The organism is Acinetobacter sp. YH12137 (assembly GCF_013418535.1).
Taxonomy (GTDB): Bacteria; Pseudomonadota; Gammaproteobacteria; order Pseudomonadales; family Moraxellaceae; genus Acinetobacter.
Map to the genome: position 1 here is coordinate 1 of NZ_VPBW01000004.1, position 115343 is coordinate 115343.

98 protein-coding genes and 2 pseudogenes (1 of these 100 running past the window's edge) are annotated in these 115343 nt (G+C 41.9%); 56 read left to right on the forward strand and 44 right to left on the reverse strand.

Annotation, left to right across the window (positions count from 1 at the left end; translation table 11 throughout):
- A pseudogene (locus tag FTU72_RS03245) lies at positions 1-929 on the forward strand (IS3 family transposase); the annotation flags it as partial.
- Here FTU72_RS03245 and FTU72_RS03250 read toward each other — a convergent pair.
- A complete protein-coding gene (locus FTU72_RS03250; protein WP_257220239.1) occupies positions 880-1443 on the reverse strand; it encodes a hypothetical protein in 564 nt (187 codons plus the stop codon). The pseudogene FTU72_RS03245 and the gene FTU72_RS03250 overlap by 50 nt on opposite strands.
- Positions 1444-1537: 94 nt before the next feature.
- Here FTU72_RS03250 and FTU72_RS03255 point away from each other — a divergent pair, with 94 nt between their 5' ends.
- Positions 1538-1744, forward strand: a complete 207-nt coding sequence (locus tag FTU72_RS03255; protein ID WP_005103069.1) for a helix-turn-helix domain-containing protein — start codon at positions 1538-1540, stop codon at positions 1742-1744.
- A gap of 43 nt (positions 1745-1787) precedes the next feature.
- On the opposite strand, the gene FTU72_RS03260 is transcribed toward FTU72_RS03255, so the two are convergent.
- Complete coding sequence (locus FTU72_RS03260) at positions 1788-2123, reverse strand: helix-turn-helix domain-containing protein (RefSeq protein WP_125279532.1); 336 nt, start codon at positions 2121-2123, stop codon at positions 1788-1790.
- A 316-nt stretch (positions 2124-2439) separates the two neighbouring features.
- Here FTU72_RS03260 and FTU72_RS03265 point away from each other — a divergent pair, with 316 nt between their 5' ends.
- From FTU72_RS03265 to FTU72_RS03320, 12 genes are all read left to right on the forward strand, one after another.
- Positions 2440-3054 carry a DUF6088 family protein gene (locus FTU72_RS03265; RefSeq protein WP_180052436.1) on the forward strand — a complete coding sequence of 205 codons (615 nt, stop codon included), beginning with the start codon at positions 2440-2442 and terminating at the stop codon, positions 3052-3054.
- Between the two features lie 85 nt (positions 3055-3139).
- Positions 3140-4621, forward strand: coding sequence for a class I SAM-dependent DNA methyltransferase (locus tag FTU72_RS03270; protein ID WP_180052437.1), 1482 nt, complete (start codon positions 3140-3142; stop codon positions 4619-4621).
- The gene (locus FTU72_RS03275) at positions 4618-5769 is read left to right on the forward strand and encodes a restriction endonuclease subunit S (protein WP_373685607.1); all 1152 of its coding nucleotides are present in this window, start codon (positions 4618-4620) and stop codon (positions 5767-5769) included. Before FTU72_RS03270 ends, FTU72_RS03275 begins: the two co-directional genes overlap by 4 nt.
- A 163-nt stretch (positions 5770-5932) precedes the next feature.
- Positions 5933-7102, forward strand: coding sequence for a PD-(D/E)XK nuclease family protein (locus FTU72_RS03280; protein ID WP_180052438.1), 1170 nt, complete (start codon positions 5933-5935; stop codon positions 7100-7102).
- A 218-nt stretch (positions 7103-7320) separates the two neighbouring features.
- Positions 7321-10776, forward strand: a complete 3456-nt coding sequence (locus tag FTU72_RS03285) for a DEAD/DEAH box helicase family protein (protein ID WP_180052439.1) — start codon at positions 7321-7323, stop codon at positions 10774-10776.
- A gap of 88 nt (positions 10777-10864) precedes the next feature.
- Positions 10865-11386: a toll/interleukin-1 receptor domain-containing protein gene (locus FTU72_RS03290; RefSeq protein ID WP_180052440.1), complete on the forward strand. Its 522-nt coding sequence runs from the start codon at positions 10865-10867 to the stop codon at positions 11384-11386.
- Positions 11387-11400: 14 nt separating this feature from the next.
- Positions 11401-11772: a TIR domain-containing protein gene (locus tag FTU72_RS03295; RefSeq protein ID WP_005103109.1), complete on the forward strand. Its 372-nt coding sequence runs from the start codon at positions 11401-11403 to the stop codon at positions 11770-11772.
- A gap of 11 nt (positions 11773-11783) precedes the next feature.
- On the forward strand, positions 11784-12776 hold the full coding sequence (locus FTU72_RS03300; protein WP_005103117.1) for a caspase family protein: 993 nt from the start codon (positions 11784-11786) through the stop codon (positions 12774-12776).
- Positions 12777-12785: 9 nt separating this feature from the next.
- Positions 12786-13067 (forward strand): hypothetical protein, encoded by a 282-nt coding sequence (locus FTU72_RS03305; RefSeq protein ID WP_005103118.1) that lies wholly within the window; start codon positions 12786-12788, stop codon positions 13065-13067.
- A 38-nt stretch (positions 13068-13105) separates the two neighbouring features.
- The gene (locus FTU72_RS03310) at positions 13106-13708 is read left to right on the forward strand and encodes a DUF6338 family protein (RefSeq protein ID WP_180052441.1); all 603 of its coding nucleotides are present in this window, start codon (positions 13106-13108) and stop codon (positions 13706-13708) included.
- A 29-nt stretch (positions 13709-13737) separates the two neighbouring features.
- Entirely contained in the window at positions 13738-13887 is a 150-nt protein-coding gene (locus tag FTU72_RS03315; RefSeq protein WP_005103122.1) for a hypothetical protein, read from the forward strand.
- Positions 13888-14128: 241 nt separating this feature from the next.
- Positions 14129-14980, forward strand: coding sequence for a thymidylate synthase (locus tag FTU72_RS03320; RefSeq protein ID WP_180052442.1), 852 nt, complete (start codon positions 14129-14131; stop codon positions 14978-14980).
- Positions 14981-15061: 81 nt separating this feature from the next.
- Here FTU72_RS03320 and FTU72_RS03325 read toward each other — a convergent pair whose 3' ends face one another.
- From FTU72_RS03325 to FTU72_RS03350, 6 genes and pseudogenes are all read right to left on the reverse strand, one after another.
- A complete protein-coding gene (locus FTU72_RS03325) occupies positions 15062-15574 on the reverse strand; it encodes a hypothetical protein (protein WP_180052443.1) in 513 nt (170 codons plus the stop codon).
- Positions 15571-17682 (reverse strand): site-specific integrase, encoded by a 2112-nt coding sequence (locus tag FTU72_RS03330; protein WP_180052444.1) that lies wholly within the window; start codon positions 17680-17682, stop codon positions 15571-15573. Before FTU72_RS03330 ends, FTU72_RS03325 begins: the two co-directional genes overlap by 4 nt.
- Positions 17682-20060, reverse strand: a complete 2379-nt coding sequence (locus tag FTU72_RS03335; protein ID WP_228305463.1) for a site-specific integrase — start codon at positions 20058-20060, stop codon at positions 17682-17684. The genes FTU72_RS03330 and FTU72_RS03335 overlap by 1 nt, the downstream gene beginning before the upstream one ends.
- Complete coding sequence (locus tag FTU72_RS03340) at positions 20057-21292, reverse strand: tyrosine-type recombinase/integrase (protein WP_179992414.1); 1236 nt, start codon at positions 21290-21292, stop codon at positions 20057-20059. Before FTU72_RS03340 ends, FTU72_RS03335 begins: the two co-directional genes overlap by 4 nt.
- Before the next feature lie 372 nt (positions 21293-21664).
- A pseudogene (gene thyA, locus FTU72_RS03345) lies at positions 21665-22267 on the reverse strand (thymidylate synthase); the annotation flags it as partial.
- Between the two features lie 170 nt (positions 22268-22437).
- Positions 22438-22929, reverse strand: coding sequence for a lipocalin family protein (locus FTU72_RS03350; protein WP_166136273.1), 492 nt, complete (start codon positions 22927-22929; stop codon positions 22438-22440).
- Positions 22930-23317: 388 nt separating this feature from the next.
- Between FTU72_RS03350 and FTU72_RS03355 the strand changes: the two genes are divergently transcribed.
- Positions 23318-23863: a CHAP domain-containing protein gene (locus tag FTU72_RS03355; RefSeq protein ID WP_166136276.1), complete on the forward strand. Its 546-nt coding sequence runs from the start codon at positions 23318-23320 to the stop codon at positions 23861-23863.
- A 49-nt stretch (positions 23864-23912) separates the two neighbouring features.
- Here the strand turns inward: FTU72_RS03355 and FTU72_RS03360 are convergent, their stop codons facing one another.
- From FTU72_RS03360 to lgt, 3 genes are all read right to left on the reverse strand, one after another.
- Complete coding sequence (locus FTU72_RS03360; protein WP_180052445.1) at positions 23913-24299, reverse strand: hypothetical protein; 387 nt, start codon at positions 24297-24299, stop codon at positions 23913-23915.
- Positions 24292-24684: a hypothetical protein gene (locus tag FTU72_RS03365; protein WP_159123610.1), complete on the reverse strand. Its 393-nt coding sequence runs from the start codon at positions 24682-24684 to the stop codon at positions 24292-24294. Before FTU72_RS03365 ends, FTU72_RS03360 begins: the two co-directional genes overlap by 8 nt.
- Before the next feature lie 89 nt (positions 24685-24773).
- Complete coding sequence (gene lgt / locus FTU72_RS03370) at positions 24774-25586, reverse strand: prolipoprotein diacylglyceryl transferase (protein ID WP_180052446.1); 813 nt, start codon at positions 25584-25586, stop codon at positions 24774-24776.
- A 93-nt stretch (positions 25587-25679) separates the two neighbouring features.
- Here lgt and FTU72_RS03375 point away from each other — a divergent pair, with 93 nt between their 5' ends.
- Positions 25680-26471 carry an NRDE family protein gene (locus FTU72_RS03375; protein WP_180052447.1) on the forward strand — a complete coding sequence of 264 codons (792 nt, stop codon included), beginning with the start codon at positions 25680-25682 and terminating at the stop codon, positions 26469-26471.
- Between the two features lie 34 nt (positions 26472-26505).
- Here the strand turns inward: FTU72_RS03375 and FTU72_RS03380 are convergent, their stop codons facing one another.
- From FTU72_RS03380 to FTU72_RS03395, 4 genes are all read right to left on the reverse strand, one after another.
- Positions 26506-28734: a PhoX family phosphatase gene (locus FTU72_RS03380; protein ID WP_159123607.1), complete on the reverse strand. Its 2229-nt coding sequence runs from the start codon at positions 28732-28734 to the stop codon at positions 26506-26508.
- 187 nt (positions 28735-28921) lie between these two features.
- Positions 28922-29701, reverse strand: coding sequence for a twin-arginine translocase subunit TatC (gene tatC, locus FTU72_RS03385; protein WP_179992407.1), 780 nt, complete (start codon positions 29699-29701; stop codon positions 28922-28924).
- Complete coding sequence (gene tatB / locus FTU72_RS03390) at positions 29698-30120, reverse strand: Sec-independent protein translocase protein TatB (protein WP_179992406.1); 423 nt, start codon at positions 30118-30120, stop codon at positions 29698-29700. The genes tatC and tatB overlap by 4 nt, the downstream gene beginning before the upstream one ends.
- Positions 30121-30129: 9 nt before the next feature.
- Complete coding sequence (locus FTU72_RS03395) at positions 30130-30348, reverse strand: Sec-independent protein translocase subunit TatA (protein WP_159123604.1); 219 nt, start codon at positions 30346-30348, stop codon at positions 30130-30132.
- A gap of 186 nt (positions 30349-30534) precedes the next feature.
- Here FTU72_RS03395 and FTU72_RS03400 point away from each other — a divergent pair, with 186 nt between their 5' ends.
- The gene (locus tag FTU72_RS03400) at positions 30535-31416 is read left to right on the forward strand and encodes a permease (protein WP_159123603.1); all 882 of its coding nucleotides are present in this window, start codon (positions 30535-30537) and stop codon (positions 31414-31416) included.
- Positions 31417-31582: 166 nt separating this feature from the next.
- Here the strand turns inward: FTU72_RS03400 and rdgB are convergent, their stop codons facing one another.
- The 10 genes from rdgB to FTU72_RS03450 all read right to left on the reverse strand — a co-directional run bounded on the left by rdgB (position 31583) and on the right by FTU72_RS03450 (position 46340).
- A complete protein-coding gene (gene rdgB, locus FTU72_RS03405; protein ID WP_179992405.1) occupies positions 31583-32209 on the reverse strand; it encodes an RdgB/HAM1 family non-canonical purine NTP pyrophosphatase in 627 nt (208 codons plus the stop codon).
- 103 nt (positions 32210-32312) lie between these two features.
- Complete coding sequence (locus FTU72_RS03410; protein ID WP_166136288.1) at positions 32313-32903, reverse strand: tetratricopeptide repeat protein; 591 nt, start codon at positions 32901-32903, stop codon at positions 32313-32315.
- Entirely contained in the window at positions 32900-33493 is a 594-nt protein-coding gene (gene metW, locus FTU72_RS03415) for a methionine biosynthesis protein MetW (protein WP_004781976.1), read from the reverse strand. The genes FTU72_RS03410 and metW overlap by 4 nt, the downstream gene beginning before the upstream one ends.
- Complete coding sequence (locus FTU72_RS03420) at positions 33493-34653, reverse strand: homoserine O-acetyltransferase (protein WP_034704397.1); 1161 nt, start codon at positions 34651-34653, stop codon at positions 33493-33495. Before FTU72_RS03420 ends, metW begins: the two co-directional genes overlap by 1 nt.
- A gap of 112 nt (positions 34654-34765) precedes the next feature.
- Complete coding sequence (gene leuA, locus FTU72_RS03425) at positions 34766-36463, reverse strand: 2-isopropylmalate synthase (protein ID WP_034704399.1); 1698 nt, start codon at positions 36461-36463, stop codon at positions 34766-34768.
- Between the two features lie 464 nt (positions 36464-36927).
- Positions 36928-39246, reverse strand: coding sequence for a TonB-dependent siderophore receptor (locus FTU72_RS03430; RefSeq protein ID WP_179992404.1), 2319 nt, complete (start codon positions 39244-39246; stop codon positions 36928-36930).
- Between the two features lie 316 nt (positions 39247-39562).
- Complete coding sequence (locus FTU72_RS03435) at positions 39563-40669, reverse strand: alpha-hydroxy acid oxidase (RefSeq protein WP_179992403.1); 1107 nt, start codon at positions 40667-40669, stop codon at positions 39563-39565.
- A complete protein-coding gene (locus tag FTU72_RS03440; protein WP_179992402.1) occupies positions 40669-41352 on the reverse strand; it encodes a Fe2+-dependent dioxygenase in 684 nt (227 codons plus the stop codon). Before FTU72_RS03440 ends, FTU72_RS03435 begins: the two co-directional genes overlap by 1 nt.
- A gap of 79 nt (positions 41353-41431) precedes the next feature.
- On the reverse strand, positions 41432-43687 hold the full coding sequence (locus FTU72_RS03445) for a catecholate siderophore receptor Fiu (protein WP_179992401.1): 2256 nt from the start codon (positions 43685-43687) through the stop codon (positions 41432-41434).
- A 412-nt stretch (positions 43688-44099) separates the two neighbouring features.
- Positions 44100-46340: a TonB-dependent siderophore receptor gene (locus FTU72_RS03450; protein ID WP_180052448.1), complete on the reverse strand. Its 2241-nt coding sequence runs from the start codon at positions 46338-46340 to the stop codon at positions 44100-44102.
- 502 nt (positions 46341-46842) lie between these two features.
- Between FTU72_RS03450 and tig the strand changes: the two genes are divergently transcribed.
- The 4 genes from tig to FTU72_RS03470 all read left to right on the forward strand — a co-directional run bounded on the left by tig (position 46843) and on the right by FTU72_RS03470 (position 51194).
- The gene (gene tig / locus FTU72_RS03455) at positions 46843-48174 is read left to right on the forward strand and encodes a trigger factor (protein WP_004781984.1); all 1332 of its coding nucleotides are present in this window, start codon (positions 46843-46845) and stop codon (positions 48172-48174) included.
- A gap of 190 nt (positions 48175-48364) precedes the next feature.
- Positions 48365-48970, forward strand: a complete 606-nt coding sequence (gene clpP, locus FTU72_RS03460) for an ATP-dependent Clp endopeptidase proteolytic subunit ClpP (protein ID WP_004781985.1) — start codon at positions 48365-48367, stop codon at positions 48968-48970.
- A 29-nt stretch (positions 48971-48999) separates the two neighbouring features.
- On the forward strand, positions 49000-50310 hold the full coding sequence (gene clpX, locus FTU72_RS03465; protein ID WP_004781987.1) for an ATP-dependent protease ATP-binding subunit ClpX: 1311 nt from the start codon (positions 49000-49002) through the stop codon (positions 50308-50310).
- 167 nt (positions 50311-50477) lie between these two features.
- On the forward strand, positions 50478-51194 hold the full coding sequence (locus FTU72_RS03470) for a DUF2846 domain-containing protein (RefSeq protein ID WP_179992399.1): 717 nt from the start codon (positions 50478-50480) through the stop codon (positions 51192-51194).
- 60 nt (positions 51195-51254) lie between these two features.
- On the opposite strand, the gene FTU72_RS03475 is transcribed toward FTU72_RS03470, so the two are convergent.
- On the reverse strand, positions 51255-52781 hold the full coding sequence (locus FTU72_RS03475; protein ID WP_005232211.1) for a fumarate hydratase: 1527 nt from the start codon (positions 52779-52781) through the stop codon (positions 51255-51257).
- A 777-nt stretch (positions 52782-53558) separates the two neighbouring features.
- Between FTU72_RS03475 and FTU72_RS03480 the strand changes: the two genes are divergently transcribed.
- Complete coding sequence (locus FTU72_RS03480; RefSeq protein WP_004781996.1) at positions 53559-53798, forward strand: DUF2171 domain-containing protein; 240 nt, start codon at positions 53559-53561, stop codon at positions 53796-53798.
- A gap of 309 nt (positions 53799-54107) precedes the next feature.
- On the opposite strand, the gene pta is transcribed toward FTU72_RS03480, so the two are convergent.
- From pta to FTU72_RS03495, 3 genes are all read right to left on the reverse strand, one after another.
- The gene (pta, locus tag FTU72_RS03485) at positions 54108-56246 is read right to left on the reverse strand and encodes a phosphate acetyltransferase (protein WP_179992396.1); all 2139 of its coding nucleotides are present in this window, start codon (positions 56244-56246) and stop codon (positions 54108-54110) included.
- Positions 56247-56300: 54 nt separating this feature from the next.
- Positions 56301-57524: an acetate kinase gene (locus tag FTU72_RS03490; protein ID WP_179992395.1), complete on the reverse strand. Its 1224-nt coding sequence runs from the start codon at positions 57522-57524 to the stop codon at positions 56301-56303.
- Positions 57525-57930: 406 nt separating this feature from the next.
- Positions 57931-59196, reverse strand: coding sequence for a glutamate-5-semialdehyde dehydrogenase (locus FTU72_RS03495; protein ID WP_034703231.1), 1266 nt, complete (start codon positions 59194-59196; stop codon positions 57931-57933).
- Between the two features lie 324 nt (positions 59197-59520).
- Between FTU72_RS03495 and FTU72_RS03500 the strand changes: the two genes are divergently transcribed.
- On the forward strand, positions 59521-60858 hold the full coding sequence (locus FTU72_RS03500; protein ID WP_179992394.1) for an alpha/beta fold hydrolase: 1338 nt from the start codon (positions 59521-59523) through the stop codon (positions 60856-60858).
- A 29-nt stretch (positions 60859-60887) separates the two neighbouring features.
- Here FTU72_RS03500 and FTU72_RS03505 read toward each other — a convergent pair whose 3' ends face one another.
- Together FTU72_RS03505 and nagZ are read right to left on the reverse strand one after the other, a co-directional pair.
- Positions 60888-61751, reverse strand: coding sequence for a class I SAM-dependent methyltransferase (locus FTU72_RS03505; RefSeq protein ID WP_179992393.1), 864 nt, complete (start codon positions 61749-61751; stop codon positions 60888-60890).
- Positions 61752-61874: 123 nt separating this feature from the next.
- Positions 61875-62897, reverse strand: coding sequence for a beta-N-acetylhexosaminidase (gene nagZ / locus FTU72_RS03510; RefSeq protein WP_179992392.1), 1023 nt, complete (start codon positions 62895-62897; stop codon positions 61875-61877).
- A 199-nt stretch (positions 62898-63096) separates the two neighbouring features.
- Here nagZ and FTU72_RS03515 point away from each other — a divergent pair, with 199 nt between their 5' ends.
- The 8 genes from FTU72_RS03515 (at position 63097) to FTU72_RS03550 (ending at position 73927) form a co-directional block, all read left to right on the forward strand.
- Complete coding sequence (locus FTU72_RS03515; protein ID WP_179992391.1) at positions 63097-65286, forward strand: carboxy terminal-processing peptidase; 2190 nt, start codon at positions 63097-63099, stop codon at positions 65284-65286.
- 426 nt (positions 65287-65712) lie between these two features.
- Entirely contained in the window at positions 65713-67770 is a 2058-nt protein-coding gene (locus tag FTU72_RS03520) for an EAL domain-containing protein (RefSeq protein ID WP_179992390.1), read from the forward strand.
- 287 nt (positions 67771-68057) lie between these two features.
- Positions 68058-69650, forward strand: a complete 1593-nt coding sequence (locus FTU72_RS03525; RefSeq protein ID WP_180010879.1) for a peptide chain release factor 3 — start codon at positions 68058-68060, stop codon at positions 69648-69650.
- Between the two features lie 95 nt (positions 69651-69745).
- Positions 69746-70573 (forward strand): hypothetical protein, encoded by an 828-nt coding sequence (locus FTU72_RS03530; RefSeq protein WP_180010877.1) that lies wholly within the window; start codon positions 69746-69748, stop codon positions 70571-70573.
- Between the two features lie 49 nt (positions 70574-70622).
- A complete protein-coding gene (locus tag FTU72_RS03535) occupies positions 70623-71585 on the forward strand; it encodes an RsiV family protein (protein WP_180052449.1) in 963 nt (320 codons plus the stop codon).
- A complete protein-coding gene (locus FTU72_RS03540; RefSeq protein WP_180017238.1) occupies positions 71582-72403 on the forward strand; it encodes a TatD family hydrolase in 822 nt (273 codons plus the stop codon). The genes FTU72_RS03535 and FTU72_RS03540 overlap by 4 nt, the downstream gene beginning before the upstream one ends.
- 128 nt (positions 72404-72531) lie before the next feature.
- The gene (locus FTU72_RS03545; protein WP_004782067.1) at positions 72532-73338 is read left to right on the forward strand and encodes an enoyl-ACP reductase; all 807 of its coding nucleotides are present in this window, start codon (positions 72532-72534) and stop codon (positions 73336-73338) included.
- Positions 73339-73528: 190 nt separating this feature from the next.
- Positions 73529-73927: a cytochrome b562 gene (locus FTU72_RS03550; protein ID WP_180010873.1), complete on the forward strand. Its 399-nt coding sequence runs from the start codon at positions 73529-73531 to the stop codon at positions 73925-73927.
- Between the two features lie 51 nt (positions 73928-73978).
- On the opposite strand, the gene secB is transcribed toward FTU72_RS03550, so the two are convergent.
- From secB to rsgA, 4 genes are all read right to left on the reverse strand, one after another.
- Positions 73979-74437 (reverse strand): protein-export chaperone SecB, encoded by a 459-nt coding sequence (gene secB, locus FTU72_RS03555; RefSeq protein ID WP_004782070.1) that lies wholly within the window; start codon positions 74435-74437, stop codon positions 73979-73981.
- 35 nt (positions 74438-74472) lie between these two features.
- Positions 74473-74727, reverse strand: a complete 255-nt coding sequence (gene grxC, locus FTU72_RS03560; protein WP_004782071.1) for a glutaredoxin 3 — start codon at positions 74725-74727, stop codon at positions 74473-74475.
- Between the two features lie 21 nt (positions 74728-74748).
- Complete coding sequence (locus FTU72_RS03565) at positions 74749-75156, reverse strand: rhodanese-like domain-containing protein (RefSeq protein ID WP_005232169.1); 408 nt, start codon at positions 75154-75156, stop codon at positions 74749-74751.
- 93 nt (positions 75157-75249) lie between these two features.
- The gene (gene rsgA / locus FTU72_RS03570) at positions 75250-76308 is read right to left on the reverse strand and encodes a ribosome small subunit-dependent GTPase A (protein WP_179992385.1); all 1059 of its coding nucleotides are present in this window, start codon (positions 76306-76308) and stop codon (positions 75250-75252) included.
- 124 nt (positions 76309-76432) lie between these two features.
- Here rsgA and orn point away from each other — a divergent pair, with 124 nt between their 5' ends.
- Complete coding sequence (orn, locus tag FTU72_RS03575) at positions 76433-76987, forward strand: oligoribonuclease (protein ID WP_004782074.1); 555 nt, start codon at positions 76433-76435, stop codon at positions 76985-76987.
- A gap of 35 nt (positions 76988-77022) precedes the next feature.
- On the opposite strand, the gene FTU72_RS03580 is transcribed toward orn, so the two are convergent.
- Positions 77023-77271, reverse strand: coding sequence for a hypothetical protein (locus FTU72_RS03580; protein ID WP_159124233.1), 249 nt, complete (start codon positions 77269-77271; stop codon positions 77023-77025).
- A gap of 198 nt (positions 77272-77469) precedes the next feature.
- Between FTU72_RS03580 and FTU72_RS03585 the strand changes: the two genes are divergently transcribed.
- Together FTU72_RS03585 and FTU72_RS03590 are read left to right on the forward strand one after the other, a co-directional pair.
- Positions 77470-78240 (forward strand): ThiF family adenylyltransferase, encoded by a 771-nt coding sequence (locus tag FTU72_RS03585; RefSeq protein ID WP_180052450.1) that lies wholly within the window; start codon positions 77470-77472, stop codon positions 78238-78240.
- 102 nt (positions 78241-78342) lie between these two features.
- Positions 78343-80157 carry a tetratricopeptide repeat protein gene (locus FTU72_RS03590; RefSeq protein ID WP_180052451.1) on the forward strand — a complete coding sequence of 605 codons (1815 nt, stop codon included), beginning with the start codon at positions 78343-78345 and terminating at the stop codon, positions 80155-80157.
- A 56-nt stretch (positions 80158-80213) separates the two neighbouring features.
- Here FTU72_RS03590 and FTU72_RS03595 read toward each other — a convergent pair whose 3' ends face one another.
- From FTU72_RS03595 to FTU72_RS03605, 3 genes are read right to left on the reverse strand one after another with little or no spacing between them, the layout of a single operon-like run.
- Entirely contained in the window at positions 80214-81626 is a 1413-nt protein-coding gene (locus FTU72_RS03595) for an efflux transporter outer membrane subunit (RefSeq protein ID WP_180052452.1), read from the reverse strand.
- A 10-nt stretch (positions 81627-81636) separates the two neighbouring features.
- Positions 81637-83613 carry a MacB family efflux pump subunit gene (locus FTU72_RS03600; RefSeq protein WP_180052453.1) on the reverse strand — a complete coding sequence of 659 codons (1977 nt, stop codon included), beginning with the start codon at positions 83611-83613 and terminating at the stop codon, positions 81637-81639.
- Positions 83614-83615: 2 nt separating this feature from the next.
- Positions 83616-84989: a MacA family efflux pump subunit gene (locus FTU72_RS03605; protein WP_180052454.1), complete on the reverse strand. Its 1374-nt coding sequence runs from the start codon at positions 84987-84989 to the stop codon at positions 83616-83618.
- Positions 84990-85587: 598 nt separating this feature from the next.
- Here FTU72_RS03605 and FTU72_RS03610 point away from each other — a divergent pair.
- A complete protein-coding gene (locus FTU72_RS03610; protein ID WP_180052455.1) occupies positions 85588-86037 on the forward strand; it encodes a bacteriohemerythrin in 450 nt (149 codons plus the stop codon).
- Here the strand turns inward: FTU72_RS03610 and holA are convergent.
- The 4 genes from holA to FTU72_RS03630 all read right to left on the reverse strand — a co-directional run bounded on the left by holA (position 86034) and on the right by FTU72_RS03630 (position 90948).
- Positions 86034-87032: a DNA polymerase III subunit delta gene (gene holA, locus FTU72_RS03615; RefSeq protein ID WP_004782082.1), complete on the reverse strand. Its 999-nt coding sequence runs from the start codon at positions 87030-87032 to the stop codon at positions 86034-86036. The genes FTU72_RS03610 and holA overlap by 4 nt on opposite strands.
- A gap of 9 nt (positions 87033-87041) precedes the next feature.
- The gene (locus tag FTU72_RS03620; protein ID WP_180052456.1) at positions 87042-87575 is read right to left on the reverse strand and encodes a hypothetical protein; all 534 of its coding nucleotides are present in this window, start codon (positions 87573-87575) and stop codon (positions 87042-87044) included.
- Positions 87576-87853: 278 nt separating this feature from the next.
- A complete protein-coding gene (gene leuS / locus FTU72_RS03625) occupies positions 87854-90475 on the reverse strand; it encodes a leucine--tRNA ligase (protein WP_180052457.1) in 2622 nt (873 codons plus the stop codon).
- Positions 90476-90597: 122 nt separating this feature from the next.
- Positions 90598-90948 carry a DUF4124 domain-containing protein gene (locus tag FTU72_RS03630; protein ID WP_034703208.1) on the reverse strand — a complete coding sequence of 117 codons (351 nt, stop codon included), beginning with the start codon at positions 90946-90948 and terminating at the stop codon, positions 90598-90600.
- 680 nt (positions 90949-91628) lie between these two features.
- Here FTU72_RS03630 and FTU72_RS03635 point away from each other — a divergent pair.
- The 18 genes from FTU72_RS03635 (at position 91629) to FTU72_RS03720 (ending at position 111648) form a co-directional block, all read left to right on the forward strand.
- The gene (locus tag FTU72_RS03635; RefSeq protein ID WP_004782089.1) at positions 91629-93356 is read left to right on the forward strand and encodes an acetolactate synthase 3 large subunit; all 1728 of its coding nucleotides are present in this window, start codon (positions 91629-91631) and stop codon (positions 93354-93356) included.
- Positions 93353-93844: an acetolactate synthase small subunit gene (gene ilvN, locus FTU72_RS03640; RefSeq protein WP_004782091.1), complete on the forward strand. Its 492-nt coding sequence runs from the start codon at positions 93353-93355 to the stop codon at positions 93842-93844. Before FTU72_RS03635 ends, ilvN begins: the two co-directional genes overlap by 4 nt.
- 107 nt (positions 93845-93951) lie before the next feature.
- Positions 93952-94968 (forward strand): ketol-acid reductoisomerase, encoded by a 1017-nt coding sequence (ilvC, locus tag FTU72_RS03645; RefSeq protein ID WP_004782092.1) that lies wholly within the window; start codon positions 93952-93954, stop codon positions 94966-94968.
- A gap of 1163 nt (positions 94969-96131) precedes the next feature.
- Positions 96132-96683, forward strand: coding sequence for a phosphatase PAP2 family protein (locus tag FTU72_RS03650; RefSeq protein WP_004782094.1), 552 nt, complete (start codon positions 96132-96134; stop codon positions 96681-96683).
- 88 nt (positions 96684-96771) lie between these two features.
- A complete protein-coding gene (iscX, locus tag FTU72_RS03655; RefSeq protein ID WP_005232138.1) occupies positions 96772-96972 on the forward strand; it encodes a Fe-S cluster assembly protein IscX in 201 nt (66 codons plus the stop codon).
- 110 nt (positions 96973-97082) lie between these two features.
- Positions 97083-97514 carry a nucleoside-diphosphate kinase gene (gene ndk / locus FTU72_RS03660; protein ID WP_004782097.1) on the forward strand — a complete coding sequence of 144 codons (432 nt, stop codon included), beginning with the start codon at positions 97083-97085 and terminating at the stop codon, positions 97512-97514.
- Positions 97515-97635: 121 nt separating this feature from the next.
- Positions 97636-98871, forward strand: coding sequence for a 23S rRNA (adenine(2503)-C(2))-methyltransferase RlmN (gene rlmN / locus FTU72_RS03665; protein WP_180052458.1), 1236 nt, complete (start codon positions 97636-97638; stop codon positions 98869-98871).
- A gap of 41 nt (positions 98872-98912) precedes the next feature.
- Complete coding sequence (gene pilW, locus FTU72_RS03670) at positions 98913-99686, forward strand: type IV pilus biogenesis/stability protein PilW (RefSeq protein ID WP_373685615.1); 774 nt, start codon at positions 98913-98915, stop codon at positions 99684-99686.
- Complete coding sequence (locus FTU72_RS03675) at positions 99677-100462, forward strand: helix-turn-helix domain-containing protein (protein WP_179992375.1); 786 nt, start codon at positions 99677-99679, stop codon at positions 100460-100462. Before pilW ends, FTU72_RS03675 begins: the two co-directional genes overlap by 10 nt.
- A 23-nt stretch (positions 100463-100485) precedes the next feature.
- Positions 100486-101607 carry a flavodoxin-dependent (E)-4-hydroxy-3-methylbut-2-enyl-diphosphate synthase gene (gene ispG / locus FTU72_RS03680; protein WP_004782104.1) on the forward strand — a complete coding sequence of 374 codons (1122 nt, stop codon included), beginning with the start codon at positions 100486-100488 and terminating at the stop codon, positions 101605-101607.
- A 3-nt stretch (positions 101608-101610) separates the two neighbouring features.
- Positions 101611-102906 (forward strand): histidine--tRNA ligase, encoded by a 1296-nt coding sequence (gene hisS, locus FTU72_RS03685; RefSeq protein WP_180052460.1) that lies wholly within the window; start codon positions 101611-101613, stop codon positions 102904-102906.
- A gap of 30 nt (positions 102907-102936) precedes the next feature.
- Entirely contained in the window at positions 102937-103635 is a 699-nt protein-coding gene (locus FTU72_RS03690; protein ID WP_005232125.1) for a tetratricopeptide repeat protein, read from the forward strand.
- On the forward strand, positions 103632-104780 hold the full coding sequence (gene bamB / locus FTU72_RS03695; protein ID WP_034703513.1) for an outer membrane protein assembly factor BamB: 1149 nt from the start codon (positions 103632-103634) through the stop codon (positions 104778-104780). Before FTU72_RS03690 ends, bamB begins: the two co-directional genes overlap by 4 nt.
- Positions 104781-104956: 176 nt before the next feature.
- On the forward strand, positions 104957-106369 hold the full coding sequence (gene der / locus FTU72_RS03700) for a ribosome biogenesis GTPase Der (protein WP_004782108.1): 1413 nt from the start codon (positions 104957-104959) through the stop codon (positions 106367-106369).
- A 262-nt stretch (positions 106370-106631) separates the two neighbouring features.
- Positions 106632-108140, forward strand: a complete 1509-nt coding sequence (locus FTU72_RS03705; protein WP_180052461.1) for a hypothetical protein — start codon at positions 106632-106634, stop codon at positions 108138-108140.
- Positions 108131-110191 carry a hypothetical protein gene (locus FTU72_RS03710; protein WP_180052462.1) on the forward strand — a complete coding sequence of 687 codons (2061 nt, stop codon included), beginning with the start codon at positions 108131-108133 and terminating at the stop codon, positions 110189-110191. Before FTU72_RS03705 ends, FTU72_RS03710 begins: the two co-directional genes overlap by 10 nt.
- A 21-nt stretch (positions 110192-110212) precedes the next feature.
- Positions 110213-110908 (forward strand): hypothetical protein, encoded by a 696-nt coding sequence (locus tag FTU72_RS03715; protein ID WP_180031520.1) that lies wholly within the window; start codon positions 110213-110215, stop codon positions 110906-110908.
- Between the two features lie 92 nt (positions 110909-111000).
- On the forward strand, positions 111001-111648 hold the full coding sequence (locus FTU72_RS03720) for a 4'-phosphopantetheinyl transferase superfamily protein (RefSeq protein ID WP_180052463.1): 648 nt from the start codon (positions 111001-111003) through the stop codon (positions 111646-111648).
- Between the two features lie 25 nt (positions 111649-111673).
- Here the strand turns inward: FTU72_RS03720 and FTU72_RS03725 are convergent, their stop codons facing one another.
- Entirely contained in the window at positions 111674-112444 is a 771-nt protein-coding gene (locus tag FTU72_RS03725) for an SDR family oxidoreductase (RefSeq protein ID WP_180052464.1), read from the reverse strand.
- A gap of 90 nt (positions 112445-112534) precedes the next feature.
- Between FTU72_RS03725 and mazG the strand changes: the two genes are divergently transcribed.
- The 3 genes from mazG to pcnB form a co-directional block, all read left to right on the forward strand.
- Positions 112535-113347 carry a nucleoside triphosphate pyrophosphohydrolase gene (mazG, locus tag FTU72_RS03730; protein WP_179992369.1) on the forward strand — a complete coding sequence of 271 codons (813 nt, stop codon included), beginning with the start codon at positions 112535-112537 and terminating at the stop codon, positions 113345-113347.
- Complete coding sequence (locus FTU72_RS03735; protein ID WP_180052465.1) at positions 113307-113735, forward strand: ComEA family DNA-binding protein; 429 nt, start codon at positions 113307-113309, stop codon at positions 113733-113735. The genes mazG and FTU72_RS03735 overlap by 41 nt, the downstream gene beginning before the upstream one ends.
- A gap of 136 nt (positions 113736-113871) precedes the next feature.
- Positions 113872-115343: the 5' portion of a polynucleotide adenylyltransferase PcnB gene (pcnB, locus tag FTU72_RS03740; protein WP_180033785.1), read on the forward strand. The gene runs 4 nt beyond the window's last position; the window shows 1472 of its 1476 coding nt (coding positions 1-1472); its start codon is at positions 113872-113874; the stop codon falls past the right edge of the window.

The following is a 115343-nucleotide window of genomic DNA, read 5'->3' on the forward strand; positions in this document are numbered from 1 at the left end:
GCTGAAATGGAACGTGAATTTTTAAAAAAGGCAGCAGCGTACTTTGCCAAAGAAAGTCAGTGAGGTACGCCTATATGAAATCGCAAAGCCACTTATTTCCGATTATTTTAATGGCTCGATTACTTCGTGTATCCGTTTCTCGCTTTTATGATTGGCTAAAGCGAGGCATGAGTAAAAGATCAATTCAGCGAAATCAGCAGACAATTTTGGTCAAAATAGCCCATGAAGAAACCAAACAAAGCTATGGCTATGTTCGATTAACCAAGCATTTACAAGCGCAAGGTATCAAAATAAGTACGTATGCTGTGCGCCAAATAAAAAAATCAAATCAGTTGTATTGTAAGCGCCATAAGCGTTTCAAAAGAACCACGAACAGTGATCACAACCGTTCTATTTATGACAATTTACTCAAGCAACAGTTTTCAATGACGAAGCCTAATCTTGCGTGGTCGAGTGACATTACCTACATTTGGACGGCTGAGGGCTGGTTGTACTTGGCAGCTGTCAAAGATCTTTACACGAAACAGGTTGTTGGCTATAGCTTAAATGAGCGCATGACAGCCAAGCTTGTTTGTGATGCATTGAATATGGCTATTCGCAATCAGAAACCTGCTAAAGATCTCATTGTACATTCAGATAGAGGCAGCCAATATTGCAGTAATGAATATCGAAACTTACTTGAGAAATTTGATTTTCAGGGTTCAATGAGCAAAAAAGGCGACTGCTTTGATAATGCACCGATAGAGAGTTTCTGGGGCATACTCAAAAATGAACTAGTCCATCATCGCAACTACAAAACAAGGGAAGAAGCCAAAGCGGATATTACAAAATATATAGAGTTATTTTATAATCAGCGAAGAATTCAAAAAGGCTTGGATTTTAAGACACCAAATCAAATGGCAGAAGACTTTTATCGGTTAGCTGCCTAGAATCTCCCAAGTGAAAGTCTCCTGCTAATTCAGCACACATCATTTCTATTGTTTTAATTTTCACTTTGCAAAAATCAATTTGAGAAACAATCTCTTCTTTATATTTTTTAATTGAACTGCATAATTCTGGGTAAGATAAACTTAATTCATCAATGAATTCAGCCTGTTTTATTAGAAATTTTAACTCTTTGTTTAGTTGATTTTTTTGAATATTTAATGGATTTTTTTCTTCATTGTTGATCAACTGTTTTCTCAATTCTTTTATTTTTTGAGTTTCACTATATAAGTAAGATTTTTTCTTAAATAGCGATCTTTGAGCAACCAAGTAGTCATTTTTCGATAATAATTTTATAGCTGCATACATATCTTCTCGTAAGCTTTTAACATTGGATGAATCCAACTGATCTGATTGTCTAATAATCTCCCAAAAACATTTGGCTTCCCAATCCTCAATTTCATAATTTTTTATTATTTCAAGAAATTGGTCAGCCAATGGAATATTAAACTTCATCATTTTGGAAACCTTTAGAAAGTAAAAGAGGATTATAGTCCGTGGATGTTTAGTCCTCAATTAGTGATATTTCTTTTTTTTGAGCAGTTTGTTCCAAATGTCAGAATTATCAAAAGTAATTGGTTGTTCAATCCGCAACAAAAGAAAAGAGAAAAATATCACTCAAGAATCACTCGCATTGCAATGTGGAATTGATCGTAGTTATATGGGACGTATTGAACGTGGTGAGGTCAATATCACAGTAGAAAAACTATATGAAATAGCATCAGCTATGCAAATTCCAGCCAAAGATTTGATTCCCTAGTTTCATTCAAATATAAACTAGAAATCCAATCTAATTTTAAAAACTACCAACCTAAATTAGGTGTATCTATTTTATTTTTATTATTGCCTGAAGCTCTTTTCCTTATTTTTCCTCTTAGTTTTAAGAGCTCTATAGGAGATAAAGGAGACTCGGGTAGAAATGAATCAATCTCATCTAACATTTCCAAAGCTTGAAGAATAGCTATCAGATCAGCCAGTCGAACATTTCCTTTCTCTGCTTTTAGCACTGTCCTTTTTGAAACCCACGCCCTGTCTGCGACTTCTACTTGTGTCATGTCTCGGTTTAATCGTGCTCGCTTTAACCGTAGCCCAATTACTTCGGCAATGTAGGAGGGATTATCACTTTTATAAAATTTCATTTTTAAAATTTGAACTATTAATAAATTAACTTAAAGATATTCTTTCTACACGGAATCGCCAAATATCATTGAAGTTGACGTTAAGTGCCAAAATCTGTACTTAACAAAGATTTTTATAGGATTAAGTGCAAGATATTGCACTTAATAGCACACCCCACATCCAAATTATTTTAGTAAAAATCTTAATTTACTTAAATTTTGTTTAATCTAATAATGTAGAAGAAATACATAAAATCGAACATGGTAGTTGAAGGCATACGTTGTGTAGTTACCTGATGGTTTCAACCACCTTTTATATAGTCTGTTTGGGGCTTCTATGTCAGATATTGCAAAAGCAGTTCAGGAACGGGTAAAAGGATTTCGCCTTGGGTATGTCTTTTCTGTGGACGAGTTTGAACAGTATGGAAAGACTGAAGTGGTTTATCTGGAGCTCCATCGTTTAAATGCGCAAGGCGTGATTAATCGTATTCAGCATGGTGTTTATTACAAACCTGAGCCCAACATTATGTTAAAGGGGCGATACCTGAGCCCTAATATTTATGATGTAGTTAAAGTGATTGCTGAAAAAAATGGTGAATTCATCCAGGTTCATGGGGGGATGGCTGCAAATCGTCTTGAATTAAGCACTCAGGTTCCAGTAATGGATGTGTTTTATACTTCAGGTTACTCTCGTGAATTTAAGATTGGCGGCACTCAGGTAAGATTGCTGCATACTAAAAACAATAGATTTTTCCAACATCCCTTCGATAGCCGCGTAGGAATGGCCATATCAGCATTACTCTTTTTGGGAAAAAAGATTGTTGATTTAAATATGGTTAGAAAGCTTGAAAAGACACTTACATCTGAAGAGTGGATATTACTTTCTCAGTCTTCTTTGCCGGCATGGTTGCATAATTTATTAGATGAGCAGAAGACAAAGTCCTATTTTTAAGCCTAGATTTTTTGCATTCCTTATCCATAGCTTTTCATATTGAAATCTACCACAATACCCTCAAAGAAATTTGAGAGTCATCAGTGTGATTACAGGCGAAATTAAAAGCAAAATTGACCAGATTTGGAACTCTTTTTGGAGTGGTGGTATTTCCAATCCTCTAGAAGTCATGGAACAAATGACTTATCTGCTGTTTATTCGCCGACTCGATGAAATTCAGATTGCAAAAGAAAAGAAAGCCAACCGCCTAAAAACTACTGTAGAAAAACCAATTTTCCGGCCAGAACAAGACCATTTGCGCTGGTCTAAATTTATTACTTTGGGCAATCCTGCACAGTTGTATGACACTATTAGTGGACCAGTTTTTACATTCATTAAGAACTTGGGTAATGAAGATGACACTACCTATAGTCATCATATGAGGGATGCTCGTTTTACCATTCCTACGCCTGCACTTTTAACCAAAGTGGTTGATCTATTGGCTGAAGTGCCAATGGATGATAAAGATACTAAAGGTGATATTTACGAGTACATGCTCGGTAAGATTGCATCAGCAGGTCAGAACGGTCAGTTCCGTACACCTCGCCATATCATCAAGATGATTGTTGAGCTGATGCAGCCAAAGCCTACTGATACTATCTGTGACCCTGCATGTGGTACAGCAGGTTTTCTCGTTGCAGCCAGTGAATACTTAAACCAACATCACAGCACTGAGATTTTTGCCAATCCTGAAGCAGCTAAACGCTTTAGTGAAGAAACTTTCTTTGGTTATGACTTCGACAGCACCATGCTTCGTATTGGTTCGATGAATATGATGCTGCATGGTGTAGAAAATCCAAGCATTGAAAACCGTGATTCTTTGAGCCAAAATCACTCACATATTGAAAGTCAGTTTAGTCTAATTCTTGCCAATCCACCATTTGCAGGTAGCTTGGATTATGAAAGCTGTGCTAAAAATATTCAGGATATTGTTAAAACCAAAAAGACTGAATTGCTATTCTTAGCTTTGTTCCTACGTTTGCTTAAAACTGGTGGTCGTGCTGCGGTGATTGTGCCTGATGGTGTTTTATTTGGTTCATCCAAAGCACATAAAGATTTGCGTAAAAAGATTGTAGAAGAGCAAAAGCTTGAAGCAATTATTTCAATGCCTTCAGGTGTGTTTAAGCCATACGCAGGTGTTTCGACTGCTATTCTAATTTTCACCAAAACTGAATCTGGCGGTACAGATAAGGTCTGGTTCTATGATATGCAGGCAGATGGCTACTCGCTTGATGATAAGCGTAATGAGTTAGATGATTCAAAGCATGAAAATAACAATATTCCTGACATCATTGCCCGTTTTAAAAATTTGGAAGCTGAGTCTGATCGCAAAGCGACTGAACAAAGTTTCTTGGTCGATAAGGCTGATATTGCTGCCAATGGCTATGACTTGTCGATTAACCGCTATAAGGAAGTGGTATATGAGCAAGTTGAATATGAAGCACCAAACAAGATTTTAGCTGATTTAGAGCAGCTTGAGCAGGATATCCTGGAAAGAATGAATGAGCTTAAGGAGTTACTTAAGTGATTAGTAGAAACTCTTTAAGAAATATCTATCCAATTAAGAAACTGGGTGATATAGCTGATTTTTTAGATTCTAGACGTAAACCAGTCAAAGAAAGTGATCGACTAATTGGGCCATATCCATATTATGGGGCTAATGGTTTACAAGGGTGGATTAACGATTATTTATTTGATGAAGATTTAATTCTTCTTGCTGAAGATGGAGGTCATTTTGATAATCCTAATAGAGGTGTTGCTTACAAAATTACAGGTAAAACGTGGGTAAATAATCATGCTCATGTGATTAAACCCAAAGAAGGTGTGGATTTAAATTATTTATGTAGAGTACTTGAAAACTATGATTTAACTCCTTGGATTACAGGTACGACTAGAGGAAAATTAACGAAAGGTGGAGCTTCAGAAATACTGATTCCTCTTCCATCAATTTCAGAACAGCGCCGAATTGCTTCTATTCTAGATAAAGCGGATAAATTACGTCAAAAACGTCAGCAAGCGATTGAAAAATTAGATCAACTTTTACAAGCTACATTTATTGATATGTTTGGTGATCCTGTTAGTAATCCTAAGGGGTGGGATTTAAAATCTGTGGGTGAAGTAAGTGAATCAAAACTTGGGAAAATGCTTGACAAGAAAAAGCAATCTTCTGAAAAAGATCAATATAAATATTTAAGAAATGCCAATGTTAAATGGTTTAAATTCGATTTATCAGATTTGCTTGAGATGGAGTTTAACGAAAAAGATAGAAAAAATTGTGAATTAAAATTTGGTGATATTTTAGTTTGTGAAGGCGGTGAACCTGGTCGTGCTGCTATATGGAAAAATGACTTAGAAAATTGTTTTTTTCAAAAAGCTTTACATCGAGTACGTTTAAATACAGCACAAATACTCCCCGAATATTTTGTGTGGTTATTTTGGTTCTATGCAAAAAATGGTGGGTTTGATGACCATATAACTGTTGCTACTATTGCACATTTGACTGGTATTAAAATGAAAGCAATGCAAATACCAATACCGCCAATCTCATTGCAAGAAGAATTTCAGAAAAAAATCAATGAAATTGAAGTATTAAAGACAAAACATGAAAGCTCTAGTAAGTTGGTTGAAAACTTATTTATATCATTGCAAAATCAAGCATTTAGCGGTAATTTATAAAATTATTTTGGGGTGTATACATGAGCAGCTTTCAGTTTTTAGAGCCTGAGTTTAGCAAGTGAGGACCAATTCCAAAGGAAGCTGAAAAGCTCGTGTATATAGCCCTAAAAGCGCTTTAATAAACATAAATAGCCATGACTTAATCTCTAATAGGAATGAGTAGATGAATGAAAAGATACTGATTCCAATAGACACGGAAAAAGAATTATTGAATCCTTTTAATATTTACCAAGCTGAAAAAGCTATGGAAGCTTTTAAAAAGCTTCCATTTAATAAAGGACAACGTAAGTCCTTTATCGACATTATGGGGGTAAGTCATTTAGAAAGTGTAAGCTCTAAGACACTGGCTTTCTTTTTAAATACTCAAGAAGAGCATAAGTTAAACGATCTTGTTATTAGTGCGCTGTTTGATGTTATAGGTGAGAGCTTTCCATACCAGATACATACACAAAATGTCATTCTTGAAAAAAGAATTGAACAAGGGGGACGTCTTGATTTTTGGGTTGAAACGAACGACCACATCATCGTTATTGAAAATAAAATCAAACACCATGCAAATAATAATCCCTTTTCTGATTATGTCTCACATGCACAAGTAAATAATCCTAAAAATAAAAAATTACTTTTTATTCTATTGGTGATTCAAGAGCCTGAAACTAAACCTGAGAATTTTATTGTCATTAAACACTTTGATTTGTCCAAACAGATATTAAAAGGACTTGGGCAAAAAACATTGCAGGCAGATCAATATTATCTAACCTATTTAATTGACTATATTTCTGCTATAGAAAAATTTAATCCATATTCTGAGTATTCGAAAATGCAAATGGAAGTCGTTAATTTTTATCGTAAAAATAGTAAAATTTTAGAAAGCATTGAAGATGAAGCGAATAAGGAATCTGTTTATCAGTATTACGAACAAAAAGTACGTGAAATAATTGTAATGTTAAGGGATTATAAACTAGATATTTTCCCCGATGATGCCGAATTTAATAAATATGAGGGCGATTTATCTTCAATTGGAGGTTCATTAAATAGTAAAACATTAGAATCCCAAAAATATGACTACAAAATTGAATTTGAAGTTTATGCAAGTACTTCATTTACAAATTTGTGGTGTCGTCGTTTTAAAGGCAAGAATATGAATAAGCAAGATTCAATTGACTTACAAACATTACTAAAAAGTAAAAAGATTTCTTTTCAGGAACAAGATGATCACAATGACATATTACTACTTGAAGAAGGTGAATCTATCTCCGTTGAGGACTTTGTGAACAAAGCTACACCTATCATCAAACAAATTTTGTCTCAATGTGGTATGGAAAGTTATTAAAATTTCGATTTTTTTATGCCATAAAAGTTAAACAGATTTTATAAGTCCTTTATTGCCAATAAATTGTGTCTAGAAAAGATAGATAGTTCTTTAGTATTTTTTATATTAATTGAAATTTAATCTAATACTTTAGATAATCAATTATTAAATCAGTAAGTTAATATAAGTTATAGTATTGAAATAACGAATATTTAAAATAATTTTTTTTTGAGGGATACATGAGCAACTTTCAGTTTTTAGAGCCTGACTTTAGCAAGCTGGCGCTCACAGCGAAGGAAGCTGAAAAGCTTGTGTATATTTCCCCTCAAGCTTCTCTAATGTTTGCCCGAAACTCATTAGAAAACCTTGTCTTCTGGCTGTATCAATATGATAAGAAGCTCACTCAACCCTATGATCCCTCCCTATATAGCCTGATCACCGATGTAAAGTTTAAGGAAATTATCCCACCCTACATTTGGGACAAGATGGATAACATCCGCATGGTGGGCAACAGTGCGGTACATGGGAAAAAATTCAAACAACTAACGACTGAAGAAACCGTTAAACACATTAGTCATCTGTTCCTGATCTATGTTTGGTTTGAACGGACCTATGGTTCTCCAAGCAAAGATCGTTCTCAGCCTAATCTATTTAACCCTAAGCTGATTCCTAATGCAGATAACGCTCAGCCTCGAACTGCAAATCAGGAGCAATTACAGAAGCAGGCAGAAGCTAAAGAAAAAGAATTTGCGGTGTTGCATAAAGCTCTACGTGAGCGTGAGCAAAAACTACTGGAGCTGTCAGCAAGTCTAGAGGAACGTGAAAAGTATCTTGCAGATATTGATGCTGAAATTGCGAAGAAACGCCAGCAAGTTGAACAGGCGAAATTAGCCAATAGTAAGATTCCTGATCATACAGATTACAAAGAAAGCGAAACACGAAAGCTTAAGATTGACCTGTTACTTGAAGAAGCAGGTTGGGAAATTGGTGTTACTGTACGAGAAGAAGTACCTGTTACAGGTATGCCAAGTACATCAGGTAAAGGGTCTGTTGATTATGTCTTATATGATGCGAACGGCTTACCTTTGGCATTAGTAGAAGCTAAACGTACATCGGTTGATCCTGAAGTAGGACAACAACAAGCAAAACTCTATGCAGACTGTTTAGAGAAGCAAACAGGACAACGCCCTGTTATTTTTTATAGCAATGGCTATCGCACCCGTATCTGGAATGATGTACAAGGTGGTCCACCTCGTTTGGTACATGGCTTCTATACCCAAGCTGAACTGAAACGCCTGATTGAAAGGCGTAAAAACAATCCTGATCTCAGTAGTTTCCCAATCAACACCAGTATTGTAGAGCGTTACTACCAAACTCGTGCCATTAAAGCCACACTTGCAGCGTTTCAACGTAAGGAACGTGCTGCCTTACTTATCATGGCAACAGGAACAGGTAAAACCCGTACTTCAATTGCTCTGGTCGATGTGCTAATGAAAGCTAATGTCGTGCAGAAAGTCTTATTCCTTGCTGACCGTACTTCATTAGTGGTACAGGCTACGAATGCTTTTAAAGCTAACTTACCTGATTCTGCACCTGTGAACTTGGTGGAGAGTAAAACTCAGAATGGACGAGTTTATCTTTCTACCTATCAGACCATGATGGGCTTGATTGATGAAGTGAATGCCGATGGCACACGTAAATACGGTACAGGCATGTTTGACTTAATCATTGTCGATGAAGCCCACCGTAGTGTGTATCAAAAGTTTGGCGAGATTTTTAAATACTTTGACAGTCTACTTGTAGGTTTGACTGCTACGCCACGAGATGAAGTTGATCGTGATACATATACTTTATTTGGCTTGGAAAGTGGCGTTCCTACCGATTATTACGATCTAGACCAAGCAATTGTTGATGGCTATCTTGTACCACCTAAAGCGTATTCTGTACCGCTTAAATTTATGCGTGAAGGTGTGAAATATAGTGAGCTTTCAGAAGAAGAAAAACTGCATTGGGATGAACTAGATTGGGACGGTGGTGATGCACCTGATGAGGTGACGGCATCCAAGATCAATAAGGAACTATTTAATACAGGTACGGTAGACAAGATGCTACAACACTTGATGGAAAACGGCATCAAGGTTGAAGGTGGTGATATGTTGGGTAAAACCATCATCTTTGCAGTCAATCAGAATCATGCCAACTTCATTGCAGAACGCTTCGATAAAAACTATCCGCACTATGATGGTAAGTTTGCCCGTGTGATCACACACTCGACCAAGTATGCACAGAGTTTAATTGATAGTTTTAGTAAGAAAGAACTAGCTGATCCACAAATCGCCATTTCCGTAGACATGCTGGATACAGGGATTGATGTTCCAGAAGTAGTTAACCTCGTGTTCTTTAAAGCTGTACGCTCAAAAGTAAAATTTATGCAGATGATCGGGCGTGGTACTCGCTTGTGTAAGGACTTATTTGCTCCAGAGCATGACAAAACAGAATTCTATATTTTCGATTATTGTTCTAACTTTGAATACTTCAATGAGAACCCAGATGGTGCCCCTGTATCTACTACAGAACCATTGGGTCAACGCTTGTTTAAGGCTCGATTAAATATCCTAAGTTTGCTGAACACATCTGATTCTAAAGTAGAACAACAAGCAGATGAGTTGAACGTAGTGCGGAAAGAAATCCTTCAAGGATTGCAAACTGAAGTGAAGTCCATGAATAAGGACAACTTCATTGTGAAATCTGAATTGGAGTATGTAGAGCATTTTCAGAAAGACGAAGCGTGGGACAGTTTAGATGACCTAGCTATTGGTACATTAACAGAGCATGTTTCTAAACTTCCAAATGAGCTAGAGTCTGAAGCACTAGAAGCTAAACTGTTTGACATGCTCTGCTATAACATTGAACTTGCCATGTTAAATAAGAACAACAAGGCTGCAGCTAATTACGCAAACAAAGTCATCGAAATTGCGTCTAAGCTGGAAACTAAAGTAAACATTCCTGTGGTGGCAGCACAGATTAATCTAATTCAAGAGATACAAACTGAAACCTATTGGGAAGGCATCACAGTTCCAATGCTAGAGTCGATGCGTAAACGTATCCGAGGCTTGGTGAAGCTGATTGAGAAATCTACATCAACGATTGTCTACTCAATGTTGGATGATGAGATTGGTGAAGCGACTGAAGTTGATATCCCCGTGGTTTCAAGTGGTGTAAACATTGCTCAATACCGAAAACGAGTTGAGAGCTTTATCAAAGCTCATGAAGATCACATTACTATTGCCAAGTTGAAACGCGGCCTAGCTCTAACACCAATGGATTTAAATGAGCTTGAACGATTCGTTTTTGAAGCTCAGGAAGTTGAGAGTAAAGAAAAGTTTGAGGAATGCTTTGGTACGGATAAGCCATTACCACTTTTCATTCGTTCTCTCGTTGGTTTAGATCGTCAAGCGGTTCAACAGGCGTTCTCTAAGTATTTGCAAGGTTCAACTTATAACGAAAAGCAAATTCGATTCATAGAAATGGTGATTGATCATTTGACCATTCGGGGAACTTTAGAGGCATCACAACTTTATGAACCGCCATTTAATCAAATCCACTATGAAGGGATTGATGGTTTGTTCGGTGATGCAGATGCTGACAACATATTTGGAGTTGTTGAAGCGTTTAATGAGAGTGCAGTAGCATAAAATTCATAAAAAATATTTACTTATGAAATATTATTTGAAATATTTACAATCATTTTAGCTCTTAAATTTTATTGTATAAGGAGGGGGTGTGCCAGTATTTATTAGTTATCGAGCTAATGACAGGGAAGTTGCTTTAAAAATTGCAAAAAAACTTCAACTAAATAATATTGATTTTTATCTAGATGTTATTGATGAAGAATCTATTAATAATACATCTAATATCACAGAAGTGATCACGAAAAATATTAAGCGATGCACACATTTGATAGCAATTATTTCACCAAATACTAAAGGGTCATGGTGGGTTCCTTTTGAAATTGGGGAAGCAAGTATTATTAATCGAAGAATTTGTTCATTTGCCTATAACACTAATGAGTACTCTTTAACTAGAGTTAATATGCATATATTTAAGAGCTTTTTGCCAGAATATCTTCATAAGTGGCCTGTATTACTGAATGAAAAAGATGTTGAAAATTTTATCTTTCAATATAAGCAAGATAATCGAAATAATGTCCTTTTGGATAGTATCAATAGAGATTCTAATCTATTTGGTACTCTCACTAAGAAAGGGGCAGATGAGTTTCATAACAACCTTAAAGCCATGCTTTAAAAAAGAGTATTAATATGACTGATAAAAAAGTAGTTTTTGTAGCTTTTGCAATTGAAGATGAACGTCAACGAGATTTTTTGAAAGGGCAGTCTCTTCATCCAAGAGCTCCATTTGAATTTATAGATATGTCTGTAAAAACTCCATATGATACTGAATGGAAACAGAGAGTTCGTACAAGAATTAAAAGATCAAATGGCATAATTGTTCTTGTAAGTAAAAACTCTCTAAGCTCAAGTGGGCAAAAATGGGAAATTCAATGTGCTAAAGAAGAAGGTAAGCCTATTCTTGGAATATGGGCCTACTCTACTGACAGAACTGTTATTACGGGGATTACTGTTAAGCCTTGGAGTGATATTAACATTAGTTCATTTATTGATTCACTGTAAGCGAGATAATCATGCGTAAAGCGCTCATAGTAGGAATTGATTATTACAGCAAGCTATCCCATTTAAGTGGTTGTGTTAACGATGCTCATGCAGTAAAGAATACACTCGAAAGGCATGCAGATGGCACAATTAACTTTGCAAATCCTCGTTTAATGACTAGCACTAGCAGTTCGGATGTAATAAATAAGTACTCTTTAAAAGAAGCTATTAGAGAGCTATTTAAGGATGATTCAGACATAGCTCTTTTGTACTTCGCTGGTCATGGTTACATTGAAGATACAGGAGGATATCTTTGTGCAGGAGATTGTCAGACTGGAGATGATGGCCTAGCTCTACATGAAATCATGGTTTTAGCGAATCAATCAAAAGCTAAGAATAGAGTAATCATTTTAGATAGTTGTCATAGTGGAGTAACTGGAAGTAGCTCAGGAAATTCATGCTTCGCAGATTTAAAGGAAGGAACAACAATTCTGACAGCTTCAACTGCGGAACAATATGCTATGGAAGTTGAAGGTGGTGGTGCAGGAGTATTTACAACATTATTTGTTGATGCGTTAAATGGAGCAGCAGCAAATCTAGTTGGTGATGTTACGCCAGGGAGTATTTATGCGCATATTGATCAATCACTTGGTCCTTGGGCACAGAGACCCGTATTTAAAACGAACGTCAAAACTTTCGTATCATTAAGAAAGGCAGTACCACCCATTGAATTAGCTGACTTACAAGCTCTAACTCAACTTTTTACTAGTGCAGATTATCAATTTCCTTTAGACCCATCTTTTGAGCCTGAACGCTCTCAAGAACAAATACAGGATCCAAACATACCTCCACCTAACTCAGAAAATACAGAAAAATTTGCTAAGCTACAAAGATTTGTTAAGGTGAATTTAGTTCGACCAGTTGGAGCTCCACATATGTGGCATGCAGCGATGAATTTTCAAAGTTGTGAACTTACTGTATTAGGGCAACATTACTGGAAACTAGTAAAAAATGGACTCCTTTAAGGTCATACTATGAGCCAAGATGATTCATCGGAACAATATAAAGAGTTAATAGAAAAACTTGCTGCTATCGAGCATGAACGTTGGGCTCATTGGCAAAGTTATTTACATTCTAAATGTCTTAAGAATGAGAATGGTTCATTAACAATTCCCGCAGAATTGGTAGAAAGATGGAATAAGCAAATTAATACCGGATATGAGGAATTGACAGAGGATGAAAAAGAAAGTGATAGAGAGCAAGTGCAGAAGTATTTTTATTTATTAATTCCATTCTTATCTGATCAAAATAAATAGTTTTATGAATCCAGAATTTATGTTTTAGAGTGTATTAAATGGAATTAATTGATGAAAATAAGCTAGCATTTTTTATTGCATTTATTTTGCCTGGATTTATCTGTATGAGAGTTTATAATCTCATATGTCCTAGCCAGATATCTGAATTTAATCAGAAAATTTTGGATTCTTTAACTTATAGTTGTTTGATTTACGGATTTAATTTTGGTTTTATTTTTTGGATTGAAAAATCAAATTTGTCCTCAAGTAATTCATTTTTATACGGTTTATTTTATTTTTATCTGCTTTTTTTAAGTCCTATTATATTAGCGTTAATCTGGTATAAATTAAGAACATCACAATGGCTTCAAAAAACAATGCCCCATCCTGTATCTTTACCTTGGGACTATGTTTTTAGCAAAAGAACGGCCTGCTGGGCCATTGTAGTTTTAACGGATGGTACAAAAATATATGGAAGATATGGTCCTAACTCTTTTGTATCTAGTTATCCATCAGAACCTCAAATTTATTTAGATGAATGTTGGGAACCAAATAGTGAGGGAGGATTTGATCGTAAACATCATGCATCTTCGGGAATAATCATACTATCTAAAGATATAAAAACAATAGAATTTTTTGAAGATGATTATCAAGCATCTTAGTCCAATTTTATATAATAGGAGTACTTGAAATGAGCAATACCAAAAATCCTGATAATTTAAATCGACGGGGATATACTCCTCAGCCTTCGAAACCAACCACGGCCAATAATACAGATAGAACGGCTGGTTATACTCCACCACCTATACAAGATATTTCTAAACCACCCAAAAAAATATAATTTTTTAGGTTTATGTATTGTCGGTATTAGTTATTTAGCACAACAGCTCAATCTACTCATTTGTGCAATTGAGTCTCGAAACTCTATAATACAGTGTAAATATTTTGGATGACTTGGATTTGAAAGTTAGTTTAGGTCGGCAAGTAATCTCAGAGTAGAAATTGAGCTATGTCTATCTGAGAAGGGTAGTTAACCTAATAGTTATCAGATCGATTTTTGTCTATAGAGCTAAGGTAGTTAAATGAAGCAATATCTAGATTTGTGTCAACGCATAGTTGATGAAGGCGTATGGGTTGAAAATGAGCGAACTGGAAAGCGTTGTTTAACCGTTATTAATGCTGATTTAGAGTACCACGTAGGGGCGAATGAATTCCCCTTAGTTACGACTCGAAAAAGTTACTGGAAGGCAGCTATTGCTGAGCTATTAGGCTACTTGCGTGGATATGACAATGCTGCTCAGTTCCGAGCCATTGGCTGTAATACTTGGAATGCAAATGCTAACGAAAATGGAGCGTGGTTAGCTAACCCTTATCGTAAAGGTGAAGACGATATGGGGCGAGTATACGGAGTCCAAGGACGCCATTGGCGTAACTCTGAAGGTAAAGAGTTTGACCAGCTTCGTAAGATCTATGATGACTTACGAAAAGGTATTGATGATCGTGGTGAAATTCTGACTTTCTATAACCCAGGGGAGTTTGATATGGGTTGCCTACGACCTTGTATGCATACTCATACTTTCTCTTTGGTAGGGGATACACTTTACTTAACGTCAGCACAACGGTCATGTGATGTACCATTGGGCCAAAATTTTAACCAAATTCAGGTTTTTACTCTGTTAGCTCTGATGGCTCAAATTACAGGACATAAGGCTGGAAAGGCTTATCACAAGATTGTGAATGCGCATATTTATGAGGATCAGTTAGAACTCATGCGTGATGTTCAGCTTAAACGTGAACCTTATCCTGCGCCAAAACTCCATATCAACCCTGAAATTAAAACGCTTGAAGATATTGAAACATGGGTGACATTAGATGACTTTGAAGTTGAAGGTTATCAATATCATGAACCTATTGCTTATCCGTTTTCAGTCTAAATAAGTTTATTTGAAGATAAAAATATTTCTGTTGGGCAAAAGTTTAAAAACTTTATCTCAACAGAAAATCTTATTTTCATATTAATGTTTTAGAGGACTGATATAAATACCCTCAAATTTTAATAATTCTTTTAATTTCTTAATTTCTTTTTCAGCCTCTAAGAGTAAATTTTGATCGGTTTTGTATAATTTTTTATAATAATCTTTGGATTGTTTCATTTCTTTATACTGAAGCTCGAAATGATCACATTGATTTTTCATATTCTGATATTCATTAAACCAGTAGATAAGTTCAGCTCTTGCTTGTATTAACAACTTCTCTGGTGACATTTCATTCTCAGCACTATTTAAAGCCAGTTTTTCTTTTTTCTGTTTTGCTTTCTTTATTCGTGCCTCTTTAATTTCTTTAAGTTTCTCGATAGGTTCGAATCGGTTTCTAATAGTATTCCGATGAATTCCTGTAAGTTTACATAATTGTGCAATAGTTGCTTTTAGTTTTGGATTGTGCTCAATTTGAAGTAGTGCATTGTTAATTTTCAAGGTATTTGCTTCATAATTCTCTGTGTTTTTAAGGTCGTAAGCTTGATTCTTCATAGTTCAACCTTTTCGCCAAGATTTTCTAAAACCATTACTGCTTCATTCATAGTAGCTAACATTTGTTCACGAAGATGCTCATATCCTGGTTTATTGAGATTTGCTTTATTCACAATATAGATTTCACGCCATTTAGGAGCATGTTTTAGAGTAACAATAGCGTGTTTGCATCGAATAGGGTTACAGCGTAGGGAGCCAATACATGGTAAAGCTGGATCGGTATCGTCCTGTTTATTTCCATAACATAAACCATTTCCAATATTAGTAACGGCAGCACCTTGGTCAGCTAGTGCTTCATATACTTCTTCTTCGGTATAACCATTTACCATATATCCTTGAAACAGAGTGATCAAATTTTTTTTATGTTCATTTGCTTTACCTCCATAAAATGTTCCATTGTGATTGAAAACATTTTTTATAGCTTCTAATTCAGCTGCATGTCTCAATGAATTTTTGCTGTTTCTATTACCATCCTTTGAAAGTATTTCACCAATTTCACCATAGCCTAACGTAACTGACGTAGTAGCACCTTTGGAGACAAATTTACCAATTTCTGCCACGAAGTGTTTTAGCTGAAATGAAATTAAAGGTAGGCCAACTTCGGCTCTAAATAGTTGGTAGGTTAGAGTATGTCGTAGCATATAGGAGTTAAAACTAATCTGATTAGCAATGTATTCCCCCAAAAGTTGGCTAATCAACGCGTTGATTTGATAACTAATCCCATTACTACTCATAGATTTTTCTGAGCCAGTAGGATGAACAGTATTCATATTAGAAACGAGATATGGGGATGATTTGATTTTTGCGATATAAGATGCTGCTAATATAGTGTCTCTAACGATTGGAATAGCTACCCAACGATCATCAAATAAACCAGTATTAATCTCTTGTTGATGTTTTTTAATAGTACTTTCAATTAACCAAACACCATCATCTTGTACTAAGCATGAACAATCTTTTACTTTTATTTCTGCTAATTCAGATGGTCTCATACCTGTATATTGACCAACCAAGTATAGACATGAATATGCCACTAGATTGAAATATTCACGAAGTTTATTTAATTCGTATTTGCGACTCTTTAAGGCTTTTCGTAGAGTAAGTCCACCTGCCAAACCATTTTTATTTATCATCCAGTCAGAGGGTTTAATTAATCCTAATACACAACTTGAAGAGTACCCTTTGGTCCTTAATCGCATTGCAATATAGGCGTTAAGAATTTCATGATTAACTCTCTCATTATTTGCCCAAGATGAATATTTACTGGCTTCAAAACGTTCTAAAGAGTTGATATCTGATATTTTTGACTTATCCCCGATAGCATTTAAAAAGTCGACTACGATGAAAGATGCCATCTTAGATAAATATTCAAATATATTATCTGGGAGCACCTGTTTTTTTTGAATTTTATGAGTATTAGGAGGGTTTTTCCAACATAAATTATTTAAGTCGACATAGGCAATGGGTTTATTAAATACATATTTGATAGAGCTAGGGTTTCGTAAATATTCAAAAAATCTATCTAATTCAGTGTTTTTTATGCGTTCATAGTTTTTAGCCGCTTTATGGTAATATGCTGGAGAGAGGGCTGTTAGGGTTTTAAACTTTGTTTGAACATATTCAAAACCAAACTCTAAATTTAATTGTTTAAATATTTCATTAATAAATGTTAAACCATTTTCAAAAATGGGAATTAATGTGTTGGCTTTTAGGACACCTTTTGCATATTTTGTTTTCCCTGATGTTTTCTTATTATATTGGGGCCAAAATATAGTGTTGTTGAGTAAAGCGAGCTCAAATATGACTTTTATTTCGGTTAAAATAAATCTAGGAATATCATTATATTTTGAAAAGTTTATGCGTAATTTTGCCCCTTGGACATTTCGTGCGGCATTTGGGTAATCAGAATTAAAATCCCAAGTAGAATCGGAAAATTTAGATATTTTCGAAATGGATCTTTCCATAAACTGATTTATGTATATATTAGATTCGATATATTTTTTTTGTAGGCATTGTTCTAGATTGTTTCCTACACTTGGACTATTTATCAGGTTGTGATGATGTTCTGCAAAATTTTTCAGTATATTTAGCTGAGTTTCTATATTCATTAAATTACTCCATCTATCAATACAGTGTTCTCAATGTATTCAGATGCAATTCTTGCGTTTTCAAGCTCCAATGGGGAAAAATTAGATAAGTTGGGGGCTGTAATCTGATTCATGAGTTCTAGATTTTCTCGAAGAATATGCCCGTAGGGAGTGTCAATAATTTGGGTGTTTTCTAAACGAGCTTTGTAATCACGCTGCATTGCAAAAATTTGAGGAAGGTGATGAACTGCAAGCACAACATTGTCACAACGTAAGCATTTATTATATTGTGAACACGGAGTTCCTTGGACATAAGAGGCCAATTTTTTTACAAATTCAGGTGGATCAAAAATATTTCTGCACGCCGCTAAAGGTGTTATAAAAGTTACTGCTGGTTCATCCTTATTTTTAACTTCTATCTTTTTGGGATTCTCTTGGGGTTTAGCTTCCAAAGTTGAGCAATGTATTTCTGTCAGTTTTTTATCTAGCTGTGCTCGACTTATATTATTAAAGTCTAAAGAGTCAATATAACTCAGAGTGGTTTGTATAGATGAGTGTCCTAATACTACTTGAATTTCTCTCATACTTACATCAGCTTTAATCAATTCGCTGACTAAAGTTGGTCTAAATCTACTTATTGTTAGAATTAGTGGGCGGTCTTGATCACCTTTTAACTGATATTTATTAACAAATCGAGTAATGCTGATTCCTAAAGCTTTGTAATTTCTTCCATTAAGTCCTAAGAAAGGAGCTACTCTTTGGTGTGATTTTTTGCTATTTGATTGATAGATAAATAACCTATTTTTGACTGTGTCACTTGTAATATTTTCCCGAATGTTACTTGTCAGTCTAATCACCTCATCAAAAATATTTTTTACAGACTCTTTTTGACTTGGAGTTAGCCAAGTGATTTTGGCTTTAATTAAATCAAGATGATAGTCTTTTTTTCCGTCTGATCTTTCTTTCCAATATCTAAGACAAGGTCTACCTGTAGCTGGATGCTTAAGTGTAAAGTCATCTATATCAAGAGCGAGTAAAGACTCAGTATTTATACCTGTGACTTGGGCTAATTTTAATAAGTAGGGTAATAGGACATCTATTCCAATCATAGATATGACTCCCCACTCTCTATATATATCGTCTAGTTTTTTTCCTGAATCCTGAATAATTTTAAGAAAAGATTTTTGAATTCGTGTTTTGGCTGTGTTGTAAAAAATAGGTTCACAATTAAGTAGGTTTTCAAATATCCAACGAGCATTATTAAGAGTTGATAATCCTTTAATTCGATATCCATATTGATCGAGAGGATTCTTACCAATACCAGTAATTCTATAGGGTTTTAGGATCGATCTAGACTCAGTAATACCTTTGTCGATTGCTTCTAATATTTGCAGGCGTTCATTTTGATTAAATGGTTTCTTTACATCTGTTTGTCTATATACATCGAAGCCAACTGCATTGAAAAAATTATATTCTATATCTTGTATTTGAGTGAGCCTTTTTAATGATTTCCGTACAGCACTTAAAAGAGTCTGTGCATGAGAGCTGGAAATATCTGCGTTTATTATTTTATCTTCTAGGTATTTTCTAAATTTAGATAGAAGATGTTCATCGAAAGTCTCTACAATTATTAAAGGTGTATTTCCATAAAGATTTGAAAGAAATTTGATAAATTCCTTGCATGCACCTTGATAGTTTTCTTTTGCTGATTCAGAAGACACTGTTTTAGATTGTGAGGCAAATAGTTGCTCTATTTGAATATATGGTTCTGCTTCAGAAGGTTTGTGAAAGTCAATAATATTAGTAAGTTTAAGAGTAGCTAATCTATTGAAATGACCTTTAAAGGTTTCCTTAGATGTACCCTGAAAAATTTGCCTTTCATGATTTCGTTCGGCAACAGTCTTATAATTAGCATCTACTATCCCTTTTTCTTTAAGGTCTTGATGAATGTAATTCCAAGCAGCCTTAACAGTGCTAAACTTTAAATGATATTTAGTTATAGGACATTGCTCTTTAGGCATTTTCCCAAGTGAAATCTTATTACCAAAAATAGGCAGTTGCTTTTTATTTTCTAGAGATAGTCCTCGATACCAATTAAGGAGTTTTCTCCTGGCATTTATTTCAGCTAATGCATAACTACCATCGGGTATTAGCAAAATTTCTTCTTCAATCATTTTATTAATAATGGAATGTGTAAGCTTGCTGTATTTAGATGCAGAGTTTTTTGAAATGCCTAAAGTACATGCAAGATAGTTAACATCGACATTTATTTTTGGAGGCGTGTTAGCCTGACTAATTGGTATTTGCCACAAAGCATCTACATTTTGGATAACACTTGATACCCATTCTGCGATAGTAGATTCAACATCTCCGATTTTTTTTTGTTCATTAGTTTTCATTTTTTGTCTGTAATATTGATTTTTAACTGTGTGGTTTCATATATACGTTTCATTTTTTCAGCTTTTGTGACTAACTCACCTTCTTCGTTACACATTGTGCTGTAAATTTCATGGGGGATTTTTGTGTACATTTCAGTAGTATTTAGTTGGCTATGTCCCAAATTTTTTTGCAAAATTACAAGTCGGTCAAGATAATCCATTCCTAAATCTTCTGATTGTAATAGGGCATAAGCACTACCATGTCTTAGTTTATGCGGAGAGATTTGTTTTTTAAGCCGACCTTTCTTAATAGCGCGCTTACTTAAACGTTCTAACAATTTACTGATGCTCGATGCTGTATAAGCAGTACCCTGAGCAGTGAGGAAAGCTGGAGTTACAGCTTGAGTAGCATACTTCCTTGCATATTTTTTATAGAGTGGGGAAGCGTGATATTTCAGGATACGCTGGATTGTTGCAGAGCTTATTAAAGTCCAACGAGGGTTAATTTCATTTCTGCGTCCTTTGCTACCTAAAACTTCCAATGGAACATAACTTGGACAAATTGGTTTGTCTGAGGTGTATGAAATAAATTGTGTACTATTAAAATAAATAGCATTTTTAATATGTTCAACAGTAACTCGTGGAAGTTCGGAACGACGTAGACCTGAATCATATAAAAATTGGAGTACAACTCTTTCACGTTCAGAACCTGTTGATTCAAGTAATACAATAAGATCATCTGGATTACAGGGTGGCATAGGATTATTTTTTGGTGTTTTTGATAAATATCCGTCGCTATAAGGGTTATTTTTACGTATTTGTGTTTGATCCTCTCCTGGAGTGGTTAGATATTTCATGAAAAAAAATAAACATGCATCACGATTCCTGACGGTAGTTGATTTTAAATTTTGATTCCCCTCTAAAAATGTTATGTATTCTTCTATTACGTATGTTGGTACTGTAAGAAATGCCTCATCACTTACATCATCATCAAATTCAGGACGGGTTCGCATATAGTTCAAAAAGTAAGTTAGATTTTTGCCGTAAGTGGGTATGGACTCGGTCGCAAGTTTTTCATGCTTTGATTGGTAAGATAGATATTGAGAAATAATAGGTAAAAATCGACCATTATCATCAAAGACACCCACCCCATTCACGTGTACCTCTTTCGCTAAAAAATCTAATTTATCCTTCTTATTGAGAGGTGATTTAGACAGGTCTAGTTTGGTTTCTATGCAAATTTGGACGGTCATAAATAGTCATTCCTCCATTTGAAAATAAGAAGTTAAATTCAAATTTTTATTGAACTTTTATGGATAATAAATCTAACTTAATGCTGTTTTTTTTTCTTATCAAGGTATTTTTATTTAAATGATTTTAAAATAATTATATTTATAATTAATAACTTATTGAAATTAATTTGAATTTTAAAAGACATTTTTTTAATTTTTTAATAAATTTTTTGATGTAAATAATTAATAAATATTTATGGAACTATAGCAATAATCTCTGACTATTTAGGGATATAAAATTGAAAGGTTAAAAGTTATTGAAGGGATACTGGCATTTTATTTTAGTTTTATTTGGGATTTGGTAATTCTTGTATGAATCTTATTTTAAGCAACTAGTTCAGCATACTGTGCATTATTAATATGGGGGTATAAAAGGAAAACGTCAGCACTGCGTTGATAAAGCTGGCAAGACAATTTGCCATTATGTACAAAGAACTGGAACAGGGTATGGCAAGGCGGTAAAGCCACCTGACTCGCTTCATTTGGATTCCAGCCAGACACAATCAGACGGCGTGAATTCGGATTGGTCTTGATTTCATTGATCAGCCATTTGATCTGGTCAAAACCATCCTGATTGTAGCTGCCATCTGCATTTTGAGTGGCACCAAAATTACGCCATTGATGGCCGTAGACTGGACCAAGCTCACCTTCCGGACGGCCAAAACGTGCAGTCTGTTCTGCAGTTGCCCATTCATCCCAGATGGTGACTTTATTGTCCTGAAGATACTTTACATGGGTATCACCTTTCAGGAACCACAGCAGTTCAATCACGATCGAACGGAAATGAACTTTTTTAGTGGTGAGTAAAGGGAAGCCCTTGGAAAGATCAAAGCGCATCTGATGACCAAATACCGAGCGTGTACCTGTGCCGGTACGGTCGCCTTTATCGCCGCCGTTGTCGAGGATATGTTGTAAAAGGTCAAGATATTGGCGCATAGGTCTCTCTTAAAATCTGTTGCAAATTGCTTTTCTTTGAATTGGGCAATTTAAAATTGCGCTCATCATAACATTTTTTTGAGCACTTCCGCATAGCAGTGAAAATGATTAAACATAAGAGAAAAGGGCATAAAAAAGCATCCATGATGGATGCTTTTTTATCATCTTTTTTAAGCTGTTGGCTTACCGGTATGTACCGTATGGATCAGATCAGACAGGTCATAACCCAGAGATTTAGCATAGGCCAGATATTCCTGTTTGGTTGCTTCATCCAGTGTCGGCTTACGATGCAGGAGCCATAGATATTTCATGTTTGGCTCACCAACCAATGCAGTTTCATAATTGTCATCCAGTTTGAGAATCCAGTAATCCCCTTTGGTAAAAGGTACCCAGCGCAAACCTTCAGGCAAGAAACTGACTTCCAGTTTGCCGTGTTCTGCATCCACAATGGTGGCTTCTCCAATGGATTCATCCAGTTTGCCCGCACCATCCAGACAACGGTTCTGGACGCGAACTGTGCCATTTTCATTCAGGCTGTAGACTGCGGAAATATCAGTACTGTCTTCAGGCTGGTGTTTCATGGGCAGACGAGCAATTTCGTACCAGATCCCTAAATATTGTTCTAAATTGAAATTTGAAATAGTCTTTACATCATGACTCATATTTTTCTTCCTCATCATCTCAATTTAAATTTACTAAATCAGTCTAATACGAGAGTTGTTAACCGGAATGATGTAATCCTGTAGTGAAATGTTGACTTTATTATCGTGAGTAAAATTACAGATTTAGTCAGAAAGGCGCTCAAATATTGATTTAGAAATAGTCTGAGCAGAACTGCTAATTAATTTGAAAAGTAGTGAATTTATAACTTTTTTGTGAAAATTGTAAATTTTATAAATCTAAAAGAAATAACAAGTTAAGTAAAATTAAACAAATGCGGAAAAATATATTTACATTTTTAACGTGAAAAGTAACATTTAACCGTCTAGTATTCACCGCGTGTTGAAGATTTGAAAGCCAAACTTACAGGCGAGGAGTACTTGGTCCAATATGATTTATGATCATCAAGTGAATATGAGCGAAGTGCATGCTCCTGTTCAAGCGAACGTCATAATTCGTTCCCAATCGGGACAAAATTCCAAACGTCAGCCTCAGCGCTATACCTCTGTGTCAGCTCGTAACAAAAGCTCTGAATCTCGCAAGACTTTTAGTGCAATGAACGGCCAGCGTTTCGATATTGAAAAATTCACCAGCTACCTGCAAGGCATTACCCGCAGTACTAGTACACAGAAATGTGCACGCAGTATTCGCGTCGGTTTGCAGTCTTCAGGCGCAAAAATTGTGAATCATCCTGTTGCCGCAGCTGACTGGGGCAATACCCTCCAGCAATTAGGCTATCGAAAAATCAACCTGTCTTTTGACCGTCCGAAAAAAGGTGATATCTACATTATCGACCGGACTTCACAGCATCAGTATGGTCATATTGCAGCATATTCTGGTTCGGCCTGGGTTTCTGATTTTAAACAGAATGGCTATGCGGTCTATCGTAATTCCGATGTGAAATATACGTATTACCGTCTAGATTCATATCTTTAAATCAGACGCTGAAAATTTCAGAACTTAAAAATGAAAGTCGCGAAATGGTTCAATCTTCGAAGCGTTTCGCACGTTTATTATAAATCGACAAGATAAACAGTCCAATCGCCACAAAACCCAAGCATTGTAGACCTAGCGCTATAGTTTCCCAGATCTCACCCGTTTTAGGTAAATAACCGATCAGGCTAATTACTGCCACAATCGGAATCGCCATCGTTAAAGCACGAAAACCTTCGGCATAAGGATTTTCAGGAGCAAGCTTTAATCTGAATTCACGCAAGACGTGTATCAGCATTCCAATCGCCAGACTGATTCCAACAAATATCGGACCCAGTTTCGCTACAGTCGATGCTATGTAAATTACGATACATACCGCAATAATAATGATGAGCTTGAGCTGACGGTTGCAGCGTTCGGAGTACCAGAACTCAAGCATGTGGGGAACCTGAATCCGACTTGTTCTGATTAAGCAAAGACAGAGGCGAAAACAGGCAGATCGCCAAAGCCATAAAGGCAATTCCCTGAGCGCCCGGTAGCAGAATTTCACCCTGTTTCATGTTCATAAAAATCAGGCTGATTAATAAGGCAATCGGAATCCAGGTCAGGACACGATAGAACAGGCCAGTCGGATTTTTTGCTGCGAAATGAATTTTGCAGTAACGACAAATCAGGAAAATAATTCCAGTACCAGCAAACATCAGGATGGCATCTAAAGGCAAAGGTTCCATCCAGTACAGACCTACGGCAATTGCAGCAATCACAACAAAGAACAGCAGTTTTTTCAGGAGCGACACCTGCGGATTGAACCAGAACTCAAGCATGATGATGTATGAACAGAAAAGATAAAAAGCACTTTAGCATATTTTAAATATAAAAAAGCGAGGCAGAGGCCTCGCAATATTTAGGAAAATTATCCGTTATTTTTCTGTGGACCCCAGTCATAAATTTTCTTCTGATAAGCGTACCACAACATCCACAGACCAATCAGGATCATTGGCAGGCTCAGGAATTGTCCTTTACTCATCCAACCAATAAATAGCTGACCATTATCCGGTTCACGGAAGAACTCGACGATAAAACGGGCTAGACCATAGCCGGTCAGGAATACCGCAGAAACTGCCATACGTGGACGTGGCTTGCTACTAAACCACCACAGTACGATAAACAGAATCAAGCCTTCACAGAGCGCCTGATACAGTTGTGAGGGATGACGTACCAGCTGCAGCGGATCGGTTGGGAAAATCATGCCCAAGGCAAAATTTGGATCAGTGACTTGACGACCATAGAGTTCACCACCAATAAAGTTACCAATTCGGCCAAACATCAGGCCTGTCGGAACGCAGGGCGCAATAAAGTCCAGTGTCTGGAACCAGGCCATCTTATATTTCTTGCACCACCACAACATGGCCAGGATTACGCCGAGGAAGCCGCCGTGGAAACTCATCCCACCGGTCCAGATATGGAACAGCCAGAGTGGATTTTCCAAAAACTGAGAAAAACCGTAGAATAAAACGTAACCGACCCGGCCACCGATAATCACACCCAAAGCCCCAAAGAAAATCAGATCCGAGACCATATCTGGTGTCCAGCCGCGTTGTTTAGCGCGATAAGTCGCCAGTCCCCAGGCAAATAAAAAAGCCAAGAGATACATCAGTCCATACCAGTGGACTTGCAAAGGCCCGAGCGAAATTGCAACGGGATCTATGTTTGGATAGGTGAGCATTCCTGTTCCTTGTGATTCTGTTTTGCACAGATTTTAGCTGAAAGCGAAGAAAATTGTTGTACATTCAATGTGTAAAGATCGAGAGCATCAATTATGTGTATTGTGGCACTGGCTTGGCGAGTTCTGGATGAAACGCCTTTATGTCTGATTTCAAATCGTGATGAGTTCTATCAACGTCCAACACAGGCATTATATGAATGGGAGAACAGTCCGATTATTGCCGGGCAGGATCTGCAGTCTGGTGGTACCTGGATGGGTATAACTGCTTCAGGACGATGGGCAGTGATTACCAATTTCAGGGATGGTAATGACAAGAATAACTACCCAACTTCACGTGGACATATCATTCAGCATTTTCTGGAATCTGAATTGAAACCTATCCGGTTTGCCCAAGAACTGGAAAAAAAGCAATGTAACTATGCAGGCTTTAACCTGTTTGTTGGTGATCGAGAGCAGGCGGTCTATATGAGCAACCGTGGTGAAGCACCGCAAGTGTTGGCGCAAGGGGTATATGTGGTTTCCAATGGCCTGATGAGTGAAGACTGGTACAAGACCCGACATTTACGCAAACGCTTTACCCAGGAATTTTTACCGATGCTGCAACAACAGGTAGTTTCGGAAGCTGATCTGTCTTATGCCGTGTGGGATATTCTGGAAGATGAACGTAAAGTGATTCCTGAACTGTTACCTGAAACAGGGATTTCGGTGGAAATGGAACATCTGCTGTCTTCGACATTTATTCAAAGCCCAGCCTATGGCACCCGCTGTTCTAATTTTTTGAGAATGACCAATGATAAATGGTGCTGGCTAGAAAAATCACAGCAGGGTGAAAATGTAGGACAGGTGATTGAAAAAATTATTCCATTGGACAAAAAACAAGGCTGACATAGGTCAGCCTTGTTTTGAAGTTGCTTGAGAATTAAGCTTGAGTCGTTTCTAAGGCTTCACCTGCAATGATTCCCCCATCTTTACGGGTAATAACCACTGTAGCCGAACGAGGGCGAGAGCCTTTGCCTGTACTGATTAAATTTGCAGGCTGGTTTGATGGCCAAGTACCACCCGGATGCTGAACATTCACAAAAATTGCTTTGTAGTCTGGTGTCATGGTCACACCCGTAATTTCACAATCTGCTGGACCGACCAAGAAACGACGTAACTTGGAGTCATCTAGTTGAGTGCCAAGTGGTGTTTTCTGAGTACCGGCACCTGCAGTAGCTGTAGCTACACTACCATCACCAATTTGACCTGGTAAAGCAGCCAGCATCATACAGTTCGTGGTATCTGTATAAGCACCATCATCGGTTTGAATCCACAGTACGCCACGTGGATCGAACCACATGCCATCTGGACTAGAGAAGTCATTGTCATCGGTCAAGCCTGACAGGTTAACCCCAGGAATCGAATCTGCTTCTGCACCAAACAGGAAAATATCCCAAGTGAAGCCAGTCGAGCTGACATCATCCTGATCTTCACGGAAGCGGATGATATGGCCGTTGATGTTACCGCGCAAGCGATTAGTCGTATCATCATCGTCCGAGTACTGACGTGGGTTGGCTGCATCAATGGCATGGCCGGTACCGCGTTGCGAGTTATTGGTTAAAGTTACATAAACTTCACCATTTTCAGGATTTACGGCAACCCATTCTGGACGGTCCATTTTGGTCGCGCCCGCTGCATCGGCAGCTAGACGTGCATGTACCAAGATATCGGCCTGATCTTTAAACTGATACTTTTCATAACTAGTAATTTTCGGGTTATTCATGGACAGTTCAAGCCATTCACCACGCGCTTCACCCGTAGCTTCATTAAAATCAAACTTGGCGACATAGAACTTACCGTGGTCCATGTATTTATCACCAGCTGCATAGCCACCATTGATATCACTTGGATTCCAATTGGTTGCTGATACAAACTTATAGATGTATTCGCCCTGAGAGTCATCACCCATATAGAATGCAAGTGGCTTACCTTCAATCGCACGGCTAACACGGCAATCTTCATGCGCAAAACGACCCAATGCGGTACGTTTTACTGGGCGACTGCGGTTATCGAATGGATCAATTTCCACGATCCAGCCAAAGGTATTGATTGTATTTCGATAATCTTCTTGAGCTGTGTTCGCTAAAGCAGCAGTGTTCCAACGGCTGAACATATCTACAGATGAAAGTGTTGGAGTTGTAATACTCTGCCAGTTATAACCACTTGCCTTATTGCTCACTTTATAGCGAGAGATGGCATGTTCAGTCATGGCGTCACGTACATCCCCAGCATCATCTTCTGTTTGACGCGCGATGTACTGATTAAAATTTTCTTCAGTGGTGAGGTAAGTACCCCACGGAGTATAACCATTACCACAATTATTAATCGTACCGCGTGTGATCAAGCCAGTTGGGCTAAATGCTGTCTGTACCAAGGCATGGTTTTTTACAGGGCCTCTAAATTCGATTTCACTTGCTGCAGTAATACGACGGTTAAATGGTGAGTCCAGATTCACACTAACAGCTTGAGTGACTGGGTCTTTTTTCAAATGAACAATTGAAACACCATGCGCGTATATTTCACGAAGCGCTTCATCTTCAGTAATATCTTTTGGATCAAAAGCATTGCCGCGAGGGTGTAGATCACCACGTTGCAAATATTCATGGTTCATGACCAACAGACCTTGATCAGATACTGTTGCATCATAATTTTGCTTAGCGGCATTCATACCGAAAAAGGTCATGCCGTCATGGTTATCACCAACACGACGCTCATATGAAATACCACTTGGAATATTGTTTTCATCCCAAACTGGCAGGCTTGAATTCAGAGGATCGCCTACAGCGTGCAAGATTTTGAAATCGTAGCCTTCAGGCACCGAAAATTGTTCTAAAGTATTTTTCTCGACTGCCTTAAATTTTAGCGAGCTTGGTTTCGCTGTTAAATCTGGTTCAGTTGATGGTGGAGTAGGATTGTCTGAGTTATTTGGTTCATCATCGTCATCACTACAACCGGTTAAAGAAGCTGCTAAAGTTAAGGCAACTGCACCACCAGCTGTTTTTTTGATCAATTCACGGCGGTTAATATTTTTTTGCAAAAGTTGAGTGAACTCTGCATTCCCCGAATTGTTGCTGTCATAATCATCATTAAAATCTAAATAATCTGTCATTTTTTCTGATCCTGGTGAAAGGCTTGCTTTTCATTAAGTCAGAAATAAATTAGACCTAAAGTATGACAAAATGGTTAAGTCTATATTTCAATAAAATTAAATAAATCAATATATTGGTGTAAATGTAAACAAAAAGACAGCCAAGGCTGCCTGAGTGAAATACATTCTTTTTGTTTTTGGGTTCTTGTTATTGTTGATCGGTTAAACGGCGTTTTTCGATCAGTTTTCCTGCCAGTAAACCCAGTTCAAACAGTAACCACATGGGGATGGCCAACATGATCATCGACAAGGCATCGGGTGGAGTCACGAACATAGCTACAAAGAAACAGCCAACGATAATAAAGCGGCGTTTTTCGACCAGCGTCTGGGTTGAAACCACTCCAATCAAGATCAGAACCAAGGTAATAATCGGGATTTCAAAGGTAAAACCAAAGACCAGAAACAGCTTTAAACAGAAGCTGAGATAACTGTTGATGTCGGTCATTGGGGCTACGGTTTCAGGCGAAACACTGATAAAAAAATGCAGAATCGAGGGCAATGTTACAAAGTATGCAAAGCTGATGCCAGTATAAAACAGCACGATACTGCCGATCAGAAGTGGTAAAGCCAGACTCTTTTCTTTGGCATACAGCGCCGGCTTAATAAAGGTCCAGAGCTGGTACAAGATGAACGGCATCGCGATCATCAGTGCCACAAAAAAGTTCAGCTTAAACGGTGCCATGAAGGTTGCCGTCACATCAGTGGCAATCATGGTCGAGCTTGCGGGTAGCTGTGCACGCAGCGGTTCAGACAGCCACTGGTAAGTCTGATTGGCAAAGGGTAATAAACAGAAAAACAGGCCAATCAGGACAGCAACTACTTTAAACAGATGCTTTCTTAATACCACCAAATGCTGGGTAATTGGCATCTCTTCAAGATTTACCACTGCAGCATCATTTGAGGCTGGTGTGGTCGGTAAGGATGTCATACAGCCACCTTCATTTCTGTATAGCGTTGTTCGGAAATCGCAGCTTGTGTTATTGCCGGTTTAGGTAGATACACAGGGGATACAGGCTCTACGATCGGCTGATAGCTGACCGATACCTGAACAGGCTGAGGCTTTGCTTTTGATTTCTCAGTTGCGATCGGCTGCTGTAAATCTGCCATTTGTGCCTGCATCTTGGCTTCGAGTTGCTGAATCCGCTGCATTTCAGCCTGCATTTGTTCGCGTAGCTCAGACAGACGTAATTCACGATCAAGATCATTCTGAACATTGCTCACCATACGCTTGATCTTGCCGTACCATGTTCCGACAAAACGTACTGCCTCAGGAAGTTTCTCTGGCCCAAGGACTAAAAGCGCAATAATCCCGAAAATCAGCAGCTCGGTCATTCCGATATTGAGCATAGCGAACTCTTAACTCTTGATCGAGGTTTCAGGGGTTTTGACTTGTGCCTCGATGATGCGTGGCTCTGCTAACTTGGCCTGTTCAGCTTCTTCATCTTTGACCGATTTTTTAAAGTCTTTAATTGCGCCGCCAACATCTTTACCCAGATTTTTCAGTTTCGATGTGCCAAACAATAAAATCACCACAATTGCAAAAATCAGCACATGCCAAATTGATAATCCTGCCATTATTTTATCCTCCATATTTCATGCACCTATCTCAGCAGGCTTGTATGACAATGCAGTGACGCTTTAATGACAGTTTGCCGACACAGCATCAGTGCGATGAATAGCTCATATCAAAAAATCTACGATTCGATTAAAACCATGCTGTGCTAGCATATGGCCTGATATAGAAATCCCAGCAGTACTGTCATGGCCTTGATTCTTCCGCTCCTGTCTTTTCTGACCGGTTATTGGGGCGTGCAATATTTAAAACCGATTCGGCCTTTCTTGGCGGCTTTACTGGCCCGGGTCCTGATTCCGGTGCTGATTATTTACAACATGGTGTTCTACCAGGAAGGCAGTTTGTGGCTGATCAGCTTTAGCTTCTTTTGTTCCTGCCTGTTTTTTGCCGTATTTTATTGCATCCTTAAAAATAAACTGCGTGCCTTATGTCTGAGCTATTTAAATGGTGCATGGCTGGGGATTCCTTTTGCCTTGGCCGTTTTTGGTCCACAAGCGACCAGTACCGTGGTGGCGCTGTACATTGGTGGTTCTTTGTTTGGCAATGTCTGTGCAGTCATGGCAGTCAGTGAAGCCAGACAAGACGCGCGTTATATTTTAAAAAATGTGTTGCTCTCACCGCCAGTGGTGGCTTTGTCGATGGCAGCTTTATTGTCATTTTGGGATTTGAGTCACTGGCAACAAGTGGCTTGGGTAGAGATGCTGTATCAAGCCAATAAAGTGCTGGTGACTTTTAGTGGCATGTGTGTGCTAGGAATGTGGCTAAGCAATGTACGGATCAGCCGCTTCGATTTAATGCGCAGTCTACAACTAATTTTTAGTCGGGGATTGTTTGCGGTGTTACTGTGTGGTGCAGCTTATTTTTATTTGCCGATTCCACAGTTTACTCTAACGTATGCCGTCATGCTGATGTTCTTTTTATTACCGCCAGCAGCCAATATTGTGGCACTGGAAACCCATTATCAGGGCACAGGTTATTCAGCGAAATATATTGCCTCAGGAACGATTGCGAGTGCAATTTTGATTGGGGTGTATGGGATGGTGGTACATGCGGTGGTGCCAACGTTATGAAAGTTCCCTCTCCTTGTAGGAGAGGGTTAGGGAGAGGTAATTTACTATTTAAATCCCTCCCAACCTCCCTTTGAAAAAGGGAGGGGCTCCTTCTCCCCAAGGGTGAGGAAATGGCCTCCCTCTAACTCCCTCCTAAAAGGAGGGAGGACTCCTTTAGGAATTAGATTTATTTTTCCAAACTCGCCTTAAACAGTTTCATCGCCTGACCACGATGGCTGATTTTATTTTTTTCTTCCTTGCTCATTTCCGCACTCGCAATACCCAGTTCAGGTAACCAGAACAGCGGATCATAGCCAAAGCCATTTTCACCACGGGCTGCTTCCAAGATCTCACCTTTCCAGATGCCCTGGAAGATTTGTGGTAATGGGTCTTCGGCATGTTGAACTAAGGCCAGTACACACACAAACATGCCTTCAATCGGTTCACCGTCTTTACGCAGTGGTTTCAGGTCAGCCAGTAATTTTTCGTTGTTCGCTGCATCATCACCATGTTCACCCGCATAACGTGCCGAGTAGATCCCAGGTGCACCGCCCAGAACTGGTACACAAATCCCTGAATCATCAGCAATCGCAGGTTTGCCAGAAATACGTGAGGCATGACGTGCCTTGATAATGGCATTTTCAACAAAGCTCAAACCATCTTCAATTGCGTCTTCAATATTCAGCTTACCTTGAGGAATAACTTCAACTGGAAGTTTGAGTTCTGCAAACATCTTTTCAAATTCTGCAATCTTGCCTTTATTATTACTTGCCAGTACCAGTGTGCCTTGGGATAACCAGTCAGTTGAAGCCATATCAATTACTCATCTTTCAAATTACATATATGTAGTGTAGCAACTTGCTGCAGTTTTTAGGCCATAAAAAAAGCACCCGAAGGCGCTCTTTTGCAGATCCAGCTTATTGTGCCTGAATCCAACGGTCTGCACGATCACGTGCTTGACGGATCTGTTCCTGGGTCAAGTTGGCTGCCAATGCAGTTTTTTTGCCTTCAGATAAAGTAATCACTTTATTGTCCAGCATGCCGTCACGGGTAGAGAGTTCATACCACTGATAAGCACCCATATAGTTTTTCTTTTTCTCTTCCATCATCGCCAGGTTAAAGCTGGCACGATTATCACCGCGGCTGGCTGCTTTTTCAAAGTACTGGCGAGCCAGTGTTTCATCTTTCTTGGTGCCAATACCATCTGCCAGCATACGGCCTACATTCAATTGAGCCACTGCCAGACCTTGATCTGCTGCTGCTTTATACCAGGCAAAAGCCTGACGTTCATCTTTCTGAATGTCTTTACCATACTGGTATTTTGTTGCTAAATAAAATTGTGCACCAGGCTGACCTGCTTTAGCCGCTTTAGTCAGACTATGAATGTCCATTACTGAATATTGCGCTGCTTGGCTGGCCACAGAAGGCGTTGGTGCAACGTAATCGGCATGGGCCTGCATGCCAAAAAGTCCAGCCAGTAGCGTCGTACTTAATAATAATTTTTTCATAGAGCGCTCACTCGATAAATTGCGACTTCACCAAATAGATTTGGGAGATGTTTGCTCAGCAAACTATCTTCTTGATTCCCATTCACAGCGAGTCGATTAATAATTTTTATGTTGTTTTCCGCGCATAATGCTTCAAAGTCACGGAAGGTACATAGGTGAATGTTCGGGGTGTTATACCACATATAGGGTAAGGCTTCCGAAACCGGCATTTTCCCTTTTAATGCCAAGAAAGAACGAGTCTTCCAGTGCGCAAAGTTTGGAAAGGTAATAATGGCCTGTTTCCCTACACGCACCATGTCACGCAATAATACGTCTGGTGCATCTACAGCTTGCAAAGCTTGTGCCATCACCACATAGTCAAAAGACTGGTCAGCAAAACGGCTTAAACCGAGGTTTAAGTCCTGCTGGATGATATTTAACCCGCGACTGATCGCAATTGCAATCTTTTCTTGATCAATTTCTAATCCATATGCACGAATATTGTGCTTTTTGCTCATATGGGCCAGCAGTTCGCCATCACCACAACCGAGGTCGAGGATACGTGAACCGGGCTTGATCCATTTCTCAGCAAGTTGTTGGTCAATACGCATTACACAGCCTCCTTCGGTGTTGATCGCAGATGTTCTTCACCGCCTAGAAAGGCGCGCAAGGATTTTACATACAGGGGAATCGGGAACAGGAAGGAGTCATGGCCTTGTTCAGCATCAATATCGACATAGCTGACCGGCTTATGATTGGTAATGAGGGCATCCACGATTTCAACAGAACGTGAAGGCGAGAAACGCCAATCGGTCGTGAAAGAAACTACTAGGAACTTACATTTGGTTTGTGCCATCGCTTTGACCAGTGACTGCTGATATTCACGTGAAGGATCAAAGTAGTCCAGTGCCTTGGTCATGATCAGGTAAGTGTTGGCATCAAAGTTACGGCTAAACTGTTCACCCTGGTAACGCAGATAGCTTTCGACCTGGAATTCTACATCGAAGCCATACATGAATTTGCCAGATTTTAAATCACGGCCAAATTTCTGCTTCATGGCTTCTTCAGACAGATAGGTAATATGACCGACCATACGTGCCAGAATCAGGCCACGTTTTGGATAGCTGTCATTTTCTAGATAACGGCCATGATGGAAGTCCGGATCTGACAGAATCGACTGACGCGCGACTTCGTTAAAGGCAATATTTTGTGCAGACAGTTTTGGTGCGCTGGCAATAATCACACATTTTTGCAGACGGTCCGGATAATCTACCGACCATTGCAAGGCCTGCATGCCCCCGAGTGAGCCGCCAATGATGGAATACCACACATCAATCCCCAGACGGTCAGACAGCATCGCCTGTGTTTTTACCCAGTCACGCACAGTGACTAGCGGAAAGTCTGGACCATATGGACGGTTATCATTTTCGGGATTAGGAGAGGTAGGACCAGTAGAACCATTACAACCGCCGATATTATTCAGCGCCACCACAAAGAATTTATTGGTATCGATTGCCTTGCCCGGGCCAATACAGGCATCCCACCAGCCTGGTTTTTTGTCATCTTCATGATGATAACCGGCAGCATGGTGATGGCCAGACAGGGCATGGCAGATCAAAATGGCATTGGACTTATCGGCATTCAGTTCGCCATAAGTTTCTACCATCAGTTCAAAACGTGGGAGGATGCGACCGCATTCAAGCTCTAACGGCTGTTCGAATTGGAACTTTTGTGGGACAACAAGGCCCACTGAGTCAGCTGGAAAAGACACGGGAATGATTCGCCTTAAATCTTTAGTATGAATAAATAAAAGGATACCATTTGCAGGTATCCTTCTAAAGTCTTTTTAATGCTATGAATTATTGCTAATTCAAATACCGGATTTAGACGGCAGCAGCAATCACCTGTTCAGTGCTTAACACATCCTGATCGATCAGACGGTTGGTACATGCAATAATTGCTTCAATCGAAGAGGTCACGATGTTGTCATGCACGCCCGCACCAAAGGCAGATTTACCTGTGCCTTTTACTTGAAGTTCAACCAATGCCAAGGCTTTGGCATGTGCACCTGAACTGATGCTACGTTCTTCATAGTTCAAGACATCAATCGGCAATTGTAATGCATCCAAGATCGCAGAGATCGGACCGTTACCTTCACCACGCAAGTGCTGAGTTTCACCATTGACTTCAATATCCAACTCAATCACCTGATTGCCATTTTCATCTGACAATTTATAGTTTTTGGCAGAGTAATGAGCATCTTTCGCGGCAACATACGTCTCTTTGAACAAGCTCCAGATCGCTTGTGCGGAAATCTCAGTACCATCTTCATCGGTTTTTTGCTGTACGATTTGCGAGAATTCGATCTGTAAACGACGTGGCAAGGTCACGTTGTAGTTCGATTCTAACAAGTAAGCGATACCACCTTTACCAGACTGTGAGTTCACGCGAATGACAGCGTCATAGTCACGGCCCAAGTCTTTCGGATCGATCGGCAAGTACGGCATATCCCAGATTTCTTCGTTTTTCTGGAATTCGAAACCTTTTTTGATGGCATCCTGGTGTGAACCAGAGAATGCTGTGAACACCAAGTCACCCGCATATGGATGACGTGGGTGGACTGGCAAGCCCGTACATTCTTCAACAGTCGCAATGATTTCGTTGATATTCGAGAAATCCAAGTTTGGTGCAACACCCTGGGTATACATGTTCAAGGCAATTGCCGCTACGTCCACGTTACCGGTACGCTCACCATTACCGAATACACAACCTTCAACACGGTCAGCACCGGCCATAATTGCTAATTCAGACGCTGCGATCCCACAGCCACGGTCATTATGGCAGTGAACTGAAATGATCACGCCGTCACGACGCTCGATGTTACGGTGCATCCATTCCACCTGATCGGCATATACGTTTGGTGTAGAGACTTCGACAGTGGCTGGCAAGTTCAAGATCACTTTGTTTTCTGGAGATGCTTCCCAGATTTCAGTCACAGCGTCGCAGACATCTTTGGCAACTTCTAATTCAGTTGCAGAGAAACATTCAGGACTGTACTGGAAGACAAATTCAGTTTCAGGCTGTTTTGCTGCGTATTCTTTCACTTTTTGCGCTGCATTTATCGCTAACTGTTTTGCACCTTCAACGTCTACGTTCAACACTTTTTGACGGAAGGTTGGAGAGTTAGAGTTGTAGATATGCACGATTGCGCGTTTCGCACCTTGTAAAGATTCAAAAGTACGTGCAATTAAATGGTCACGTGCCTGAACCAATACTTCGATGTAGACGTCATCCGGAATATGACCTTCTTCAATCAATTTACGAGTGAAGTCGAAATCAATTTGAGAGGCAGACGGGAAGCCGATTTCAATATGTTTGAAACCGATTTTTACCAACATCTGGAACATTTTGAACTTCTGCTCGATGTTCATTGGCTCGAAGATCGCCTGGTTACCATCACGCAGGTCAGTACTCATCCAGATTGGCGCTTTAGTAATTTCATTATTTGGCCATTGACGGTCTGGTAAGTCCACACGTTGATACATGCGACGGTATTTTTTACTTGGATCAGCCAACATCATGAGAGAGCTCCTTAGGTAGCCTGGCATACTCGCTTGGTGTAGCAGTTGCTCGGTCTACAGCATAGATTTTGTCTATATATTCGTTTACAGGCAGGTGAGGATAAATTAGATCAATCCTGTATTTTTTAAGTTTTGATCATCAGGATCAACCAGACACCTGCATGGTGAACCTATAATTAAATTTTAGTCCAGAAAACGTGAAAAGTTTTTGCTTTTTCTATGGATTTTAGTCGTATCTTAAAAAAGATTTTCTTATAAAGTTATTAATTGGAGAAATATTTCTATAATCTATTTTAATCTTGTTGGATTTTCCTGTAATTAAGCGATAAGGCTAAAATATTTCTTTATATAATAGCTTTGTTGGAAGTTCTTAAGCAATGCATACATGAAATCTTTCATATCAAAAAATAAAGGCTAGTTTGATGAATCCAGACTAGCCCTTAATATCATGAAGATTGCTCAGATCAGTATTTAAAATGCAGGCCTAAAACGGCACTGATGCCTTCTGCTTCTGTAGCATAGTGGGAAGAATAGGCTTTGCTAAAATAACGTGTATCGGACAGGTTATTGATATTTAGCTGTAGATCCACATTGGGGTTCACCTGATAACGTGCCATGGCATCGTAACGCACATAACCGGGAATAAATTTGGTATTGGCGGCATTGCCATAAACTTTATCCATTGCCACAGCACCGGTACCCAATGTTAGTTGAGGTATGACCTGATAGGTCATCCATAGAGTTGCACTGTTTTCTGCTACGTTCTGAACCCGATTGCCATTGTTTGTGCTTGGAACATAAACCGGTTCGGCCGTGGTTCCAATATTTTCAAAGCCACCATCAATCAGTTCACTATCCAAATAGGTATAGCCTGCGGAAATTGCCCATTTCTCAGTAATATTTCCATTGATACCCAGCTCAATCCCATCGACACGGGTCTCACCAATATTACGGGTGGTGCCATCAGCATCGGTGGCGCGGGTATTGGTCTTTTCAGTACGGAAAATGGCTGCCGTCAGATTCAGTTTATCTTCCAGAAGATCCCATTTAGTTCCCAGTTCCATGGTGCGGACTTTTTCAGCTTTTAGATTTTCAATAGCTGCGCTAATACTTTCAGAGCCATCACCACCATCGATACCGACCGGATTCGAGGAAGTGGCATAGCTGATATAAATACTGCCATTTTCTCTTGGCTTAAAGACCAGACCCGCCTGATAATTAAAAAAGTCTTCTTCATTTTCGAGGGTCAGCTGATCACCTGGAACGGCGGTAATCGGCGTATTGTTTGCACCTGTCACCGCATTATTGAATCGTCCATAGGTTAAGGTTTGCTGGGTTTTATAATCATCCCAACGTATGCCCAGATCCAGAATCCATTGCGGATGCAATTCGATACTGTCCAGTAAGTAGATCGATTTTGATTTGGTCTCGATATCATAACGGTCCGCACCATCTGTATTAAGTGTCTCCGTCCACGCACCCCGGTCTGGATTGTCTACAGAAGTACACCAGCCTAAGGCCACATTGGCAGGAGTACCACAGGCCGCAAAAGAGCTTCCAGTAGCATTCAGACCATTAATAATATATTGGGTACGTTCAGTATCCTGATCTGAATATTCTGCACCCAGGTTAAAGCTGTGTTGAATAGCACCAGTATCAAATTTGCCTGTTAAAGCCAGTAGGTCAGTAAAGGTATCGGTATTTGCGATACGTGAATTGGCCCGTGCCCAGACATTGCCATTCAAAATGAAGTTTCCGCGTGAATCATCGGGGTTGGTCCAGAGATAGTCATTTTTGGAACGGTTAAATACCGCTGTATTACTCAGGGTCAGATTGTCATTCAGGTCATGTTCCAATTTAAAGGTACCAATCTGGTTTTCCTGTTTCTGGAAATCACGATCTTTCCAGCCATAGTATTGACCAGCTTTGGCATCAATTGGTTTCCCATTGCCATTTAAAGCGGCATTGGCATTGGTCGCTGCAAATGGATTGTTATAGGGAATGCCGGAATCTGGAATATCATCAGTTTTCAGATAGTAATAACTTAAAGTTCCACGCGTTGCGCTGTCCAGGCCGAAACTGAAGCTGGGTGCAATACCAGCACGTTTATATTCAGCACCGTCATGTTGACCGGCTTTTTCATTCTGGTGACCCATGACCGCGACACGAGCCGCCATGCCATTGCCGAAGTCCTTGTTAGCATCCAAAGTGATACGGGCATACATATCTGTACCACCCGCAACAGAGCCTTCCAGTGCATCTCCCTTTTTCGCTACTTTGGAGATCATATTAATACTGCCACCCGTAGTGCCCGCACCGCCCATGGCAGAAGCAGAACCTTTGGTAACTTCGACCTGCTCAATGGCAAACATTTCCCGGTTTTGTGAAGTCGAATTTCGCACGCCATCGACGTACATCGAACTTTCCGAGTTATAGCCTCGAATAAAAGGCCGGTCCCCATTCGGATTGCCGCCTTCACCTGCCCCTAAAGTAATACCTGGTACGGTACGCAAAGCATCAGCCAGCGTAGTGACCTGCGTATCTTCAATCAGTTGTTGGGGAATCACGACCACAGACTTTGGCGTGTCCAGGAGTGGCGCAACAAACTTGCTATTGGCTGACTGATCGACTTTTAGACCCGGCACGGGTTTAGCTTGTACTTCCTGATGAATGGTCTCAAGCTGCACCACATTTTCCTGTGCAATCGTGTGTGCAGATGCAAAAGAAAGGGAAGAAACGATGGCTGAAGAAACTATTTTTTTACGAGATTTTATATAGCTCATAATCATTCTTTTTTATTTTTAAGTTTGGATTCGCAAATAATAATTATTATTGTTATCGTTGCTATCCTTCTTGCATTGATATTGGCAATGAACAAAATTTAATCAATTTAAAAAATAGATAGACTAGAGTGCGAACTGAGAATTAAAACCATGTTTTTAATATAGATTGATTAAATATGGATCTTATTTGGTTTTTATTGATAATAGCTATTGATATATAAAGCTATGTTGAATTGCCTTTAAAGACGCTTCAAGGAGTTAAGGGTAAGATATTTAACTAATTTATTTTTCATTTTTATTTTCAATTAAATCCTAATTAATCAATTCCCCTAAATAGACAGCTCGGTTGAATATCTGCCACGGTCGCTGTTCCCATTAAGGCCATGGTAATCTCAAATTCTTCTTTCAGGATTTTGATCACATGCGCTACGCCCAAAGCTCCGGCAGTCGCCAGACCATAAATATAAGGACGGCCAATCAGGACAGCAGAAGCACCTAAGGCAATAGCCTTGAATACATCCGATCCACGACGGATGCCACCATCATAGAGCAGAGGAAAATCTGCTGGCACCACCTTTTTAATCAGTTGCAAGGCAATGAGAGGAGAAATGCAGGTATCCAGCACACGACCGCCATGATTGGAAATAATCAGACCTTTTACCCCATGCTGAATCGCCTGCTGGGCATCCTGAGGATGTACGATTCCTTTTAGAATCACGGGTAAATGGGTTTGCTGTACGATCCAGACTATGTCTTCCCAAGTTGGGGCAATTTTCATTAGTCCGTTAAAGACAGGATGATCACCTTCCTTTAATTCTGGTAAGGGAATATGGGTAGGCGTATGCGGATGTTGCATGCCTTCCGGTAAATGAAAAAACGCACGACGTTCACGATCGCGGATGCCAGTATGTGGTGAATCTACCGTAATCACTAGCGCCGTATAATGGTGTGCCTCAGCCATTTTGACCAAAGCTAGAGATTTTTCCCGATTCCCTTGCCAGTAAAGCTGAAACCATTTGCGTGGATTGTCCTGTTTCAATGCGCGCATGTCAGTATTCGTAAAAGTACTGAGAATCATATTACTACCCATCACTTCTGCGGCGAGGGCAGAAGCGGCTTCGGCTTCAGGATGAAACTGCTGCTGATGTCCAATTGGTGCCAAAAAAATTGGATGCGGAAATTTTTGTCCGAACATTTCAAGTTCAGTACTGCCTTGGGTCAGATCTTTCAGCATACGCGGCAGAAGCTGAATATCCTGAAATTGCTGTAAGTTATCCCGGACACTGACTTCATCCATGGAGCCACCTTGCAGATAGTTCCAGACCATACTGGAGAGATGTTTTTCTGCTTCGACCTCATAATCGGCGATGGTTTGTAGGTAGGCCGGGATCTGGGTTAATGGCGCCATTGGTTCACGTGACATTATAAATCACCCCATTGACGAATCAGGTTGTGATAATGATGGGTAAGCTGCAGGACTTCTTCAGTATCGCCAATCTGCTGGCGTAGTTTGATAATGGTCATGTCCAGATCAAACAACATACTGCGTTTAGCATCTTCACGGATCATACTTTGAATCCAGGTTACGGCAGCAATACGTTTGCCTTGAGTTACTGGTTCAACCCGATGCAGGCTGGTCGATGGATAAACAATCACATCACCAGCGTCCAGTTTCACTTCATGGCAGCCATACTGGTCTTCAACGACCAGCTCGCCACCTTCATATTCATCGATTTCAGATAAAAATAAAGTCAGTGACACATCAGTACGAATGGGCTGTCCAAGTAGGGGAGAATAATGAATGGCATTATCGACATGATTGCCATAGGTGCCAGAATCCTGATAGCAGTTAAACAGGGGCGGCAGGATATGTTTCGGTAGGGCAGCAGAGGTAATTAAATGATGACTTTTAAGCGCTTGTAAAATGATAGGGCTAATCTGCTGATACAGGACAGAAGAAGAATCCAGCTGCAGGTTCTTTTTGATTTTCTGTGCCTGACTCCCGGCGCTGAGTTGCCCATTCATCCAGTGTTCTGAACGATCTAGTTGTTGTCTCAGTTCGGCAACTTGTGCTTTGCTTAATACTGCCGGGATATGTAACATCATTTTAAAAGCATTCCTGCAATTGAAAATATCGTGCATTCAAGAGAATACACGATATTGATAGATAGAGATAAAAGCTGAATTAAAATTTATAGTTCAGGGTTAAAGCTGCTGAACGTGGTTGGCCTAAGATCACACGGCCACCTCCATTATTCAGCGTGCTGATGTACTCTTTATCTGCCAGATTATAAACATTCAGGTTTAAGGAAGTTTGGTCATTAAAGGTATAACCGGCCATAGCATCAAATACCACATAGCTTGGAATACTTGGCATATTCGCTGCTGCAGTACTATCGGTAATCACACGTTTTTGCTCATCCACATAACGTGCGCCCAAGCCCAGTTTTAAACCAGCAATGTTATAGGTCGTCCATAAAGAAGCGGTCCATTCAGGTGACCAACGTACACTATTGGTCTGGGTCACTACACCCGTGTTGGAGTTGACACTGAACTGGTCTTTTTGCTCGGTTTTCATATGGGCAACACCTGCTGAAATATTCCAGGCATCAGTAATTTTACCGACAGCACCCAATTCGATTCCTTTAACTGTAGTTTTACCTTCCTGAACAGACTCGCGGGTAATTGGATCTTGGGTAAACTGGTTTTCATTTTCGGTGTAGTATGCCGCAGCATTTAAAGCCAGATCACCCTCTAGCAGATCCCATTTGGTGCCAATTTCATAATGATGAGTTTCTTGAGGGTCTGCGGCTGAGCTGTTTATTCCTGTGGATGAAAGGCTAAAGTTACTGCTACCCGGCGGTGTCAGGGATTTGGCATAAGATGCATAGACACTGCTGTAGGCGGTTGGCTTATATAAACCACCGAGCTTCCAGCTGAATAAAGTGTCATGGGCTTTTAAATCTGTTTTGGTTTCAGTCACTGCTAGTGTCGTACTGTCGGTTGAGTAACCCAGCGCATCGTAATTAGTATCGTAATAATCGACACGGACGCCACCATTAAGTTGAAAACGTTCGCCAAACTTGAGCGTATCGAAAAGATAAGCAGCCGCCGTTTGGGTTTCACCATCCGAATAAGCGCCCGTATACACAGGATCAGGCAGATTCTGGTGACGGTCAGGATGATATAGATTCGCGGGTGGTGTGGTGTTGCTTGGCTGTCCCGGCATTTGTGTGGCCAGTGTTCTGGAATGTTGCTGCTCTTTTAATAGTTCTACACCAGCGACCAGATCATGCTCCACTGAACCGGTTTTGACATTCCAGTTCACCGTGCTCTGATTAGCCAGAATTTTATTTTCCTGATCGACACCCTGGCGTGAACGGCTTACTGTCCAGTCTTGAGGATTGGTAGAGTCATTTCTTGAAAGGCTATTAATCCCCGTCAAAGTACGCTGCATATGGGTATTACCCAGACGGGTAATATTGGTAAATTTCAGATTTTCAGCCCAGTCACTTTCGATTTTTGCTGTATACATGTCAGCATCAACATCTTCATGGTCATCGGTATGGCCATAATAATTTTCACGGTCTACTTTAGGTGCACTGGCAATCAGTGGGTCAGCATTCCAGAAACCTTTCATGCCAATCGTTGGAATACCGCCATCCGGAATGTTACGTTGGCGGATATGCTGGGAATAAAGATACAGGCGAGTATCACTATCCAGACCAAAGGCGATAGAAGGGGCAACAGCCCAGCCTTGATTCTGGATAAAGTCGCGGCCTTCTACACCGCCATCTTGACCCATTGCATTTAAACGGACAGCAACGCTGTCATTGATCGCCTGATTAATGTCAGTGGCAAGACGCGTATGTTCAGCCGTATTGTAGGTGGCAGAGACTTCACGACTGTTTTCCAAATGAGGCAATTTGCTGACCAGATTCACATAACCAGACGCCGTACCACGCCCACCTTCGGCACCCGCAGGGCCTTTTACGACTTCCACCTGTTCCAGGTTAAACACATCACGACTTACAGCGCCGAGGTCACGAATGCCATCCAGATAGGTGGAGCTTTGAGTTGAAAAGCCGCGCATCTGGAAGGCATCGCCAGCACTGGTATTCCCATTCTCACCGAGTTGTAGGGTAATTCCTGGCGTATTACGTAAGGCTTCAACCAGGGTGGTTGCACCTTGTTCTTTTAATAAGTTTTTGTTGATAATCGAAACAGTCTGAGGCGTATCTACTAAAGCTTGGCTAGATTTAGCAGAACTCAATTGATCTACTTTATATTCATTTGCAGTTTTATTCTTAACTGTAATTTCTGGAAGCTGAATAACGCCTTCATTGGTGATGTTATCTGCATGAGTGATCAGTGGCAAAGTTGCAGCAAGTGCGACCAATGAAGTCTTGTAATGATGTTTTCGGCTTTTGATATGCGCCATGTGACAGAATTCCTGAATTGAATAATATTTCCCTTACCACCTTGATATGCTCGAGTTCATCAAATAGCAGCAATTATGGAGTTATTGTTATGGCCTTTAACAATTTTGCGAATTGTAGTGATAATAATTATCATTAACAATATTTAATTAAATCATTCTTATGAATTTATGGATGAAATTACTGTTTAATATTCAAACTTTAATCTGGGATTTCTATTAAGAAAAATTTCAAAATAAACTTATTTTTCAGTTTTTTACCTAAGATTAAAAAATGTAATTATTTTCTATTTAAAGCTTTTTATCAAAAGGTTTATAAATACAACTAAATCTAGATTTAAAGTTTTATATCTTTCAGAAAATAAAAATAGCCTCACGAATGAGGCTATTTTTTGATGAGGGAAGAAGCTAAAACTTAGTATTTAAAGTTCAGAGAAAGAACTGCGTTACGGCCTTCTGCTTCAGTTGCATAGTGAGATGCATAAGCTTTAGTGAAATAACGTTCATCAGATAAGTTATTTACATTTAACTGCAGGTCAACGTTTTGATTTACGTTATAACGTGCCATTGCATCGTAGCGTACATAACCTGGAACATATTTAGTATTCGCTAGGTCACCATACACTTTATCCATTGCAACTGCACCCGCACCGATTGTTAATGCAGGGGTTAGATCATAAGTCGTCCAAAGTGTGGCTGAGTTTTTCGCAACGTTAGGCATCGCATTACCGTTACTTGCATTTCCTGGTGTACAGACAACATTTGGTGCACGGCCAGTACAAGAGTTTCCGTTATCGGTCGCTTCGCTATCTAAATAAGTATAGCCCGCAGAGACTGCCCATTTATCAGTAAGATTACCGTTTAAACCAAGCTCAAAGCCATCTACCTTACTTTCACCAATGTTGGCATACGTAGTCGGTGTTAACTGAACTCGAGCATTCTGTTTTTCAGTACGGAAAATTGCAGCAGTCAAATTCAATTTGTCATTAAATAGATCCCATTTCGTACCAATTTCAAATGTGCGGCTTTCTTCAGGATCGAGATTGCTATAATTTTCTGCAATACCTTCTGAACCATCACCTGAGTCAACACCTACAGGGTTGGCTGAAGTAGCGAAGCTTGTGTAAATAGATCCATTTTCACGCGGTTTAAAAGTAAGACCTGCCTGGTAAGTGAAGAAATCAGCGTCACTTGAAATGGTTTCACCTGAAGCATTGGTTTTTTGCTTGGTATCAAAGTCATCCCAACGCAATCCTAAGTCCAATAACCATTGCGGATTGAGTTCAATGTTATCCAGTAAATAAATAGAAGCTGTTTCTGTGGTAGTGGTCGTGGTAGCTCTGTTGGCTGTACGAGCACCTAACCATTGATCACGTGAGTTTGGATTGGTTAAAGAAGTACACCATGCATCATTATTTGCACAATCACTGTTAAATCCACCTGTCGTGCTATCAGGGTAGCCAGGGTAGGTGGTTGAATAGTTACCTTTATCAGATTCTTGTTTAGAGTATTCAACACCTGTATTAAAGCTATGCTTTAGAGCACCGGTATTAAACTTACCTGCTAAAGAAAGTTGATCGCTAAAGGTTTCTGTATCTGTAATCCGTGAGTTAATACGACGCCATACTTTATCATTGAGTACGTTACCTTTTGAGTCATCAGGCTGCGTCCATAGATAATCATTTTTTGACTTGCTATAAATAGCAGTATTACTCAAAGTCAAATCATCAGTCAGATCATGTTCTAATTTAAGTGTACCAATCTGATTTTCTTGTTTCTGGAAATCACGATTTAATAAACCATAGTAGATGCCTTGTTTAACATCGATAGGTTTACCGACAGTCGCTTTTTTATCTTTGTCATAATTATATGGAACACCAGCATCAGGTGTATCATCAGATTTTAAGTAGTAATAGCTTAAAGTCCCACGGGTAGGGGTATCCAGACCAAAACTGATACTTGGTGCAATACCTACACGTTTATATTCAGCACCGTCTTTCTGACCAGCTTTTTCATTTTGATGACCCATCACAGCAACACGCGCTGCAATGCCATTACCGAAATCTTTGTTGCCATCTAAAGTGATGCGCTGGTAATTATCGGTACCTTGTGCAATGGAACCTTCTAAAGAATCACCAGCTTTAGCAACCTTAGAGATCATGTTGATGCTACCGCCAGTCGTACCGGCACCGCCCATTGCAGAAGAAGAGCCTTTGGTCACTTCAACCTGTTCGACTGCGAACATTTCACGGTTTTGTGAAGTCGCACTACGAACACCATCCACATACATTGAGCTTTCAGAGCTATAGCCACGGATAAATGGACGGTCGCCATTCGGGTTGCCGCCTTCACCCGCACCCAAGGTAATACCCGGTACAGTACGTAAAGCATCAGAAAGTGTAGTGACTTGAGTGTCTTCAATCAGTTGTTTAGAAATGACTGATACAGATTTAGGTGTATCCAGTAAGGGTGCAACAAATTTCTTATTTGCGGAATTATCTACTTTTAAACTTGGTGTCTGTTCAGCTTTAACTTCTTGATGAATAGTTTCGAGCTTGACCACATTTTCATCAGCCACAGCATTTACAGTTACAATCGAGAGGGAAGAGGCAATCGCCGATGAAACGAGTTTTTTACGTGATTTGATAAACGACATGTGGGAACCCGAAAAAAGCATAAAATTTATGTATGCGAATAATAATAATTCTTATTTAAATTAAGAATTACTTTTCGATAGGAAATGACGATTTTAAAAATTATATTAATCGCCTTTAGCGATGTTATAGTGTATCAAAATGTTTCTAAGTTAATGTATTTAAACTAAATCTGATTAATAGATTATTATCTTTACTTTTATTGAGATTATTAGAGTTTAAAAAAATTGAAGAAAAGATAAAGAAAAGTTTACTAAAAGCACTATAAAAATCCATAAATGCAGATTAAAGAGATGATCTGTCCAGTTTCAGTAATCAATATATCTATTCTTATTTGAGGGAAGGGATATTTAATCAAAGAAAAATGAATTTGACTGAATAAATTTGATTATTACAGCATTAATAAAGACGATTCAAGTATTGTGTTTTGTATATCTGCAAATGTTGTCATATAATGTGGCACATTTTTATAAACCTGTTATTACCAAATATATAGAGGAAGCCATGCAAGTAACTTCTGAAGCGGTTTCGGGCGTTGCCCGTCGTTTAAATGTTTCTGTACCGACGAGCCGTATTAATGAGCAATTTGAAGCTCGTTTAAAACGCACTGCTAAAACTGCGAAGATCAACGGCTTCCGTCCAGGTAAAGTACCTGTAAACGTAGTTCGTCGTGAATACGGCGCTGGTATCTACCAAGAAGTTGTCAACGACATCATTCGTGACACAGTTTTCGAAGCAATCCAACAAGAAAAAATCAACGCTGTTGGTATGCCAAACATCGAAAAAACTGAAATGAAAGATGATGCTTTAGTTTATGAAGCGACTGTTGAAGTTTATCCAGAAGTTGAAGTGAAATTCGAAGGTCTGGAAGTTGAACGTAAAGCGTCTGAAGTAAATGATAAAGACGTTGAGAAGATGATTGAAAATCTTCAAAAACAACGCGCTTCTTGGGCTGAAACTAAAGGCATGGCTAAAAAAGACATGCAAGTAACTTTCGACTTCGAAGGTACTGTTGATGGCGAAAAATTTGAAGGCGGCGCTGCGCAAGACTTTAAACTTGTTTTAGGTTCTGGTCGTATGATCCCTGGCTTCGAAGATGGCATCATCGGTATGAAGAAAGGCGAAGAGAAAGTGATCGATGTTACTTTCCCTGAAGATTACCAAGCTGAAAACCTTGCTGGTAAACAAGCTCAATTCAAAATCAATGTGAAACTTGTTGAAAAACAAAAACTTCCAGAAATTGATGCTGAATTCCTGAAAATCTTCGGTATTTCTGAAGAAGATGGCGTTGAAAAACTGAAAGCTGACGTTCGTAAAAACATGGAACGTGAAGTGAAAAACGGCCTTCGTAACCAGGTTAAAGGCGCAACTTTCGATGCACTTGTAGCTGCAAACGAAGTTGAACTTCCATCTGCAATGGTTGCTCAAGAAATTGACCGTCAACGTCAACAAATGATCCAGCAGTTCACTCAACAGTTCGGTGCTCAAGGCGCGAAAGCATTTGATTCAAGCATGCTTCCAGATGACCTGTTTAAAGAACAAGCTGAGAAATCAGTTAAACTTGGCGTATTGGTAAGCCGTATTCTTGCTGATGCGAAAATCGAAGTAGATCAAGCGCGCGTTGAAGCTTATATCGAAGACATGGCTTCTTCTTACGAAGATCCAAACGAAGTGATTGAATACTTCAAAAATGACAAGCAACAACGTGCTCAAATCGAAGCAGTTGTACTTGAAGATCAAGTTGTTGATCACATTCTGTCATCTGCTAAAGTGACTGATGCGACTGTAAGCTATGAAGACTTATTGAAAGAGCAACAAGCTCGTCAACAAGGCTAATTCAAGCTTTCCATAAAAAGGCGCTTCGTGCGCCTTTTTTCATATTAGTAATTTCTTGACATATCTGATTTTCACAAAACTAATGCAAAAAATATGATGGAATTATTCGCGATTATTTTGCAATTTCATTGATTATCCCTCATATTGTGATTATGGATTAAGTCACAAAAATTTAGGAATAAATAAACCTATGTATGTTCCAACGATTGAAAACGCTTTAGTGCCAATGGTGGTAGAACAATCCTCTCGTGGTGAGCGTTCTTTTGATATTTATTCACGCCTTTTACGTGAGCGGGTAATTTTTCTGACAGGTGAAGTTGAAGACAATATGGCCAACCTGATCGTTGCGCAAATGTTGTTTTTAGAAGCTGAGAACCCAGATAAAGATATTCATTTGTATATCAACTCACCGGGTGGTTCAGTGACTGCTGGCATGGCGATCTACGATACCATGCAGTTTATTAAACCGGATGTTGTGACTTACTGTATGGGTCAGGCAGCATCAATGGGTGCATTCCTGCTTAATGCAGGGACTAAAGGCAAACGTTACTGCCTTGAAAATGCACGTGTCATGATTCACCAGCCTTTGGGTGGTTTCAAAGGCCAGGCATCAGATATTGAAATTCACGCACGTGAAATTCTGTTCATTAAAGAACGTTTAAACCGTTTAATGGCTGAACATAGCGGTCAGGACTATGAAAAAGTGGCACGCGATACAGACCGTGACAACTTCATGACTGCTCAGCAAGCGAAAGAATACGGTCTTGTGGATGAAGTTCTAACGAAACGTCCATAAGTTTTAGAGATTGAGATATTGGAGTAAATATGTCCGAACATCCTCAAGGACAAAAGCATTGTTCATTTTGCGGTAAAACGCAGTCTGAAGTCGGAAAGCTGATTGCAGGCGAGGACGCATACATTTGTAATGAATGTGTGGACGTATGCTTAGATTTGGTTCAAACCAGTCAACAGGTCGAAACCAATGACTGGGCGAACCGTCCTTTACCGAAACCGCATGAAATCCGTGCGGCGCTCGATCAATATGTGATTGGTCAGGACGTAGCGAAAAAGACATTATCTGTGGCCGTATACAACCATTACAAACGTCTGAAAGTACAGACCAATGGTAAGAAAGCAGATGATTCCGTTGAAATCGCCAAAAGTAATATCCTGCTGGTCGGCCCGACCGGTTCAGGTAAAACTTTACTGGCACAAACCCTTGCCCGTCTTCTGGACGTTCCATTTGCCATGGCAGATGCAACAACCCTGACTGAAGCGGGTTATGTGGGTGAAGATGTTGAAAACATTGTACAAAAGCTTTTGCAAAAAGCTGATTACGATGTCGAAAAAGCGCAAAAGGGCATTATCTATATCGATGAAATCGACAAGATTACCCGTAAATCTGAGAATCCATCGATTACCCGTGATGTATCAGGTGAAGGCGTACAGCAAGCCTTGCTGAAAATGATCGAAGGTACGGTTGCTTCAATCCCACCACAAGGTGGCCGTAAGCATCCGCAGCAGGAATTTATCCAGATTGATACCTCGAATATCCTGTTTATCTGTGGCGGTGCATTCTCAGGTCTTGAGAAGATCGTACAGCAGCGTCAGGAGAAAGGTGGTATTGGCTTTACTGCAGAAGTCCGTAATAAAGACGAAAGCAAAAAGCTGTCTGAATTGTTCCGTCAGGTCGAAGCGACTGACTTGGTGAAATTTGGTCTGATTCCAGAATTCATTGGTCGGTTACCCGTGATTGCGACTCTGGATGAGCTGGATGAAGAAGCTTTAATGCAGATTCTGACTGAGCCGAAGAATGCATTAACCCGTCAATATAAACATTTGTTTGAGATGGAAAATGTGGACTTGGTCTTTGAAGATTCAGCACTACGTGCGGTTGCGAAAAAAGCACTGGAACGTAATACTGGTGCGCGTGGCCTGCGTTCGATTCTGGAAAATTCATTGCTAGAAACCATGTATGACCTGCCGAGTCGTAGCGATGTAGGCACCGTGGTGGTGAATGAAGCGGTCATTAATGGCGAAGCTGCACCAGAATTTCGTGCTGAACGTCAACCACATGACGAGCCAGAAACAGCGGCAAAAGTTGATTTAAAGGTGGTGAATAGCAAATCTGCTTGATTGCTATTCGTCAGAAACGTGCGAAAACCCCGTGTTTTCGCACGTTTTTTATTTCCAAAAGATAAAAGCAGATGCTAATCTCAACATCTAGGCGTGGACGCCGAAAGCTATAAAAATATATCGCAAAGCACTTGCATACAAGAATAAAGACGCAGTGAGGGATAAGCATGCGTGGAGTCGCAATGATGCTCATCGGCAGTTTGGCGCTGATGGGTTGTCACGGTAAAAAAGCCGTAGTTGAGCCTACACAGCCACTCAGCACTTTAAAAAATATTGATCTTGAAAAAAAACCGGGCTTCGTCGAACAGCATCGGGTGGGGATGTTTACGATTGGTGGCTGGGTCAACCAGAAACAGGGCAATCATTTTCAGGCAGTTAAACCTCAGCATGAGGATGCAGCAATTGTTTATTTATACCGCCCGGATTCCAAATGGAACCGTCAGGAAATTGTCGCTGCCAGCCTATTTATCAATCAGCATCGTATTCCGAGTTTATTGCATAATCATCATTACTGGATTGAGTTACCTGCAGGCACTTATCGCTTGAGTACCAGCCGTCCTTTAGGTGCTTTGCACTTCCAGAAACCTAAATATCTGGACTTTACCGTAGAAGCGGGTCAATCCTATTTTATTAAGTATGATGAAGAAAATCTAAGCACCCGTCGTAGTGTTCCGGGACCTCTGATGCTGATGCCGAGCAGTGTGGGCCTCAATGAAATTGCTTTTACCCAGTTAAAATCGGACAGTTTTAACTTTTTTGCACAGGATCAGGAAACTGGGAAAATCCGCAAGAAAGCTCAGAAAATTAAGGCAACTGAATATGATCCATCTACAGATGTACAGTTAACCACACCGTTTAAACTCTGGGATCCAAGAACCTGGTAATTAATTTTAAAATTCCAATAAAAAAGCACCCATTAAGGGTGCTTTTTTATATAGCTTAAATTAACCCGCAGCAGCGTCAACTACTGGAATTTTGCCAATTTTTGCTTGCCAGATTTTTGGAGCAGTCGCGTGTACAGATGTACCATTTACGTCAACTGCTACAGATACAGGCATATCTTTCACTACAAACTTGTAGATCGCTTCCATGCCCAAATCAGCAAATGCAACCACTTCAGCTTCACGGATTGCTTTAGATACGAGGTATGCAGCACCACCAACCGCCATGAGGTAAGTCGCTTTGTTGTCTTTAATTGCTTCAACAGCAGCAGGACCACGGTCCGCTTTACCGATCATGCCATAAAGACCAGTTGCTTCTAATACCTGACGAGTGAATTTATCCATACGAGTTGCAGTTGTTGGACCTGCAGGACCTACAACTTCGTCACCCACTGGATCAACAGGACCTACGTAGTAGATGAATTTGCCTTTTAGATCAACAGGGAGTTCTTCACCGTTGTTCAGCATGTCTACCATACGTTTGTGTGCAGCATCACGGCCAGTATAGATTGTACCGTTTAGAAGCAGCGTATCACCTGGTTTCCAAGAGTTCATTTCTTCTTGAGTGATGTTGTCTAGGTCAACACGTTTAGAAGATGAAGAATCCCAAGTGACTGATGGGTAGTCTTCAAGGCTTGGTGCTTGAATATGCGCAACGCCTGAACCATCAAGTGTGAAGTGTGCGTGACGGGTTGCAGCACAGTTCGGGATCATGCCGACTGGTTTGCCCGCAGCGTGACAAGGGTAATCTTTGATCTTGATGTCTAGAACAGTGGTTAAACCGCCAAGACCTTGAGCACCAATGCCCAACGCGTTTACTTTCTCGAAGATTTCGATACGAAGTTCTTCAAGTTTGTTTTGTGGACCACGACGAAGCAATTCGTCCATGTTGATCTCTTCCATCAATGCTTCTTTTGCAAGCATCATGGCTTTTTCAGCAGTACCACCAATACCGATACCCAGCATACCAGGAGGACACCAGCCTGCACCCATAGTTGGAACAGTTTTTAATACCCAGTCCACGATTGAATCGGATGGGTTCAACATTGCCAGTTTAGACTTGTTTTCCGAACCACCACCCTTAGCAGCAACAGTGATGTCTACTTTGTTACCTGGAACAAGTTTGTGATAGATCACAGCAGGCGTGTTGTCTTTGGTGTTCTTACGGCCAAAAGCAGGGTCAGCCAGTACAGATGCACGAAGTACGTTAGAGTTTTCAAGATAACCTTGACGTACACCTTCGTTGATCGCATCGTCCAGGCTCATGGTTAAATCAAATTTAACGTCCATGCCCACTTCAACAAATACGTTGACGATACCAGTATCCTGGCAGATAGGGCGGTGGCCTTCTGCACACATGCGTGAGTTAATTAAGATTTGCGCGATCGCATCTTTCGCAGCTTTGTTCTCTTCACGGTCGTACGCACGGCTCATCGCTTGGATGAAGTCTTGTGGATGATAGTAAGAAATGAACTGAAGCGCATCTTTAACCGATGTGATCAAGTCATCTTGCTTGATAATAGTTGTCATACAAATATCTCTTGAGCGGGCTGTTAGCTAGCGGGCTAAATTATAAGACAAATGAATCCGGTTGTGGGCGTTTTGCAGGGACATTGGCCAAAAGTTTATAGTTTAAGCAATAAGGCATATGACTTTGGCTGAAAGATTGGCTAAAAATGACAGGTTTTTGTCATATTTACTGTCATATTGCAGCTTAAAGTTTATTTAAATATAATTAACTTTATATTAAGTGTATGATTTTTATTGGTTAATTGAAATTATGAAAATTTCATCATTGTCATATAACTGTCATAAAACTTTTACATAATGCGCTTATCAAATGAATGATGAGTTTTCTTTATGACCCTGACTAGTGTATTGATGGTAATTGCTTTTAGTCTTTATATCGCTGCTACTTGGTTCTACGGCCAGAAAGAAGATCAAGCTTAAGCTTTATCTTCTTTTTTACATTTTAAGAGCTAAAAAATTAGCCTATCTTCAAATCTTCAAATCTTCAAATCTTCAAATCTTCAAATCTTCAAATCTTCAAATCTTCAAATCTTCAAATCTTCAAATCTTCAAATCTTCAAATCTTCAAATCTTCAAATCTTCAAATCTTCAAATTACCTTAATAAAAAAACAATATTTCAATCATCTTGGCCTTGCCACAACACGCCTGTGACACAGTTATTTTTCTTCATTACATTATTAACCCAGAAAAACCCAAAGCCTGAAAACCCTTACACACAGCCAATTTTTTAGGGCTTAGACTGAGGTCTCTCAACTTCTATAAATAGGGCAATTGGAATGAGTAACTTTAATACAAATGACATCAAAGAACATGCTTCAGTAATTGCTTCAGATGGTACTCAAGTTGGTAAAGTGGATCATTTAGAAGGTCAGGACAAGATTAAATTGACAAGAAGTGATGACGAGAATAATGAGCATCATCTGATCCCGATCAGCTGGGTAAGTGAAGTGAAAGATGACAGTGTGATCTTGAATAAAACAGCAGAAGATGTGCACAAAGAATGGACCACGGTATAAGCATGATCTTTGCCTGACTTATTCTGGTTTGGCTTAAATAGTCAAACTGGATGTAAGTTTAAAATAGGCAAGTCTGATCTGTTAAAGTGGTAAATGCCAGCCTGTTCGGCTGGCATTTCTTTTGTGTCATCAATCTGTTTATTTTAGTTTCATTTACTCATAGAGCAGATTAAGAACCTGCATAATTTTTTGAGCTAGATAATCTGTAGATTATAGAACGTCTAATAATTACTGAGAAAACTTATAAAATAGATCAATAAAAAAACCACCCGATCTTTTGATCGGATGGTTGTGGAGTGTTAAAGAAAATTAACTAGCTTGCTGATCAGCCTGAATCGCAGTTAAAGCAATGGTAAATACAATGTCATCGACCAGCGCACCACGTGACAGGTCATTCACCGGCTTGTTCAAGCCTTGCAGCATCGGACCGACACTCACGACATTTGCTGCACGTTGTACCGCTTTATAAGTGGTGTTACCAGTATTTAGATCAGGGAAGATAAACACATTGGCACGACCAGCGACTTGTGAATCTGGTGCTTTTTGACGACCCACACTTTCAACTGAAGCGGCATCGTATTGAAGTGGACCATCAATCAGCAGATCAGGACGACGCTGTTTGGCAATCTCAGTCGCTTTCGCCACTTTTTCTACATCTGCACCTGTACCCGAAGTACCAGTAGAGTAAGAAATCATGGCAATACGTGGATCAATGCCAAAGGCTTTTGCAGAGTCAGCAGACTGAATTGCAATTTCAGCCAGTTGTTCGGCATCCGGATCTGGATTAATCGCACAGTCACCATAGACATAGACTTCATCTGGCAGCAGCATAAAGAACACAGAAGAAACCAGTGAATATTCAGGGGCTGTCTTGATCAGCTGGAAAGCCGGACGAACGGTATTTGCTGTGGTATGTACTGCACCAGAAACCAGACCATCTACCTGATCAAGTGCCAGCATCATAGTGCCGAGTACCACAGTATCCTGTAGCTGTTCACGCGCCTGCAATTCGTTGATTTTGCCTTTACGCAGTTCAACCATTTTTTCGACATAATTCTCGCGAATCAGGTCGGGATCAATAATTTCAAGATCGTGCGGTAATTCAATATTGCGTGCTTTGGCAACTTCAACCACTTCTTCCGGTTTTGCCAATAAGATACAGTGTGCAATCCCGCGAGATTGACAGATTGCAGCTGCCTGAATGGTACGCGGCTCATCACCTTCCGGAAGCACAATACGCTTTTTCGCAGCAATCGATTTTTGTACCAGTTCATGACGGAATGCAGAAGGCGACAGACGTGGTTTGTAAGAACCATTGATTAGCTGTGCAATCCATTCTTCATTTAAGTGACTGGATACAAAACGGGTCACCTGTTCAGCACGTTCAGTATCATCACATGGAATTTCATTGCTTAAATTGGCCAGACTTTGGGCAGTTTCAAAAGTGCTGAGTGGCGTATGCAGAATAGGCAGGCCATGTTTGATTGCTGTCTGGCAGAACTCCAGTACTGCCGAATTTGGCTCATAATGTTCAGTCAGCACCAGACCTGCCAATGGAATGCCATTGCTGCTCGCCAGGCTACTTGCCAGCAGGACATCAATGCGGTCTGATGCACTGATAATCAGCTCGCCAGCCACGAATTTATGCAACTCATGTTCAATGTTGGACGCAATTAAACTGCTGTGTAAGACACGGCGCTGCTTTGCTTCACCCAAGTTCACCCAGTCTGCTGAAATATGCGCTGCCAGGTCAGAAATACGTGGCACACTTAAAGTATTACTGAATGGAACCAGACCAATGACTGGAAGCTTTTCAGAACCAATATGGGCATGGGTTTTTTGAATATCAGCTATAAATTTGTTGGTATCACTAATCAGACGTAAACCAGGATCAATGGTCACCGGGATATGGGCAGAATCTTCAGGTAAGCCTTTGGTGCGCATAAATAATACGCCAGCCATACGGGTAGAAGAGGACCCACCCAAATAACGTAATTGGCTTTCAACTTTTTCAGCTGCCACTTCAGGCTGGTTGATATCAGCATTGCTGACAATAATGACTTTGGCATCTAGTGCCTGTGCCAAGGCTGCATTAAAGCTTGGCGCAAAGGTATCACGGCTATTGGGTACCAAACCTTCAACAATAATCAGGTCGTGATTTTTGGCAATCTCACGATGCAGGCGTACTGCATCTTCAAGCAATTCATCTGTTTCACCAAGATTAAAGCGCTGAATCAGACTTTCATAAGCAATCGGTTCAACAGTTTCACTTTGGGATAAATGACGATAGAGTGTTGTAGTGCGATCTGTTTCCTGACTTTTTTCCTGTGAAAAAGGTTTCACAAAACCTGCTTTTACCCCTTGGCATTCTAAAGCATATACCAAACCTAAACAGGCTGAAGTTAAGCCGACGCCTTCCCCGGTCGGCACCAATAAAATCGTTTTCATAAGTAATATCAGTCGCGCAATAATAGAAATTAGGTAAAAGGGAACCGGGCTTGCTTATGCAAGCGCAGCTTCAGGTTCAGACTTTTTTGCAATGGCTTGCTCCACTTCATGCTCTACCACATAATGAGTTTCTTTCGCGATTCGGCCTTCTTCATCAGTTGGAACTACCCAGATTTGTGGGCCTGTACCGTTATCGATCCGGCCTTCAGTGCCGCGTTTCAAACTACTATTAGCGTCTTTATCCAGGTTGAAACCAAAATGTGGTAAATAAGTCATGGTTTTTTCACGGATATACGCCGAGTTTTCACCAATACCCCCAGTAAAGAACAGACCATCAATACGTGGCAGACCACAGCTTAAAGCAGCTAAAGATTTCGCCAGACGGTAGCAGAATACTTCAATCGCAAGAGTCGCATCTTCATTACCTTGTTCTGAGGCTTCAATCAGAGTACGCATGTCATTAGACAGGTTGTCAGACAAACCAAGCAAGCCACTTTCTTTGTTGAGCATCTTGTCAATTTTATATACATCCCAGCCTAAGTTTGCAGCCAGGAAGCTATGCAAACTTGGATCAACATCACCACTACGAGTTCCCATCACCACACCTTCAAGTGGCGTCAGACCCATTGAGGTATCTACACTTTGGCCATTCCACACCGCACAGGTCGAACTACCATTACCGAGATGCGCTGTTAACCAGCCACCTTGCTTAAAGCTGCCCGCAAGTTCAGAACCGCGATCGGACACATAAGCATGGCTGGTGCCATGGAAACCATAACGACGTACGCCATATTCGGTATAAAGGAATTTAGGCAGGGCATAACGGTAAGCATATGCCGGCATGGTTTGATGGAAAGCAGTGTCGAATACTGCGACTTGTGGCAAGTCTGGGAATAAACGTTTAGTCGCTTCGATCCCGATCAGGTGAGCCGGGTTGTGCAAAGGCGCAAGTGGAGTTGCTTCGCGAATTTTTTCAATAATCTCGTCAGTAATTAGTTCAGCTTTGGTCAGGCTGCCGCCATGTACCACACGGTGACCAATCGCATCCGGCTTGTAGTTCGCCAGACGCTCTAAACCTACTTCTAACGCTTTTTTATGATCTGCAAAAGGAATATGAATATCGACTGGTTCATTGCCGACAGTCACACCTTTAATACGGGCATTTTCTGTGCCTAAGTTCTCAGCTAAGCCGTGAATACGGAAATTCTTTTCTTCAAGCAATAGGGCAAACTTGATTGAAGAAGAGCCACAATTAATAACTAATACTGATTTAGACACGATTGTTTACCCGATTCTAATTAAAATTCTCATCCATTTCGTTGACCTGTCTGCTGGCAAAAGCGACACAAGATAGGTCTGTGATCATGTTTTAACATGGGTTTTTTTACTGTCCTAGATAGACTTTAGCCGATTAGACTTAAGCATTATCGACCACAGCGACAATAATAATTAAAATTTATCAGTTCATAGTTTTCATTTATAAATAAAATACTGCTAAAAAATGATCTATTAAACTGTAGCTTATATTTCTTAAAAATAATGTTTATTTATTCTATCTTTTAGGTATGGATATGAAGAAATTATATGCAATTTTATAAAGGCTGCATATTTACTTGAGCATGTCTTTTATTCATTCAATGCATAAAAAATCAGCCTTGCGAACAAGGCTGATTTTATTATCTATTTACTGGCGAATCTGACCATCACCGAAGACTACCCATTTCTGGGAAGTCAGGCCTTCTAGGCCAACCGGGCCGCGGGCATGAATCTTATCCGTCGAAATACCGATTTCCGCTCCTAGGCCATATTCGAAGCCGTCAGCAAAGCGGGTAGAGGCATTGATCATGACTGAACTCGAATCTACACCAGCTAAAAATTCACGAGCGATACTGTAATTTTCAGTGATGATTGAATCGGTATGATGCGAGCCATATTTATTGATATGTTCAATGGCTTCCTCAACACCCGATACGATTTTAACTGCCAGAATCGGACCTAGATACTCGGTGTACCAATCTTCTTCTGTTGCGGCAACTACCTGATTGCCCAAGATACGCTGGGTTTCACGACAACCACGAAGCTCTACCTGTTTTTCCTGATACAGCTCAGCAATTCGAGGCAGGAAATCTTCAGCAACTTTTTCATCAACCAGCAAAGTTTCCATGGCATTACATACGCCATAACGATGGGTTTTGGCATTCAAAGCAATGGGTAGGGCTTTGAGCAGATCAGCCTGTGCTTCGACATAGACATGACAATTCCCGTCCAGATGTTTAATCACAGGTACACGCGCTTCTTCAGTAATGCGTTCAATTAAGCCTTTACCACCACGCGGTACGATCACATCGACATATTCAGTCAGGGTAATCAGCTGGCCAACCGCAGCACGGTCAGTCGTATTGATCACCTGAACTGACGCTTCAGGTAAGCCTGCCACTTTTAAGCCATGCTGGATGGCAGTTGCAATGGCCTGGTTAGATTCCAGAGCTTCTGAACCGCCACGCAGAATAATCGCATTTCCAGATTTCAATGCCAGTGAAGCAGCCTCCAGAGTTACATTGGGACGCGATTCATAAATCATACCCACTACGCCCAAAGGCACACGCATCTTGCCAAGCTGAATCCCTGTAGGACGGTAAGCCATATCAGTGATTTCACCAATTGGATCTTTCAGGCTGATCACATCTTTCAGGCCCTGTAACATACCTTTAAAGCGTGCGGGGTTGAGTTCTAAGCGATCAAGCAGGGCACTATCCAGATTGTTCTGGTGAGCTTTATTCATATCAATCTGGTTAGCAGCCAGAATAGCAGCTTGACTGTTTTCTAAAGCGGTATAAATTGCTGACAATGCGCTGTTTTTAGTTTGGGTAGACGCACGAGCCAAAATGCGAGAAGCCTGGCGTGCCTGCTGTCCTACCGTTTGCATATATTGTTCAATAGACTCTTGCATAGCGGTTCAATCACTTAGAAATTTCACTTTGATATTAACAGTCTGATGCCGGACAATGAAGCCCAACACTTAAAAATCATAAGCTTTTCACTGTTTCTAAACATTTTGAAATTGTTTTATCTTTAAAAGCAGATAAGTGGTTGTCGAATCAGTTGCTTGTGAAAAGCCGCTCTGTATAGAATGAAATGTAGCGACATAGATGTCATTGATATAATTACTACAGCGCAGGATGCGTGTTCAGGATAATCGGAATAATCCTGAAGCATAAGATCTGTAAATAATGACTTGCACAATAAAAATAAGGCAAGGACGGAGGAAAGGAATATGAATTCCATTATCCAGATGGATGCCCAGGCATTGGACCAACATAGCCATTACGGTTTTTTTGATCTTTATGATAAGCACAGTTTCAAGCAACCAGCACGTACGACATGGATCGATGGCTGGAAAATCGAGTATATGGCCATTGCGCGTCCTGATACTTTGCATATGCGCCCAATGGTGATTATTGGGGGAGCTTTTCAGAACTTTAATTCTTACAAATATTGTGTAGAACAGTTATTTGATGCGGGGCCTATTATTTTAATTGATTTACCTTCCATGGGGGCCAACCAGCAAATTACTAACGTTGATACCGGCTTATCTGCAGGAACACTTGAACTGGAAGATCTGGCAGCGATGCTAGGCCAATGGCTGGAGCAGATGCAACTGCCTAAGGTGGCTATTCTAGGGATGTCTTTAGGTTCAGTGGTGGCTTCCTGCCTGGCAGATCAGCGTCCTGAACTGGTAGACCGTATGATTTTGATGGGTGTAATGCAGAAAACCCGCAAAAGCTGGCGCATGCTGCTGGAAGAATCTTTGCATTTAATGAAAGAACAGCGCATGGACGAATTTGGCCAAGCGGTGATTCTGTATCTGGTCAATCATGCACGTTTAAAAGAAACCCGCATGTCACCAACAGCAAAACGGCTGTTCTTTAAGCAGATGTCCGAGTTTACAGCGACAGAACAGGACCGCTATGACATCAACTGTAACCGTCTTTTAAGACTGACCAATGTACCGATTCCTCAATGCAAAGTTTTGGTGGCTTGCGGGCAGTATGACAGCTTTACCTTGCCGCATGAGAATGCCAATTTTGCCCTGCAATGTCCAAACATGCAGTATGTGCAGATTGCTTCTGCAGATCATGTACCTCAGTTACAGCGCCGTAAAGAAACCATGCATCTATTTGCAACTTTCCTGCGTGATGAGCCGGTTGATCAACTCGAAGGTATTATCCCGTTCACCCGTGAACAGATGCAGCAGATCGAACGACGTGGGGAAGAGCGGATTACGGTTCAGGATCCACAGCGTTATTTAAGTCATCGTCATTCTGATCTGGTATTCAAGGCAGAAATTGTCGATATGAATTTCTTTGGGGTGTTGCTGGAATTGGAACCTGGATTAACCGATCAGGCAGCCGCATATCCACGTGATCTGGCTTTACATCTGGAAGATGAAGAAGGTGAGTTCAAGATCGAATGTCTGATCTTCGAACATGATGACACTCAGTTACGTGCCTTGTTCAAGCATGGCAGTTTTGATGTAGCAGAGCGTTTATTACGCTTTGTCCAGAAAGAGAAAGCAATTCAACAGGCTGAAGTATTCGATGCAGTCATCTAAAACAATAGAATTCATAAAAAACAGCGTAATTAAACGCTGTTTTTTTTCACCGCATGAATCATCCAGACTAAATCGCCCAAATGTTCATCCTGTTCATAATGAGGACTCTGCTGTCGAGGTTCTGCAAAATAACGTTGTGGCTGTTCGACCTCCACCCGCATAAACCCAGCTTGCTGAAAAAACTGCTGTAGTTCTTGGGGCGATTTAAAATGAAAAGTAAATGCACTGCGTGAGATAAATTTTAGCAGACGACTACAGGCCCAGATAAAGCTTGCCAGTCTGTTTTTGACCGGTTCAGGGTAAATATCACTGAGATAATGCACTTCACTGAAACCTTGACCATATTCGTTAATACCTTTGAGCAAGGTAAACAGCATTTTTTGATCAAAGTAATTGATCAGGCCTTCACTAATAATGACTAGAGGCTGCTGCTGGTCAAAGACTTTAAAAATATTCGCCAGTTCTGCACTAAAAATATCGGCACTCAATACTTCCGGGGCATCCTGATCAATCTGCTGCAAAGCATTGGTTTTGATCTTGGCCATATCGGGCAGATCCAATTCCCGATAATTAATCCCGGGAAATTTCTGTCTAAAGTTCCAGCTGCGTGGAGAAAGACCACTGGCAATTTCCAGTACCTGTAATTGAGGATATTCACTAATTAACTGGCTTAAGTGTTCGTCAATCATTTGATGTCGCTGTTTCAGGGTGGTGCGCATACTGCCGCCTACATGACGCTCAGCCCATGACTCCAGCGGATGAACCAGTTTGGCAAGGAATTTGCCTTTAGAGGTGGCAAATACCGGATGTGAAATCCCCATTTTGTACCAGATATAGCCAGTATAGTGTGCAGTAAAAGAAATATGGCGGTGTTGTGAAAGAGATTCTGTCATGTCGTCCTGACCTTATTGTTGTTTTAATTCAATGCTGCTCATCAATATAGCAGTCTTTTCAACATGATAATAAAAAAGGAACACCTTGTCGTGTTCCTTTGTCGCATTCAGATCATTTAAGAACTAGAGAACCTGATCTTTAAACTGGCTAATTTCATCACAGATCTGGCGCCATTCATCTCCAAGATCCAGCTCAGTGCCGATCTGAATCTCTGGAATTTTTCCGCGCATACGTTCCAGACGCTGCTGATTGGGCAGTGGCAGCTCCTGAATGCCCTCAAGCGCAATACATTGTGCTGCGCGATCATTGCAGACCAATCCCATATCACAACCTGCTTTCAATGCTGCCTGAATGCGGGCATCGGCACCGCCAGCCACACAGGCAGCCTGCATGCTTAAATCATCCGAGAACAGTACGCCGTCGAATCCAAGTTCTTGGCGTAACACTTTCTGAATCCAGAATTCTGAGAAACCCGCTGGATTTGGATCTACCTGACTATAGATGACATGGGCAGGCATAAGCGCATCCAGTTGGGATTGTAACTGGATAAAAGTCTGCATATCCTTTTGCTGGATTTCTTCATAGCTGCGCATATCAATGGCAGCGGCCACATGCGAATCGGCCTTAACCGAACCATGTCCCGGGAAATGCTTACCGGTCGAAGCCATGCCAGCACGTTTCATACCTTTCAGAAAAGCACTAGCTAGTGGAATAATATCCTGAATATTTCTGGCAAAGCTACGGTCGCCAATCACATCACTAATATCATTCAGATCCAGTACAGGCGCAAAACTGAAGTCAATTCCGACAGCCAGTACTTCAGTCGCCATCAACCAGCCACATTTCTCGGCCAGTTCCAGCGCTTTTTCACGATCCGTCTGATAAAGCTCACCAAATTTGCCCATGGCAGGCAGCAGGGTAAAGCCCTGTTTCAGGCGCTGTACCCGGCCACCTTCCTGATCCACCGCAATCAGAATATCTGGACGGACCTGACGCATATGATCAGTCAAAGCGCGGACTTGGGCAGGAGATTCAATATTGCGACCGAATAAAATCACACCACCGACTTGTGGTGCACCCAAGAGTTCAATATCTTCTTGAGTAAGGGTAGTGCCTGCGATGTCGAGCATCAATGCGCCAATCATATGTGGAATCCATTTTAGAATTTTCGGGGAAAACAATACCTGAATTCTGCAATGATTTGCTACACTTTGTCAGCACAGAATATGATAAAACTACACGACATAAACATATTAAGTTGTTTAAGATGCTGAATACTTTAAGTTCTGCTCGAAAAGCAACACGGTCAAATTGGTCTTGAAGCCAAGGAAGTACGAATTATTTATGAAATTTCAAACAATAGCTTGTGCAGTTGCGATTGCGACAGGCGGATTATTTTTTACCCATGTGGTGAATGATGCAATTGCAGCTGATGGTAAAGAAGTAGTCAGCAAAGCAGTGCTTCAACCTTCTCAAGAACAGGCATTGGTATCCCGACAACTGGCAACTCTCGTTGATCGCCAACATTATTTGAATATGCGTCTGGATGCTCAGACTTCACAGCGTATCTTTGATTTTTATATTGATAGTCTGGATGCAGATCACAGTCTTTTTCTGGCATCTGAAATAGAAGATTATAAAAAACGCTATGGCGCTACTTTCGGTGCCAATCTGAAAGCTGGTAATTTGTCTGGCCCTTATGAAATTCATGCGCAGTATCGTGAGCGTTTAGCCCAGTTCTATACCTTTATGCTGGAAGAACTGAAAAAACCACAAAATCTGAACCAGAAGAATGTATATATTGAAACGGATCGCGAAAAGGCGCCGTTCTTTAAAACTCAGGCTGAACAACGTGCTCACTGGTCAAAAATGCTGGTCTCTCAGCTGATTAACCTGACGATCAGTAAGGAAGAAGAGCAGGCCAAGCAAAATGCACTTAAAGCCAATCCTGAACTGGCGAATGGTCAGGACCTAACTGGGCCGGAAGATTTAACGCCTGCTCAAACCCTGACTAAGCGTTATACCCGTCAGTTAGAGCGTCTCAGCCGGATCAAGAGTGATGATGTGCTGGACAAAACCCTGAATGCGATGATGCTGACTTATGATCCGCACAGTAATTATTTCCCGCCTGTAGATGCGATGGAGCTGAACCGTCAGACTACATTGCAGCTGGAAGGGATTGGAGTGTCGATTCGCCCAGAACGTGGTAATGAAGATTACACCAAGATTGAAACCATTGTAGAAGGTGGGCCTGCCAGCAAATCAGGACAGGTAAAATCAGGTGACCGTATTGTTGGCGTTGCTCAAGACGGCGAACAGATGGTTGATGTAATTGGCTGGCCAAGCAATGAAATTGTTGGTCTGATTCGTGGTAAGCGCGGCACCAAAGTAACACTGAAGTTACTAGGCCCGGGTGCGACCATGGGACAGGCGCGTAATGTCAGTCTGGTACGTGATGTGATTCAGGAAGAAGATGCCGGGGTTAGAACCCGTACCGTGGAAATCCAGCGTGATGGTAAAAAATATCAATATGGTGTGATTGAAATTCCATCTTTCTATCTGAACTATCGTGCCCGTCGTGCGGGTAACGACTACCGTTCCGTATCAGAAGATACCAATAAGGCCCTGAAAGAGCTGGCTGCGAAGAATGTTGCCGGTATTATTGTAGACTTGCGCAATAACCCGGGTGGTTCACTTGAAGAAGTGGCACGTATGCTGGGACAGGTGATCAAGTCAGGTCCTGTGGTTCAGATTCGTGATGGTAACGGTAATGTCAGCGTCTTTGAAGATGATGATGGTGGTGCACAAACTTATGCCGGTCCATTGGCAGTAATGGTGAACCTGGCTTCTGCATCTGCAAGTGAAATTTATTCAGCAGCAATTCAGGATTATGAACGCGGTATCGTGATTGGTAGTACCACAACAGGTAAAGGAACTGCGCAGGTTCAGCTAGATAGCTTGGCACATGGTCAGGCAACGCTGACTCAGCGTAAGTTCTACCGTGTGACGGGGGGTAGTACCCAAAACAAGGGCGTGATTCCGGATATCAAGCTGGTCGATATCTATAACGAAGAGTTTGGTGAACGTAAGGCTAAAAATGCCCTAGAGTGGGATACGATTCCAACTGCGCCATTTAAACGTGAAGGTGTGGTCCAGAAATATGTACCGGAACTGGCCAAGTTATCTCAACAGCGTGTCGCTCAGAATCCTCAATTCAAGTATCTGGAACAGCGTACAGCGGCTATGAAAAAAGTCGAAGACCAAAAACGTGTAGTTCTGGATCTGGAACAGCGTAAAGCTGAGTTGCTGGATATCGAGCGTAAAGCTTTAGAAGCTGAAAATGCCCGCCGTGCTGCAACCGGCCTGAAACCTTATCCAAACTGGGAAAGTTATCAGGCATCTCTGGATGCCATGGTTGAAGCCCGGGCGAAAATGAAAGCCAAAGAACGTCCGGCATTACCGGAAGAAGAAGCTTTTGTGCTGGAAGCCGCACATGTCTTGGCTGACTATGCTCAAGCACAGTCAAAACAGTAACTTTCACATAAAGTAATACAGTTTCTAAAACAGCCTATCTCGATAGGCTGTTTTTTTGTGCAAATAGAATGCAATATCAATTAAATATAAAGTGCTATGTAACTAAATAAAAAAGAAAAATTTGTGATTTATGTCGAATAAAAAAGCTGGAATATTAAATTTAATCAATTGATAAAATCTCAAAGACTTCTAATATATAAGCTTAATTTTTTATTTTATCGATTCAGGGCAATTTTAAACTCCACTCCAGCTACTGAAGAGATAAAAATATTGCAATAAATTTTGTATATGGCTTCAAGTTTGAAGCAGTCGGGATGAACTCTGAAAAGAGTATTTTATTTTTTATAGGGCGTAAATTTAGCGGGGAATCGTGCGAATACAGCTGTGCAATAAAATAAAAATGATCGCCCAGATGGAACATTTTATATGATTCATGCTCATCATGATGTCAGTCTGCTCATTGGATCGATGGCTGTGGCATTTATTGCCTGCTATTTGACGCTTACGCTTGAGCAGATGCTATTTCGTAATGTGTCGCTAAGGTTGAAAACCCTTATTTTACTGTTCAGCGGTGGCTTGCTGGGACTGGCGATCTGGGGAATGCATTATGTCGGCATGACGGCAGCTCATTTTCCTGATGCTTATGATATCGATACTGCACTCACATTAAGTTCTTATGTGATTGGCTTTGTGGGAGCAACCTTTGCCATCTGGCTCACTACCCGTAAAACCTTGCCTTGTGCCCGCTTGATTCTAGGTGCTGTTCTGATGGGGCTGGGCATGTCAGGAATGCACTATGTGGGCATGCTGGGCCTGAATGTTAAAAATCATGTGACTGCCTATCATCCTTTATTAATGATTTGTTCGATCCTGATTGCAACGAGTGGAGCGGGACTCAGTTTTTGGGTGGCCTTCAAATATCGACAGGCAGTGCAAAGTACAATCCGGATGAAGCTCGTGGTCGCGAGTATGCTCACGTTGACCATTGTCGGGATGCATTATACGGGTATGGCGGCACTTGGTTTTTATGAAGATGTCCACCCACTGAGCCAGATCAGTCATTCCCACTATGACTTGCTATTTTCAGTCATCCTGATTAGTTGTCTGGTACTGGTGACTGCATTTGGCGTAGCCATGCTGGAGTTACGCTTTGAATCACGTAACCGTCAGCTGATGCTGGCCAATAAAGAACTGGCGAATCAGGCGATTCAGGATAATCTCACCAAACTGCCAAACCGTTTATATCTGGTCAAATATGCACAATTGCTATTTTCTGGCCGGCAGCAAGATGCCCAGCATGAAATCGCTTTTTTATACATTGACCTAGACCGTTTTAAAGCCGTGAATGATGTGTTTGGCCATCACGTTGGGGATCAGCTACTGATTCAGCTGGCTTATCGTATTCATCAAATTCTGGGAGATGATTCCAAACTGCTGCGCATCGGTGGCGATGAATTTCTGCTGGTGCTGGAAAATACTTCAGTAGAGCAGGCCTCGAAAATATCGGAAAGGATTCTGGAACTAATTCAGGAAAGTTTCCAGATCAGTGGCAAGACTATCAATATTTCGGGCAGTATCGGGATCGCGATGTATCCGAAGCATGGTCAGAATCTGCAAGATCTGCTGATCAATGCAGATGCCGCCATGTTGACTTCCAAGTATCAGGGACGAAATACCTATTCGGTTTTTAATTTCTCGACTGATCAGCATGAAAGCAAGAGCCAGAGCAAACTGATCAATGATCTGTATAAGGCAGTAGAAGAACAGCAATTTATCTTGGTTTATCAGCCAAAATTTACCCATGATGAGCAGATCTGTGGTGTAGAAGCGCTAATCCGCTGGAAGCACCCATTGCATGGTTTGCTGGGTCCAAATATGTTTATTCCGGGGGCAGAAAAAACCGGTCTGATTATTCCGATGGGCTACTGGGCTTTGGAGCAGGCCTGTAAACAGATTCAGCTCTGGGAAGCTGATTATGCTGATTTTTTCCCGATCGGTGTCAATTTATCTGCGGTTCAGTTTGAGCATAAGCATCTGATCAGTACGCTGGAGCAGCTACTCAGTCAATATAAAATTGATCCTCAACATTTGATGATTGAGATTACTGAATCGACTGCCATGCATCATATTGACTCGAGTATCCGGACTTTGCAGCAGTTGCGTCAGATGGGCATCCAGCTGGCGATTGATGATTTTGGTACCGGACATTCCAGCTTTCTGTATTTAAAAAACCTACCTGTCGATGAGCTGAAAATTGACAAGGAATTTATTCAGGGTCTGAGTGCAGGTTCCAAGGAAGAAATGATTCTGGAAAGTATTATCCAGCTGGCCATTAAACTCGGTTTAAAAGTGACAGCTGAAGGCATTGAAACTGTACAGCAAGCGGAAATTTTGACCCGTTTGGGCTGTCAGCAGATGCAGGGCTATCTGCTGGGTAAACCGATGGATGTCGAGCAACTTGAAGCTAGGGCCTTGGTTTCTTGAACTCAGTAAATCACTATTTAGAAATTTTTATGATTAAGCTAATCAATTGTAAATTATAAAATTTATGTGATTATTGATTTATAATTTCTAGGTTGAGTAGTAAATTAAATCTGCTAAATAGACGAGCCAAAAAAATATCAGTTTAACCTGAAAAGAGAATAGGAAACTACGATTTCTCCAGTTTATAGGGCTGCTTATTGGCTCTAGAAATCTGCTACAATATCGTCAATTTTTCATATTGATCGTATTTGATCTTGAGCACTGCGGTTCTGCAGTAGGTATTTTCCATGAGTTTTAAAGATGAGTTAGCGGCACAGGTCGCTCAGCGACGTACATTCGCCATTATTTCCCACCCCGATGCCGGTAAAACCACCATGACAGAAAAACTGCTGTTATGGGGTCAGGCCATTCAGGTTGCAGGTATGGTGAAAAGCCGTAAATCGGATCGTGCAGCCACTTCTGACTGGATGGAAATGGAAAAAGAGCGTGGGATTTCGATCACCACGTCCGTCATGCAGTTCCCGTTCAAGGACAAGATGATTAACCTGCTCGATACCCCGGGACATGAAGATTTCTCGGAAGATACTTACCGTACCCTCACTGCGGTAGACTCAGCGCTGATGGTGATTGACGGTGCAAAAGGTGTCGAGGAACGTACCATTAAATTGATGGAAGTGTGTCGTATGCGTGACACCCCCATCATTTCTTTCGTCAACAAAATGGACCGTGAAATCCGTGAGCCTTTAGAGCTGCTGGATGAAATTGAAAATGTCCTGAAAATTAAATGTGTCCCGATTACCTGGCCACTCGGTACAGGACGTGACTTTGCAGGTGTCTATAACCTGCTCGAAGAAAAGTTCTATGTCTATAAAGCCGGTTTTGGTTCAGTGATTACTGATATCGAAGTTCGTGATGGCTATGACCATGCAGACTTACGTGAAAAAGTCGGTGAGCTGGCTTGGGCTGCATTTGAAGAATCATTGGAACTGGTACAAATGGCGAATGAGCCATTAGATCGTGAAGAATTCCTGGCAGGCCGTCAAACTCCAGTGCTGTTCGGTACAGCTTTAGGTAACTTCGGTGTCGACCATGTTCTGGATACATTTAGCGAATATGCACCGCCTCCCAAAGCGCATCCGACTCAAGACCGTAAAGTAGAGGCAGATGAAGAAGGTTTCACAGGCTTTATCTTCAAGATTCAGGCCAATATGGACCCGAAACATCGTGACCGTATCGCCTTCATGCGAATCTGTTCAGGTAAGTATGAAAAAGGCATGAAAATGAAGCATGTGCGTATCGATAAAGATATCCGCATTAGCGACGCCTTGACCTTTCTGGCTGGTGACCGTCAGCATCTGGAAGAAGCATGGCCGGGTGATATTATCGGTCTGCATAACCACGGTACCATCCAGATCGGTGATACCTTCACTTCAGGTGAAAAACTGCAATTTACTGGTATTCCGCACTTTGCACCGGAAATGTTCCGCCGTGTCCGTCTGAAAGATCCATTAAAGTCAAAACAGCTGCAAAAAGGTCTGAAAGAGCTTTCTGAAGAAGGTGCGACTCAGGTATTCATGCCACAAAACAGCAATGACCTGATTGTTGGTGCTGTGGGTGTGCTGCAGTTCGAAGTGGTAGCGTATCGTCTGAAAGAAGAGTACAAGGTGGACTGTATTTATGAGCCAGTGAGCATCAATACAGTACGTTGGGTGTCTTGTGCAGATGAGAAGAAATTCAACGAATTCAAGAAAAAAGCCCATGACCAGTTATCTGTTGATGGTGGGGGTCATTTGACTTATCTTGCACCAAGCCGAGTGAACTTACAGCTGATGCAAGAACGTTATCCAGATATCGTATTCCGTAATACACGCGAACACTAAGCCTTCAGGCTTGGAAAATGTTAAACAGCTTCTCCGGAAGCTGTTTTATTTTGTGCTACATTTAAACCACTCATTACTTATATCTCTAAAAAATCATGAAGTTTAGTAAGGAAATCCTGCTCGGTTCAGTCATTGGCTGTAGTTTGTTACTTGGAGCATGTGATAAAAATGAAAAAAAACAGCCAGCGACAGAACAAAAAAAATCTGCAGCAGTCACCCCTGAAGAAAAAGCCAAATTTTTGCCTTACCTGAATATTCAGGAGAAATCGGCCGATATTGCCTTGCCATTTTGTGAGACCAAAAACTGTATTAATCTGGATATTCAGACCTTAAAGACAGCCGATGCCTGGCTAAACCAGTCTATTGAAAAGCAGCAGGCGAAAGTGATTCAGGATCAAATTGGCCTAAAGCAGGATATGAGCCTGCAGCAGGCGGTTAATGCCTATGTAAAAAAATCCGATGCCTGGCAAGCCCAGCTCAAACTGAATAAGGCCTACGAATTATCTCTTTATACCCGCATTCCTTATCAGCGTAATCAATTTGTGTTAATGCAAATTGGGGTAGACAGCACACAGGAAAATATCCGCGTTAATGAACGCTATTATTTTTTTGTGGCTGACCGGCTGCAGCAAAAAATACTCAGTCCTCTGGATATTATCAATCCTGAACAGCAGTTGCAGATGGACCAAATTGTGCAGCAGGCTTACCAAAAATGGTTAAAGGACAATAATGCAGAAGTCCAGCAGAAAGCTCCAAAAAAACTGTATTGGGGGCAGGCGGACTGGTTCTTTGATCAGGAAGGAATTGGTCTACATTATCGGAGTCAGGAAATTAGCAAAGATGCCAAACAACTGGACATCTATTTAACCAAAGAACAAACACAACAAGTCTTGAAAGTGGATATTTATCAGAATATGTTCTAACAGGTAGGTCCTGCAAGGATAAATGATGATGTTGAATAAAGGTTAATGCATGTCAAATTATAAGAATGTTTTATGTCTGTCAGTATTGGCATCAGCAGTTTTGCTGAGTGCCTGCCAGCCTAAGGAAAGAGAGCCGAAAGAACCTGCTGCACCTGAAGTGGTACAGGCTCAGCCTGAAGTGCTGAAGCTGAGCGGTGATACTGAGAAGCTGAAACTGGCCTTGCCTGAATGTGAAGGAAAAAACTGTCCTGAGATTTCTATTGAGCGATTGAAAAGCAATCAGTCATTTATTGATGAATGGATAGATCAGCAGATTCTGCAGCAGCTACAGGGTATTTTGTCTATTGATGCGATCGAACCGGCGAAAGCATCGGCTGCCAGTGAAGCTGAAGCCGCTGCTTCCGAACCGCAAACTGCATTAGCCAATGTCCAAACTCCGAAACAGCAGCTTGAACAGCAGATTCAGCCGCATATGCAGACTTTCCTGAATCTGGATAAGGAGTTGAAAGCACTCAGTGCCAGCCATAGTATCAGCCTGATGATCAAACCGAGAATTCTGCAGTCTGGTGATCCACTCGCGACTGTGGTCTTAAACAGTACCCATTATCTGGGTGGTGCGCATGGCGCTTCTGCTCAAACCTACTACAATTTTGATCTTGAGCAGAAAAAGCTGATTAAGCTGGACGATATCATTCTGCCTAAACAAAAGGCTCAACTTGAAGCCAAAGCCTATGAGGCTTTTAAAGCCTGGGTGATGGAATCCAAACTGGCCAATGATGTAGCCGAATATGAACAGGCCTGGAAATTCAAACTGACGGATAATTTCTATCTGTCTAAACAGGGACTGGCGCTGCAATATGCTGAATATGAAATTGGTCCTTATGTGGTCGGTTTGCCACGTCTGGTCATTCCTTATGAACAGTTGAATGGCATTTTGAAACCTGAATATCTGCCTCAAACAGAGAACGCTGCTTCAGAAGCCGAGCCTGCAACTCCTGCCAAAGCACGCTGATGGTTTCGTTATTTGATACCCATACCCATTTTGATGTTCCCGATTTTGATCATGATCGGGAACAGCTGGCTTATGCATCCAAAGCAGCAGGGGTGGAGCATCTGGTCTTAATTGGTTTTTTACAGAGCCGGTTTAAGGATTTATTGCAGACGCATCATTTTATTAATGAGTTGGCCAATGCACCACAAAGCCATCTGGCACCCGGCCTGCATCCATTCTATATTGAGCAGCATCAACTAGAGCATTTACAGGATCTGGAGCAGTTATTAAACACAGAGCCTTGTATTGCGATTGGTGAAATTGGCTTGGATACTTTTGATAAGCGGCATAAACAGCCGGAACTTTTTCAGAAACAGAAGGATTTTTTTGCTGCACAGCTGGAACTGGCGCAGCAGTTTGATAAACCTGTGTTATTGCATATCCGTAAATCCCATGCCGATGTTTTACAGATTCTAAAACAGCATCGGTTTAAGCAAGGTGGTATTGCCCATGCCTTTGGTGGCGGGATTGAAGAGGCGAAAGCCTTTATTAAACTGGGCTTTAAGCTTGGAATAACAGGGCAAATTACCAATCCGAATGCCAAAAAACTGCATCAGGTGGTACAGCAGGTAGGACCGGAACATCTGGTACTTGAAACCGATTGTCCGGACATGACGCCCTTATGTTGCCAGCATTCGACAGAACAGCGGACTCGCAATACGCCTGCCAATCTGCCTTATGTCCTGCAAGGCTTGGCCAAGAGTCTGCATATGGATCAGGATGAACTGGCACAGCAGCTCTGGAAAAACACCCATCAGGCTTTACATCTGGCGATCTAAGATAAAACCCTACATCGGTCGGAAAGCGTATTTCAATGTATGATCCAGTGAAAAAAGGTGCATTATGCAATTTCTAAAATGCTTTAGACTTGGCATCATGCATATAAATTATTTTGAGTGAGATTCACATGGCACAAGGACTATTGGCGGGTAAGCGCTTCTTGATCGCAGGTATTGCAAGTAAATTATCAATTGCTTTTGGTATTGCTCAGGCATTACATCGTGAAGGTGCAGAACTCGCTTTTACTTATCCAAATGAAAAGCTGAAAAAACGTGTAGATGATTTTGCTGCACAATTCGGTTCGGAATTGGTTTTTCCTTGTGATGTGGCCGTAGATGCTGAAATTGACAATGCATTTGCAGAACTGGCAAAACACTGGGATGGTCTGGATGGCGTCGTACATTCAATCGGTTTCGCACCAGCACATACTTTAGATGGTGATTTCACTGACGTGACGGATCGCGAAGGCTTTAAGATTGCCCATGACATCAGTGCTTACAGCTTTATCGCGATGGCACGCGCTGCGAAGCCATTACTGGCTGCACGTCAAGGCTGCCTGTTAACGCTGACTTATCAAGGTTCTGAGCGTGTGATGCCAAACTACAATGTGATGGGTCTGGCGAAAGCTTCTTTAGAGGCAGGTGTACGTTACCTGGCATCTAGCTTGGGCGCAGAAGGTATTCGTGTCAATGCGATCTCAGCCGGTCCAATCCGTACATTAGCAGCGTCTGGTATTAAATCGTTCCGTAAAATGCTGGACCTAAATGAAAAAGTGGCTCCACTAAAACGCAATGTGACCATTGAAGATGTCGGTAATGCAGCATTGTTCCTGTGCTCACCATGGGCGAACGGGATTACTGGTGAAATCATGTATGTCGATGCGGGTTATAACACAGTAGGTATGAGTGCTGAACTGATGCTGGATGCAGAATAAGTCGCTTTAAAAGATTAATTCTCAGCAGAGAAAAACCCTCAAGTTTTTGAGGGTTTTTTTATTTTTAACTCTAATTGTTAATGATGTAAGTCTGATGACAAGGGATACAAGAATTTGGATCAAAATAATTTATCTTTCAGGACTTTCCCACTAAGATGCTTAATATAAAAACAATACAGGACAATTAAGGATGTTTAAAAATTTTTTAATCAGCATGATTTTTGTGATGGGAACTGTGGGGATCACCACGTCGGGCATGGCAGCAGACAATCACTATCATGACAATATGCATGAACTTGACCATCATTTAAAAAATTTCAAATCTGCCAAGGATAGCAAAGAAGCGCGGGCAGCATTGCAAGGCATGCAAAAATCTGTGGAAGTCTGCCAGAAAAATTTACCCTCAGGTCTACAAAAGCTAAAATCCAAAGATGCAAAAATTACGGCTTATCAGGGATTGTTAACTGACTTATTGAAAGAGATTAAACAAGCTGAGCAACTTGTTGCAGCCAATCAGCTAGCCAAAGCACAAACATTGACAGGGAAAATGGATCAGATTAAAAAGCAGGGGCATCAAGCCTTTAAATAAGCCATAAAAAAGACCGCAATTGCGGTCTTTTTTAACTTCAAGATCAAGTGATTAAGCTTGACCTTCAACAGCAGCAGCTTGCGCACGTTGCATGTTCGCTTCAAATTCAGCATCGAAGTTGATTGGAGTAAGCAGCAATTGCGGGAAGCTACCTTTAGTGACCATATCATTCACCGCTTCACGAAGGAACGGGAACAGAATGTTCGGGCAGTAAGCACCAAGAATGTATGGCAGACGCTCTTCTTCCACGCCATCAATCAGGAAAATCCCTGCTTGAGTCACGTCAACGATAAACGCTGTATCACCTTCATTGGTTGCTTGAACCACAACTTTTAAAGCCACTTCAAAATGAGTCGGATCAATTTTTTCTGCAGAAGAAGAAAGGTTGATGTTTAACTCAGGTTGCCATTGCTTGGTAAAAACTTGTGCCCCAGGAACTTCAAAAGAAATATCTTTAGTGTAAATACGCTCTAATGCCAATTGTGGTTGAGCTTGTTGTTCTTCACTCATTCTTTAATCCTTGATATGAGGTAGGTTTTAGTAAATTAAGCCAATAATTCGTCTAGTTTGCCTTCACGCTCTAGGGCATAAAGTTGATCAAAACCGCCGATAAATTGTTCATTAATAAAAATCTGTGGCACGGTACGATGATTGGTGCGTTGCATCAATTCAAGACGCACTTCAGGGGCTTCATTCGATAAATTAATTTCTTTGAATGCAACACCTTTGCGCTCAAGGAGCTGTTTTGCACGGATACAATACGGACATACTGTCGTCGAATAAATAGTAACTTCAGCCATGATCAATCTCCTGTTCGCAGATTATTTGCTTTTCACCAAAGGTAAACCTTGAGCTTTCCAGTTTGTAATGCCGCCATCCAGACGGTAGGCATCTGCATGACCTACCTGTTGAAGCGCAGAACCTGCAACTTGCCCAAGATTACAAATGAACACCAACGGGCGATCAGATGCTTTTAACTCATCAACGTGTTTTGTAATTTGGCTATATGGAATGTTACGGCTACCACTGATGTGACCTTCACGGAAGTCTTTGGCATCACGTAAATCAATCAGCATGGCATTTTTTGCTTTAACTAAAATTCCCAGCGATTGCGGAGAGATTTTGCGACCATTACGTTGACCTTCGATGATGAAGAAGACAACCACGAGTACCGCGAGTGTTCCAAACAAGAAGGGGTGATTCCCCATAAACTCGAACCAACGTTCCACAATTCACCTAATTACAATTTTAAAATTGCCAAGAGTATAGCTCATAAATATGGTGATCAAAATCACCGCTTCAAGGGCTAAGCCTTAAGAAAATTAATTTTTTTGCTGTGCTTCGTTAATTTCGCCGATTAAACGTAAATAGCTTTCCAGTCGGCGCGGCAAAATTTCCCCTGTTGATGCTGCCTGACGTAAGGCACACTGCTTTTCATGCTTATGTGTGCAGTTACGGAACTGGCAGTGACCGAGCAAGTTTTCAATTTCCGGAAAACCACTTTGGACTTTATCCAAGGTCAGATGCCAGAGACCAAATTCACGAATCCCTGGTGAGTCGATGAGAGCAGCGCCATCGCCAAAGGAAATCAGACGTGTGGAGGTCGTCGTATGCTGACCCAGTGCCGAGTTTTCAGAAATGACATTAGTTTTCTGTGCAGCATCCGGGACGATGGCATTGATCAGCGTACTTTTACCTACACCAGACTGACCGACAAACGCTACAGTTTCCTCATTCAGACGAGCGGATAGTTCTGTCAGATCGCCATCGGACTGGGTTTGCATCACTTCATAACCCAAATCTTTATATTCTTTAAGCAAATCCAGAATCGGATCATTTTCCTTGAGCAAATCGGATTTATTCAGAACTAAAAGTGCTGGAATCTCTGCATCTGCACAAGCCACCAGATAACGGTCAATCAAACCCGGTGCTGGTTCAGGCAATGGCGCGAACACAATCACAATCAGGGAAATATTGGCGGCAACCGGTTTAACCTTGTGGTAACGGTCAGGACGGGTCAGCAAAGAAGTGCGCGGATGAATCGCTGTAATAATGCCGAGTCCGGTATTGGGATCAGCCTGCCATTTGACCCGGTCACCTGTTACCAGCAATTCCAGGTTAGTTCGGGTATGGCAGCGCCAGACACTCCCTAGTTCAATCGGCTTCCAGAATGGCTCAGGTTCACCTTCAGCCACGACCGGTTTTTCAGGATGCTGTTCAGGTACAGACAAGGCCTGGACTTCAAGCTGGCGGCCATAATGCTGCACAACCAGTCCTTCCAGGTCTTGAGAGGTATCGATCTCTTCCTGACGCGTTTTGTGCTGTTTTTGAATACGACGTTGTTGTTGTTCAGTTAAACGACGTTTACGTATTAAAGCCATTCAAATCCTAAAAAACCATGGGAGCGAGATGGCAAAAATAGCATGAAGCGGGGTGTCAGTTACAGCATCGACGTAATAAATTTGCTACTATAAATGTTTTATAGCCTAATAAGATTGCACATTTATGAGCAGCACCCCGGATAGCCGCCTGATTTGGATTGACCTGGAAATGACAGGTCTGGATACAGATAATGACCAGATTATTGAAGTTGCCACGATTGTAACGGACGATAACCTAAATATTCTTGCCGAAGGGCCCGTGCTAGCTGTGCATCAATCTGACCGTATCCTGAATGCGATGGACGAGTGGAATACTCGCCAGCATGGTCAGTCTGGCCTGATTGAGCGTGTACGCCGCAGTAAATTGACTGCTCAGGATGCAGAACGTGAAACGATTGAATTCCTGAAAAAATGGGTTAATCCAAAAGTATCGCCGATGTGTGGTAACTCGATCTGTCAGGACCGTCGCTTTCTGCACCGTTTAATGCCTGAACTGGAACAGTATTTCCATTACCGTAATCTAGACGTATCTTCAGTAAAAGAGCTGGCAAAACGCTGGCGCCCTGAAATCATGAGTGGTCTGAAGAAAAATGCTTCGCATCTAGCGATGGATGATATCCGTGATTCGATTGCTGAACTGAAATATTATCGTGAATATTTCTTCATTATGAATAAATAATCCGAGCAAATAAAAAAGAGGCGAAAGCTTCTTTTTTATTGCTTGGCAGAAAGTTTCTTGTGATAAAAGTTTTCACTGCTTTCAAACAGTACCCAGGTCAGAAGCACCAGAGCAAGATGGGTCTGGGTTTCATATTGATCCAAGATAATCAAAGCAAATAATCCTAAAGTCAGGATACGGATCATGATACTGAGATAATAATTTTTCTGCTTTTTAAAGGTTAAACCGTAAAGATAGAGCAGGAACAGGAAAACCATCAGGGCAAAAAGGGCGTTAAATAGCATGCTGATCTGGCTCCCTTTAGGACAATAATAATTGAAATATTGTGAAGTTTATGATGGTTGTAATTTGATCGATTTTACGTGTGTTAACGATGGCACAAGAAAGCTTTTTTGACTGATTTTGTATCTGAATTTTAGTGGCAGTAAAGTGTCCATGATTTTGCTAAAATGCTCTGGTGTTTTTCTTGCTATTGATGACCTATGACTGATCTGCTTCAAGATGATGAGTATGACCGCCGTTTTGCGGGTGTAGCCAAAATTTATGGTGACGATAGCTTTCATCATTATGAAAACAGTCACGTGATGGTGATCGGAATTGGCGGTGTTGGTTCATGGGCAGTCGAAGCATTGGCACGTACCGGGGTTGGTGAGCTCACACTGGTCGATATGGATGTGGTCGCAGCATCGAATATTAACCGTCAGTTACCAGCTATGACGGCGACACTAGGATGTGAAAAAATCGAAATCATGGCAGAACGCTGCCGTTTGATTAATCCACGCATCAAGATCAATCTGATTGACGATTATCTGACGCCAGAAAATGTGAAAGAAATTCTGTCAGGAAATCCTGACATCATTCTGGACTGCATTGATGACGTCAAAGCGAAATTTGCCTTGATGCTGCATTGCCGTTTTAACAAGGTTCCATTGATTGTATCCGGTGGAGCAGGCGGTAAACTGGATCCCTTAAAAATCCGTGTTGCCGATTTATCCAGAACCGAACAGGATCCAATGCTGGCAAAATTACGTGCGCAATTACGTGCTAAAGGCATCTGTAAAAAGCCAAAAGAAAAATTTGGGATCACTTGTGTCTACTCTATCGATAACCCATTCTCGAGTGCAGATGTTTGTGCAAGCGCAGGCTTACGCTGTGGTGGTTATGGGTCTGCAGTGGTAGTGACATCTAGCTTCGCCATGGTTGCGGTATCGGAAGTATTGAAAAAGCTCGATAGTAAAAGACTTAAAGCCTGATTGAGTCAAAAAAAAGCACACGATCTGTGCTTTTTTTTATGCTAAGTTTAAAATGAATTTTTATACATATAACAAAAACAATCTTTTGGTTTTGGAGCAGCTATGTGGTTTTTGCTAGTGCTGGTTTTGGGGATTGGGGCTTTAGCAATCTGGATGTGGAAACGTCCTGATCCGGTGAAACGTGATCAGGCCAAAGCCGTGCATCATGATCTATGGATTGAGCAGATTGATGCTCAATTGAAATATGCAACGCGTCTAAGTACGGATCCGCATCATCCAGACTATGAACGTGCCTATCAAATTTATCAGGGACTGGCCCAGCAGCAGGAATTGCCACAGGCTTATGTAGGTATGGCCTTGATGCACTTAAACGGACAAGGGCGTGAGCAGAGCATAGAAAAAGCCATAAGCTTTCTTGAAAAAGCTTATAGTTTAGGTGGTGAGGATGCAGCCTATCATTTAGGCCAGATCTATGATGGTCATCAATACCAATTAAATGATCCTGAAAAAGCCTTGTACTGGTATCGGCATGCGGTCGCGCGCGGTCATCTGGATGCGCAGTACCGCATCACTGAGCTGGCTGAATCTGATCATGACACTGCAGAACAGCAACGTCTGCAATTATTGATTCAAAATGCCGTGCAGGGACATGCCAATTCACAGTATCAGTTAGCCCAATATTATTTGGCGGATGGTACAGCACAAGATTTAAGTTTGGGTATCCATTATCTGTTTCTGGCAGCACAGCAGGATCACTTGGCTGCCAATCAGGATATTGCCGAAGCCTATGCAAATGGCAAAGTCTTGTCCAAAGATCAACAGCAGGCTTTGAATTTCATTAAACGCTGTATTCATCTGGGTGATCAGAGTGGTTTATATGACTACTATGCCGGCGTGTTACTCGGCAGTATTGATCCTGATCAACGTCAACGGGTGTTTCAGCATCTATTACAGCAGTCCAAAGAACATAAAGATGCACAGGCCAAAACCCTGATCGGTCTGGCTTATTTTCATGGCTGGTATGTGCAAAAAAATGAAACCATGGCATTTCGTTACTGGTCTGAAGCAGCACAAACCCAGCATCCACAGGCCTTGAGTCTGATTGCCGCACTATATTTTGAATCCTATCTGGTCGCACATGAACCGCAGAAAGCATTTGAACTCTATCAACATGCTTTGCAAAATGATCCTGATCATGGCTTCAGTCAGATGGGCCTGGCACTCTGTTATTTAAACGGAGTAGGTATAGCCAAAGATACGGCTAAAGCTACCCAAATGATTCAGGCAATTGCACAGCAAGAGCAACTTGTAGCACAGTCTGAAGCTGATCTGATTTATATAGTGGGACGTTTTTATGGCTTGCCTGAATATCCGCTGCCGACCCGAGAAAAGGCAATTCAATATTTGAATCAGGCGGTGGCGAAAGGATCAAGTAAGGCTGCCTGGTATCTGTATCAAGCATATTCTGGTTTTTATCCAGTCTTTGAAGTGAATGAGGAACAGGCCAAACGTTATCTGCATCAGGCAGCTCAATTGGGCAATGCACAAGCCCAGACCGAATTAGGCTTAATGTATTTAAAGGGCAAAAAGGTGGAGCAGGATACGGCTTTAGGACTGAAATATCTGGAACAGGCTGCGAGCCAGCATAATGGTCTCGCACTAAATGCTTTAGGTGAGGCTTTGGAACAAGGAATTGGCATTGAAGCCAATTTGGATCAGGCAATCCAGTGCTATCGTAAAGCGGCTGCGCAGGTGAATGCTGATGCTTATAGTCATCTGGGGCGCTTATATACCAAAGGCATTGGTGTAGAACGTGATATTGCAATTGCCCGTCAATGGCTAGAAAAAGGCAGTCTATTAGGACATGAGCCTTCTATTGAACAGCTCAACAATGTAAATGCTTATCTGCATATGTAAACTTCAATAAAAAAACCGCTGACTAACAGCGGTCTTTTTTGAGTCAAATATATTGCTTAAGGTAGTTGTTTGATCGGGCTACCACCCAAAGCTTGCATCAGGGTCACATAAGCATTGTATTGGCTTTGTCGGGTTTGCACCAAAGACAGACGGGCATTCCGCGTAGTTTCCTGTGCATCCAGCAGATTTTTCAATGCTACTGCACCATTACGATAACGCACTTCGGTCAAACGTTCAGTACGTTCAGCCAGTTCAACGTTACGCTGTTGTAACGCAACCTGTTTGGTGAGTTCAGTACGATTAGACAAGGCATTCTCTACATCGGCAAAAGCTTCATACATGGTCTGACGATACTGGATAATCGCTTTTTCATATTCCAGTTCATTCACCTGCAAATCACGCTTCATATCATTCCATTGTAGGAATGGCAGGCTGAGTCCAGCACCTAAGGTCGCCACCGGATTTTTAAGTGCATCTGACAATGATGAACTGGTGCCCACGCCGGTACTTAGGCTGCCAGTCAGGCTGATCGAAGGATAATAACTGGCTTTATTGGCATCCTTGTTGGCCAAGGCTTTACGCAAACGCAATTCAGTAGCTCTCAAGTCAGGACGGCGGGAGAGAAGGCTAGCAGGCAAGCCAGCTTCAATCGACGGTAAAGCAATATTCGGTAAACGTTTCGGTTCCTGAATCGAAAGCTGTTGCACAGGCATATTCATGAGTACTGCCAGCGCCGTACGTGTTTCCACACGTTGCTGCTCAATCTGACTTAAGGTCGCTTGCTGGCTTTGGATCGCCTGTTCAGCCTGAGTTAAATCCAAACCAGACACAGCACCGGCACGATACTGGACATTGACCAGATCATAGGTACGCTGTGCAGTCGCCAGGTTTTGTTGAACCACGCTATAACGTTCATTTAGATAACCCAGCTGCCAGTACAGTTGAGCAGTCGTACCAATCAGACTTTGTGCAGTCGCATGTAGATCTTCTTCAGATGCCAGCGCTTCCCAACGCGCTGCTTCAGTCTGGTTGGCCAGTTTACCGAACAGATCCAGTTCATAGCTTAAGCCAGGGAAATTAACCCCAAAACCGGATGAACTGCTGCCATCTTCCAGATCAAAGCTTCTACGCGTGGTTAATCCAGCATCACTAATGCGTACACCTTGCTGACTTTGTGTCTGTCTGGCCTGAATACGGGCTTGCTGCAAATTAATCCCGGCCACGGCCAGATCACTATTGGCTGCCAGTACGTCATTTACCAGACTATTCAATTGGGGATCTTTAAATAGAGTCCACCATTGATCTGCCAGAATATCAGCATAGATTTGCTGGCTTACAGCTTTACTGTTTTGAAAGTTGTTAGGCACCTGTACAGCAGGCTGTTCATACGGCGTTTTCACTACGGCCGCACAGCCAACCAATGAACTCCCTAGAATCAGGGCACTGGCAAGTTTGGTAAGAGTATGCATATCAGATTCCTTATTCTCGAGAAAGTGCATCGACTGGATTCAAACGGGCTGCATTACGTGCCGGGATAAAGCCGAACACAATACCGATCAGGCTTGAGCAGACAAAGGCCGCGACAATTGATGTGGTCGAGTATGCCATCTGGAAGGTTCCTCCAGCAAAATGGGTAATCAGCTGACCGATACCGAGTGACAGCAATACGCCTAAGATACCGCCCAGAATACAAACCAGAACAGCTTCAATCAGGAATTGCTGCAGAATGTCACTTTGGCGCGCACCGACCGCCATCCTTACCCCGATTTCCTGAGTACGTTCAGTCACGGAAACCAGCATAATGTTCATCACACCAATACCACCGACCACTAGGGAAATGACGGCGATAGCCGAAACCAGAAGCGTCATGGTCTGAGTAGTTTCTTGAATGGTTTCACGAATACTGTCGGAGTTTTGCGTAAATACATCCTGCGCGCCGTGACGTTGGACCAGTAAATTCAAAATGGCATTTTCAGCAGCTGCACTCGGATATTCATCCTTAATACGCACAATGATCTGACGTACATTCGGTTGACCCAGCATACGGCTCATGACGGTTGAATAAGGCAAATACACATTCAGGCTGTCTGAGTTGCCCATCATGCTTTTTTGTTCTTCAATGACGCCAATCACCCGACTCGGTACACTACCCAATAGAATGACTTGACCGACAGGATTGGTGCCATCCGCAAAGAAAGTGTTTTTGGTATTGCTATCAATCACCACATCCTGAGCTTGTTCGGTCACACTTTCTTTATCAAAGGGCTGACCTGACTCAAAGTTCATACCTTTGACATAGAAGAAGTCTTCACTGACACCGTTGACCGTGGTCGATGCTTCGATCTCTTTGAAGCGTCCAGTCACACTGCTGTTGACCGATGGGCTGACCCCATCCACATAAGGCTGTTCTGCCAGTGCATCGGCATCAGCGGGAATCAGTGTCTTGGATTGGGAGGAACGTGAATTATCCCCGAAGCCCCGGCCCTGGAACACGGTAATGGTATTGGTCCCGAGACTGCTGATATTTTCCAGAATCTGCTTTTGTGAACCGTTACCCAGCGCAACGACCGAAACCACCGATGCGATCCCGATAATAATCCCGAGCATGGTCAGGAAGGTCCGCATCCGGTGCGCATTCATGGCCAATAAGGCCATACGGAAAGCTTCACCGAGACGGTCTACTGCAGAACGCCAGCTCGAGATTTTCTTCTGTTCATTTCGGACCAGATTTTTTTTCTCGAAACCATCATCAACTTCAGGCATATTCGGTTTATCTGAAATGATATTCCCGTCTGAAATCTCGATAATACGCGTCGCATTTTTTGCCACGTTATGATCATGTGTGACCAGAATAATGGTATGTCCTTTGGCATTCAGCTCACGCAGAATCCGCATCACTTCAATACCGCTATTCTTATCCAGTGCACCGGTTGGTTCGTCGGCCAAAATCACGTCACCGCCATTCATCAGGGCACGGGCAATCGAAACACGCTGCTGCTGACCACCAGACAATTGACTCGGACGGTTCTGGGTTTTTTCACCCAAGCCCAAATCAGTCAGTAATTTGACAGCACGTTTGTGACGGGTATCTGAATCTGCACCGGCATAAATTGCAGGAACTTCGACGTTACCTGCCGCACTTAAATCACTGAGCAGATGATAACGCTGGAAAATAAAGCCGAAATATTCACGACGTAACTGCGCCAGTTCATCAGCTTCAAGTTCGCGGGTTTCACGGCCTTTAACTTTATAGCTGCCCTTGGTTGGCTTATCCAGACAGCCGAGAATATTCATCAGGGTGGATTTACCCGAACCGGACTGACCGACAATGGCGACCAGTTCGCCCGGATAAATCTCCAGATTGACCCCTTTTAAAATCTGGACCGTGCTTTCACCGGCAGGGAATTCACGAACCAGATTCTTGACCTCGAGTAGAGGTTGCTGTTGTTGATTCATGCTTACATTCTCATTGGGCCGGCGCCACCAGGACCACGGCCACTGCCGCCACGTTTAGCACCGTCATTAGAAGTATCAGAGCCATCTGCAATCACAACCTGATCACCACGTTTCAAGCCTTTGATCACTTGTGCGGTTACACGGTTATTCAGACCAATCAGGACAGGGGTTGGTTTTGCTGTTCCGTCTGCCTGCAATACACGAACCATGGCACGCTGAGCTTTACCTTGTTCAACCAGGGCACGTTCAGCATCAGAAAGTTCTAAGCGAGGAGGGCGGTCACCTGCCGGACGTTTACTATCACCACGGGCTTGATCCTGACCTTCACCACGTGCAGATGGGTCAACGGCACCGCGAGAGCCTTCACCACGATTTGGACGTTGTGGACGGTTTGAACCTTGAATGGCAGCCGCCGGAACAGTCAGTACATTTCGTGCTTCATCAAGAACGATATAGACTTGCGCCGTCATATCAATACGCAGCTTGCCATCTTCATTCGGTACATCAAACAGGGCGTTGTAATACACTGCAGAGCCTGAAGTTGAGCTTGAAGTATTGGTTTCGGTATTAATTGAATTTGGTGCAGGTTCAACCTGACGAAGTTTGGCGTAAATTTTCTTATCAGTATTACCCAAAGTAGTGAAGTACACTGTTTGGCCTTCCTGAACTTTCATGACATCGGCTTCGGAAATCTCAGCCTTAATCGTCATGGTATCCAGTTGTGCCAGTTTCACAATCGTTGGTGCGCTTTGATTGGCGTTTACAGTCTGACCTTCTTCAGTCACGATCGCTACGATAGTTCCATCCATGGGTGCCACGATTTGGGTATAACCGAGATCTTCTTTCGCGGTTGCCAAGGTTAAACGTGACTGCTCAATCTGTGCATTAATCGCAGTGATATCTGCCTGAGCGGTTTTGTAGCTGGCTAATGCAGATTCCAGTTCTGAACGCGAGGTTGCATCTTGGGCATACATGGCTTGCTGACGCTTATACTCGGCTTCCACCTTGGCAAGGTTGGCCTGTTTCACGGCAAGCTGTGCCATCTGGTTTTTAATGCTGGCTTCAGCAGTCTTTAAATCATTTTCCTGACGAACAGAGTCAATTCGGGCAATCAGTTGGCCTTGTTTGACCTGATCGCCGAGTTGCACATACATTTTTTTAACCTGACCCGAAACCTGGGCACCGACACTGACCATTTTGGTGGCTTCAAGTACACCAGTTGCCAGTACCGAATTTTCAATATCCCCTTGGGTCACTTCAGCTGTAATGTATTGTGGCTGCTGCTCTTTTGGTTTCAGAAAATACCAGGCAGTGACTGCCATCAGGATGGCAATTACAATCGCCATAATGAGTTTCGCAGGTTTTATTTTTGGCATATGGATTCAGATTCGGGTCGTAGGATAACAGTTGATTATAAAAGCGAAATTAGGATAAAACGTGAATTTTTTTATTTAAAATGAGAACTATTTTCCACTGCCTGGTTTAAAAAAGCATATAAGATAAAACCTGATTTTATATAAAGGATTCATTGACCTACTCCTATTGGAATCATCTTTTTTAGGTGAAATTTTATACGATTTAGCTATCCAAAAAATATTGATCATATGATGAATTAATTAAAACTTCATGGGAGTATAAAGTACTTCTCAGACATACTGCATGCAAAAACCTGGCCACTAAACTGCTGGTAAAAATACGCCATAATGCTGCTCAATATCATGGAAGTTTTTAATGATATTTGTTGTAAAAATAATTCTGCGCTAAAGCCAACCTCTTTCATTTTTAATCTAATTTTTCGAACGATGTGTTCTACTAAAATTTAAAAAATCTATGTTTTACATATAGATTTAAGCAAATAAAGTTTGTAATATCTAATTCCATAAAAAAAATATGGGTTTATTCATTAAGAGAATATGATCATTTAATGAGCGGAAAATAATACGACTTTACTAAGAAAATTAATGAGGTTCATAGATGGAATGGAATGAAAGTTACAATATTGGGATTGGGGTGATTGATCATCAACATCGCCAGATTCTGGACTATATAAATGCCTTAGAGCAGGTCAAAAGTACCGGAGATCGCGATAAAATCCGGGAGGTTTTAGACGATTTAATTGACTATACCCAGTCACATTTCAGCTTTGAAGAAAACCTGCTGGAACAGGTGAGTTATCAATATTTGCCTTCACATCGCGGCATACATGAATTATTTGTCAAAAAATTAAATGATTATCGTCTGAAGTTTGAGCAAGGTCAGTCCATTGAAAAAGATTTATATCGTCTTCTGTCCAAATGGCTCATCAACCATATTCAGCACGATGATCAGGATTATGTAGAAGCAGTACGGGACAATATGCTGAGCTACCTGCGAACGCAGGAGAAGAAAAAAGGCAAAGGCTGGTTTGCGCGTTTCTTTAGTTAGGCACTCGGAGATGCAAACAAGCTTTGACCGCACATTTCAGCAATGGCCTGCAAGATCAGATGTTCAGGGTTCTCTCTGGACATCCCTTTGATTGCAGCATCGATCCGGATCAAAAGCTGAGGCCAGCTTAAAAAGCGCTGTGGACTTAAACGACGCAAGGCTTGCTGATATAAGCTCACTTTAGTCTTCCAGATACCGATTTGTAAGGCATTTTGTGGCTGTTCAAATAATTGCATCAATAGACGCATTTCTTTGCTGATACTCCACAAAATCAGGCTCATCGGTTCACCTGAGGCAATCAGATACTGAAAGATCTTAATTGATTGTGCCAAATTCCCATTGAGCAAGGCATCACTCAGATCATAGGTGCTGTAACGGGACTGATCCTGCAAGCAGGCATATAGATGGTCAATCTGGATAATATCTACTTCAGCAAAGGTATCTGCTACGCGCATCAGGCTATTTTTGGCTGCCAGCAAATTGTGCTCATGATGCTGCTCTAGCCATTGCCAGGCGTCATTGGCCAGCTTAATTCCCAGTTTTTCCGCTTCAATTCCGAGGATCTGTTGACGATCTTTTGGGTAGTTGGCCACTAGCGATACATTTACGCCATTGGCATCAATGGTCTGGAAAAAGCTGGATTTCAGGCTGCTGGCATCCTGTTTCGGCATGACCACCAACAGCAGGTTATCACTGTCCTGTTGCAGATAGTTTTTTAACAGTTTGAGACCACTGGCATCCGGTTTGATATTGCCATGCACTTCAATTGCCAGTTGGCTAGAAAATAATGACAGGCTGTTTAAAGCATTGAAGACATTTTTCCAGTCAGAGGCAGAGCTAATATCATAACGCTGGCGTTCAACTTCACGGCTTTGCCAGCTGCTACGAAAGGCATCTACCAGATTCTGTTCCAGCAAAGGCTCCTGACCATGCAACACCCAGGCACCGCGAGCTTCATTGACACGTTTTAATGCCTGGAGGTAGTCAAGTTTCATTGGGTCGTCTTATTGGGCTGGTTGAGTCGAAGTTTCTGGTTTTGCCAATGGCAAACGATTCGAAGAAATTTGACGGGCAATCTGCTGGGCCACATCATCAATTAAGACCTGATTTAAGAATTTTTGTTCCTGGTCATCCGTATTCACGGTTTCAATATCATATTGATAGGTACGGGTCGCGATTACCGTACGAGGTTCAGTCACCGGATTGCCTTGTGCATCTTCGATTTGGAAAGTAACATTCAGACGCAATAAGGTTTCCACCAGTTTGCCATTCAATTCTAAACGGCGAGGGGTGTAATCTAGGACACGTAAGACATAAGCATCAGGTGCATTACTCAGCTGTACTCCAGCAGCACCCAGATAAACAGCCAGTTTTTCCTGAAGATCTTCAGTATTGTCAGGGAGGGCCAGACTCATGACTGAGTAAGCTACAGGTGCGGAACTCGGATTGGTTCCTTTTAAATGAAAGCCGCAGCCAACGAGGCCTGCACTTAGACCACAAGTTAAAACAATTGCTGCTAAACGTTTGCCTAAATGCATGAGTATCCTCTTTTTCCCTCAGGGAAATATTTGAAATCCTGAACCGGATTGTAAAGTCAAAGCCCGTTGGCTGGCAACGGGCTTTGTTTGGAATTGTTTTTTAATCCCTCCCTACCTCCCTTTAAAAAAGGGAGGAGAACCCATTTTTTATATATGGACGGGAATTCCCCTCTTTATTAAAGAGGGGTTAGGGGAGATTAAATCCCTCCAAACCTCCCTTTCTTGCGCTTCAATATAAAGCAGTGCTTTATATCTTGCTCAAGGAGGCTTCAAGGAAATTAAACCACCAAGTTCACTAACTTATTCGGCACCACAATTTCTTTCTTGGTTGGACCAGTCAAGAATTGCTGAACTTCAGGCAAGGCTTTGGCTTGTGCAAGAATGTCATCTTTCGATGCATCCACAGACACTTCGAGTTTGCCACGAAGTTTACCGTTCACTTGAACCACAATCGTTTGGGTATTACGAGTCAATGCAGATTCATCCACTTGTGGGAACTGTGCTTGAGTTAACTCGATTCCAAACTGAGCCAATAAAGTCTGGCTTAAGTGCGGTGCAAATGGAGCAAGCAATGTAAGAAGCGTAGTGATCGATTCACGAGCTACAGCAACGTCATTGTCATCTTTCGCTTCAAATTTGTTGTTCGCATTTAACAGTTCCATCATCGCTGCAATGGCAGTGTTGAATGCATGACGACGTTCGATATCATCACCCACTTTCTGGATGGTTTCGTGAGTCTTACGGCGTAAATCTTGCGCAGCTGTAGAGAGTTTCGCTTTATTAAACTCAGTCGCGGTATTACCTTTTTCAAGGAAACCGGTTGCCAAACGCCATACACGTTTCAGGAAGCGGTTTGCACCTTCAACACCAGCGTCAGACCATTCAAGTGATTGATCTGGTGGAGCCGCGAACATCATGAATACACGTGCAGTGTCTGCACCGTATTGGTCAATAATCGCTTGCGGGTCGATACCGTTGTTTTTCGATTTCGACATTTTTTCCTGACCGCCAACGATGACATCTTGACCATCACCTTTGTATTTCGCAGAAGTGATGCGACCTTTCTCATCGCGTTCAAGTTCGATGTCGGCAGGGTTGAACCAGGTTTTCTTGCCTGATTCAGATTCGCGGTAATAAGTATCCGCAAGCACCATACCTTGAGTGAGCAAGTTAGTGAACGGCTCGTTACCTTGTACCACGCCTTCGTCACGCATCAATTTGTGGAAGAAACGTGCATAGAGCAAGTGCAGAATCGCGTGTTCAACACCACCGATGTATTGGTTTACAGGAAGCCAAGTTTGACCTGCTTCAGGTTTTACCATGCCATCAGTAAAGTCTGGAGATGCATAACGTGCATAGTACCAAGATGATTCTACGAATGTGTCTAGCGTATCTGTTTCACGACGTGCATCGCCACCACAGCAAGGACAAGTGGTTTCGTAGAATTCAGGCATCTTGTTCAGTGGGTTACCTGAACCGTCTGGAACCACGTCAGTCGGAAGTACCACAGGAAGTTGATCTTCAGGTACCGGCACTTGACCGCACTTGTCACAGTTGATCATTGGAATTGGACAACCCCAGTAACGCTGACGAGATACACCCCAGTCACGTAGACGGAATTGAACTTTAACGTTCGCAAGACCTTGTGGTTCTAATTTTGCAAGGAAGGCATCAAATGCGCCTTGGAAGTCTAAACCGTCAAATTCGCCTGAATTAACCAGTTTACCGTCTTTAGAGCCGTACCATTCTTGCCATTGAGTTGCGTCAAAGTCTGTATCTTCTGCACCTTTGGCATCAATCACTTGCTTGATGGTTAAGCCATATTTATTGGCAAATTCGAAGTCACGTTCATCATGTGAAGGCACCGCCATCACCGCACCTGAACCGTAAGACATAAGCACGTAGTTTGCGATCCAGACTGGAACTTCTTCACCTGTTACAGGGTGTTTCACAGAAAGACCTGTTGCCATGCCTTTCTTCTCAGCAGTCGCAAGATCCGCTTCTGCCACAGAACCCATACGGCATTCTTCGATGAATGCTTGAAGCTCAGGATTATTTTCCGCAGCTTTTAACGCCATTGGGTGTTCTGCTGCCACTGCAACATAAGTTACACCCATCAATGTGTCGGCACGCGTGGTAAATACAGTTAAACCGTCTGCATAGACTTCCGGATTCGCTGAAGGGAAGGTGATTTCCATACCTTGTGAGCGACCAATCCAGTTGCGTTGCATAGTCAGGACTTGTTGTGGCCAGCCGTCTTTCAGCGTTTCAAGATCGTCCAGTAATTCTTGCGCATAATCAGTGATGCGGAAGTAGTACATTGGAATATCACGTTTTTCAACCAATGCACCTGAACGCCAGCCGCGACCATTTTCAACCTGTTCATTGGCAAGAACTGTTTGGTCTACTGGGTCCCAGTTGACTGTAGAAAGTTTACGGTAGATCAGGCCTTTTTTATAAAGCTGAACGAATAGCCATTGTTCCCAGCGATAGTATTCTGGTGTGCAGGTTGCGAATTCACGATCCCAATCTACAGACAGGCCAAGTTTCTTCAACTGATTACGCATGTAATCAATATTTTCGAAAGTCCATTTTGCAGGAGCGACCTGGTGTGCAATTGCAGCGTTTTCCGCAGGAAGACCGAAAGCATCCCAACCCATTGGTTGTAATACAGTTTCACCTTTTAAACGGTGAAAGCGGCTGATCACGTCACCAATGGTATAGTTACGCACATGACCCATATGCAGTTTGCCACTTGGGTAAGGGAACATCGAGAGGATATAACGACGTGGACCTTCTACAGTGTCGGCAACTTTAAAGGCTTTGCGAGATTCCCAGTCCTGCTGGACTTGAGGTTCAATCGCACTGGCTTGATATTCTGAGTCAATGTGAGTAGTCATATACGTAATACAAGAGAACGGTTAAAAAAAATATAAGGCACAGCATAGCGCAAAATGCACCTAAAAGTGAATTTTGCGTACGGGATTCTGCAGGAAAAATCTAAATTGGCAGACGAGTATGATTAGAAGGCTACACGCTCAGACTGACCACGTTGTAAAGCTTCATTGGCTTCACGCTGTTGCTGCTCATTTTCAGAAACGACAGGCACAGGTGCAGATGAGTTTGAGTTACCCGTTTCGGTCCGGTTCTCATTTTCGGTTGTTCTTGCTGGAGTAGGCGCGGAATTGGTCCAGCCATAGGTTTCTACTTTGCTTTTATGCTTGGCATTTTTAGGAGGCGGGGTTTTGGTATAGTGAGTCACGCCTTTGGCATCGACCCATTTATAATATTCAATCGCTAAAGCAGAGCTGCTTGCTACACCTAAAACAAACGTAGTGGCAAAACTTAATGCGGTCAGGAAAGATCTTTTCATGAGTAAAAGTCCTGAAAATTTCAAGCGGTTAAATAGGGTTGTTATTGTAGAGAATTTTTTGCCATAAGATGATTTTTAATTCAATTAATTTTGTGCTCAGTAGTGATCTTAATGTTTTGAGCTGATACCTAAAAAGAGTAATTTTATATAAAAAAATTTATTTATAAACAGTTGCATTGAATTTCTTAAAAATTCATTCAATTTTTTTATATAAGACATATTAAAAATTTATAAAATTAAAGTTTTAAGTATATGAAATTTATTAATTTAAATTAGAATTTTAAAGCTAAAAACCAGAGTTAAAGTCGAAATTGCCTGTAAAAGCAGCAAATTTTAGACGTATAAACAATAATAGCCTGTTTTTTAAACTTGACTTTAAAGGCTGAAAACACAAGAATGCAGCAATAGTTTTATATGCCTTAGATCGATCACCCTTCGAATAAGTGTCATGTCATGCAATGGGCAATTTTTCTAGCCGAAAAATTGAACAAAGCGAACAAAATATGTTTACCCCAACATGTTTTAGATCTTGTATTGCTCGAACAGCAGGTAGATCGGATTTTTTATTCCTATTGCTTTGAAAACTATGAAATTTGTGTGCTATAACAGTGCAGACAGTTAATGAATGAACACTGCAAATGCCTCCCATTTGTGCAGTGAATAATATAGGGTGAATCACGTTGGAACTTCTATCTGGTGGTGAAATGCTCGTTCGCGCATTAGCGGATGAAGGCGTTGAACATGTTTTTGGATATCCAGGCGGCGCAGTACTGCATATTTATGATGCGCTATTTCAACAAGACAAAATTAATCATTACCTCGTACGTCACGAACAAGCTGCCGGTCACATGGCGGATGCTTACTCACGCGTAACAGGTAAAACTGGTGTTGTGCTGGTCACTTCTGGCCCAGGCGCGACCAATACCGTTACTCCAATTGCAACGGCTTATATGGATTCCATTCCAATGGTGATCCTGTCTGGTCAGGTTGCAAGCCATTTGATCGGTGAGGATGCGTTCCAAGAAACTGATATGGTCGGTATTTCTCGCCCAATCGTGAAGCACAGCTTCCAGGTTCGCCATGCCAGCGAAATTCCTTCAATTATCAAAAAAGCATTCTATATCGCGTCATCTGGCCGTCCAGGTCCAGTTGTAGTTGATATTCCTAAAGATGCAACCAACCCAGCAGAGAAATTTGCTTACGAATATCCTGAAAAAGTGAAGATGCGTTCGTATCAACCACCATATCGTGGTCACTCAGGTCAAATCCGTAAAGCGATTGATGAACTGATTCATGCGAAACGCCCAGTCATTTACTCAGGCGGCGGTGTGGTTCAGGGCAATGCTTCAGCACAATTAACTGAGCTTGCACATCTATTGGGTTACCCAGTTACCAATACCTTGATGGGTCTTGGCGCATTCCCGGGCGATGATCCACAGTTCATCGGCATGTTGGGTATGCACGGTACTTATGAAGCCAACATGACCATGCACAATGCAGACGTGATTCTGTGTGTAGGCGCGCGTTTCGATGACCGTGTAACCAATAACCCTGCGAAATTCTGTCCGAATGCCAAAGTCATTCACATTGACATCGATCCGGCGACCATTTCTAAAACCATCATGGCGCACATTCCAATCGTGGGTGCAGTAGAACCTGTGCTGAACGAAATGCTGAACCAGTTGAAGCAAATGAATGTGTCCAAGCCAAATCCTGAAGCGATTGCGGCATGGTGGAAACAGATTGATGAATGGCGTCAGGTTCATGGCTTGAAGTTCGATGTACCGACTGATGGTTCTATGAAGCCACAGCAAGTGGTTCGTGCTCTAGACAAAGTCACCAATGGCGAAGCGATCATCACGTCTGACGTTGGTCAGCACCAGATGTTCGGCGCGTTGCACTATCGCTATAAGCGTCCTCGTCAATGGATCAACTCTGGTGGTCTAGGTACGATGGGTGTTGGTCTGCCATATGCAATGGCGGCTAAGCTTGCATTCCCGGATCAGCAAGTAGTTTGTATTACTGGTGAAGCATCGATTCAGATGTGTATCCAGGAACTTTCTACCTGTAAGCAATATGGCTTGAACGTGAAAATCCTGTGCCTGAACAACCGTGCCTTGGGTATGGTGAAACAGTGGCAGGACATGAACTACGAAGGCCGTCACTCTAGCTCTTATGTAGAGTCTTTACCTGACTTTGCAAAATTGATGGAAGCTTATGGTCATGTAGGTATTCAGATTGACCATGCGGACGAGCTTGAGTCTAAGCTTGAAGAAGCGATGGCAATCAATGATAAGTGCGTATTTATTAACGTAATGGTTGACCGTACAGAACACGTATATCCAATGCTAGTTGCGGGTCAATCGATGCAGGATATGTGGTTAGCAAAAGGGGAGCGCACGAAATGAGACATATTATCTCTGTACTCGTAGAAAACGAAGCAGGCGCGCTTTCTCGCTTGGTGGGTTTATTCTCACAACGCGGCTACAACATTGAAACATTGAACGTTGCGCCAACTGAAGACCCAACACTTTCACGTCTGACTTTGACCACGTATGGTGATGATCACAAGATCGAACAGATCACCAAACAGCTGAACAAGCTGGTAGAAGTGGTTAAAGTGGTGGATCTGTCTGAAGGTGCACACATTGAACGTGAATTGATGCTGATCAAAGTGAAAGCTTTAGGCGCAACCCGTGATGAAATCAAACGTACGACCGATATTTTCCGTGGCCAGGTGGTTGACGTAACGCCAACAACTTACACGATTCAAATTGCAGGTACGACTGAAAAAATCGACGGTTTTATTGACGCATTAGCAGAAAACACGATTTTGGAAGTGGTGCGTTCAGGCGTGTCGGGTATTGCACGCGGCGAAAAAGTACTAACCATCTAAATTTTTTAAATTATTTCCTCATTCTAATAAGAAGGGGGCTTCAGGCAATGTGATCAAGGATCATTGCCTGATGAAACGGACACACAAGCATTTAAGCGGAGACAGCAATGCAAATTTTTTACGATAAAGACTGCGACTTATCTATTATCCAATCTAAGAAAGTAGCAATCATTGGTTATGGTTCACAAGGTCACGCACACGCGCTTAACCTTAAAGATTCTGGCGTTGACGTAACTGTTGGTCTACGCGCGAATTCTACTTCTTGGAAAAAAGCTGAAAACGCTGGTCTTAAAGTTGCTGAAGTTCCTGCTGCTGTAGCTCAAGCTGACGTAGTCATGATCTTGACTCCAGATGAGTTCCAAGCTCAACTTTACCGCGACGTGATCGAGCCAAACATCAAAGAAGGCGCGACTCTAGCATTTGCTCACGGTTTCTCTGTTCTTTACAACCAAGTTGTTCCACGTAAAGACCTAGACGTAATCATGGTTGCGCCTAAAGCTCCTGGTCACACTGTACGTTCTGAATACCAACGTGGTTCAGGTGTTCCTGACTTAATCGCGATCCACCAAGATGCTTCTGGTAATGCACGTAACGTTGCGCTTTCTTACGCTTCAGGCGTAGGTGGCGGCCGTACTGGTATCATCGAAACTTCTTTCCGTGAAGAAACTGAAACTGACCTGTTCGGTGAGCAAGCGGTTCTTTGTGGTGGTGCTGTTGAACTGGTTAAAATGGGCTTTGAAACTCTGGTTGAAGCTGGTTATGCACCTGAAATGGCTTACTTCGAATGTTTACACGAACTTAAACTGATCGTTGACTTGATGTTCGAAGGTGGTATCGCTGACATGAACTACTCAGTATCTAACAACGCTGAGTACGGTGAATACGTAACTGGTCCTGAAGTTATCAACGAACAGTCTCGTGAAGCAATGCGTAATGCGCTTAAACGTATCCAATCTGGTGAATATGCGAAGATGTTCATCCAAGAAGGTGCGTTGAACTACCCATCTATGACTGCTCGTCGTCGTCAAAATGCTGCACACGGTATCGAACAAACTGGTGCTAAACTGCGTGCGATGATGCCATGGATTCAAGCAAACAAAATCGTTGATAAAGAGAAAAACTAATTTCTTGAATCATTTGATTTGAATGCGAAAACCCACTCACTAGAGTGGGTTTTTTTATATAGTCGAATAATAATTTAATTTAAATAAATATAAAAAGATAAGATGAAAGATCGAACTGAATTTTTAATATAGAAAATCATATCTATGCTTGGATTGAAGTAGGAGCAGGTGATCAAGAGTTTGAGCAATATGCATTCGAATTAAAAAATACCAAAACTTCATGGCAGCAAATCCAAACAATTATTTATCGTGATGTATTGTGGGGGTAGTTGGCTTTCATTAAGTTTGTGGTTAGCTGTCTTAATTTTAATTTTATTGCTTGGAGCAGCTTTGTTGGTTGACTGGGGATTTGAAGATAAAATGTTATCTCAAAAAATAAATCATATTCAAAAATGGCAACTATTTTACAAGTTGAATTCATTGGCATGGATCAGGTATTTAATCGGTTATTGGTTGAGCATAAGTATAGTAAAGAAATTGAAAAGGTAGATGGAACAGACATAAAGCATCAGCAAGTTTGATAATGTAAGAAATGCTAAGCTCCCATAAATCAATTCATAAAACAGTCACACCCGAGCCCCATACTTAAAAGTATAGATAGTTATATCTCATTAACTTTTAAATGCTTGGAAATAGCCGAATTTTGAGTAAGAGCAAGGCAAGAAGCGGCTTACAGATACATTTTCACCAAAGTCTTGTGCGCTATAACTGCACTATACTCAAAACACATTCGATCCTTCTCAGGTTTTGTTAAAGGCTAGTATTCTCAAAGAATGAATTGAATGTAGTGATCCAGACGTATTTCAATGAATGCCAGTATACATAAATCATCTATTAACAGTTCAGATAGGTCGGATTGAAAGGTTAGAAAATATAGTGCAGGAGGCGATGGCCAGCGGTGGAGCAGTGATCGCTAATGATCATGGATGTACTTGTTTACAGCTGCAACATGATCGGAAAAGTTGGCTGATTGGGTTGGGATAGTAGTAAGAATTCATCTTTAGATGTCTGAATTAAGCGATTTATAACGATTACAGAAGGATGCGGACATTAACAAACTAAAAAGGTGAATAGCGATTATCTCATGTGTCAATTTGAACAAGCTCTATTTTTCAGTCGTGCAAAACCTGAAATACAGGGCATAAAACAATAAGAGCTCTACAATGAAATTTCAGAATGCAAAACTAAAATTTTTAGAAATTGATTTAAAAGGCTGTATTTATCTTAATCATTTTTCACATTCAGAACGCATTGCAGCTTTTTTTAAAATCATTAGCCGGTTGGGCAATGGCGTATTCTGGTATTTGATGCTCATTGCCGTCTGGCTGATTCAGGGCCTGATGTATACCTTACAGATTGTTTATCTGGTGTTTGGCAGTATGGTCGGAACCCTGATTTATAAACTATTAAAAACCAAAACAGTACGGCCACGTCCTTATCAGGTGCATCAGGTGATTCGGCTCTGTGAGCATCCGCTGGATCATTTTAGTTTTCCTTCGGGACATACCTTGCATGCAGTGATGGTGACCATTGTGCTGGGCTATATCGTACCTTTTTTGCTGTTTTTAATGTTGCCATTTGCCATTCTGGTCGCGATCTCCCGAATGGTTTTAGGCTTGCATTATCCAAGTGATGTGGCGGTAGGAGCCATATTGGGCGCGCTGGTGGCCACCATGATTGTATTTACGGCACCTTTTTTTAATATCATGTTGTAAAAAATCACGAGATGATCCGGCAAAGACTCGCAGAATTTTGCAGATTTGCTAAAGTACTACATCACAGTAAATAGGCTTAGGAATAGACATGGGTTTACGTTGGACAGATACCCTCGATATCGCGATTGAATTATATGAAGCGCATCCAGACGTGGATCCGCAATGGGTTCGCTTTACCGACCTGCATGCCTGGGTATGCGCACTGCCAGACTTTGAAGATGATCCGACCAAATCAACCGAAGGGCTTCTGGAAGCCATTCAAATGGCATGGATTGACGAAGCACGTTAATTGCCAGTTTGAAAAAAGCAATTTTTTTACAGTTTAAAGGCAGAAAAAAGTCCATTATTCGGTATAATGCGGCAAATTTTCATGTCAACAATTGACTTAAGGAGCCAATCATGGCTATTGAACGTACATTATCTATCGTAAAACCAGACGCAGTTGCTAAAAACCACATCGGTGACATCTTTGCTCGTTTCGAAAAAGCAGGTCTTAAAATCGTTGCGACTAAAATGAAACACCTGACTCAAGCTGAAGCTGAAGGCTTCTATGCTGAGCACAAAGAACGTGGTTTCTTCGGTGACCTAGTTGCATTCATGACTTCTGGTCCAGTTGTTGTTTCAGTTCTTGAAGGCGAAAACGCTGTTCTTGCTCACCGTGACATCCTTGGCGCGACTAACCCTAAAGAAGCCGCTCCTGGTACAATCCGTGCAGACTTCGCTGTAAGCATCGACGAAAACGCTGCTCACGGTTCTGACTCTGTAGCATCTGCTGACCGCGAAATTAACTACTTCTTCGCGCAAACTGAGATTGCTCCACGTACTCGTTAATACGCAGTATTCAAACCAGATAAGTGTTATTATACTTATCTGGTTTTTTTATTCTCTGAATAATTCTTTGCTCAGATATTGAGCTTCTCCTTTCATCTTTAGACATGGTTTAGGTATACACATGAGTACTGAAGTGGTCGCTACATCAGCAGTTTCTGATGCACAGCAACAATCTCCGTCCACTCCTGCACAGCAAAATTCTGTGGAAAAAGTGAACTTACTAGGCATGTCACGTCCGCAAATGGAAAAATTCTTCGAAGATATGGGCGAGAAGAAGTTCCGTGCCGGTCAGGTGATGAAATGGATTCATCAGTATTTCGTGACTGATTTTGCCGAGATGACCAATATCTCGGGCAAGCTGCGTGAAAAACTGGAAAAGATTTGTGAAATTAAAGCGCCAGAAGTGGTGCATAAAAACTATTCCAAAGACGGTACCCGTAAATGGGTGTTCCGTGTCGGTGAGGGTGATGGCTCTCTGGTTGAAACTGTCCTGATTCCGGCAGAAGACAAAACCGGCTCACGTAAGACCCTGTGTATTTCTTCACAAGTGGGCTGTGCCCTGGACTGTTCATTCTGTTCAACCGGTAAGCAAGGTTTCCAGCGTGACCTGACTCAAGCTGAAATCATTGGTCAGTTATGGATGGCAAATTACTCCTATATGGAAGAAGTGCCTGTGGCTGAGCGCGAGCGTTCAGTGACCAATGTGGTGATGATGGGCATGGGCGAGCCATTGCTGAACTATGATGCTGTATTAAACTCTATGCGCATTATGCTGGATGATTTTGCTTATGGCATGTCTAAACGCCGCGTAACGCTTTCAACGTCTGGTGTCGTGCCGAAAATTGACCAGTTGGCGCAAGATATTGATGTGGCTTTGGCGATTTCATTACACGCAACCAATGACGAGCTGCGTAATGAGCTGGTACCAATCAACAAAAAATATCCGCTAGAGCAGCTTATTGCCGCTTGTCAGCGCTACATCACTAAAGATGGTAATGAAAGTGCGCGTAAGCACGTGACTATCGAATATGTAATGCTGGATGGCGTAAATGACAAACCTGAACATGCCCAGCAGATGATCAAGCTGCTTAAAGATCTGCCAAGCAAGATTAACCTGATTCCATTTAACCCGTTCCCGCATGCGCCATATGGCCGTTCAAGCCGTAACCGGATTATTTCTTTCCAAAAAACTTTGTCTGATGCCGGTTTTGTGTGTACGATTCGTCAGACACGTGGTGATGATATCGACGCTGCGTGTGGACAACTGGTAGGACAAGTTGCTGACCGTACCCGTCGTGCGGAACAGTGGAAAAAGAAAATTGCGCAGTCCAATGAGATTATGCGCTCACAAGGATAACAAGAGGTCGCCAATTGAGTAGTCTGACATCTAAACTTGCTTTGGTTGCAGTAGTATGTGGGTCTTTGGTTTTAACTGCGTGTCAAACGCCAGATCTGGGTCAGAAGGATCCGGAAAAAGCCACCAAGGTTCGTACTCAGTTGGCGGTTGAATATCTTAAAAACGGTGATCTAGATTCAGCCAAACGTGCGCTGGATCAGGCACTGGAAACTAATCCGCGTGATTCGCAAGCCAATATGATGATGGGGGTGCTGCTTCAGCAGGAAGGCAGTAAACCTAATCTTGAAAAAGCCGAAGGTTATTTCAAGCGTGCAATTTCGGCAGATCCAAAGAATGCCCAGGCACGAAATAACTACGGCACCTATTTATATCAGCTTGAGCGCTATAAAGATGCGATTGAGCAGTTCGAAATTGCTGGCGCAACTTTAGGTTATGACCAGCGATTTCGTGCCCTTGAAAATATGGGGCGGATTTACCTGAAACAGGGGGATCTGGCGAATGCTGAAAAATCATTCAAACAGGCACTACAGGCTAATCGCGCTTCGTATATATCAATGTTAGAGTTGGCAGAAATTTTTTATCTGAACCAGCAGTTCCCGGCCGCGACTCAAATGTATGAACAGTTTGTACGTGGCGTGGGGCAGAAAAACCAGAGTGCCCGTGCGCTCTGGATTGGCATTCGCACTGCGCGTGCCAGTGGCGATCAGTTAGGCATGCAGGTATTGGTGAATCAATTACGTGCATTGTTCCCTGAAAGCCCGGAATACCAACGTTATTTGCAATTACAGTACAGTACTGAGGCCGTATGGAAGTAAATCCTAATTCAGATTCGAATAATTCGAGCGTAGCTCCAAACGCGTTAGGAAATGTTCAGCGTCCAGGCGAGTACTTACGCAAGATTCGTATTAATCAGCAACGTGAGCTTGAAGACGTTGCCAAAGAACTCAATATTCCGGTAAAAACCCTGAATGCCTTGGAAAAGGATGATTATAAATCCTTGCCTGAAGCGACTTTTATTAAGGGTTATTACCGCACCTATGCCAAATATCTCGGTGTCGATGCTTCTAGCCTGATTCAGCGTTTTGATGAAATTTATGCCAATGATACCGGTATGGTTGCAACGCATGCTCTGAAAGATTCTCCAATCAAGATCATGGGTAAATTGCCAGGATCAAAGCGTGATCGTAACCGCAAATGGTTAAAACGCGGTCTGATTGCGCTGGTCGTAGTACTGATCTTGGGTGCACTGGTCGCCATGATCCAGAACTGGTCAGAAAGCAGTTCAAATAATGCTGAAGTTGCTGACACTTCTTCTGATGTTGAGATTTTGAATCTGGATGCCGGTGCTGCCATGTCCGGTGATCAGCTTAAGCTTGATTTTAGCCGTCCAACCTCTGTGCATATTGTAGATGCAGGCGGTAACGTGCTGGCCACTGGCCGTCAAGCGTCTACTATAGAGCTGAGCGGTGAAGCGCCATTCCAGATCCGACTGGATGATGCGACAGCAGTATCACTCAGTTTAAATAATGAAAGTATTGCATTGTCACCTTATACGGTTAACGGAAAAGCAGATTTCCGTTTATCACGTTAATGGTGAGCAGATAGGGCGAAATCATGATCGTAAATCCAATTCAGCGCCGTCCAACACGTAAAATCCGTGTCGGTTCTGTCTATGTCGGTGGTGATGCACCGATCACTGTTCAGTCAATGACCAATACTGAAACCTGTGATGTCGCAGCAACTGTTGCACAAATTCAGCGTTGTGTGGATGCAGGTGCGGACATCATGCGTGTCTCTGTGCCGAGTATGGAAGCAGCGGCTGCATTTGGTGAAATCCGTAAGCAAGTTGACGTACCACTGGTTGCAGATATTCACTTCGACTATAAAATTGCGCTGGCTGTTGCTGATCTGGGTGCAGACTGTCTGCGTATCAACCCGGGGAATATCGGTTCAGAAGCCAAGATTCGTGAAGTCGTGGCAGCAGCACGTCATAACGACATTTCCATGCGGATTGGCGTGAATGCCGGTTCACTGGAAAAAGATATCCAGAAAAAATATGGCGAGCCAACAGGTGAAGCATTACTGGAATCTGCAATGCGTCATATCGACATTCTGGATCGTCTGAATTTCCATGAATTCAAAGTATCGGTCAAAGCATCAAACGTGTTTTTGACGATGGATGCTTATCGTCTGCTGTCTAAACAGATTGATAATCCATTGCACTTGGGTGTGACGGAAGCGGGTGTGTATCGTACCGGTTCAGTAAAATCAGCGATTGCTTTGGGCGGTCTGCTGATGGAAGGCATTGGCGATACCATGCGTATTTCTCTGGCAGCCGAGCCTGAAGAAGAAATCAAGATTGGTTTTGATATCCTGAAATCGCTGGGTCTTCGTTCTAACGGAATTAACTTTATTGCCTGCCCAAGCTGTTCACGTCAGGAATTTAACGTGATTAAAGTGATGCAGACCCTGGAAGAACGTCTGGAAGATGTCCGTGTTCCGATGGATGTGTCTGTGATTGGCTGTAAAGTGAATGGTCCGGGTGAAGCCAAAGAAGCCGATATTGGTGTAGTAGGTGCAAGTCCGCGCTCACTGGTGTATCGTAATGGTGAAAAGAGCCATTTAATCGATACCAATCAACTGGTTGATGAAATCGAATCAATGGTTCGTCAACGTGTTTCCGAGCTTGAAGAAGCCAAATCAAAAGAAATTATTCGCACAAGTTTTTCTGAGTAGATCATGAGTTCAATCGTCGCAATCAAAGGTTTTAATGACATTCTCCCAACGCAAACCCCAGCTTGGAGACGTCTTGAACAGCATCTGTCAGGTCTGATGGATGCCTATGGCTATCAACAGATCCGTTTGCCGATAGTTGAACAGACTAATCTGTTTAAACGTTCGATTGGTGATGCCACAGATATCGTTGAAAAAGAAATGTACACCTTCCTAGACAAAGGTAATCCGCCTGAGTCTCTGACTTTACGTCCTGAAGGAACAGCGGGCTGTGTACGTGCGATGCTGGAACATAACCTGCTTCGTGGTGCGACCCCGAAAGTCTGGTATATCGGACCGATGTTCCGTTATGAAAAACCGCAAAAAGGCCGTTATCGTCAGTTCCACCAGTTTGGCGTGGAAACATTTGGTGTGGCAACGCCTGATCAAGATGCAGAATTGATCCTGATGACAGCACGTCTATGGAAACGTATGGGTGTGGCTGACAAGGTGCAGTTGGAGCTAAATACTTTGGGCGAGTCTGATGAACGTGCAGCGTATCGTGCGGCGCTGGTAGACTTCCTACAAGCGCATAAAGCGGATCTGGATGAAGATTCTCAGCGCCGTCTGACGACTAATCCACTGCGTATTTTGGATTCGAAAGATGCCAAAACTCAAAGTATCCTAGAAAATGCGCCAAAACTTCATGACTTTATGGGTGAAGAAACACTGGCACACTTTAACCAGTTGCAACAGTATTTGTCAGATGCCGGTATCAGCTTTGTCATCAATCAGAAACTGGTACGTGGTCTGGACTACTACAACAAAACCGTATTTGAATGGACTACGACTCATTTAGGTTCACAAGGTACTGTGTGTGCCGGTGGTCGTTATGATGGCTTGGTCGGTCAATTGAAAGGCAAAGCGGATCAATCTGTGCCTGCAGTTGGTTTCGCGATGGGGATGGAGCGTTTATTGCTTCTACTGGAACAGGTTGAAGATAATACGCCAGTACGTGATTGCGAAGTATTCCTGGTTGCCGATCCTGCTTCTCAAGGTAAAGCACTGGTATTGGCCGAACAGATTCGTGATCAATTGGAAGCTGCAGGCAGTAATATTCGTCTGAAAGTCGGCTCACAAGGTTCAATGAAGTCGCAAATGAAAAAAGCCGATCAAGCCGGTGCTTTATATGCGGCCATTATCGGTGAGCGTGAACTTGAAGCACAAAGCTTTACGGTGAAAGAGCTGGCGACTGCAGAGCAATCTACTGTGCCATTTGCAGACTTTGTCGCATTTTTCAGTACTAAAATTTCTTCAAAATAATCGATAAAACATTAGGAAAAAGGTAATCGCATGAGCGCAATGACTGATGATGAACAACTTGAAAGTTTAAAATCCTTCACGAAGAAGTATGGTTCTTCGATCATTATCGGGATTCTGGTTGCGCTGATTGCCTTTTTCGGATGGGAATATTGGCAGAAGAAAAACCTGGCGGAATCGCAAATGCAGACTGCCAAGGTTCAGCAACTGATGGATGAAGCACAGGCTGCAGATGGTGATGCTTTTGCCAAGCTATCTGAAACTGCAGACAAGATTGTCAAAGAAGCGCCAGATTCAGCTCAAGCGATTCAAACCCAGTTGGTCATGGCGAAACTGGCTTATGACAAGCAGGATTACGCTGCCGCTGAGAAAGCATTACAAAAAGTTGAAAACTCTAAAGTTGATGATAAAGGCCTGGTTCAGGTCGTTAAATTGCGTCTGGCTTATGCACAATTAGCACAGAAAAAATATGATGCAGCCCTGAAAACTTTGGATGCAGTGACTGAACCTGCATTTAAAGCAACCGCCGATGAAGCACGTGGCGATATCTATGTTGCCAAAAATGATATTGAAAATGCCAAAAAAGTATATCAAAGTGCATGGGATGCTTTGATTGAACGTAAAGAAGAACGTCAAATTTTACAAATTAAGCTCGAAAGCGTAGGCGTGTTGGTCGATGACCCGGAAATCGAACGCCCAATTATAGAAACACAAGTGGAAGAAGCTGAATGAACAGAACATATAAAATCACCTGTGCTTTAACTGTTTTAACTCTTGCACTCGCTGGCTGTGCGGGTAAGACCAATAAAGTACCAGAAGTAAAACCGAATCCACTTCCAAAAATCAGTCAGACTAAAACACTTGTTCCTGTATTTTCGACCAGTGTTTCTTCAACAGAGAAGGCTGATCCGCTACGTTTACGTCTGGATGCGGATAACGGAGTCGTATTTGCGATCGACCCTAAGGGTGAAGTCACTGCTTTTAGTGGCAAGCAGCGCCTGTGGCAGAAAAAAGTCAGCAAAGATACTTTAAGCTCTGGCGTTGAAGCCGCTGATGGGATCGTGGTGGTTGGCAGCAACAAAGGCCAATTGATTGCACTGGATCAGCAGACTGGCGAACAACGCTGGACTGCACAATTGACTGGTGCCATCTTGGCGCCTTCTTTGATTCATGCAGGTCGCGTAATTACTGTCACTAATGACGGTACTGTATATGCTCACGAAGTGGCCTCAGGCGCTCAGGTCTGGACCTATGATTTACCGAATGTCCAGTTTAGCCTGCGTGGCATGGCGGCTCCGGTGCCTTTAGATGCGCGTAATGTATTGATTGCGACTTCAAATGCTTATATTTATGCAATCGATGCCTTAAGTGGTGTGCCTAAATTGCAGCGCCGTGTTGCAATCTCGGATGGTCGTTCGGACATTCAGCGTTTGATCGATATTGACGGTGATCCTGTCGTAGCAGGTCAGTTTATTGTGACCACCAGCTATCAAGGTCAGGTGACTGTATTTGATCTGGCTTCACAACAGGTGATCTGGAGCGAAGATGCCAGCAGTATCCAGCGTCCGGAAGTGGTGGGCAATGGCGTCTTCGTTGCCCAAACTGATGGTAAAATCAGTGCTTATGAAATTACCACTGGTCAGCCTTTATGGGAAAATGATCAGTTGTTGAATCGTCAGCTGAGCAATCCGGTAATGCTCGGAACTGAGCTTGTCGTAGGTGATCTGGACGGAGTATTGCACCTGCTGGATCCATCAACAGGGCAGATTATTGGCCGTGCTAAAACTTCTGGTGAAGTGCGTCATTTACGCGTAATTGACAACCAGCTCTATGTTTCTACACGCAAGGGTGCATTAAGCATCTGGCAGAATCGTTAATTTTTGTTTGGCTTATGCTAAAATAAGCCAACCGTATTTTTTACGCGGGGTGATTGAATGTTCAATGCCCCGTGTTTTTATTTATTTTAGGCTTTAATCCTATTCCCTTTTTCTTCCAAAACTTTCTGATGTTCAGGCCATTGTTAGACAGCCTGATATTGAATAAAGGTTAATCTATGAAACCCGTAATTGCGCTCATTGGTCGTCCGAACGTCGGAAAATCAACTCTGTTTAACCAGATAACCAAGAGCCGTGACGCATTGGTGGCAGACTTTGCTGGTCTGACACGCGACCGTAAATATGGCGATGCGATCTATCAAAACAAATCTTTCATTGTCGTGGATACTGGCGGTATCGGTGAAAATGAAGGTGGTATTGACTCCTACATGGCTGAGCAGTCTAAAACCGCGATTCATGAAGCCGACATGATCATTTTTGTGGTCGATGCACGTGCCGGACTTCTGGCATCTGATGAACAGATTGCTCGTGAACTGCGTACTTTGGGCAAGAAAGTTTTCCTTGTAGCTAACAAAGTTGATGGCGTACATGCTGAAGCTGCTCTAGTCGAGTTTTATAAACTCGGTATGGGCGAGCCTATGCAAGTGGCTGCTAGCCACGGCCGTGGCGTACAGCAAATGCTGGAAGAAGTACTTGAAGATGTGCCTGAAGATGAAAGTCCAGAAGAACATGACAAGAATACTGGTCTACGTCTTGCAATTATTGGTCGTCCAAACGTAGGTAAATCGACACTAGTAAACCGTCTATTGGGTGAAGAGCGTGTTGTAGCGTTTGACCAGCCAGGAACGACGCGTGACTCAATCTATATTCCTTTTGAGCGTGATGGTCGTCAATACACCTTGATTGATACCGCTGGGGTACGCCGTAAAGGTAAAGTGGATGAAATGATTGAGAAATTCTCAATCGTGAAAACCTTGCAGGCGATGAAAGATGCGCACGTAGTGGTGATCGTGGTGGATGCCCGTGAAGGCATTGTAGAGCAGGACTTGCACCTGATCGGTTATGCGCTGGAAGCTGGCCGTGCTATGGTGATTGCGATCAATAAATGGGACAACATGTCTGAATATGATCGTAAACAATGTAAGCTCGATGTGGAACGTCGTTTTGACTTTATTCCTTGGGCGAAAATCCACCTGATTTCTGCGTTACATGGTACAGGGGTCGGTGAGATGTATCCGTCGATTCACCGTGCTTATGATTCTTCACATCTGAAAGTATCACCAGCGAAGCTGACTCAGATCCTGAATGATGCCACTGAAGCGCACCAACCGCCTACTGTACAAGGTCGTCGTATTAAGATGCGTTATGCGCATATGGGCGGACAGAATCCACCGACTATCGTGGTTCATGGTAATAAAGTAGATAAGACACCTGCAGATTATCGCCGTTACTTGGAAAACGTATTCCGTAAAGTGTACAAGCTTGAAGGTACACCAGTAAAAATTGAATTTAAAACTTCAGAAAACCCATTTGAAGGTCGTAAGTCACAACTGGACGAACGTACTGCTGCGCGTCGCCGTCGTTATGTACAGAAATTCAAGAAAGCCGAGAAGAAATTTAAACGCGGTTAATTGTCATAGTTAAATAAAAAAGCCTGCGAAAGCAGGCTTTTTTATATCTAAGAAAATAAAAATATATTAGTAAAATTAAATTGTAAATTTAGAAAAAATTAAATATTTGTTTAATTCTAATCATTTAGTATAAAAATAAATTAAATGTTAATGTTATATGTACTATATTTGTATAAAATTGTTAACTCATTCACAAGAATGAAAATTGACTGAAAAAGATCACAATAAATAATTGCCTGGATTTTGGCAGTGTGAGGGGAACATGAAAAAAACAGCATTGGCCTTAATCTGTATGGTGGGCTTACCAAGCCTTGCGTGCGCTGAACTGATCAAAGTAAATGGTGAGGGTAGTAGCCCTATTAATAAAAAAGATCCGGTAGCTACACGTAATCAAGCATTGAATAATGCAAAAACTGATGCGGTCATTGCTTTAATCAAGAAAATTAATGGTCCCCAAGCCATGCAAGATGCCCAGCCGCATCTGGCAGATATTGTGAAACAGGTTGACAATAGCTACGTATTTAATCGTGGTAGCCAAACTAATGGCAACAAAGAGCTAGTGACTTCTATTTCAATTGAAATGGATGATCAGGAATTTCGTCAGATCTTAAATGATCTGGGGCTATCTAAAAAGGCTAGCCGAACCAGTCCGATCATGATTGTGATGGATGAGTATTTCGGTGTACCACGTGACAATTCAAAACCGGTTAAAGAATTTACTTCGTACTTCTCTGATAAAAGCTATGCCTATGATGAAAAAGCCAGCTATGACGCGAAAGAAAGTGCCAAAGCAAGTGAAAGTTCATCTTATTCCTCGAAAGGAAAGTCATCGGCTGCAGCAGGTTATGCTTATGACAATTACTATGGTGCAGGCGTAGGCGTCGCAGCACGTTCATCCAGTCATAACAATTCAGGCAAATCTGCATCTTCAGCAAGTTATAACGCTAGTGAGTCAGCACGTTATAGCCAGTCTGAGCGCCAGAATGACATCCAAAGCTTTGTGAAATATGTGGAATATCAAACACCATCTACAAAGCCAGAACGAGAAAACCAGACACTGAATGCGATTGCTAGTTCGGCATCTAAATATGACCTGCGTTTAATGGATTCGGATCTGTTCCGTAGCCGTTATTTAAAAGGGCGCAGTATGAGCATTCAGCAATTACTGAGTGATGCAGAACTGGCCAAACTCGCAGCTGCTGCTCGTCAGGAAAAAGCGGACTGGTTCATGGTTGGTAGCTCTCATATTTTTGATCGTGGCCGTTCAGGTGCAACGGGCCAATTCGTGTGTGATGGTGCAATCAGCTATAAAATTTATTCAGTTGATGATGGCACGCTGATGGGCGGTGATACTCGTACTGAATCCTCTACAGCGGCAACGACAGATTCTTGCCGGACCAATGTTGCCCGTAAATTGGGTGAAATGACTTTGACTGAAGTTGGTCCACAAATTCTGGCTTATTCGAAAAACCGCAGCATGTATGGTAAAGAAATTACTCTCTTTGTGAAGAGCATATCGGGCAGTGTCTCTAGCCGTTTGGGGGATGACCTCTATGTAGCTTTAGATGAAATGGACGGTGCTGAAAATATCGATATCCGTACCCAAGATGGCAAATTGGTTGAAATGACCATGACTTATAAGAGTGAAAAGCCTCTAAGTGCCGAACTTGCAAAAGCGCTGCGTCGTGTGAATCCTGTTCTATCTAATGCCGAACGCTTGCAGGCAGGGAATACCATCACTTTATGTATTGGTGGTACCCAATGCAAATAAGCTTTAAAAAAGTCGCGCTTGCTGTAGCACTCATGGGTGCTGTCAGTGCGCAAGCGAATATTCAGGTTTTTCCGGCTAAGGGAATTTACGGGCTGGAACTGCCTTGCCGTCAATCAGCAGACCATATAGAAGCAAATGCTTCGTCGATTTCCTTTGACTTTAGCAAGGCAGTATCGAACGAAGCGCTTCGTCAACAGGTTGCACGAACCTTCGAGCAGCAGTTGAAACAGGCTCTGCAAGATCAGGTAGTTGCCTCTATTTCTCAGCAGAATAAACATCGATCTTATGTGGCTTCGCTGGAAGTTTTGCGCGCCAGTGAATATGTAGTGCAAAAAGAATCTACAGCCGAGATTTTTTTGCCTGTTACCTTAAGTTTAAAGCTAACCAATGTCCTGTCTGGGGAAGTGATTTATACCGATAGTGCAACTCTGTCACAGCCAATTCAGGTCTTAGCAAACGATATTGAAACAGCTGCAACCCGTCAGGCAGTTCAACAGAAATTTCAAAGCAGTTTGCTGACTCTGACTCAGCAACTGGCTCAGGATCTCCAAAAGAAATTCAAAGTATCTGAGGTGCAGACCAAGGTAATTGATCGCTGGAAATCCTATCTGGTTTTGGACAAAGGCTTTAATCAGGGTATTGCTAAAGATGATGAGTTGAGTTCAGAGTCAGGAGATCTGATTCGGGTGGTGCATGCTGACAGCGATTATGCAGTGGCATTGCCTGTATTGATGAGTGGTAGTGCTAGCCAGTTCAGCAAGATTTCAGCCAATACCCGTCAGGCATTGAATAAGCCTAAAACTTTAGTTGTTGATGTCTTGACCTATCAAGGTGAGTCAAAGGATCTGATTGAACAGATTTTTTCTGATGCAATTGGGGAAAATGCCTCATTCACCCTTACACCGGTGAATAAACGTTATAGCACATTGGCACAGAGTATCAGTGAGCAGACAGGTTTGAGCAATCAGGAAACTCAGCTGCAGCGTGAACTGCCTGAATTTTTCATTCGTATAAATGTGATTCCTGTGATTGGTTATCAGCAGCAAGTCGGAAAGATGACCCAGCAGCAAGTAGTTCATAGTGAAGTGTTTGCCGAAATGATCGACCGTTCAGGACGTGTGATTTATTCCGCACATGCCACTGATGAAATTAATGAAACTATTTCTCAAGGTATGGGTTTTTCACTAGATACGCGTAAAGAAGTTGCACTTAAAAATGCCTTGGTAAAATTGGGCCAGCAATTCCAGAAAGGGATTCAGTTTACCCGTTCAGATTTGCAGGTATCGAGTGGCGGTAGCGAAACCATTACGATTCAGGATGCCGGCGAACGTTTAACTACAGGAATGAAAATTCATGTCTATAATCGTGAAAAAGTTGCCCAGCGTGAAGTATTAATTCCAACTTGGGAAGCTACAGTAATTGAGCGTCAAGGGGCTAAAGTTAAAGCACAGTTGGATTTCCCTGTAAGTGGAAATGACCGTCTGCCAGTACGTTCGGGTGACAGTATTTTGGTAGATAGTCATGCGGCTGTCGGTGACTCAAAACTTGCACGGGTATTGTGTCCAAGTCTACATACCGATCAAGTAGGTGAAATTCCATTTTATGGATTTGGGCCACTGATTTATCACGCATTTACCAGTCAGTCTAAACGTCCATTTTATGCGACTGGCTCAGGATTCAAAGGCCAGACCAGTTTACAAACGTCGATTGCCAGAATGACCGAAAATGCCGGCTTTAAAAAACAGCTTAAATTAGACTTGTATGTGCCAAAAGACGAATGCTTACAACCGGCATTCAAGATCCAAGTCAAAGAAGACTCTATCAAATGTAATGTGGACAAATCCAGTTGTGATGCCACTTTGGTACTGGCTGGAGGAGCACGCCGTTTTAATGCAAAACAGGAACGTGTGGGAGCTGTTGGCTTGCAACAGGAAGTCAATTTAAAGGGTATTGATATCACCCATCGTCATGAAATGTACAACATTCAGATGTTCAAGGCATTACCAAAAATTTTAAATCAGATCGTGCAAAAGGCCGATGCAGTTCAATAAGGAATTATGAGGGGAAACATTATGAAAAAAATCGCAAGCATATTAATTGTAGGTAGTGCTGTATTAACATCACAAGCTCATGCAGGTCTTGGAACATTGAGCAGTCTGGCTTCAAAAGTAGTTGAAACCACCACTGGGACATCTACACAAAATCTTGATTTGGCTGGTTTTTTGAAACAGGCTCAAGCTACCAATGCTATGTTTACTCAGAGCCGTACTGCACTGGCAACCTTATTTGCTGAACGTAAGGACAGCGAAGAATTAAAAACCAAGTTAAATAGCTTGAAAACAACTTCTGATGTGAAAGAAAAAGCAGCAATCCAGAAAGAAATTACCAAACTGACCGATGAAGTTTTAGAAGCGTCGAAAAAAGATGAAGCTGCAACACTTGAACGTATTAATGCATTAAGTGCGAGTCAGAAACAACTTTTGGTAAATTCACTGACCAACTTTGCGATTGCAGGTTTATCTGCACGTGAACTGGTCGTGAATAGTAAGCAGGTATCGATGCAATTGCTGACTAATCCAATGAGTCTTTCTAATAGTGGTATGTCACTGATGGATGCTAAAGGTTTACTGAGTGATGTTACGGGTATTGCCAAAAACTCGACGATGGCACTGGTTGAATATCCACAGCTGATGAAAAAAGCGGGCTTAAACTTTAAAGCACCAGAATCTGCAGTAGCAAAACCAGTTGATATTTCAGATTCTATCTAATAAGTATGAGATTAGCCTGTTTTCGAACAGGCTTTCTTTTTTTGTCTGGCGACGTAAAATGCAGATGTCGATCTGTTTTTAAGAGTTTTGCATTGTCGCGTAATATTCAAATTTATCTGCAAAAAATTGATCAGTTCTTTTTCACAGATCCTCATCAATCACGAGTAGAGCAAATTAAGCAGCGTAAACTTGCGATTTATACTCATCGTAATCAGTTACTTTCAGATCAACTCAATCAACCGGTCCAGTCTTCAGATTTTGCTGCCACTGAATATGGCAAACCCTATCTTCCAGCCCATCCAGACTTTGGCTTTAATCATACGCATAGCCAGAATTTTTATGCATTAGCAACAAGCAAACATATTCAGAATTTGGGAATTGACATTGAAGAACTTAATCGAAATGTACGTTTTGAAGCCCTAGCCCAACACGCTTTTCATCCTGAAGAGCTGAAACAGTGGCAGGCATTAGATTACGATCCTGAATACTGGTTTAAAGTCTGGACCACCAAAGAGGCGGTCCTAAAAGCCTCAGGACTTGGAATCCGGATGAACCTGAATGAGCTGAATACCCAGATTCATCCATATCAGGATGGGGGACGTTGTGAACATCCAGAAATTGGAATTTATGCCTATCAAAACTATATTTTAGCGGGTTGCATGCTCACTGTGGCCTGGCAAAGCGAGTATTCTTGTAAAGGCCTAAGATTTCCAACGATTCAGATTCATCAAGCTGTTTGAAAGTAGAGTAAGCCCAAAATATTTCTTATTGTTTGGCAATCATTAAATTACTCAGCCGGTTAACGAACTGTGGACTCATTCGAGATAAGTGAAATAAAAACTTACTCTTGAATCCGACTGGATGATGGGTCACTTGCCAAATTGAATCTTTTAGCTGTGCCAGTTTGAAAATATCCTGCGCTACATCCTCAGCTTTTAGATGCACGCCCATTTTTTTGATACTTTCGGCCTGCATATCTTTCACCATTGCAGTGCTAACAAAAAGCGGCATCACATCAAATACCCGAATGCCATATTTTTGCCATTCGATATCTAGTCCTTCAGTCAAACCACGAACCGCAAATTTGCTGGTTGCATAGGAAGCCAGATCCGCTTGGCCATAAATCGCCGATGCTGAAGACAGGTTAATGACCCGGGCAAAGGAAGCCTGCTTTAAGTAGGGTAAAGCAGCATGACAGCCATTCAGGACGCCTTTAATATTCACGTCAAGGGTGCGATGGTGATTAGTAATATTCGTTTCTTCAAAAGGACCAGAATATAAAATCCCGGCATTATTTACCAGAATATTGATTTCACCGGCCCAAGATGCGAATTCAGATAGAGCAGTCTCCCATGACGCATAATCGGTTACATCCAGAAAGCCGGCTTTGGCATGTTCACCGAGTTGCTGGGCCAATTGTTCTGCCTGTTCAAGATTAATATCATAAATTCCGACTTTATAACCTTGCTGGTAAAATAGCCTGGCTGTCGCGGCACCAATTCCTTGTGCTGCACCACTAATCAATATACTGTGCATGTGCTTGATCTCCTTATTGTCTTTTTTTTCTTGAGCATAACAAGAAACAGGCAAAATAATGCGGCTATTTGGTAAAGAAGAGGTTTTACGGTGGAACAATTACTCCAAGTCATGCGTGAGTTACGTGAAAAATGTCCATGGGATCAGCAACAGACTCCCGAATCTCTGACCAAATACGCGATTGAGGAAGCCTATGAAGTTGAAGCAGCAGTGCGCTCTGGCCAAGCTGATGAGGTGCGGGATGAACTGGGTGATTTGCTGTTACAGGTCGTATTTCAGTCACAAATGTATAGCGAGCAGGGCGCTTTTGATTTTCACGATGTAGTTCAGGCGATTACGGATAAGCTGATTCGTCGTCATCCGCATGTATTTCAGGCTGAACAGTTTGCACAGCTGAGTCCTGAAGATGTCTCGGTACTCTGGAAAGAAATCAAGCAGAAAGAAAAACAGGGTAAGCCACGTTCACGTTTGGATGAGATCAAGCATGCACCTGCACTGCAACAGGCGGATGAGATCCAGAAAAATGTCGCCAAAATCGGCTTTGACTTTCCAGATGTCGCGGGTGCCTATGGCAAGCTGGAAGAAGAACTGGCTGAACTCAAAGAAGCCGTTGCTGGACAAAATTCCGATGAAATACTCGAAGAATTTGGAGACTGCTTATTTTCACTGGTGAATGTTGGTCGTAAACTTGGTGTCTCAAGCGAGATGGCATTATTGGGCACGATCCATAAATTCCGGACTCGCTTTGCCCTGATGGAAGATCGGGCAGAACAACAGCAACTCAATCTGGAAAGCCTGTCATTGGCTGAATTGGATCAGCTCTGGGAACAGGCCAAATTAGAATTAAAACAAAGAGCCGCTCATGAACAAAGTACAACATCGCATAGGTCCAGCATGGATTAATACTGCCCTGCTAGGCATTTGGCTGGCCTATACTTCAATTGGAACAGTACATGCAACTGCAACCGATTATGCAGAATGGAAAGTACGTCAGCAGCAGCATGATGCACGCCTGAAGAAGAAAATTGCTGCTGCTACCCCCGTTTCTGAAAACAATCATTATCTGGCTAAACCTGCATTATCCGCCTCTTCAGCTGCTGATAAAATCAGTCTGAATCAGGCCAGTATTGAGCAGTTACAGCAGTTAAATGGCATCGGGCAGAAGAAAGCGGAAGCGATCATTGAATACCGGCAGAAAAACGGTAAATTTAAAACAATTGAAGATATTCAACAGGTCAAAGGCATCGGGCCGGCCTTATTTGCCAAAAACAAGGATAAACTGGCTTTGTAACCCTGCTGAATTTATTGTAAATAAGCCATCCATCTGAACCATGAGAATGACATAATCAAATTGCCCTTTAGCGGTGTAAGCGATATGATTAGCGTCATCTTAGAATTTTACGTTCAGACGTAGGAGACAGCGTCTTTTGCAAACTTTGCGCGCGTCAAAATGTGGTTTATCAACCGCTCAATTACCTTCTTATATTCTCGATGTGATTGATGCCTTAACCAAGGCAGGCTATGAAGCTTATATCGTAGGTGGTGGTGTCCGGGATCTGATGCTGGGTTTAAATCCCAAAGATTTCGATGCAGTGACCAATGCTACACCAGCTCAGGTTAAAGAAGTGTTCGGACGGCGTTGTCGGATTATCGGACGACGTTTCGAGCTGGCGCATGTCTATTCGGGCCGTGAACTGGTTGAAGTGGCAACTTTCCGTGCGCCTCCTAAAAAAGCGGTGACCTCTGCAGCAGGGATGATCCTGCGCGATAATAACTGGGGCACCATTGAGCAGGATTTTGCTCGTCGAGATTTTTCGATCAATGCCATGTATTACCAGCCACGCAAAGGTATCGTGCTGGATTTTTGCAATGCAGTAGATGATATTAAACACAAAACGCTGCGTTTACTGGGTGATCCGACTCTAAGATTTGAGGAAGATCCGGTCCGGATGCTGCGAACTTTACGTTTTGCAGCCAAACTCAATTTCAGTATTGATAAAGCCATTCTGGATATTTTCACTCCGGAAATGACCCAGCTTCTACGTGATGTGTCTCCACACCGTCTCTATGATGAATCGCAAAAGCTGTTCACTATGGGACATCTGAATCGTGTGATGCCAATGCTGATCGATTTTGGCATCTGGCGTCAGCTGTTTGCGGATATCAAACCAAACATTACCGCGTTTATTGAACTGGCAGCGAAAAATACCGATCAGCGTATTTCGATTGGCAAGACCATCAACCCGGCATTCTTCTATGCAGTATTATTATGGCAACCGTTCCTGGAGCGCTGTGATTTTTATCTGTCTAAAGGGGTAGTGCCTGCGGAAGCACGTGCGCAAGCAGGACTGGATGTACTGAAACGTCAGGCTACCCGTACTGTGATTCCACGCTTTGCGGAAACTTTCATTCGTGAAGTCTGGGAAATGCAAACCCGCTTGCTCAATCCAAAACCGCAACAGATTGAAGCATTATCAGGTCATGCACGTTTCCGTGCCGGCTTTGACTTTTTGTTGCTGCGTGAAAAATCAGGCGATGAAACTGCACAGGGTATGGGAAGCTGGTGGGAAGCCTATCAGCAAATGGGCAGCGATGAAAAAGAGCGTGCCATTGCTCAATATAATCGTCAGCGTGCCAAGAGCCGTCGTAAGGCTTCTCAGGAAGAACATCTGGAACAGCGTCTGGCTGCACAAGATGTAGCAACCGAGATTGAGCCTCTGGTGAATGAACCGGAACCACGTAGCCGTCGTGCACGTAAAGCCAAATTTGAGAATGAGCGTAGCAAACCGGTTTCTCATGTGGCGGCCAGTGCCAGCGGTGACATTGGTGCAGACCATCCAATTACCAAGCGTAAACGGGTGCAGCGTGATTTAAGCCAGGTTATTTTTGGGCCTACACA

Coding starts and splice junctions, on each gene's coding strand:
- FTU72_RS03250 (WP_257220239.1), bottom strand. CDS start 1,443: ATGATGAAGTTTAATATTCCATTGGCTGACCAATTTCTTGAAATAATA.
- FTU72_RS03255 (WP_005103069.1), top strand. CDS start 1,538: ATGTCAGAATTATCAAAAGTAATTGGTTGTTCAATCCGCAACAAAAGA.
- FTU72_RS03260 (WP_125279532.1), bottom strand. CDS start 2,123: ATGAAATTTTATAAAAGTGATAATCCCTCCTACATTGCCGAAGTAATT.
- FTU72_RS03265 (WP_180052436.1), top strand. CDS start 2,440: ATGTCAGATATTGCAAAAGCAGTTCAGGAACGGGTAAAAGGATTTCGC.
- FTU72_RS03280 (WP_180052438.1), top strand. CDS start 5,933: ATGAATGAAAAGATACTGATTCCAATAGACACGGAAAAAGAATTATTG.
- FTU72_RS03285 (WP_180052439.1), top strand. CDS start 7,321: ATGAGCAACTTTCAGTTTTTAGAGCCTGACTTTAGCAAGCTGGCGCTC.
- FTU72_RS03295 (WP_005103109.1), top strand. CDS start 11,401: ATGACTGATAAAAAAGTAGTTTTTGTAGCTTTTGCAATTGAAGATGAA.
- FTU72_RS03300 (WP_005103117.1), top strand. CDS start 11,784: ATGCGTAAAGCGCTCATAGTAGGAATTGATTATTACAGCAAGCTATCC.
- FTU72_RS03305 (WP_005103118.1), top strand. CDS start 12,786: ATGAGCCAAGATGATTCATCGGAACAATATAAAGAGTTAATAGAAAAA.
- FTU72_RS03310 (WP_180052441.1), top strand. CDS start 13,106: ATGGAATTAATTGATGAAAATAAGCTAGCATTTTTTATTGCATTTATT.
- FTU72_RS03315 (WP_005103122.1), top strand. CDS start 13,738: ATGAGCAATACCAAAAATCCTGATAATTTAAATCGACGGGGATATACT.
- FTU72_RS03320 (WP_180052442.1), top strand. CDS start 14,129: ATGAAGCAATATCTAGATTTGTGTCAACGCATAGTTGATGAAGGCGTA.
- FTU72_RS03325 (WP_180052443.1), bottom strand. CDS start 15,574: ATGAAGAATCAAGCTTACGACCTTAAAAACACAGAGAATTATGAAGCA.
- FTU72_RS03330 (WP_180052444.1), bottom strand. CDS start 17,682: ATGAATATAGAAACTCAGCTAAATATACTGAAAAATTTTGCAGAACAT.
- FTU72_RS03335 (WP_228305463.1), bottom strand. CDS start 20,060: ATGAAAACTAATGAACAAAAAAAAATCGGAGATGTTGAATCTACTATC.
- FTU72_RS03340 (WP_179992414.1), bottom strand. CDS start 21,292: ATGACCGTCCAAATTTGCATAGAAACCAAACTAGACCTGTCTAAATCA.
- FTU72_RS03350 (WP_166136273.1), bottom strand. CDS start 22,929: ATGAGTCATGATGTAAAGACTATTTCAAATTTCAATTTAGAACAATAT.
- FTU72_RS03355 (WP_166136276.1), top strand. CDS start 23,318: ATGATTTATGATCATCAAGTGAATATGAGCGAAGTGCATGCTCCTGTT.
- FTU72_RS03360 (WP_180052445.1), bottom strand. CDS start 24,299: ATGCTTGAGTTCTGGTACTCCGAACGCTGCAACCGTCAGCTCAAGCTC.
- FTU72_RS03365 (WP_159123610.1), bottom strand. CDS start 24,684: ATGCTTGAGTTCTGGTTCAATCCGCAGGTGTCGCTCCTGAAAAAACTG.
- lgt (WP_180052446.1), bottom strand. CDS start 25,586: ATGCTCACCTATCCAAACATAGATCCCGTTGCAATTTCGCTCGGGCCT.
- FTU72_RS03375 (WP_180052447.1), top strand. CDS start 25,680: ATGTGTATTGTGGCACTGGCTTGGCGAGTTCTGGATGAAACGCCTTTA.
- FTU72_RS03380 (WP_159123607.1), bottom strand. CDS start 28,734: ATGACAGATTATTTAGATTTTAATGATGATTATGACAGCAACAATTCG.
- tatC (WP_179992407.1), bottom strand. CDS start 29,701: ATGACATCCTTACCGACCACACCAGCCTCAAATGATGCTGCAGTGGTA.
- tatB (WP_179992406.1), bottom strand. CDS start 30,120: ATGCTCAATATCGGAATGACCGAGCTGCTGATTTTCGGGATTATTGCG.
- FTU72_RS03395 (WP_159123604.1), bottom strand. CDS start 30,348: ATGGCAGGATTATCAATTTGGCATGTGCTGATTTTTGCAATTGTGGTG.
- FTU72_RS03400 (WP_159123603.1), top strand. CDS start 30,535: ATGGCCTTGATTCTTCCGCTCCTGTCTTTTCTGACCGGTTATTGGGGC.
- rdgB (WP_179992405.1), bottom strand. CDS start 32,209: ATGGCTTCAACTGACTGGTTATCCCAAGGCACACTGGTACTGGCAAGT.
- FTU72_RS03410 (WP_166136288.1), bottom strand. CDS start 32,903: ATGAAAAAATTATTATTAAGTACGACGCTACTGGCTGGACTTTTTGGC.
- metW (WP_004781976.1), bottom strand. CDS start 33,493: ATGCGTATTGACCAACAACTTGCTGAGAAATGGATCAAGCCCGGTTCA.
- leuA (WP_034704399.1), bottom strand. CDS start 36,463: ATGATGTTGGCTGATCCAAGTAAAAAATACCGTCGCATGTATCAACGT.
- FTU72_RS03430 (WP_179992404.1), bottom strand. CDS start 39,246: ATGAGCTATATAAAATCTCGTAAAAAAATAGTTTCTTCAGCCATCGTT.
- FTU72_RS03435 (WP_179992403.1), bottom strand. CDS start 40,669: ATGTCACGTGAACCAATGGCGCCATTAACCCAGATCCCGGCCTACCTA.
- FTU72_RS03440 (WP_179992402.1), bottom strand. CDS start 41,352: ATGATGTTACATATCCCGGCAGTATTAAGCAAAGCACAAGTTGCCGAA.
- FTU72_RS03445 (WP_179992401.1), bottom strand. CDS start 43,687: ATGGCGCATATCAAAAGCCGAAAACATCATTACAAGACTTCATTGGTC.
- FTU72_RS03450 (WP_180052448.1), bottom strand. CDS start 46,340: ATGTCGTTTATCAAATCACGTAAAAAACTCGTTTCATCGGCGATTGCC.
- tig (WP_004781984.1), top strand. CDS start 46,843: ATGCAAGTAACTTCTGAAGCGGTTTCGGGCGTTGCCCGTCGTTTAAAT.
- clpP (WP_004781985.1), top strand. CDS start 48,365: ATGTATGTTCCAACGATTGAAAACGCTTTAGTGCCAATGGTGGTAGAA.
- clpX (WP_004781987.1), top strand. CDS start 49,000: ATGTCCGAACATCCTCAAGGACAAAAGCATTGTTCATTTTGCGGTAAA.
- FTU72_RS03470 (WP_179992399.1), top strand. CDS start 50,478: ATGCGTGGAGTCGCAATGATGCTCATCGGCAGTTTGGCGCTGATGGGT.
- FTU72_RS03475 (WP_005232211.1), bottom strand. CDS start 52,781: ATGACAACTATTATCAAGCAAGATGACTTGATCACATCGGTTAAAGAT.
- FTU72_RS03480 (WP_004781996.1), top strand. CDS start 53,559: ATGAGTAACTTTAATACAAATGACATCAAAGAACATGCTTCAGTAATT.
- pta (WP_179992396.1), bottom strand. CDS start 56,246: ATGAAAACGATTTTATTGGTGCCGACCGGGGAAGGCGTCGGCTTAACT.
- FTU72_RS03495 (WP_034703231.1), bottom strand. CDS start 59,196: ATGCAAGAGTCTATTGAACAATATATGCAAACGGTAGGACAGCAGGCA.
- FTU72_RS03500 (WP_179992394.1), top strand. CDS start 59,521: ATGAATTCCATTATCCAGATGGATGCCCAGGCATTGGACCAACATAGC.
- FTU72_RS03505 (WP_179992393.1), bottom strand. CDS start 61,751: ATGACAGAATCTCTTTCACAACACCGCCATATTTCTTTTACTGCACAC.
- nagZ (WP_179992392.1), bottom strand. CDS start 62,897: ATGATTGGCGCATTGATGCTCGACATCGCAGGCACTACCCTTACTCAA.
- FTU72_RS03515 (WP_179992391.1), top strand. CDS start 63,097: ATGAAATTTCAAACAATAGCTTGTGCAGTTGCGATTGCGACAGGCGGA.
- FTU72_RS03520 (WP_179992390.1), top strand. CDS start 65,713: ATGATTCATGCTCATCATGATGTCAGTCTGCTCATTGGATCGATGGCT.
- FTU72_RS03525 (WP_180010879.1), top strand. CDS start 68,058: ATGAGTTTTAAAGATGAGTTAGCGGCACAGGTCGCTCAGCGACGTACA.
- FTU72_RS03530 (WP_180010877.1), top strand. CDS start 69,746: ATGAAGTTTAGTAAGGAAATCCTGCTCGGTTCAGTCATTGGCTGTAGT.
- FTU72_RS03535 (WP_180052449.1), top strand. CDS start 70,623: ATGTCAAATTATAAGAATGTTTTATGTCTGTCAGTATTGGCATCAGCA.
- FTU72_RS03545 (WP_004782067.1), top strand. CDS start 72,532: ATGGCACAAGGACTATTGGCGGGTAAGCGCTTCTTGATCGCAGGTATT.
- FTU72_RS03550 (WP_180010873.1), top strand. CDS start 73,529: ATGTTTAAAAATTTTTTAATCAGCATGATTTTTGTGATGGGAACTGTG.
- secB (WP_004782070.1), bottom strand. CDS start 74,437: ATGAGTGAAGAACAACAAGCTCAACCACAATTGGCATTAGAGCGTATT.
- grxC (WP_004782071.1), bottom strand. CDS start 74,727: ATGGCTGAAGTTACTATTTATTCGACGACAGTATGTCCGTATTGTATC.
- rsgA (WP_179992385.1), bottom strand. CDS start 76,308: ATGGCTTTAATACGTAAACGTCGTTTAACTGAACAACAACAACGTCGT.
- orn (WP_004782074.1), top strand. CDS start 76,433: ATGAGCAGCACCCCGGATAGCCGCCTGATTTGGATTGACCTGGAAATG.
- FTU72_RS03580 (WP_159124233.1), bottom strand. CDS start 77,271: ATGCTATTTAACGCCCTTTTTGCCCTGATGGTTTTCCTGTTCCTGCTC.
- FTU72_RS03585 (WP_180052450.1), top strand. CDS start 77,470: ATGACTGATCTGCTTCAAGATGATGAGTATGACCGCCGTTTTGCGGGT.
- FTU72_RS03590 (WP_180052451.1), top strand. CDS start 78,343: ATGTGGTTTTTGCTAGTGCTGGTTTTGGGGATTGGGGCTTTAGCAATC.
- FTU72_RS03595 (WP_180052452.1), bottom strand. CDS start 81,626: ATGCATACTCTTACCAAACTTGCCAGTGCCCTGATTCTAGGGAGTTCA.
- FTU72_RS03600 (WP_180052453.1), bottom strand. CDS start 83,613: ATGAATCAACAACAGCAACCTCTACTCGAGGTCAAGAATCTGGTTCGT.
- FTU72_RS03605 (WP_180052454.1), bottom strand. CDS start 84,989: ATGCCAAAAATAAAACCTGCGAAACTCATTATGGCGATTGTAATTGCC.
- FTU72_RS03610 (WP_180052455.1), top strand. CDS start 85,588: ATGGAATGGAATGAAAGTTACAATATTGGGATTGGGGTGATTGATCAT.
- holA (WP_004782082.1), bottom strand. CDS start 87,032: ATGAAACTTGACTACCTCCAGGCATTAAAACGTGTCAATGAAGCTCGC.
- FTU72_RS03620 (WP_180052456.1), bottom strand. CDS start 87,575: ATGCATTTAGGCAAACGTTTAGCAGCAATTGTTTTAACTTGTGGTCTA.
- leuS (WP_180052457.1), bottom strand. CDS start 90,475: ATGACTACTCACATTGACTCAGAATATCAAGCCAGTGCGATTGAACCT.
- FTU72_RS03630 (WP_034703208.1), bottom strand. CDS start 90,948: ATGAAAAGATCTTTCCTGACCGCATTAAGTTTTGCCACTACGTTTGTT.
- ilvN (WP_004782091.1), top strand. CDS start 93,353: ATGAGACATATTATCTCTGTACTCGTAGAAAACGAAGCAGGCGCGCTT.
- ilvC (WP_004782092.1), top strand. CDS start 93,952: ATGCAAATTTTTTACGATAAAGACTGCGACTTATCTATTATCCAATCT.
- FTU72_RS03650 (WP_004782094.1), top strand. CDS start 96,132: ATGAAATTTCAGAATGCAAAACTAAAATTTTTAGAAATTGATTTAAAA.
- iscX (WP_005232138.1), top strand. CDS start 96,772: ATGGGTTTACGTTGGACAGATACCCTCGATATCGCGATTGAATTATAT.
- ndk (WP_004782097.1), top strand. CDS start 97,083: ATGGCTATTGAACGTACATTATCTATCGTAAAACCAGACGCAGTTGCT.
- rlmN (WP_180052458.1), top strand. CDS start 97,636: ATGAGTACTGAAGTGGTCGCTACATCAGCAGTTTCTGATGCACAGCAA.
- FTU72_RS03675 (WP_179992375.1), top strand. CDS start 99,677: ATGGAAGTAAATCCTAATTCAGATTCGAATAATTCGAGCGTAGCTCCA.
- ispG (WP_004782104.1), top strand. CDS start 100,486: ATGATCGTAAATCCAATTCAGCGCCGTCCAACACGTAAAATCCGTGTC.
- hisS (WP_180052460.1), top strand. CDS start 101,611: ATGAGTTCAATCGTCGCAATCAAAGGTTTTAATGACATTCTCCCAACG.
- FTU72_RS03690 (WP_005232125.1), top strand. CDS start 102,937: ATGAGCGCAATGACTGATGATGAACAACTTGAAAGTTTAAAATCCTTC.
- bamB (WP_034703513.1), top strand. CDS start 103,632: ATGAACAGAACATATAAAATCACCTGTGCTTTAACTGTTTTAACTCTT.
- der (WP_004782108.1), top strand. CDS start 104,957: ATGAAACCCGTAATTGCGCTCATTGGTCGTCCGAACGTCGGAAAATCA.
- FTU72_RS03705 (WP_180052461.1), top strand. CDS start 106,632: ATGAAAAAAACAGCATTGGCCTTAATCTGTATGGTGGGCTTACCAAGC.
- FTU72_RS03710 (WP_180052462.1), top strand. CDS start 108,131: ATGCAAATAAGCTTTAAAAAAGTCGCGCTTGCTGTAGCACTCATGGGT.
- FTU72_RS03715 (WP_180031520.1), top strand. CDS start 110,213: ATGAAAAAAATCGCAAGCATATTAATTGTAGGTAGTGCTGTATTAACA.
- FTU72_RS03725 (WP_180052464.1), bottom strand. CDS start 112,444: ATGCACAGTATATTGATTAGTGGTGCAGCACAAGGAATTGGTGCCGCG.
- FTU72_RS03735 (WP_180052465.1), top strand. CDS start 113,307: ATGAACAAAGTACAACATCGCATAGGTCCAGCATGGATTAATACTGCC.